The sequence below is a fragment of the Streptomyces sp. NPDC020875 genome (assembly GCF_040641415.1).
GTDB lineage: Bacteria > Actinomycetota > Actinomycetes > Streptomycetales > Streptomycetaceae > Streptomyces.
Genome location: NZ_JBFADP010000007.1, coordinates 1 through 114573 on the forward strand (window position 1 = coordinate 1; position 114573 = coordinate 114573).

General features: G+C 72.0%; 102 protein-coding genes, 1 tRNA gene and 1 pseudogene (1 of these 104 only partly in view). 61 read left to right on the forward strand and 43 right to left on the reverse strand.

Annotated elements, in window-relative coordinates; all coding sequences use genetic code 11:
• Positions 1–98: 98 nt before the first annotated feature.
• Positions 99–722, reverse strand: a complete 624-nt coding sequence (locus tag AB0G74_RS05695; RefSeq protein ID WP_361141096.1) for a TetR/AcrR family transcriptional regulator — start codon at positions 720–722, stop codon at positions 99–101.
• Between the two features lie 180 nt (positions 723–902).
• Between AB0G74_RS05695 and AB0G74_RS05700 the strand changes: the two genes are divergently transcribed.
• The gene (locus AB0G74_RS05700; protein WP_361141098.1) at positions 903–2321 is read left to right on the forward strand and encodes an FAD-binding oxidoreductase; all 1419 of its coding nucleotides are present in this window, start codon (positions 903–905) and stop codon (positions 2319–2321) included.
• 73 nt (positions 2322–2394) lie between these two features.
• Positions 2395–2763, forward strand: coding sequence for a peptidase inhibitor family I36 protein (locus AB0G74_RS05705; RefSeq protein WP_361141100.1), 369 nt, complete (start codon positions 2395–2397; stop codon positions 2761–2763).
• 139 nt (positions 2764–2902) lie between these two features.
• Here the strand turns inward: AB0G74_RS05705 and AB0G74_RS05710 are convergent, their stop codons facing one another.
• The 3 genes from AB0G74_RS05710 to AB0G74_RS05720 form a co-directional block, all read right to left on the reverse strand.
• Positions 2903–3661, reverse strand: a complete 759-nt coding sequence (locus tag AB0G74_RS05710) for a hypothetical protein (protein ID WP_361141102.1) — start codon at positions 3659–3661, stop codon at positions 2903–2905.
• Between the two features lie 32 nt (positions 3662–3693).
• On the reverse strand, positions 3694–4464 hold the full coding sequence (locus AB0G74_RS05715) for a hypothetical protein (protein WP_361141104.1): 771 nt from the start codon (positions 4462–4464) through the stop codon (positions 3694–3696).
• Between the two features lie 95 nt (positions 4465–4559).
• Positions 4560–6371 (reverse strand): serine/threonine-protein kinase, encoded by a 1812-nt coding sequence (locus tag AB0G74_RS05720; RefSeq protein ID WP_361141106.1) that lies wholly within the window; start codon positions 6369–6371, stop codon positions 4560–4562.
• Between the two features lie 381 nt (positions 6372–6752).
• Here AB0G74_RS05720 and AB0G74_RS05725 point away from each other — a divergent pair, with 381 nt between their 5' ends.
• Positions 6753–7256 (forward strand): RICIN domain-containing protein, encoded by a 504-nt coding sequence (locus AB0G74_RS05725; protein ID WP_361141107.1) that lies wholly within the window; start codon positions 6753–6755, stop codon positions 7254–7256.
• An 89-nt stretch (positions 7257–7345) separates the two neighbouring features.
• Here the strand turns inward: AB0G74_RS05725 and AB0G74_RS05730 are convergent, their stop codons facing one another.
• Both AB0G74_RS05730 and AB0G74_RS05735 read right to left on the reverse strand, forming a co-directional pair.
• Positions 7346–7840, reverse strand: a complete 495-nt coding sequence (locus AB0G74_RS05730) for a helix-turn-helix domain-containing protein (RefSeq protein ID WP_361141109.1) — start codon at positions 7838–7840, stop codon at positions 7346–7348.
• Complete coding sequence (locus AB0G74_RS05735) at positions 7837–8478, reverse strand: DJ-1/PfpI family protein (protein WP_361141111.1); 642 nt, start codon at positions 8476–8478, stop codon at positions 7837–7839. Before AB0G74_RS05735 ends, AB0G74_RS05730 begins: the two co-directional genes overlap by 4 nt.
• 147 nt (positions 8479–8625) lie before the next feature.
• On the opposite strand from AB0G74_RS05735, the gene AB0G74_RS05740 reads away from it, so the two are divergent.
• On the forward strand, positions 8626–10047 hold the full coding sequence (locus AB0G74_RS05740; RefSeq protein ID WP_361141113.1) for an aspartate aminotransferase family protein: 1422 nt from the start codon (positions 8626–8628) through the stop codon (positions 10045–10047).
• 449 nt (positions 10048–10496) lie between these two features.
• On the opposite strand, the gene AB0G74_RS05745 is transcribed toward AB0G74_RS05740, so the two are convergent.
• The 3 genes from AB0G74_RS05745 to AB0G74_RS05755 all read right to left on the reverse strand — a co-directional run bounded on the left by AB0G74_RS05745 (position 10497) and on the right by AB0G74_RS05755 (position 11559).
• Positions 10497–10925, reverse strand: coding sequence for a hypothetical protein (locus tag AB0G74_RS05745; protein WP_361141115.1), 429 nt, complete (start codon positions 10923–10925; stop codon positions 10497–10499).
• A 125-nt stretch (positions 10926–11050) separates the two neighbouring features.
• On the reverse strand, positions 11051–11278 hold the full coding sequence (locus AB0G74_RS05750; protein ID WP_361141117.1) for a hypothetical protein: 228 nt from the start codon (positions 11276–11278) through the stop codon (positions 11051–11053).
• Positions 11279–11328: 50 nt separating this feature from the next.
• Positions 11329–11559, reverse strand: coding sequence for a hypothetical protein (locus AB0G74_RS05755; protein ID WP_361141119.1), 231 nt, complete (start codon positions 11557–11559; stop codon positions 11329–11331).
• 103 nt (positions 11560–11662) lie between these two features.
• Between AB0G74_RS05755 and AB0G74_RS05760 the strand changes: the two genes are divergently transcribed.
• The 3 genes from AB0G74_RS05760 to AB0G74_RS05770 all read left to right on the forward strand — a co-directional run bounded on the left by AB0G74_RS05760 (position 11663) and on the right by AB0G74_RS05770 (position 13109).
• Positions 11663–12502, forward strand: coding sequence for a helix-turn-helix transcriptional regulator (locus AB0G74_RS05760; RefSeq protein WP_361141121.1), 840 nt, complete (start codon positions 11663–11665; stop codon positions 12500–12502).
• Positions 12502–12717 (forward strand): DUF397 domain-containing protein, encoded by a 216-nt coding sequence (locus AB0G74_RS05765; protein WP_361141123.1) that lies wholly within the window; start codon positions 12502–12504, stop codon positions 12715–12717. The genes AB0G74_RS05760 and AB0G74_RS05765 overlap by 1 nt, the downstream gene beginning before the upstream one ends.
• Before the next feature lie 170 nt (positions 12718–12887).
• Positions 12888–13109 (forward strand): DUF397 domain-containing protein, encoded by a 222-nt coding sequence (locus AB0G74_RS05770; protein ID WP_361141125.1) that lies wholly within the window; start codon positions 12888–12890, stop codon positions 13107–13109.
• 14 nt (positions 13110–13123) lie between these two features.
• Here the strand turns inward: AB0G74_RS05770 and AB0G74_RS05775 are convergent, their stop codons facing one another.
• Both AB0G74_RS05775 and AB0G74_RS05780 read right to left on the reverse strand, forming a co-directional pair.
• A complete protein-coding gene (locus AB0G74_RS05775; protein WP_361141343.1) occupies positions 13124–14263 on the reverse strand; it encodes a protein-L-isoaspartate(D-aspartate) O-methyltransferase in 1140 nt (379 codons plus the stop codon).
• 44 nt (positions 14264–14307) lie between these two features.
• Positions 14308–15180 (reverse strand): radical SAM protein, encoded by an 873-nt coding sequence (locus tag AB0G74_RS05780; protein ID WP_361141127.1) that lies wholly within the window; start codon positions 15178–15180, stop codon positions 14308–14310.
• Positions 15181–15454: 274 nt separating this feature from the next.
• Here AB0G74_RS05780 and AB0G74_RS05785 point away from each other — a divergent pair, with 274 nt between their 5' ends.
• Positions 15455–15754: a hypothetical protein gene (locus AB0G74_RS05785; RefSeq protein ID WP_361141345.1), complete on the forward strand. Its 300-nt coding sequence runs from the start codon at positions 15455–15457 to the stop codon at positions 15752–15754.
• Positions 15755–15916: 162 nt separating this feature from the next.
• Positions 15917–16363 carry an ATP-binding protein gene (locus tag AB0G74_RS05790; RefSeq protein WP_361141129.1) on the forward strand — a complete coding sequence of 149 codons (447 nt, stop codon included), beginning with the start codon at positions 15917–15919 and terminating at the stop codon, positions 16361–16363.
• Between the two features lie 139 nt (positions 16364–16502).
• On the opposite strand, the gene AB0G74_RS05795 is transcribed toward AB0G74_RS05790, so the two are convergent.
• Positions 16503–18044, reverse strand: coding sequence for a TerD family protein (locus tag AB0G74_RS05795; RefSeq protein ID WP_361141131.1), 1542 nt, complete (start codon positions 18042–18044; stop codon positions 16503–16505).
• A gap of 85 nt (positions 18045–18129) precedes the next feature.
• The gene (locus AB0G74_RS05800) at positions 18130–22092 is read right to left on the reverse strand and encodes a hypothetical protein (RefSeq protein ID WP_361141133.1); all 3963 of its coding nucleotides are present in this window, start codon (positions 22090–22092) and stop codon (positions 18130–18132) included.
• 110 nt (positions 22093–22202) lie between these two features.
• On the opposite strand from AB0G74_RS05800, the gene AB0G74_RS05805 reads away from it, so the two are divergent.
• The 4 genes from AB0G74_RS05805 (at position 22203) to AB0G74_RS05820 (ending at position 25362) form a co-directional block, all read left to right on the forward strand.
• Positions 22203–23699 (forward strand): glycosyltransferase family 39 protein, encoded by a 1497-nt coding sequence (locus AB0G74_RS05805; protein ID WP_361141134.1) that lies wholly within the window; start codon positions 22203–22205, stop codon positions 23697–23699.
• Positions 23700–23720: 21 nt separating this feature from the next.
• Positions 23721–24197: a hypothetical protein gene (locus tag AB0G74_RS05810; protein ID WP_361141136.1), complete on the forward strand. Its 477-nt coding sequence runs from the start codon at positions 23721–23723 to the stop codon at positions 24195–24197.
• A gap of 48 nt (positions 24198–24245) precedes the next feature.
• Positions 24246–24761, forward strand: a complete 516-nt coding sequence (locus tag AB0G74_RS05815) for a GNAT family N-acetyltransferase (protein ID WP_361141138.1) — start codon at positions 24246–24248, stop codon at positions 24759–24761.
• A gap of 289 nt (positions 24762–25050) precedes the next feature.
• Positions 25051–25362: a 4a-hydroxytetrahydrobiopterin dehydratase gene (locus AB0G74_RS05820; protein WP_361141140.1), complete on the forward strand. Its 312-nt coding sequence runs from the start codon at positions 25051–25053 to the stop codon at positions 25360–25362.
• A gap of 18 nt (positions 25363–25380) precedes the next feature.
• On the opposite strand, the gene AB0G74_RS05825 is transcribed toward AB0G74_RS05820, so the two are convergent.
• On the reverse strand, positions 25381–25794 hold the full coding sequence (locus tag AB0G74_RS05825) for an NUDIX hydrolase (RefSeq protein ID WP_361141142.1): 414 nt from the start codon (positions 25792–25794) through the stop codon (positions 25381–25383).
• Entirely contained in the window at positions 25791–26453 is a 663-nt protein-coding gene (locus AB0G74_RS05830; RefSeq protein WP_361141144.1) for an NUDIX domain-containing protein, read from the reverse strand. Before AB0G74_RS05830 ends, AB0G74_RS05825 begins: the two co-directional genes overlap by 4 nt.
• Before the next feature lie 463 nt (positions 26454–26916).
• Between AB0G74_RS05830 and AB0G74_RS05835 the strand changes: the two genes are divergently transcribed.
• The 6 genes and pseudogenes from AB0G74_RS05835 to AB0G74_RS05860 all read left to right on the forward strand — a co-directional run bounded on the left by AB0G74_RS05835 (position 26917) and on the right by AB0G74_RS05860 (position 32548).
• Entirely contained in the window at positions 26917–27426 is a 510-nt protein-coding gene (locus tag AB0G74_RS05835) for a nucleoside-diphosphate kinase (RefSeq protein WP_361141146.1), read from the forward strand.
• A gap of 105 nt (positions 27427–27531) precedes the next feature.
• On the forward strand, positions 27532–27846 hold the full coding sequence (locus AB0G74_RS05840; protein ID WP_361141148.1) for a hypothetical protein: 315 nt from the start codon (positions 27532–27534) through the stop codon (positions 27844–27846).
• Between the two features lie 247 nt (positions 27847–28093).
• Positions 28094–28759: a hypothetical protein gene (locus AB0G74_RS05845; protein WP_361141150.1), complete on the forward strand. Its 666-nt coding sequence runs from the start codon at positions 28094–28096 to the stop codon at positions 28757–28759.
• Positions 28760–29994: 1235 nt separating this feature from the next.
• Positions 29995–30210, forward strand: a pseudogene (locus AB0G74_RS05850) (hypothetical protein); the annotation flags it as partial.
• 2 nt (positions 30211–30212) lie between these two features.
• Positions 30213–31625 (forward strand): hypothetical protein, encoded by a 1413-nt coding sequence (locus AB0G74_RS05855; RefSeq protein ID WP_361141152.1) that lies wholly within the window; start codon positions 30213–30215, stop codon positions 31623–31625.
• Positions 31626–31753: 128 nt separating this feature from the next.
• Entirely contained in the window at positions 31754–32548 is a 795-nt protein-coding gene (locus tag AB0G74_RS05860) for a methyltransferase domain-containing protein (protein ID WP_361141153.1), read from the forward strand.
• A gap of 59 nt (positions 32549–32607) precedes the next feature.
• Here AB0G74_RS05860 and AB0G74_RS05865 read toward each other — a convergent pair whose 3' ends face one another.
• Positions 32608–33051, reverse strand: coding sequence for a hypothetical protein (locus tag AB0G74_RS05865; protein WP_361141155.1), 444 nt, complete (start codon positions 33049–33051; stop codon positions 32608–32610).
• Between the two features lie 82 nt (positions 33052–33133).
• On the opposite strand from AB0G74_RS05865, the gene AB0G74_RS05870 reads away from it, so the two are divergent.
• From AB0G74_RS05870 to AB0G74_RS05880, 3 genes are all read left to right on the forward strand, one after another.
• The gene (locus AB0G74_RS05870) at positions 33134–33823 is read left to right on the forward strand and encodes a GntR family transcriptional regulator (protein ID WP_361141157.1); all 690 of its coding nucleotides are present in this window, start codon (positions 33134–33136) and stop codon (positions 33821–33823) included.
• A gap of 308 nt (positions 33824–34131) precedes the next feature.
• Entirely contained in the window at positions 34132–36654 is a 2523-nt protein-coding gene (locus AB0G74_RS05875) for a dolichyl-phosphate beta-glucosyltransferase (protein ID WP_361141159.1), read from the forward strand.
• Positions 36655–36837: 183 nt separating this feature from the next.
• Positions 36838–37488 carry a hypothetical protein gene (locus tag AB0G74_RS05880; RefSeq protein WP_361141161.1) on the forward strand — a complete coding sequence of 217 codons (651 nt, stop codon included), beginning with the start codon at positions 36838–36840 and terminating at the stop codon, positions 37486–37488.
• Between the two features lie 141 nt (positions 37489–37629).
• Here AB0G74_RS05880 and AB0G74_RS05885 read toward each other — a convergent pair whose 3' ends face one another.
• Complete coding sequence (locus AB0G74_RS05885) at positions 37630–38382, reverse strand: SLATT domain-containing protein (RefSeq protein WP_361141163.1); 753 nt, start codon at positions 38380–38382, stop codon at positions 37630–37632.
• 349 nt (positions 38383–38731) lie between these two features.
• Between AB0G74_RS05885 and AB0G74_RS05890 the strand changes: the two genes are divergently transcribed.
• The 8 genes from AB0G74_RS05890 (at position 38732) to AB0G74_RS05925 (ending at position 46324) form a co-directional block, all read left to right on the forward strand.
• A complete protein-coding gene (locus AB0G74_RS05890; RefSeq protein ID WP_358827712.1) occupies positions 38732–39067 on the forward strand; it encodes a YbaB/EbfC family nucleoid-associated protein in 336 nt (111 codons plus the stop codon).
• 152 nt (positions 39068–39219) lie between these two features.
• Positions 39220–39819 (forward strand): recombination mediator RecR, encoded by a 600-nt coding sequence (recR, locus tag AB0G74_RS05895; protein WP_361141165.1) that lies wholly within the window; start codon positions 39220–39222, stop codon positions 39817–39819.
• Positions 39812–40468 (forward strand): DUF5063 domain-containing protein, encoded by a 657-nt coding sequence (locus AB0G74_RS05900; RefSeq protein ID WP_358827698.1) that lies wholly within the window; start codon positions 39812–39814, stop codon positions 40466–40468. The genes recR and AB0G74_RS05900 overlap by 8 nt, the downstream gene beginning before the upstream one ends.
• Positions 40469–40836: 368 nt before the next feature.
• Positions 40837–42108, forward strand: coding sequence for an aspartate kinase (locus AB0G74_RS05905; protein WP_358827697.1), 1272 nt, complete (start codon positions 40837–40839; stop codon positions 42106–42108).
• Complete coding sequence (locus tag AB0G74_RS05910) at positions 42105–43313, forward strand: Asd/ArgC dimerization domain-containing protein (protein WP_361141168.1); 1209 nt, start codon at positions 42105–42107, stop codon at positions 43311–43313. The genes AB0G74_RS05905 and AB0G74_RS05910 overlap by 4 nt, the downstream gene beginning before the upstream one ends.
• A 379-nt stretch (positions 43314–43692) precedes the next feature.
• A complete protein-coding gene (locus AB0G74_RS05915; RefSeq protein WP_361141169.1) occupies positions 43693–44481 on the forward strand; it encodes a SigE family RNA polymerase sigma factor in 789 nt (262 codons plus the stop codon).
• Positions 44478–45854, forward strand: coding sequence for a hypothetical protein (locus AB0G74_RS05920; RefSeq protein ID WP_361141170.1), 1377 nt, complete (start codon positions 44478–44480; stop codon positions 45852–45854). The genes AB0G74_RS05915 and AB0G74_RS05920 overlap by 4 nt, the downstream gene beginning before the upstream one ends.
• A 110-nt stretch (positions 45855–45964) precedes the next feature.
• Entirely contained in the window at positions 45965–46324 is a 360-nt protein-coding gene (locus AB0G74_RS05925) for a hypothetical protein (protein ID WP_361141172.1), read from the forward strand.
• Between the two features lie 81 nt (positions 46325–46405).
• Here the strand turns inward: AB0G74_RS05925 and AB0G74_RS05930 are convergent, their stop codons facing one another.
• On the reverse strand, positions 46406–47365 hold the full coding sequence (locus AB0G74_RS05930) for an SURF1 family protein (RefSeq protein ID WP_361141174.1): 960 nt from the start codon (positions 47363–47365) through the stop codon (positions 46406–46408).
• Positions 47366–47392: 27 nt separating this feature from the next.
• Entirely contained in the window at positions 47393–49312 is a 1920-nt protein-coding gene (locus tag AB0G74_RS05935) for a prolyl oligopeptidase family serine peptidase (protein WP_361141176.1), read from the reverse strand.
• 69 nt (positions 49313–49381) lie between these two features.
• On the opposite strand from AB0G74_RS05935, the gene AB0G74_RS05940 reads away from it, so the two are divergent.
• Entirely contained in the window at positions 49382–50215 is an 834-nt protein-coding gene (locus tag AB0G74_RS05940; protein ID WP_361141178.1) for a class I SAM-dependent methyltransferase, read from the forward strand.
• Between the two features lie 59 nt (positions 50216–50274).
• Here the strand turns inward: AB0G74_RS05940 and AB0G74_RS05945 are convergent, their stop codons facing one another.
• The 4 genes from AB0G74_RS05945 to AB0G74_RS05960 form a co-directional block, all read right to left on the reverse strand.
• Positions 50275–50592, reverse strand: coding sequence for a DUF6191 domain-containing protein (locus AB0G74_RS05945; RefSeq protein WP_361141180.1), 318 nt, complete (start codon positions 50590–50592; stop codon positions 50275–50277).
• Positions 50593–50595: 3 nt separating this feature from the next.
• Positions 50596–51378 carry a 4'-phosphopantetheinyl transferase superfamily protein gene (locus tag AB0G74_RS05950; protein ID WP_361141182.1) on the reverse strand — a complete coding sequence of 261 codons (783 nt, stop codon included), beginning with the start codon at positions 51376–51378 and terminating at the stop codon, positions 50596–50598.
• A gap of 151 nt (positions 51379–51529) precedes the next feature.
• Entirely contained in the window at positions 51530–52105 is a 576-nt protein-coding gene (locus AB0G74_RS05955; RefSeq protein ID WP_361141184.1) for a TerD family protein, read from the reverse strand.
• A 202-nt stretch (positions 52106–52307) separates the two neighbouring features.
• Entirely contained in the window at positions 52308–53861 is a 1554-nt protein-coding gene (locus tag AB0G74_RS05960) for a chloride channel protein (RefSeq protein ID WP_361141186.1), read from the reverse strand.
• A gap of 217 nt (positions 53862–54078) precedes the next feature.
• Here AB0G74_RS05960 and AB0G74_RS05965 point away from each other — a divergent pair, with 217 nt between their 5' ends.
• The gene (locus AB0G74_RS05965; RefSeq protein ID WP_361141188.1) at positions 54079–55464 is read left to right on the forward strand and encodes a hypothetical protein; all 1386 of its coding nucleotides are present in this window, start codon (positions 54079–54081) and stop codon (positions 55462–55464) included.
• A gap of 147 nt (positions 55465–55611) precedes the next feature.
• Positions 55612–56085: a hypothetical protein gene (locus AB0G74_RS05970; RefSeq protein WP_361141190.1), complete on the forward strand. Its 474-nt coding sequence runs from the start codon at positions 55612–55614 to the stop codon at positions 56083–56085.
• Positions 56086–56199: 114 nt separating this feature from the next.
• On the opposite strand, the gene AB0G74_RS05975 is transcribed toward AB0G74_RS05970, so the two are convergent.
• The 3 genes from AB0G74_RS05975 to AB0G74_RS05985 all read right to left on the reverse strand — a co-directional run bounded on the left by AB0G74_RS05975 (position 56200) and on the right by AB0G74_RS05985 (position 59665).
• Positions 56200–57417: a hypothetical protein gene (locus tag AB0G74_RS05975; protein ID WP_361141191.1), complete on the reverse strand. Its 1218-nt coding sequence runs from the start codon at positions 57415–57417 to the stop codon at positions 56200–56202.
• A gap of 71 nt (positions 57418–57488) precedes the next feature.
• Positions 57489–58154: a response regulator transcription factor gene (locus AB0G74_RS05980; RefSeq protein WP_361141193.1), complete on the reverse strand. Its 666-nt coding sequence runs from the start codon at positions 58152–58154 to the stop codon at positions 57489–57491.
• Positions 58148–59665 carry a histidine kinase gene (locus AB0G74_RS05985; RefSeq protein WP_361141195.1) on the reverse strand — a complete coding sequence of 506 codons (1518 nt, stop codon included), beginning with the start codon at positions 59663–59665 and terminating at the stop codon, positions 58148–58150. Before AB0G74_RS05985 ends, AB0G74_RS05980 begins: the two co-directional genes overlap by 7 nt.
• 242 nt (positions 59666–59907) lie before the next feature.
• Here AB0G74_RS05985 and AB0G74_RS05990 point away from each other — a divergent pair, with 242 nt between their 5' ends.
• On the forward strand, positions 59908–61272 hold the full coding sequence (locus AB0G74_RS05990) for a glycosyltransferase 87 family protein (RefSeq protein WP_361141197.1): 1365 nt from the start codon (positions 59908–59910) through the stop codon (positions 61270–61272).
• Between the two features lie 53 nt (positions 61273–61325).
• Entirely contained in the window at positions 61326–62498 is a 1173-nt protein-coding gene (locus tag AB0G74_RS05995; RefSeq protein WP_361141199.1) for a glycosyltransferase family 4 protein, read from the forward strand.
• A 128-nt stretch (positions 62499–62626) separates the two neighbouring features.
• Here AB0G74_RS05995 and AB0G74_RS06000 read toward each other — a convergent pair whose 3' ends face one another.
• On the reverse strand, positions 62627–65959 hold the full coding sequence (locus tag AB0G74_RS06000; RefSeq protein WP_361141201.1) for a S8 family serine peptidase: 3333 nt from the start codon (positions 65957–65959) through the stop codon (positions 62627–62629).
• A gap of 246 nt (positions 65960–66205) precedes the next feature.
• On the opposite strand from AB0G74_RS06000, the gene AB0G74_RS06005 reads away from it, so the two are divergent.
• On the forward strand, positions 66206–66352 hold the full coding sequence (locus AB0G74_RS06005) for a hypothetical protein (RefSeq protein WP_361141202.1): 147 nt from the start codon (positions 66206–66208) through the stop codon (positions 66350–66352).
• Positions 66353–66417: 65 nt separating this feature from the next.
• On the opposite strand, the gene AB0G74_RS06010 is transcribed toward AB0G74_RS06005, so the two are convergent.
• The 4 genes from AB0G74_RS06010 to AB0G74_RS06025 form a co-directional block, all read right to left on the reverse strand.
• On the reverse strand, positions 66418–67818 hold the full coding sequence (locus AB0G74_RS06010) for a DNA-binding protein (protein WP_361141204.1): 1401 nt from the start codon (positions 67816–67818) through the stop codon (positions 66418–66420).
• 136 nt (positions 67819–67954) lie between these two features.
• Positions 67955–68701 carry a hypothetical protein gene (locus AB0G74_RS06015; RefSeq protein ID WP_361141205.1) on the reverse strand — a complete coding sequence of 249 codons (747 nt, stop codon included), beginning with the start codon at positions 68699–68701 and terminating at the stop codon, positions 67955–67957.
• A gap of 326 nt (positions 68702–69027) precedes the next feature.
• Positions 69028–69101: transfer RNA gene (locus tag AB0G74_RS06020), tRNA-Pro, on the reverse strand.
• Positions 69102–69177: 76 nt separating this feature from the next.
• The gene (locus AB0G74_RS06025; RefSeq protein ID WP_361141206.1) at positions 69178–70104 is read right to left on the reverse strand and encodes a metallophosphoesterase; all 927 of its coding nucleotides are present in this window, start codon (positions 70102–70104) and stop codon (positions 69178–69180) included.
• A 153-nt stretch (positions 70105–70257) separates the two neighbouring features.
• On the opposite strand from AB0G74_RS06025, the gene AB0G74_RS06030 reads away from it, so the two are divergent.
• Positions 70258–70722: a GatB/YqeY domain-containing protein gene (locus tag AB0G74_RS06030; protein WP_358827677.1), complete on the forward strand. Its 465-nt coding sequence runs from the start codon at positions 70258–70260 to the stop codon at positions 70720–70722.
• A gap of 308 nt (positions 70723–71030) precedes the next feature.
• Here the strand turns inward: AB0G74_RS06030 and AB0G74_RS06035 are convergent, their stop codons facing one another.
• Complete coding sequence (locus AB0G74_RS06035) at positions 71031–73394, reverse strand: transglycosylase domain-containing protein (protein WP_361141208.1); 2364 nt, start codon at positions 73392–73394, stop codon at positions 71031–71033.
• A gap of 493 nt (positions 73395–73887) precedes the next feature.
• On the opposite strand from AB0G74_RS06035, the gene AB0G74_RS06040 reads away from it, so the two are divergent.
• Complete coding sequence (locus AB0G74_RS06040) at positions 73888–74232, forward strand: WhiB family transcriptional regulator (protein WP_358827675.1); 345 nt, start codon at positions 73888–73890, stop codon at positions 74230–74232.
• Positions 74233–74474: 242 nt separating this feature from the next.
• Here the strand turns inward: AB0G74_RS06040 and AB0G74_RS06045 are convergent, their stop codons facing one another.
• Together AB0G74_RS06045 and AB0G74_RS06050 are read right to left on the reverse strand one after the other, a co-directional pair.
• Positions 74475–75929: an ArsA family ATPase gene (locus AB0G74_RS06045; protein ID WP_361141210.1), complete on the reverse strand. Its 1455-nt coding sequence runs from the start codon at positions 75927–75929 to the stop codon at positions 74475–74477.
• Entirely contained in the window at positions 75926–76942 is a 1017-nt protein-coding gene (locus tag AB0G74_RS06050) for an ArsA-related P-loop ATPase (protein WP_361141212.1), read from the reverse strand. Before AB0G74_RS06050 ends, AB0G74_RS06045 begins: the two co-directional genes overlap by 4 nt.
• A gap of 176 nt (positions 76943–77118) precedes the next feature.
• Here AB0G74_RS06050 and AB0G74_RS06055 point away from each other — a divergent pair, with 176 nt between their 5' ends.
• The 4 genes from AB0G74_RS06055 to AB0G74_RS06070 all read left to right on the forward strand — a co-directional run bounded on the left by AB0G74_RS06055 (position 77119) and on the right by AB0G74_RS06070 (position 79742).
• Positions 77119–77280 (forward strand): hypothetical protein, encoded by a 162-nt coding sequence (locus tag AB0G74_RS06055; RefSeq protein ID WP_361141214.1) that lies wholly within the window; start codon positions 77119–77121, stop codon positions 77278–77280.
• Positions 77277–77759 (forward strand): RidA family protein, encoded by a 483-nt coding sequence (locus tag AB0G74_RS06060; RefSeq protein WP_361141216.1) that lies wholly within the window; start codon positions 77277–77279, stop codon positions 77757–77759. Before AB0G74_RS06055 ends, AB0G74_RS06060 begins: the two co-directional genes overlap by 4 nt.
• Before the next feature lie 232 nt (positions 77760–77991).
• Entirely contained in the window at positions 77992–78915 is a 924-nt protein-coding gene (locus tag AB0G74_RS06065) for an NUDIX hydrolase (protein WP_361141218.1), read from the forward strand.
• Positions 78912–79742, forward strand: a complete 831-nt coding sequence (locus AB0G74_RS06070; protein WP_361141219.1) for an MBL fold metallo-hydrolase — start codon at positions 78912–78914, stop codon at positions 79740–79742. Before AB0G74_RS06065 ends, AB0G74_RS06070 begins: the two co-directional genes overlap by 4 nt.
• A gap of 239 nt (positions 79743–79981) precedes the next feature.
• On the opposite strand, the gene AB0G74_RS06075 is transcribed toward AB0G74_RS06070, so the two are convergent.
• The gene (locus AB0G74_RS06075; protein WP_006347667.1) at positions 79982–80656 is read right to left on the reverse strand and encodes a Crp/Fnr family transcriptional regulator; all 675 of its coding nucleotides are present in this window, start codon (positions 80654–80656) and stop codon (positions 79982–79984) included.
• Positions 80657–80979: 323 nt separating this feature from the next.
• On the opposite strand from AB0G74_RS06075, the gene nth reads away from it, so the two are divergent.
• The 3 genes from nth (at position 80980) to AB0G74_RS06090 (ending at position 84399) form a co-directional block, all read left to right on the forward strand.
• Positions 80980–81882: an endonuclease III gene (gene nth, locus AB0G74_RS06080; protein WP_361141220.1), complete on the forward strand. Its 903-nt coding sequence runs from the start codon at positions 80980–80982 to the stop codon at positions 81880–81882.
• 321 nt (positions 81883–82203) lie between these two features.
• Complete coding sequence (locus tag AB0G74_RS06085; protein WP_361141348.1) at positions 82204–82923, forward strand: CoA pyrophosphatase; 720 nt, start codon at positions 82204–82206, stop codon at positions 82921–82923.
• Between the two features lie 276 nt (positions 82924–83199).
• A complete protein-coding gene (locus AB0G74_RS06090) occupies positions 83200–84399 on the forward strand; it encodes a MarP family serine protease (protein ID WP_361141350.1) in 1200 nt (399 codons plus the stop codon).
• Positions 84400–84740: 341 nt separating this feature from the next.
• Here the strand turns inward: AB0G74_RS06090 and AB0G74_RS06095 are convergent, their stop codons facing one another.
• From AB0G74_RS06095 to acs, 5 genes are all read right to left on the reverse strand, one after another.
• A complete protein-coding gene (locus AB0G74_RS06095; RefSeq protein ID WP_361141222.1) occupies positions 84741–84929 on the reverse strand; it encodes a hypothetical protein in 189 nt (62 codons plus the stop codon).
• Positions 84930–85117: 188 nt separating this feature from the next.
• Positions 85118–86047 (reverse strand): alpha/beta hydrolase, encoded by a 930-nt coding sequence (locus AB0G74_RS06100; RefSeq protein WP_361141223.1) that lies wholly within the window; start codon positions 86045–86047, stop codon positions 85118–85120.
• Between the two features lie 86 nt (positions 86048–86133).
• On the reverse strand, positions 86134–86601 hold the full coding sequence (locus AB0G74_RS06105) for a phage holin family protein (protein WP_361141225.1): 468 nt from the start codon (positions 86599–86601) through the stop codon (positions 86134–86136).
• A gap of 83 nt (positions 86602–86684) precedes the next feature.
• Positions 86685–88229 (reverse strand): Na+/H+ antiporter NhaA, encoded by a 1545-nt coding sequence (nhaA, locus tag AB0G74_RS06110; protein ID WP_361141227.1) that lies wholly within the window; start codon positions 88227–88229, stop codon positions 86685–86687.
• A gap of 425 nt (positions 88230–88654) precedes the next feature.
• Complete coding sequence (acs, locus tag AB0G74_RS06115; protein ID WP_361141229.1) at positions 88655–90610, reverse strand: acetate--CoA ligase; 1956 nt, start codon at positions 90608–90610, stop codon at positions 88655–88657.
• Between the two features lie 567 nt (positions 90611–91177).
• On the opposite strand from acs, the gene AB0G74_RS06120 reads away from it, so the two are divergent.
• Complete coding sequence (locus AB0G74_RS06120; protein ID WP_361141231.1) at positions 91178–92671, forward strand: hypothetical protein; 1494 nt, start codon at positions 91178–91180, stop codon at positions 92669–92671.
• On the opposite strand, the gene AB0G74_RS06125 is transcribed toward AB0G74_RS06120, so the two are convergent.
• A complete protein-coding gene (locus tag AB0G74_RS06125; protein WP_361141232.1) occupies positions 92649–93644 on the reverse strand; it encodes an ATP-binding protein in 996 nt (331 codons plus the stop codon). The two genes, AB0G74_RS06120 and AB0G74_RS06125, sit on opposite strands and share 23 nt — an antisense overlap.
• A 101-nt stretch (positions 93645–93745) precedes the next feature.
• Between AB0G74_RS06125 and AB0G74_RS06130 the strand changes: the two genes are divergently transcribed.
• Positions 93746–94585, forward strand: coding sequence for an oxidoreductase (locus AB0G74_RS06130; protein WP_361141234.1), 840 nt, complete (start codon positions 93746–93748; stop codon positions 94583–94585).
• A gap of 424 nt (positions 94586–95009) precedes the next feature.
• Here AB0G74_RS06130 and AB0G74_RS06135 read toward each other — a convergent pair whose 3' ends face one another.
• Positions 95010–95939 (reverse strand): HAD-IB family hydrolase, encoded by a 930-nt coding sequence (locus tag AB0G74_RS06135; RefSeq protein WP_361141235.1) that lies wholly within the window; start codon positions 95937–95939, stop codon positions 95010–95012.
• A gap of 464 nt (positions 95940–96403) precedes the next feature.
• On the opposite strand from AB0G74_RS06135, the gene ssd reads away from it, so the two are divergent.
• From ssd to AB0G74_RS06170, 7 genes are all read left to right on the forward strand, one after another.
• Complete coding sequence (gene ssd / locus AB0G74_RS06140) at positions 96404–97531, forward strand: septum site-determining protein Ssd (RefSeq protein ID WP_361141237.1); 1128 nt, start codon at positions 96404–96406, stop codon at positions 97529–97531.
• Complete coding sequence (locus tag AB0G74_RS06145) at positions 97528–98676, forward strand: TadA family conjugal transfer-associated ATPase (protein ID WP_361141239.1); 1149 nt, start codon at positions 97528–97530, stop codon at positions 98674–98676. Before ssd ends, AB0G74_RS06145 begins: the two co-directional genes overlap by 4 nt.
• On the forward strand, positions 98673–99524 hold the full coding sequence (locus AB0G74_RS06150) for a type II secretion system F family protein (RefSeq protein ID WP_361141240.1): 852 nt from the start codon (positions 98673–98675) through the stop codon (positions 99522–99524). The genes AB0G74_RS06145 and AB0G74_RS06150 overlap by 4 nt, the downstream gene beginning before the upstream one ends.
• Positions 99521–100291, forward strand: coding sequence for a type II secretion system F family protein (locus AB0G74_RS06155; protein ID WP_361141242.1), 771 nt, complete (start codon positions 99521–99523; stop codon positions 100289–100291). Before AB0G74_RS06150 ends, AB0G74_RS06155 begins: the two co-directional genes overlap by 4 nt.
• Before the next feature lie 80 nt (positions 100292–100371).
• The gene (locus tag AB0G74_RS06160) at positions 100372–100608 is read left to right on the forward strand and encodes a DUF4244 domain-containing protein (RefSeq protein WP_361141244.1); all 237 of its coding nucleotides are present in this window, start codon (positions 100372–100374) and stop codon (positions 100606–100608) included.
• 97 nt (positions 100609–100705) lie between these two features.
• On the forward strand, positions 100706–101053 hold the full coding sequence (locus tag AB0G74_RS06165) for a TadE family type IV pilus minor pilin (RefSeq protein ID WP_361141245.1): 348 nt from the start codon (positions 100706–100708) through the stop codon (positions 101051–101053).
• Positions 101050–101454 (forward strand): Rv3654c family TadE-like protein, encoded by a 405-nt coding sequence (locus AB0G74_RS06170; RefSeq protein ID WP_361141247.1) that lies wholly within the window; start codon positions 101050–101052, stop codon positions 101452–101454. Before AB0G74_RS06165 ends, AB0G74_RS06170 begins: the two co-directional genes overlap by 4 nt.
• A 179-nt stretch (positions 101455–101633) precedes the next feature.
• Here AB0G74_RS06170 and AB0G74_RS06175 read toward each other — a convergent pair whose 3' ends face one another.
• A complete protein-coding gene (locus AB0G74_RS06175) occupies positions 101634–104084 on the reverse strand; it encodes a DEAD/DEAH box helicase (protein WP_361141248.1) in 2451 nt (816 codons plus the stop codon).
• A gap of 81 nt (positions 104085–104165) precedes the next feature.
• Between AB0G74_RS06175 and AB0G74_RS06180 the strand changes: the two genes are divergently transcribed.
• From AB0G74_RS06180 to topA, 7 genes are all read left to right on the forward strand, one after another.
• Positions 104166–104519 carry an STAS domain-containing protein gene (locus AB0G74_RS06180; protein WP_006347640.1) on the forward strand — a complete coding sequence of 118 codons (354 nt, stop codon included), beginning with the start codon at positions 104166–104168 and terminating at the stop codon, positions 104517–104519.
• Between the two features lie 429 nt (positions 104520–104948).
• On the forward strand, positions 104949–105395 hold the full coding sequence (locus tag AB0G74_RS06185; RefSeq protein WP_361141249.1) for an ATP-binding protein: 447 nt from the start codon (positions 104949–104951) through the stop codon (positions 105393–105395).
• A 670-nt stretch (positions 105396–106065) separates the two neighbouring features.
• The gene (locus tag AB0G74_RS06190; RefSeq protein ID WP_361141251.1) at positions 106066–108489 is read left to right on the forward strand and encodes a sodium-translocating pyrophosphatase; all 2424 of its coding nucleotides are present in this window, start codon (positions 106066–106068) and stop codon (positions 108487–108489) included.
• A gap of 297 nt (positions 108490–108786) precedes the next feature.
• Positions 108787–109380, forward strand: a complete 594-nt coding sequence (locus AB0G74_RS06195; protein ID WP_358829338.1) for a small secreted protein — start codon at positions 108787–108789, stop codon at positions 109378–109380.
• A gap of 217 nt (positions 109381–109597) precedes the next feature.
• Positions 109598–111160 carry a methyltransferase gene (locus AB0G74_RS06200; protein WP_361141253.1) on the forward strand — a complete coding sequence of 521 codons (1563 nt, stop codon included), beginning with the start codon at positions 109598–109600 and terminating at the stop codon, positions 111158–111160.
• 778 nt (positions 111161–111938) lie between these two features.
• On the forward strand, positions 111939–112136 hold the full coding sequence (locus tag AB0G74_RS06205; RefSeq protein WP_361141255.1) for a hypothetical protein: 198 nt from the start codon (positions 111939–111941) through the stop codon (positions 112134–112136).
• Positions 112137–112689: 553 nt separating this feature from the next.
• Positions 112690–114573: the 5' portion of a type I DNA topoisomerase gene (topA, locus tag AB0G74_RS06210; RefSeq protein WP_361141256.1), read on the forward strand. Its footprint extends 963 nt past the window's final position; the window shows 1884 of its 2847 coding nt (coding positions 1–1884); it begins with the start codon at positions 112690–112692; its stop codon lies beyond the right edge, outside the window.

Consider the following 114573-nt stretch of genomic DNA (forward strand, 5'->3'; position numbering starts at 1 on the left):
CCGAGCGCGCGGTTCCGCCCCCTGTGTCTTCGGCGATGAGGACCCCGGCGCCCCTGACCGGCGGGCGGCGGCCCGGGTACGGATCCCCCGGCGGCCGGTCACCCGGCGGGCGGGGCGTCGCCCAGCGCCGCGAGCGCCTGCCGGGCGAGCCAGGGCTCGGCCCGCTCGTAGGACCATCCGTTGTCGTCGACCAGGGTGAAGTAGCCGCTGTAGCCGAAGTAGAACCACAGGATGTCGGCCGCCTGATCGGCCGTCATCTCCGGGTGCGTACCGCCGATTCGGTGCAGATGCGCGGCGACGATGGCGAGCGCCTCCCGGTAGCGCCCGGTCCCGGTCGCCAGCCCCTCGGCCGCGGCCTCGTTGTGGGGCGCCGTCGCGATCAGGATGCGCATGATGTCGCCGAAGCTCTCCCGCATGGACCGGGTCACGGCGGAGAGTTGCCGTAGCAACCCCTCCGGGTCGGTGAGCGAATCCAGTTCGCCCATCTTCTCGGCGACGATGGGGGCCTGACTCCAGATGTCCACCAGGGTGTGCAGCAGCCCCTGTTTGCCGCCGCCGACGGCGTAGACGGTCGTCGGCGCGACCCTGGCCTCGGCGGCGATCTCCTCGACCGTGGTCGTGAAGTAGCCCTTGCGCGAGTAGAGCAGCCGGGCGGCGTCGACGATGGCCAGCCGGGTGGCCTCCGCGTAATCGCTCCGCCGGCTTCTGTGCGGTGTGGACATGATCGTTCCTTGCCGTTCTCCGGACTCCGTTGCCCGGCTACGTTAATCGGAGTTAGACTCCGATGAGCGGATTGCTTCTTTGATCGATCCGGTCGATCCGGTTGATTCGGATCGATCCGGCCGACGAGTGCGGTGACGGCCCGACGGGCCGTAACGGCGAGCGTAGGGAGGGGCACGGCGGTGACGTATCCAGGGGGAGCGGCCGGGCGTTCGGAGCTGGTCAGCCGCTTACGCCGAGTGGTCCCGCCGGAGCGGGTGACGACCTCCGGACCCGGCTACGACACCGGCCGCACGCTCTGGAACGGGGCGGTCGACCGCCGCCCGGCCGTCGTACTGCGCTGCGGGGACCCGGCCGATGTCCGGGCGGGCGTACGGATCGCCGGGGAGACCGGGGTCCCGTTGTCCGTCCGGGCGGGCGGCCACGGCTGGACCGGTTCCGCCGTCGCCGACGACGGACTGACCATCGACATCGGCGGACTGCGCCGGGTGACGGTCGACGCCGGAGCGAAGACGGCCGACGTCGGGGGCGGCGCCACCGCGGGGGATCTGCTGGCCGCCGCCGAGCCCCGCGGCCTGGTCGCGGTGACCGGGACCGTCGGCGCGGTGGGGGTGGCCGGGCTCAGCCTCGGCGGTGGATACGGCCCGCTGACCGGCCGGTTCGGTCTCGCGGTCGACAATGTGCTCGCCGTCGATGTCGTACTCGCCGACGGTACGGAGATCACGGCGGACGCCGACCACGAGCCGGACCTCTTCTGGGCGCTGCGCGGCGGCGGGGGCAACTTGGGTGTGGTGACCTCCGTCCGGGTCGCCCTGCACACCGTGCCCGCCGTCCTCGGCGGAGTGATCCTCTACCCGTGGGCGCAGGCCGGGCCCGTACTGGCGGCCCTGGCGGAGACGGCCCTGACCGGACCGGACGAACTGACCGTCCAGAGCGGCATCGTGACCGGCCCCACCGGTGAGACCGTGGTCTTCGCGGCCCCCACCTGGTGCGGCGAACCGGCCCGGGGCGAACGGGTCCTGGCGGCGCTGACCCGGCTCGGGGACCCCCTCGTCCACCGGATCGCCCCCATGACCCTCACCGAACTCCTCCGGCGGAACGGCGACACCTTCCCCGACGGGCGGCATGCCGAGGTCCGCCCGAGGAACCTGCCCGGCCTGACGCCCCGGGCGGTCGACGCGCTCGTCGCCGGAGGCGAGTCGATGACCTCGGCGCTGTCGGCGGTCTCCCTGCATGCCCTGCACGGCGCGGCGGCTCGGGTCCCCGTCGAGGACACGGCCTTCGGAATCCGCGTCCCCCATCTGATGGCGGAGAACATCGCCCTCTGGGAGCCGTCCGACCACCGCGCGGCGGAGCACCGCGACTGGGCCCGCGACCTCTCGGACGCCCTGTCCGGCGAGGCGCTGCCGGGCGGCTACGTCAATCTGCTGGCCCCGGACGAGACGGACCAGATCGCCCACGCGTACGGCCCCAACCGGGACCGTCTGCTGGCGGTGAAGCGGCAGTTCGACCCGGCGGGGGTCTTCGCCGCCACCCCGCTTCCCCCGGACCCCGGCCCTGCCGCGGGACCCCCGCTTCCCCCGGACCCCCGCCACCTCTGACCACCTGCCGCACCACCGGCCCGCGGAGGCCTCCGCAGGCCGTACCCCACCGTGCGAGAGAAAGGTGAACCATATGAAGAGGAAGAAGACCTTCCTGGCCGGCGCCGTCGCCGGAGCGCTCATGACGGCGGCCTCGGTCGTGACGGGAGGCACCCAGGCGGTCGCGAACCCCAACGACTGCCCCAACGGCTATGTCTGTGTCTGGGGCGACAGCAACTACGAGGGACGTTTCCTGTTCGTCCCGGGGACCAGCCGCTCCAACGTCGGCAACCACATGAACGATCTGACCACGTCCCTGTGGAACCGCACCGGCTCCCGGGTCTGCTTCTACGACCACGCCGACTACCAGGGCTCCATCCTGGCGATCGTCAACCCGGGCGACTGGCGCGGCAACGTCGGCCCCACCGCCAATGACCGGATCAGCTCCTGGCGGGCCTGCTAGTACGTCTCCCGGCGGCCGGAGTGGCTGACGGCCGCCGGTGAGAAGGGGGAAGGGCGCGGGCCCGCGCAGGGAGTGCGCCGGGCCGCGCCCGGATGCTACGGGGCGGGGCCCTGGTCGGGTCCTACCCGGTTCGGTGCGGTCAGCCGAGCTTCTTCAGCTGGGCGTCGATGGTCGTCTTCGGCAGATCGGGTTCGCCGTCGACGTTGAGGTCCACGACGCTGACGATCTCATTGCCCTTGCGGACGACCACGAGCGGCATCCGCATGGCTTCGTCGCCGGTACCCATCGTCAGGATGTAGGCCAGGGCCTCGTCACCTCCGGTGAAGGTGGCCGGGGCGACCTTGGTGACCTTGTTGCTGTCCGAGTTGATCGTCACACCGAAGCCGGCGGTACACGCCTCGGCGGACTTCTTGAGTTCGGCCATGGCCTTGGTGGCGCCGTCGCCCTCGTAACTGGCCAGGGCGAGCTGCGACAGGGACACGTCCTTGAGGGCGTCTATCGCGGCCTGGGCCTGCTCCTCGGGCGTGCCGGTCTTCGGGGGCTCAAGGCCCTGGCTGATGCCGCGCGAGATACGGGCCGCCGGATCGCCGGGAGTGAGGCCCGCCACGGTCCTGGTCAGCGGCGTGCACTCCGCCTTGTCGGCGGTGGCGCTCTCCGCTCCCTTGAGGTCGGCCGCGGGCGGGGTGGTCACCTTGGTCGCCTTGAGGTCGGCCGAGACGATGGCGAGCTTGTCCAGCTCGGCCTGCGTCTTCGCCGGGGCCGACTTCTTGGTGTCGTCCTTGGCGCCGTTCGAGCTCTTCGAGTCGTCCTTCTTGTCGCCGCCGCAGGCGGAGAGCAGCAGGGCGAGGGAGACGGCGGACGCCGCGACGGCGCCACGGCGTAAAGCGGTGCTCTGCATCAGCGGATTCCTTGTGACGAGGGGAGTCGGGCTCAGCCGAGCTTCTTCAGCTGGGCGTCGATGACGGCCTTCGGCTGCTCCGACTTGCCGGAGAGGTTGAAGCTGAAGACGGAGAAGACCTCGTTGCCCTTGCGGATCACGACGACCGGCGCCTGAACCGCCGTGCCCTCGGCGTCCACCGACACGGTGTAGGCGAGGGCCTCGTCGCCACCGGCGTAGGTGGCCGGGGCGAGCTTGGTGACCTTGGTCTTGTCGGACTTGATGGTGCTGGTGAAGCCCGCGCCGCATGCCTCGCCGGACTTCTTGAGGTCGGCCATCGCCTTCGTCGCGCCGTCGCCCTCGTAGCTGGCCAGGGTCAGCATGGACACCGACATGTCCTTGAGGGCTTCCAGGGATTCGAGGGCCTGCTCCTCGGGCTTGTCGCTCTTCTTGGGCTCCTGGCCCGAGGCGATCTTGCGCGACACGGAGGCGGCGGGCTCGCCCGGGGCGCCGCCGGCCATGACCTTGGTCACGGTGGCGCATTCGGTCTTGTCGCTCTTCGCGGACGCCGCGTCCTTGATCTCGGAGGCGAGGGCGGGCTTCACCTCGTGCTTGATCTTGGGGTCCTTGAGATCGGCGGTGGCGATGGCGAGCTTGTCCAGCTCGGCCTGCGTCTTCGCCGGGGCCGACTTCTTGGTGTCGTCCTTGGCGCCGTTCGAGCTCTTCGAGTCGTCCTTCTTGTCGCCGCCGCAGGCGGAGAGCAGCAGGGCGAGGGAGACGGCGGACGCGGCCACGGCACCACGGCGGAAAGCGGTGTTCTGCATGAAGGGATTCCTTGCAACGGGGAGTCGAGATTGGTGAACGGTGATTGCACGCGGAAACCCGGAGGGGAGGGCAGCGGAAACCAAAGGGGGAGTTCCTACTGCTTGATGTAGCGGAGCGGTTCTCCTCCCGAACCGATCAGCTCACGAACGATCGTCGAGCCGTCCGGCATGGTGAGGGTGCTCCACTGCCCGGGTGAGCAGGACGCACGGTCCCCCGTCTCGACCTCGGTGGGACCGAGTTCGAGCGGTGTACCGGCGGACTTCAGCGTCGCCGACCAGGTGCAGGAATATCCGGGGCCAGTGCCGGTGAGCCTCATGACCTTCTCGCCGGTGGTGCCGTTCCCGATCGTCATCGTTCGGATGTTCTCGCCCTTGGAGGACGCGAAAGTCGCACGCCAGGTGCCCAGATAGGCCCCCGGTATGTCGCCCCCGCTGTCGCGAACCGTATCACTGGTCCCACTATTACCGGGATCTGGTTTTTCGGTCGTCTTCCCGGCGGGCTTTCTGGCGGAATCGGTACCGTCTCCGGTCGATTTGACCGCGTAAACGACCCCGGCGACGACGAGCGCGGCGATACCGAGCGCCGCGCCCAGAACGAGCCGGGCCCTTCTCCGGCGCCGGTCGCCCGCGCGGAGCACCCGGCCCGGCGGGCTCATCACACCGGGACCGGACGAAGGGGGCGGCCCGGGTGTCCCGGCGACCGTCCCGGACATCCCCCCGCCCGCGTGGAGTCGTGGCGGCGGCGCGGGAACGGCCCCCGGGCTCCCCGGATTCCCCAGCCCCCCGGGACCGGGACCGATCGCACCCGGCCCGCCGAGCTCGCCGAGCCCGCCGGAACCGCCGGAACCGCCGGAACCGCCGAGTCCGCCGGGTGCCCCGCCCGTTGCCGCCGTCCCGGGCCCGGGTCCGGCCCCGTACGCGTACCCGTAGCCGTACGACGGTTCCTCCGGCGCCCCGCCCGGCGGCGGGGTCTCGGGCAGGTCGGCCCGGCGGTGCGCGCCCGTGTTGTGCTCGAACTCCAGCAGACGTACCGCGTGCCGCCCCAGTTCGGCGACGAGCGCGCCCGGGAGCCACGGTTCGTGGTCGGCCCCGATCGCCGTCGTACGGGCGACGATCTCCGCCGGGACCGGACGCCCCTCCGGGTCCTTGCGCAGACAGTCCCGTACCAGCTCCAGCAGTCCGTCCGGCAGACCGGCCAGATCCGGTTCCTCCTCGGCGATCCGGAACATCACCGCGTGACCGGCGCTGTCGGCGGGGCCGAACGGCAGTCGTCCGGTGGCCGCGAACATCAGGATCGTGCCGAGGCAGAACACATCGGCGGCGGGCGTCAGCCGCAGCCCCCTGACCTGTTCCGGCGCCATGTAGCCGGGTGAGCCGACGACCGCCCCGGTCCGGGTGATCCCGGCGTCCGCCGACGCCTCCAGGGCGCGGGCGATCCCGAAGTCGATGACCCGGGGGCCGTCGATGGTGATCAGGATGTTGGAGGGCTTCAGATCGCGGTGGACGAGACCGGCGCCGTGGACGGAGTGCAGGGCGTGGGCGAGGCCCCGGCCGAGGATCCGTACGGAACGTTCCGGCAGCGGCCCGTGGACCCGGTTGACCACATCGCTGAGCGCCGGCCCCGCGACATAGCCGGTGGCGACCCACGGCACGGCCGCTTCCGTGTCGGCGTCCAGGACGGGCGCGGTCCATTCGCCGCCGACCCGGCGGGCGGCGTTCACCTCGTGCCGGAACCTGGTCCGGAAGGATTCCTGCGCGGCGAGTTCGGGCCGGACGAGTTTGACGGCGACCGTACGGCCCCGGTCGCTGCGGGCCAGATAGACCTGGCCCATGCCGCCCGCGCCGAGCCGGGCGATCAGCCGGTACGCGCCTATGCGTCGCGGATCCCCAGGCGCCAGCTGTTCCATCGCTTCCCCCCGGACCCGCATCCCCGTCGCTGGACGCTTTGAGGATAGGCGGCGGCCGGACGGTCCGTCGCACGGGCCCGGAGTCCGCCCCGGTCGCCGCCCCGGCGACCTGCTGGTCGCCGTCCCGGGGACCGGCGTTGAGCCGACCGGCGTCACCGGGCCGCGACGCCGTTCACCCGATGGCGGGAAGATCCCCGGCGGCCCTTTTCCACCGGTCGCGCCGGGCCCAACACTGGCCCGGCGGGACGAGCCCAACCCCCCGTCGCGGCCCGTCCCGCCCCCCTGCTCATCCCTCTTGTTCCTGTTTCTTTTTCCGGTCCTGTTTCCTCCGGGCTCCGCCCTGCCTCCCGGGCGGCGCCCGGACCTGCGAAAGGTGTTCCCATGCGTACGGGGAAGAAGTCCCTGGCCACCCTGGCGGTCCTGGGCGCCGCGGCGTTCGGCCTGTTCACCGGTCCCGGCGCGCAGGCCGCGACGGCGACGCTCTACTCGGCCGAGTCGTTCGCGGGTCTCTGTCTCCAACTGCGCCCGGCCGACCAGGTGCTGGTCCAGCAGGACTGTCTGGGCACGGCGGACCAGCAGTTCGAGTTCATCTCGGCGGGCGGCGGCGCGTACGAGATCCGCGATCTGGGCACCGGCCGCTGCCTTGAGGTGAAGGACGCCAGTACGGCGGTGGACGCGGGCCTTGTCGGCGCGCTCTGCGGCGGGCTGCCGCACCAGCGGTTCCAGCCGGTCGCCGATGCCGAGGGCTATGTGATCCACACCGTCGCGGGCCAGTGCCTCGATGTGAAGGGCGGCAGCGAGGCGGCGGGCGCGCCGATCGTCCAGTCGGAGTGCACCCTCGCGAAGGAGAGCCAGCAGTTCGCGATCGAGGCGATCCAGCCGTAGCGGACGGACGGTACGGACGGTACGGAAGCGGCGGTACGGTTCCGGAGGCACCCGCCTCCGTACCCGTACCGCCGTCTCCGTATCGCGGGCTACCCCTGCTCCGCCTCCGTCAGATCCGTCAGTTCCGTCATCACCGCGCCCAGCCGCTCCAGCACCCGGGCGGTCTCCGCGAACTCCGCCGGGCCGAGGGCGTCGGCCAGCCGGGCGGCGAGGGCCGCGTGACCCGGGTCGAGCAGCCGCAGCGCCGCCCGGCCGCCGTCGGCGGCCACGAGGAGTTTGGCCCGGCGGTGCGCCGGATTGGGTTCGTACGCCGCGAATCCCCGCTCCACCAGCAGATCCGCGGTCCGCTGCACGCTCTGCCTGGCCAGGCCCATCGACCGGGCCAGGTCGGAGACGGTCCGCGCCTCACGGGCGACGGCGCCGAGGACCTGCCAGGAGGCGGCGGTCAGCCCGCCGTCGGCGGCGATCCGCTCGGAGGCCGTGATGAAGTGGCCGTTGAGCCGGAAGACGCCGAGGGCGGTCCGGGTCAGCAACTCCCGGGCGTCCGGCGGGGGGCCGGACTCCCCGCGAGCGGCCGGGCTCACTCCGTACCGCCTTCGCCGCCCTCGCCCGCGAGGACCGCGAAGGCCGAGGCGTCGGAGTCGTGGAAGAGGCGGTACCAGGCGTCGAGCCGTTCGCCCTCGTAGACCCCGAGCCGGGCGAAGACCTCACGGGCGAAGGCGACGGGCTCGGTCGGCCCGGCGGTGATCAGATCCCGGTCGGTGACGGCGTCGGCCTCCCGGTAGCGGTCGCCCCCTGCGTAGCCGGTGGCCGCCAGATAGAAGGAGACGGCGCCGGTGTGGTCCCGGTCGTCCAGCAGCCCCTCCCGGGCGAGTCCGGCCGTGGCGCCGCAGATCGCGGCGACCGGGACGCCCGCGTCGAGGAAGGTCCGGGCCTTGGCCGCGAACGGGGCCAGCTCGTCGCCGCTGTCCCAGGCGCTCGCCCCGGTGAGGATCAGCAGATCGCTCCCGGCGGGGTCGAGTTCGGCCAGCGCCAGATCGGGCTGGATCCGGAGCCCGCCCATGGTGGTGACGGGGTCGGTGGTGAGACCGACCGTCCGTACCGTCCAGCCGTGCTGGGTGAGATGGGCGGTGGTGTGGCCCGTCTCCCAGTCGGCCCAGGTGTCGTACACGGCCAGATGAACGGTGCCGGGGCGGGTTCCGCGCGGGGTCGCTGTCGTCATGACAGAAGACTGTCATCATGACAGCATGCTGTCAATGTCTTTCGGTCCCGGCGTGCCACCGGGGCCGACAGAACGCCGCAGCTCACCGGCGCATTACAGACAACGTGCCGCTGCCGGGCCGGGCGCGGGCTGCCTACCCTGACGCGTATGACGCCTCCTCCGAACCCCGGCGACCCCGCCGCCACCGCCACCGCTTCCGCCCCCGCCTCCGGGTCCGCGCCCGCGCCCGACGCCGCCGCCGGTGCCGCCGTGAAGGCGGCCGACCGGGACCACGTCTTCCACTCCTGGTCCGCCCAGGGGCTGATCGACCCCCTCGCCGTCGCCGGGGCCGAGGGCTCGTACTTCTGGGACTACGACGGCCGCCGCTATCTCGACTTCACCAGCGGCCTCGTCTTCACCAACATCGGCTACGGGCATCCCAAAGTCGTCGCCGCGATCCAGGAGCAGGCCGCGAAGCTCTGCACCTTCGCCCCCGCCTTCGCCGTCGAGCCGAGGTCCGAGGCGGCCCGGCTGATCGCCGAACGCACCCCCGGCGAACTGAACAAGATCTTCTTCACCAACGGCGGCGCCGAGGCCGTCGAGAACGCCGTCCGGATGGCCCGGCTGCACACCGGCCGCCCCAAGATCCTCGCCGCCTACCGCTCGTACCACGGCGGCACCCAGACCGCGATCAACATCACCGGCGACCCGCGTCGCTGGCCCTCCGACACCGGCACCGCCGGAGTCGTCCGCTTCTGGGCGCCCTACCTCTACCGCACGCAGTTCCACGCCACCGACGAGACGGAGGAGTGCGCGCGGGCCCTGCGGCACCTGGAGGAGACCATCCGCTTCGAGGGGCCGTCCACGGTCGCCGCGATCGTCCTGGAGACCATCCCCGGCACCGCCGGAATCATGGTCCCGCCGCCCGGCTATCTCACGGGCGTCCGGGAGATCTGCGACCGGTACGGCATCGTCTTCGTCCTCGACGAGGTCATGACCGGCTTCGGCCGGACCGGCACATGGTTCGCCGCCGAACACTTCGACGTCGTCCCCGACCTGCTCACCTTCGCCAAGGGCGTCAACTCCGGCTACGTACCACTGGGCGGCGTGGCGATCTCCCCCGAGATCGCCGCCACCTTCGACCAGCGGCCCTACCCCGGCGGACTCACCTACTCCGGCCACCCACTGGCCTGCGCCGCCGCCGTCGCCACGATCAAGGTGATGGCGGAGGAGGACGTGGTGAACCGGGCCGCCGCGACCGGCGACCGGATCATCGGCCCCGGCCTGCGCGAACTCGCCGAACGCCACCCGAGCGTGGGCGAGGTCCGGGGCATGGGCGTCTTCTGGGCGCTCGACCTGGTGAAGAACCGCGAGACCCGCGAGCCCCTGGTGCCGTACAACCCGTCCCCGGCGGACAACGCGCCGATGGGCGCCTTCGCGGCGGCCTGCAAGTCGGGCGGGCTCTGGCCGTTCGTCAATATGAACCGCACCCATATCGTCCCGCCGTGCACGATCACGGAGGCGGAGGCGAAGGAGGGCCTGGAGATCCTGGACGCGGCACTCTCGGTGGCGGACGGGTTCACGGCCTGACCCCCGGAGGCCGGTCGATCACATCGTCGGGCGAGGGCCCGGCGCCGTGCTCGGCGGCGCAGCAGGGGCACGCGTACTGGACCATCGGCGGTCCGCTCGCGCGCTCCGTCACCCCGACGATGACCGGGGCGCCGGTGGGCCGTCCGCAGTAGGCGCACGGCGGGGTGAAAGGGTCCGGGGCGTCACGGAGAAGCGCCTCGCGGGTCACCGGGTCGCCCCGGGGACGGGCCGGTGTCCGGGGATCGCGGACGTTCGGACGGCCCGGTGCCGCCCCCGGGCCGACCCCTGGACGCGGTGCCGTCCCCGGGCCGGAAGTAACCGGTGCAGAGCCCAGGTGAACGCGTGGGGGATAAGGTCGCGCATGTCGGTTCAGCTCCTCTGAAAGCTGATCGGCGGAGCCCCGGCGGACCGGGTCCAAGCGGACCGCCGGGGCGTTTGCGTAGGTGAGTTCAGGGGCTTCGTTCGCCCGGCGGACGACGGGTCCGGATCGCCGTGGCCTCGACGGGCCCCCGGCGGGCGATGCCCAGATCGTCGAGGAACGCGGCAAGCCACCCCTGGCTCACCCGGTACTCATGGGCGAGCCGGGTGACCGACGCGCCCATCAGATACCGGTCGACCACCCGCTCCCGGTCGATGACGGCCCGCTCCTGCGCGGCACTCATCGGATCCGCCTCCCGTCCGACCCGGGCCCGGGCGGGGTCGCGGCCGTCGGTGTGGGCGCTGCTCTCGTGCATGGCCCGCAGATCACGGACCCGTAGAAACGGCTCGGCCAGCCCCGCCGACGCCATGTGATGCATCCGCGCCCGAAGGTTCCGGCACACCTCGCAACGCTCCGGATCGGGCGGGAAGCCACGCGGCCAGGTGAGATCGTCTTCCATGGTTCGCCACCAGGCTTTCTGTACGGCCAGGAAGGGGGGCGGTGTTGGGGGCACCGCCCCCCGACTGCCGCTCCGCGCGATTCTCCGCCGCACCGGGAGCCGGTGCCGCCGCGCGGGAGCGGGGTCTAGGAGATGTGCGCCAGCCCTTTGCACCGGACCCGTTGGAACCGGGCGAGGGCGTCGAGCTGGTCCTGCTCGGCCGGGGTCGCGGGACGCAGCCGCCGGTACGGGCGCGTCCAGGTGTTCCCGGCGGGCCGGATCACGGTGACGGTGTGTCCCTGTATTCGGTGCACCATCGCGGGCCGGTCCGAGTCCCGGTCGAACACCACGGTGCCCACCTTGACCTCGGACACATCCGCGAACGAGGCCGGCGGCCGGGCCAGAGGCGTACGGACGCGCCGCATCACAGCCCGCCCCGGCTGCTGCGGAGGTTGCGCTCCGCGAGCCCGGGCGCGATCTGATCGGCGACGGTCGCGGCCCGGCACGTGTCCCGTACGGCGTCCCACTCGCACCCGCCCTGCACCGGCCGCAGGATGTAGCGCGACCCGTACACCTCCATGACGACGCCGACGCGCTGCCTGCCGGTGTCGTAGGCGAGGGTTCCGACCGCGAGGCTGCCGTCTGGGTCAGTCATGGCAGCTCCTCTCTGTAGCGAAACGGCTACCAAGGGCTGTCAGCGTGACCTAGAGTCTGAACCCAATCAACGTGGCTGTGCCGACAGATAAGTTGGGGGCAGGATGGTGAATCGCAAGGAGCTGAACCCGGATTCGTCGCCGCAAGCGGCGTTCGGTGCGCGTCTGCGCAGCTCACGCGAGTCACGGGGTTGGACGCAAGAGGATCTGTCCGAGCGTATGGGCATTTCCAGCGGGCATATTTCGGGTGTTGAAACTACTCGCAAAGCACCTTCTTTGCTGTTCGCGAAAGCTGCAGATCGCGCCTTTGGTCTCCTGGGCGCAGGAGACACGTTCGAGCGCCGGTGGAACGAGATGCACAACGGCAGTTTGCTGGAGGGGTATCCGGAGTACGTCGGTTACCAGAGCCGTGCGGCGGAGATCCGTCTGTTTGAGACGGGGGTGATACCCGGCTTGCTTCAGACGCGGGAGTACGCATCCGTACTGGCCGACGCGGCAGTTCAGCGGGGCGAGATCACGCCGGAGCAGGCGGCGGAACGAGTCGAAGTGCAGATGCAGCAGCAAGCCGTGCTCGTACGGCTGCTTCCGCCCCTTGTCTTCGCAGTCCTGGACGAGAGCTGTATCCGCAACCCCATCGGGGGGCCTGTCGTCATGGAGCAGCAATTCCGCCGACTCTTGGAGTTCGCCGAGCAGGCCAGCACCTCACTCCAGATCGCTCCGTACTCCATGGCGGAACGGAAGCCGTTCAGGCGATTGGTCTACCTCCTGACCATGCCTGATCGCTCTGTCATGTCCTATGTCGAGTCGCAGACCCATGGGCAGTTGGACCGTGAACTGAATTCCGTGCTGCCCCTGGTGAGGGCCTACCATCAGCTTCAGATCGGGGCTGCCTCACAGGCGGAATCTGTAGCCGTGATCCAACAGTTGAGAAAGGGCATCCTGTGATGAATACGACCAACTCGCCCCCGTCCCTGCAGTGGGTCAAGTCCTCGTACAGCACCGATAACGGTGGGGCCTGCGTCGAGTGGGCCCCCGCTCACGCGTCTGCCATCGGCATCGTCCCGGTCCGGGACAGCAAGAACCCCACCGGTCCGACTTTGATGGTCTCCACTCACGCGTTCGCCGGGCTGGTGACCCTCGCCAAGTCCGCCGAACTGTAGGACCCGCGCGACCTTCCCGAGCCCTGCCGACTCCCATTCTCCGGGTCGGTGGGGCTTGGCCGTTTCCGGCCACAGGCCGCCGGTGGAGGTCTGCCGCCAGCCGGATCCGGGCACCTTCTTGGGCGGAGTTCGTCGCCGCGATCGAGCGCGTACCGAAGGGCAGGTCCGTGATGGCCGAGACCAACCGTCCCCCGCTCCAGTGGGTCAAGTCCAGTTACAGCCAAGGCAATGGTGGCGAGTGTGTCGAGTGGGCCCCCGCTCAGGCATCCACCACCGGCACCGTCCCCGTCCGGGACAGCAAGAACCCCACCGGCCCCGTGCTGATGGTCTCCATCGACGCCTTCGCCGGACTGGTCGCCCTCGCCAAGTCCGCCCCGGGCGCAAGCGCCTGAGCCAGCCCACCGGGTCAGAGCGTGGCGGACCACTTTCCCCTGCTGAGGGTCGTCACGCCGTCCGGGGTGATCGTCACCCGGGCGCCGTGGACGGGTAGTTCGCCCCACATGTTGAGGCGGTCGCGAATTCCCTCCAGCGCGTCCCACAGTCGGCGCGGCCCGCCCTGGTGAACGGTCGGCGAGGCGCGGCGGTCGGGGGCGGTGGCGCGGGCCCAGGAGCCGTCGGGGTGGGCCATCCGCAGGGTGATCGTGCCGTCGTCGGCCCGGTAGATCCGGTAGTCGATGCCGGGGACCTTGAGTTCCAGCATGCTCCGGACGTCCCAGGAGTCGGGAACGTACAGCAGGGGATAGCGGCTGCTGGTCACCGTCTCGCCGTCGCCGTCCGCCCTCTCCCACACCTCCGCCGAGGGCAGGACGGGTTCGTAGTCGGCGCCGTGGCGGGTGGCCATGAACGACGCCGGATCCTGGGCGACGAAACCGCTCGCGCCGCCGTCGGGCGTCTTGTCGGCGACGACGACCAGGCCGGTGTTGGTGATGGTCGTGACCAGGCGCCCGCCGGGGCGCAGTGCCGTGAGCCAGGAGACGGGGACGGGGCGTACGGCCACGGTGGACACGATGCGGTCGAACTCGCCCGGCAGCTCGCCGGTGATGTCGCGGACCGCTGTGCGCGGCCGGAGCCCGAGGTCGTTCAGTCGGCCGGTGGCGGCTTCCACGAGATACGGGTCGATGTCGATGCTGGTCACCCGGTCATCGCCGAGGACGCGGCAGGCGAGGGCGGTGCCGTATCCGGTGCCGGTGGTGACCAGCGCGCTGGAGGTGGGGGTGAGCGCGGCGTGCCGGTACATCGTGACGACCAGGTTGGGCAGGGTCGATGACGATGTCGCCCACCGCCCGTAGGGGACGACGGTTCCGGGTTCGGCGAGGTCGGCGTGGACGGTCCCGATCCGGGTCACCAATGTGGTGTCGGAGTAGGCGGTGCCGAGCCACGCCCCAGGGTCCCCGGCGCCGTCGCGTACGACCCGGCCACCGTCCGCCCGCTCGAACCAGCGGGGCACGAAGTGATGCCGTGGTGTGGTGGCCACCGGGTACCACCAACGCGAATCCGCCCGTAGGAAGGAGTCGGCCAGACGACTCGCGTGATGCTCCCAGTCCACGGTCCGTGCCCTCACTTCTGTCGCCGTCGTATGGATCGGGGTCGTCACTCGTCCTCCGCGGGGCCGCAGGTGTCTCCCTTCGCGGGGCCGCAGGTGTCGTTGGTGGGCGCGCAATCCGGGGCGCAGGGATCCGCGCCGGGCCGACGGGGGATACGAGCTGTCACCTCGGCCCACCGGGCGCTCGCGAGAACGTCCGCGAGGCTCGCGCCCGCCGCGACGCTACCCCCGGTGAGGGATCTCCCGATCTCGCACACCGCGACCGACCCGTCCGGCAGGATCGCGGCCTTTCCGATGCCGCATCGCCCGCACAACGCGGAGAACGGTGTTACGTTGCCGCGCGCGGCGTTGCCGACGGCCCGAACCCGGTCGAGGTGAACGCCGCCGACACCGAGAGCCAGCATCGCCGTACGGGCCTGCTCGGCGCGTTGCCCGCCGCCGAGGTCCACGACGGTGACCGATACGTCCACGCCACGGCGCAGTGCCTCGGCGACATTCCCGACGGTCGCCGCGTGGGACCCCGGACGGCCGGTGATCGCGTCGTGCTCGGTCGGGTCATCGCTGTACACGGTGGTGGCGAGACTGACCCGGGGGCGAGCCAGGACGGCCCAGTGACGCTCGCGGACGCGGTACGAGTTCGAGTAGACCCGGATGTTCAAACCGAGCCCGAGGGCGTGCGCGACCAGATCCCCGAAATCGGGGTGCAACGTGGGCTCGCCACCGATGAGCTGGACCGTCCTGGCGCCGAGAAGAACGGCCTCTTCCAGAACGCGACACCAGTCGGCCTTGTTCATGGACCCGTGTGTTCGCCCCGGACCGGCCTGGGCGTAGCAGTGCGACGGGCAGGTGAACTGACATCTGCCGGTGATCTCCAACGACAGGAACCGTAACGGGGCGGGCGCCTCCGGAGCGATCGTCATAGGAAGCAGCGTAGGTACTCGACTGTCGACGGCAGGCGTCTTTCTCCGAGGACGTGACAGGGGTGGTCGGTGAGTCGGCGGCCCACGGGGCGACCGGGCCGGATGAAGGCGGGACCACTGTCGACACGTACGGGTGAATCCGCGACCGCACGGCTTCTCGTCCTTTGGACCCGGAGTAGTCGTATCGGGCATGGGACTGGGAGACAGGCATCAGAAGAAGGACGTGGAGGCGGCGTTGCTCAAGACGACGGCTTCATCGGGGAGCACCGGAACGGTGACCGGTCGTCCGTGGCACTTCAACTTGGTCCTCGCCGCTCCGCTCACACCCGAGCAGTCGGACCTCTTGGACGGGCTCGACCGCTTCCACGAGGGCGGGATGGGGCTGGCCGAACGCCCCGGGTACAGCCGGTTCGTCTGCGTCGTCCGGGCCGCGACTCTGACCGATGCCATCGCCGACGCGCTGGAACGGTTCGAGGACCTTCCCGGAGTCCTGGTCAGCAGCGTCGAGTTGAACGCGATCGCGCTGGACGAGAACGGCATGTCGACCCCGGCCGTCGTCCCGGTTCCTCGGTAGGGCGGAGTGCCCGGGGCGGTGCTGTCCGGGCCGCTCGCGTGGCGGGACGGGTCGGCCGGGACGCGTCCGGGACCCGTACGGAAAATGTGCGAATCCGTACGTCACCAGCCATCGTTGTCCACATGCTGTGCGGGGACGCGCACGGGCTGTCACGCTCTATGCATGGAAGCCGAGACCTCCGCCCCCACGGTCGAATTCGTCCACCGTTTTCCGGCCGACCGCCAGTCCGTACGACCGGCCCGGCTTCTCGCCTTGGGCGTCCTCGGCAGTTGGGGCGTCCGCCAGGGTTCCCGTGCCGCCTGGCAGGCCGCCCAGATCGTCGGCGAACTCGCGGCCAACGCGGTCCAGCACGCCCGGATCCCGGGCTGTGACTTCGAACTCCGCCTGATCTTCTCCGGCGCGATCCTGCGGATCGAGCTCAGCGACCCCCGCTCCGTCCGGCACCCCCGCCTTCGCCTCCCCGATCCGGACGCCGAGTCCGGCCGGGGGCTCGTCGTCGTGGAGTTCTTCTCCTCGGCCTGGGGCGTCGCCCCGCGCGCCATCGGCAAGACCGTCTGGGCCGAGCTGCCCGTACGGCCTCTCAAGGACGGTGATCAGGAGGGCTTCTAAGTTGACGTAATCCTCGATGACAGCGCGCTGCTCGCTCTGCGCTGGTGCCACACGCGCCATGTGGCCAAGCCCGGCTCCGAGAGCCCGCATGGGGCACGCGTCGCGGGTGGCACGGCCCGGGAGGAGGAGGCGGACGGTACTAGAGGGGATGCGCCGTCAGCGTCCAGGAGCCCTTCGCGTCGACGTGGACCAGCCGCGTGCCACCCGACAGCAGGACCCGCTGCCGGAACGGGCCGACCGCCGAGACCAGCAGGCAGTCCGTCTGGACGAAGTCCGCGTCGTCCATGTCGAGGTCGCCGGGGCCCAGCACCGTAAGGCTCATCGAGGCGTCGCCCCGGTCCGGGTCTCCCCGGTATTCGACCTCCAGTTCCGCGTCGGGGCCGTGGTAGGCGAGGACGTCGTGGGTGTGGCCGTTGAGTGGGACCGACGGCAGCAGGCGGCGGGCCGATGACAGGGGGAGTGCGGTGATCGTCCACTCGGCGCTGGTGATGATCTCCAGGCTCAGCGGGTAGCTGTCGGGCACGACGGCGGGCGTCCGGGCCACGAAGTCGTCGCCTTCGCCGGAGAGCAGCAGATTGCCGGTCTCCCGGCGGCGGTTGAGCTGGTAGACCACCGGCCAGTCGGTGTCCTGGTCCCGGAAGACCATCTCCAGCAGTACGGGCCCGGGGGGCAGCGGCTGGTGGAAGGACGGCACCCCGCTGCCCTTGCCCCGGATGAGCTGGGGGGTGAACTCGGGGAACTCGGAGAACGGGTCCACGGCCGGGGCCGCGGGGGGTACGGGTGCCGCGGGGGTCGGGGAGGCGTACGGGTGGGGCTGCTGGGTCTGCTGTGTCGGTGCCGGTGCCGGTGCCGGGATGCCGAACTGCGGGATCGGGTCCGCCGCCGGGGCCCCGTACTGCGGCGCCGGGGGCTGGAACGGCACCGGATTCACCGGATGCACCGGATGCACCTGATTCAAGGGGGTCAGCGGGTCCAAGGGGTCCGGCTGCGGCTGCGGGTCCACGATCCGGTGGCCCGGCGCGTACGAATGCCCGGCCACCGGCGCCCGCATCGTGCCCGTTGTCCCGTTCGGCTGCTCCGGGACGAACGGCGGTATGTCGGCGCCCGGCGCGTACGGGTCGGGCGCCTGGAACCCCGGCGCCTGGAACCCCGGCCCGCCCTGGAGCTCCGCGAGGACGCCCGCGAGTCCGTGGACGTACCCCCGCCCCATCGCGTGGAACCGCCACCCCCCGGGCCCCCGGTAGAACTCGGCCAGCAGGAAGACGCGCTCGTTCGACGCGCCCTGGACCTCGTACCGGGCGGCGAGTACCTCGTCGTACCCCTGCGCCTGGATGTAGAGCCCCGGGACCATGCCGAAGAAGAGCCCGTCGACCCCGTCCACGGACGCGAGGAACACCACCCGCTGGATCTCCGGCTCGACGGCGGGCAGATTCACGTCCAGCCAGACCGCCGCCTGGCCGTGCCCGTCCGTCCGGCCCGCGTACCCGACCGTGCCCGACGGGTGCGGGGTCGACCCGTGGCAGACCATGTCCTGGTGTCCGGGCCTGGTCCGGCCCCCGGCGTCCAGCAGCAGCGCCGCCGCCTCGACGCCCGGTACGGCCGGGGAGTGCGCGTGCCCCACCAGGACCCGCATCGGCACGGCGGGTACGGGAACGTCGCCGCCTCGGGGGATGTACGTCATACGGCACATGCTGACATCGGGGACACCGCCCCGTCGACGCCCTTCGTCCCGATCACCGGCCACCGGCATCATCCGCGCACCGGGTTCAACAGACGTCGCGGTACGGCACCCCGGGCAGCCGGGCCGCCCACTCCCCGGGCTCCGGGCCGCCGCCCGCCCGGGCGCAGACCGCCCGTGCCGCGTCCTCGGTGGAGAGGGAGTAGACGCGGAACGGGGTGTCCGGGGTCGTCACCCGCAGCTCCCGCCCGCCCGGCGCGAACGCCAGCGCCAGCACATGCCCGTCGGCCGGGGGCAGCGGCGACCCGGCCGTGTCGGGCGCTGCGGTGTCCCAGATCCGCAGCGCGCCGTCCCGGTCCCCATGTGCCAGCCAGCGGCTGTCCGCCGAGAACGCCAGCCGGGGGGCCGTGCGGGTCGGGAGGCCGAGTTCGGAGTCCTGGAGGACCGCGACGCGTTCCCGGCCCGTACCGTCCCAGAGGGTCGTCCGGCCCAGGTCGTCGGTGACCGCGAGGAACCGGCCGTCCGGGCTGAACGCCGCCGCGTCGAAGTGGTCCTCACCCGGGGTGACGGTCTCGGTCCGGCCGGTCCCGGTGTCGACCAGTTTCCGGTTCTCGGTCAGGACCCGGCCGTTCGGCGCGGTCGCCAGCGGTATCCCGTAGTGCTCCTTCCGCAGGGTCGACCACCGGCGGGCCGCCACGTCGAGGACGTCCAGCGACTTGTGGTCGCGGGTGGAGCGGAAGACCAGGACGGTTCTGCCGCCGGACGACAGGCTCAGGCCGGGGAGGACATCCGGCGACAGGGGTACGGAGACGGTGGCCCCGGAGCCGAGGGCGCGGACCGCCACCGAGCCCGGGGCGTCCGGGTAGGCGAAGTGCCCGCCGTCCGGGCTGTACGCCGTGTCCCGGCAGGCGCCCCGGCACGGCTCGGCCCGCCGGGGCGCGGGGAGTTCGGTGACGGTCCGGGCGTCCGGGGAGTCCGCCGCGAGGCCGTAGAGCCGCCGGACGCCGTCGTACTCGACGGCGAGGGTCCGGCCGTCCGGCGCGTACTCGGCCGCGACGGCGGGCGCCGCCGACGGCCCGGCCCCGGAGACCGGCGGCCGGAACGAGAGAGTCCAGACGGACGCGCCGGGCAGCCGGGCGTCCCGGAACCGGATCGTGCCCTCCGCCAGATCGAGCGCGCCCTCCGAGACCATGGGGATCCGGGTGGCGACCCGCAGCACTCTGACGGGCTCGGCCCCCGCCGGCAGCCGCCACAGGGCGATCTCGTCGGAGGTGCTCGTGACGGCGTACTGATCGTCGCCTTCACCGTCGTACGCCGCGTACGCCCGGCCGTCGGTCGGGATCGGGCGCCGTTCGCGGCCCGTCCGGACGTCCCACAGCCGGATCGCGTCGTCCGTGGGGACCGCGATCGTCCGCCCGTCCGGAAGGAAGTCGTGCTCCTCCCCGGCACAGATCCCGGCCCGTGCCGCCCACGCGTCGCCGGGCGCACGGCGGCCGGTGGCGGTGTCCCACACCTGGAGCGGCCCTTCGTCCTTCGGGCAGAACGTGAGCAGCCGGGCGTCCGGCGAGACCCTGACCCGGCGCAGATCGTGCCGCTCGGGCCCGGTGGTCAGCCGCAGGCGCCCGGTGGCGGTGTCGTACAGCCGGGCCGGTTCGCCGTCCCGGTGCGTGACGAGGGTCCGGCCTCCGGGCCCGAACCAGGCTTCGTCGCCGATCGGTTCGAGTCGGGGGCGGGACGGCCCGTAGACCCTGTCCGTGGGGCGGCCGGCGAGCAGATCCCAGATCCGGATGCCGTCGTCGGCGTAGTACGCGACCTTCGTCGTGTCCGGGGAGATGGAGAGGATGTGATCGGCGTACCGCCCCATCCCGGGCAGGGCGGGCAGCTCGAACCGGCCCGGAATGTCCCAGCGTTCCGTCACGTCCGGGCTGATGGACGTCATGGTCCGCCCGTCGTCACTGAGCCGGGTCCACACATTGTTGACCTCGTTGGGGACATCGGGGATCGGCGCGGTGAAGACATCGGTGAACGGCTGGGCCGCCGCCGCGAACAGGGCGTCCCGGGTCTCCGGCGTCTCCGCGAGCCGCCACGCCGCGACACTGAGCCGCATCGCGGACCTCGGGTCGGTCGTCCGGCGGGCGTCGGCGACGGCCGCCAGCAAACGGGCCGCCGACTCGTCGGCGCGCCGCTCGCTGACCCGGCTCTGCTGCCAGGCCACGACCCCGGCGACGGCCGCGAGACAGAGGAGTACGGAGAGCGCGGCGATCAGTCCGCGCAGTCGCCGCGCGGCCCGTACGGCGGCCCGCGCCTCCCGGTCCCGGGCGCCGAGGGACGCGTCGAGAAAGCTCCGTTCGGCGGGGGTGAGCGGGACGCGGGTGAGCGGGAGGCGGTCGGCCGGTCGGCCGGGGGTGGTCCCGAGCGGGGTGGGCCGGGGCTGGGTGCCGTACGCAAGCTTGTACGTGAGCCCGGACGCGGGTCCGGACGCGGGTCCGGACGCGCCCGGGACCGCCCCGCGTGCCGATGCCGAAGCCGAAGCCGCGCCCGCGCCCGTACGGCGAGACCGCCTGCCCCGGAGCCGTAACACCGAAGGACCATCGCCCGCACTCCCGGAGAGGTCGCCGAACGCCTCCCGCGCCGCCTCCAGCTGGCTGCCCCGCAGCAGCGCGCCCGGGTCGCGGCCCAGCTCGGTCCAGACCCGCGCGCCCTCCGCGAGCCGGCGGCGCAGCCGCAGCAGCTCCCGGTCGGTGTCGATCCACGCCCGCAGCCGGGGCCATGCGGTCAGCAGCGCCTCGTGCGCGAGATCGACGGTGGTCCCGTCGACGGTGAGGAGCCGGGCCCGTACCAGCCGCTCCAGTACGGATTCGTAGCCGAACGACGCCAACTCGGCCCGGTCGGCCGGGCGCCGGGTGTCCTCGGTGCCCTCGCCGGGGGAGACCAGCCGCAGCAGCAGCGCCCGCGCGGCCTCCGCCTCGGCGGCCGTGAAGCCGCCGAGCACGCCTTCGGCGGTATGCGCGATGGCGCCCTGGACCCCGCCGACGGCCTCGTACGCGGCGAGGGTGAGGGTACGGCCCCGGCGGCGGCGCCACACCTCGCGCAGGGCGTGCGCCATCAGCGGCAGCCCGCCCGGTTCGTCGGCGACATCGGCCGTGATCCGGGCGGTGAGGGCCCGTTCCACGACCAGCCGGGCGGCGGTCGCGGGCCCGACGACGGCCTCCCGAATCTGTTCAGGACCCATCGGCCCGACCAGCAGGACGGAGTCCTTGAGGGCGGCCGCCAGGGCGGGGAGTTCGGCGCAGCGGCCGTAGAAGTCGGCGCGTACGGCGATCACGACCCGGGCGCCGCCGGTCAGCAGGAGTTCGGTGAAGGCGGCGCGTTCGGCGGGGTCGTCGCAGAGGGTGAAGACCTCCTCGAACTGGTCGACGACGACGAGCGCGCCCTCGGTGAAGAGGTTTTTGTGGGCGCGCGCCGGGGTGGCGCCGGGGGTCAGGATCCGGACCACGGACGGCGACGGGGGCGGCGGGGGCGTCACGGACGGCGTCGGCGCGTCCGCTCCCGGTCCCGTAGCGGCCCCGCCCCGTACGGCGGGCACCAGACCCGCCCGTAACAGCGACGACTTCCCGCTCCCCGAAGCGCCGACGAGCGCGGCGAACGGCCGCCGCCGTGTGAGATCGAGGAGTTCGGCGACCAGGGCGTCCCGGCCGAAGAAGCGGTCGCTGTCGTCGGGGCCGTAGCGGGCCAGCCCCGGATACGGCCCCGGGCCGTCGTCCGGCGCCCCGGGCCCGCCGTCCTCCGCGACGGACCGCCACCGCTTCTCCCAGTCGGCGGCGGCCTCGTCGTCGCCACCGCAGGCGGCTATGTACGCGAGGGCGACGGCGAGCGACGGCAGCCGTTCGCCGGAGGCGGCGGCGGAGAGGGTGGGCGCGGAGTACCCGGAGGCGCGGGCCATCGCGCGATACGTGGGCCCGCCCGCGAGCCGCCGGAACTCCCGCAGCCCGGACGCGAACCGCTGAACCGGACCGGCGTCCGGGTCCAGCGGTTTCTCCCGGCGTCCCATGGCACAGCCCCCCGTCCCCGGTGCCCCCGCACCGCATGGCGAGATTAGCCAATTGATGGGCCCGGGGCGGGGGCCTGCCTATCAACAGGGGTGCCGGTTGGACTCGGCACATGCTCGACACTCCGGTACGCCATCACGCTCCTTCCACCACCGTTGACAGGCAGGCCCCCGCCCCGGCCCCCGCCCCCGCTCCCGCCCGTGGCTCCGGCGCGTGGTGGGTCGCCCTGCCGCCCGCCGTGCTGATGCTCGCCCTCGGGCTGTGGGGCCTGGAACGCGACGGCGCGCTCTGGCACGACGAGGCCGTCAGCTACGACATGGCGACGCGTACGGTCCCGGAGATCTGGCGCACCCTCGGCACGGTCGACGCCGTCCACGGCCTCTACTACCTCCTGATCCACGCGGTGTTCGAGATCTGGGAACCCGGCGTCGTCCCGCTGCGGCTGCCGTCCGTCCTGGCGATGACCGCGACGGCCGCCGGGGTCGCGGTCATCGGCCGCCGCCTCGCGGGCCCGCGCGCCGGACTGCTCGCCGGTCTGCTGCTGCCGATGCTGCCGATCGTGCAGCGGTACGCCCAGGAGGGCAGGTCGTACGCGCTGGTGACGGCCTTCGCGACCTGGGGGACCTGGCTGCTGCTGCGGCGCCGGTGGACGGCGTACGCGATCGTGATGCTGATCGCCTGCCTGCTGCACGAGTTCGCGATCCTGGTGGTCGCGGCGCACGGGGTCACCCTGTGGCGGACCCGCCGTACGAAGGCGCTCCGGGACGGCCCCGGCGAGCGGCTGCTGGCCGTGGTCCGGGCACTGCCGTCCGGCTGGCGGATCGCGGCCTGCGCCGTCGCGGCGGGCCTGACGCCGCTGGCGGCCCTCAGCGTCACCCAGTCCCAGCAGGTCGACTGGATCGGCTTCCCCAGCACCCCGGCGCTCCTCATGGTCGCCATGATCGGCGTCCTGGCGTGGCTGGCACCCAGGGACCCGGCCCTCGCCGACGTACGGGAACTCGCCGTACCGATCATGGCGCTGCCGACGGCCGTCCTCGCGGCCGTCTCCGTCTTCGACCCGCTGTTCGTGGACCGCTACGTCCTCACCTACGCCATCGGCGCCGCCCTGCTCCTGGGCGCCGCGCTCGACCGCCACTGGACCCGGGCGCTGGCCGCCGGGGTGGCGGCGGCGACCCTGCTGACCCTGGCGGTCAACGGCCCGCCGCTACGCACCCCGGAGAGCCGCAAATCCGATATCCGGGCGGTCGCGGCGGCCATCTCGGCGGTCGCGGAACCCGGCGACGGCCTGCTCTTCACCCCCAACCGCCGCCGGGTCTACACCCTGGTCCACCCCTCGGAGCTGCACACCCTGAAGGACGTCTCCCTCGCCGCCCGCCCCCGCCCCTCGAACACCCTCTTCGGTACGGAACTCCCCCCGGCGGAGATCCGGGCGGCCATGCTCCACACGGACCGGATCGTCGCCGTCCAGGACCCGCGCGGGAAGCCGGTCGACCCGTTCCCGGAGGAGCGGGTGAAACGGGAAGTGCTGACGGAGTCCTTCACACTGCTGGAGGAACGGGTGGTGGACGACCTCCGGATCGGCGTCTACATCCGCAACGACCTGAGGTGACGGGCGTGACAACATGGGCCCGTGCCACCGCTGAACCACCCCGACGGGGCATACGCGATCACCGCCGTCTACGCGGGCGCCGACGCCTGGTACCTGGAACTGGACCTCGTCGCGGAACGACGCACCCTGGTGACGGCGATCGTGCCCGACGAGGACCCCGCGCGGGAGCCGACGGTCTGCTTCGACTCACCGGGACCGCACCACGACATCCCGTACCAGGTCATGCGGTGGTTCATGGCGGAGGTCGAGCGGGAGATCCGGTACGCGCGGGCCTGGACGCGGCTCCGCCCCGAACTGGTCGCGATCGTCCACCGGCTGCGACAGGAACATATGGGTGCCGTCGGCGACGACGAGTTCCCCGGGGTCTTGGCGGAGATCCGCGCGGAGGTCCCGGCGGCGGACCTGCCCGCCGTCCTGGTGGCCGCGTTCGGGCGGCTGCCCGACGGGTCGACCACGGACTCCCTCGACGCGCTGCTGGCGGCCGTCGACGGACCGTAGCCGAAAACCGCTGGTCCGGGCGGACGGCCGCGCGGCATCGTGAACCGTATGCACATCACCGAGTGCCGCGCCGAAGACATCCCCCTGCTCGACCAGTGCCTGCCCTCAGGCGAGGCGACCTCGTTCCACGCCCGGCGCTTCGCCCGCCAGACGGCGGGCACCAGCACCTATCTCGTCGCCTGGTCGGACACCCACCGCCCGATCGGCCACACCGAACTCCGCTGGACCGGCTGCGCGGCCGAAGAAGTCCGCGCCGCCGTCCTGGCATGCCCCGAGATCAACGCCCTCCTCGTCGCCGAACCCCTGCGCGGCACGGGCATCGGCACGACCCTGATCCACCACGCGGAACACCTCGCGTCACAGCGTTCGTTCCGCCGGATCGGCCTGGGCGTGGACCCCGACGGCAACCCCGGCGCGGCCCGCCTCTACACCCGGCTCGGCTACCGCCCCACGGTCCCCTACCTGGACCGCTGGTCCTACACCGACCACGACGGTACGGAACACCACCAGGAGGACCCGTGCGTGTTCCTGGTCAAGAGCCTCGGGGCGCTTCGCGGGGTGTGAGGGCGTCGCGACCGCGCGGCTGGCGACCGTGGTCGTTCGGCGGGGCACCGGAAGAGGGAGTGCGCCGGGACCTCGGCACCGGCCGGCTCGTGCCCCAGCGGGTACCGGTGAAGCCGTCCTCCGGCGCGCGGGCGACACCCCCGGCCGTTCGGGGACGGGACCCCGGCGGGCTGGGTAGCCTGCGACGCGGCGGGTGGTGGCGCGTCCGGCAGGGCAGGTGCTCCGGGCGGTCGTCGTGCGAGCCGTCCGCCGCCGTCGCTCGTCGTCAGAACCCGAAGAGGAGTAACCCATGGCCGCCACCCCGCTGACCGACGCCGAACTCGACCGGGCCCTGGGCGAGCTGCCCGGGTGGCGGGTCGAGGACGGCAAGCTGACCGCCGCCTTCAAGGTCGACCGGGGTGCCGTACCCGGGCTGTACGCGACCGTCGCCGCCGCCGAGGACGAGGCGAACCATCACGCCGTGGTGACCATCCTCTACGGGACCGTCACCTTCGGCCTCAACACCCATGACGCCGGGGACGCCATCACGGCCCTCGACACCGCCATGGCCGCCCGCCTCACCGCCATCGCCACCGAGCACGGAGCCACCCCGGCCGCCTGAGCCCCCACGGCCCGGTCGTCAGTCCGGCAGGGTCTCGTCCAGATAGCGCTGGACCGGCTCGAAGAAGCCGTACGGGACGTACGAGGCCAGCTCCGACCGCCCGACCCACGCCAGTTCCGCCAGGTCCTCCGGGTCGCCGACGCGGAGGGTGCCGCCGGTGACCTCGCACGCCGTGTAGGTCATCCGGCGGCCGGTCGCCGGATGGACGCGTTCGCCCAGGGGGCGGACGGCCGTGACGTCAAGGCCCGTCTCCTCCTTCGCCTCGCGGACGGTCGCCGCGCCGGGCGACTCGCCCGGCTCGATCTCCCCGGCCGGGAACTGCCAGGACAGCTCCCCTTCGCTCTTCCGGCGGCGGACCATCAGCAGTCTTCCCTCGTGGACCACGACCGCCGCCGCGATCCCCGGCCGGTTATCGGCTTCCTGCCGTGTCACTTCTGCTCCTCCAGGACGGCCAGTACGGGTGGAAAGATCGTATCGACGGGAATAAAGCGCGTCACCGAATTTATCGCTACCCACATGACGTCGATATTTTCAACGGTGTCCGAGTTCGTCGCGTCGCCCGTCAGGTATTCGCAGAGGAAGTATTCGCACAACACGCTGGTGACCGGGTGGAGCCGTTCCCCGAGCCGCCGCCGGACCCGGCAGTGCACCCCGGTCTCCTCCAGTGTCTCGCGGACCGTCGCCGCCTCCGGCCGCGCGCCGGGTTTGACGACGCCCGCCGGGAATTGCCAGGTGATACCGCTCTCCTGGCTGTCCCGTCGGCATACCAGCAGCACCGCGCGGTCGTGGATCACGACCGCGATCGCCACCCGCAGAGCCCGCGCCCCGAGCGGCCCCTGGACCCGGTCGCCGCCGAGTTCCCGCCCGGCCAGCAGGGCGAACCGCTGGCGGACCGCCGGGGTGGCCCGCTCGTGGACGGTGTCGAGGAGTTGCTGCATCTCCCGTCGCGGTACGACCCCGGGGTCCGCGTGCCAGCTCGCCACGGTCCGCACCCCGATGCCCAGTTGCGCGGCGAACTGCTCGTTCGTGAGGCGTAGCGCGGCCTGGAGCAGACAGGCGTACCGTCCGCTCCAGACGTCGACGACATCCACCCGCCCACGCCCCCTTCCGTGCCCTCGGCGTCCCCCGTCGTGGTGCAACGTCCGCACTGAAGGTGCACTCCGGCTGCACTGTCGCCGCATGGCGGGTCCGAGGGGCTCCGGAAAGAATGGTGCACACCGGAGGGGGCGGTCCCGTGAACGGTCCGATGGACGGGCCACGGAAGTGCCGGCTCCGGATGTCTTCCCGAATGCGAACATCGTCGCGCGATGGTGCCGCCGGTAACGGATATGATTTTAAAGGGGTTGCTGTGATCGATACCTCGATTGCCGCACTCTGGCCGGATAGCGCCTTTCACATTCACATACGCATTCACAGTGCAAAGGTTCGATCATGGGATTTCCCGCGGACCGGGAATCGGCCGACTACCCGTTCGGGTGAGTTTCCGCCGGTAGCCTCGGCACCGGCGGCCGTCGGGTCGTCACTCTGTCCGTGCACAGGATCGAAGGGACACCCATGGTTGAGGACCAGGCACATTCCGTCGAGCGCACACTCGTTCTGCTCAAGCCCGACGCCCTGGCGCGCGGTCTGGCGGGACGGATCATCTCCCGATTCGAGGACGCCGCACTGAAGATCGTCGGTACCAAGATGACGTGGATGGACGAGGAGTTCACCCGGCGCCACTACTTCGATCTGGAGGAGCGGCTCGGGGCCGAGGTCTACCGGTTCACGGCGACCTTCATGCAGCAGGGGCCGGTGATCGCCCTGGTGCTGGAGGGGTTCGACGCCATCGCCACCGTACGGAAGATCGTCGGCAGCACCTATCCGAACGAGGCCCCCTCGGGCACCGTCCGGGGCGACTTCTCGCACTACAGCTCCGCCGCCAGCGTCGCCTCGGGCAAGGCCGTGGCCAACCTCGTACACGCCTCCGGGAACAAGGCGGAGGCGGAGCAGGAGGTCGCGCTCTGGTTCGAGAAGGACGAGCTGCACGACTACAAGACGCTCGCGGAGATCTACACCTACTGAGTCCGGCACCCTCGGGCCGCCGGACGGTCGACTCCGGCGCCGCCTCGGGGGGCGCCGGAGCGTCGAACCGCATCGGACGCACCACCGAGACCGCCGAGAGGGATCATGAAGGACCAGACGCGTCCGGCACCCACCGAGGAGCTGGAGTCCGTCTACCGGGACGAGCTGTCGTCCGACCGGTGGGCCGCCGCCGAGACGTCGTACGCCCTGGCCGTACGCCACCGGGAGCTGGGCGACTGGCCCGAGTCCCGGGTCTGGGTACGGGCCTGCCTGCGGCTGCTGGACGGCTTCCCGGACCGGACGGAGGCGCAGGTCGCCACCCGCCGGACGGACGTCGGGGGCGTACCGCTGCCGACCTATCTGCACGAGGGGGTCGTCCGGGGGCGCTTCGGCGACCCGGGCCGACCCGGGCCCGGCTGACCCCGGCCCTGACGACGCGTGCCCCGGCGATCCGGACCCCGGCGATCCGGACCCCGGCGATCCGGGCCCTGACGACCCGGGCCCGGCTGATCCGGTTCCGCCGAGCCGGAGCCCGCGTACCGCGTACCGCGTACCAACGTCCCGCGCACCCCGACCCACCCAGGTAATCCACCGACCGGACCGGTTCCGACACCCCACGAAGCAGGTCCGGCGGTGCCGTCGTGCCCGAACGAGGAGGCGAGAGACCGTGCCCGTCGAGATCGAGATGCGTGCCCGTTTCACCCAGGACGTCCATGACCGGCTCGTCGCACTGCTGCGGCGCGACGGCGACGACCTGGGCCCCGACGACAAGCTGATCCACTTCTACGTACTCCCCGACCAGCTGCTCAAGGTCACCGAGAACATCTCCGCCGGAACCGCCAAGATCAGCCTCAAGGGGAGCCGGATCGGGCGGGGCGCGGCCTTCCCCGAGACCGAGTTCGGGCTCGCGCCCGACGACATTCCCACCGCCGTACGCCTCTTCGACGCCCTCGGCTACGCGGAGCACCGGCACGAGGCGTACACCCGGCGCCACAACTTCCGCTACGACGGCGTGGAGATCGCGGTCAAGTGGAGCGGGGCGTGGGGGCATCACGCCGAGTTCGAGGTACTGCTCCCCGACGGCGCGTCGGACGCCGCCCGCGCCGAGGCCGTCGTACGGATCACGGACGTGGCCGGCGCGCTCGGCGTGACCCTGATGACCGAGGACGAACTGACCGCCTTCACCGCCGCCTTCGAGGCCGGGGAACGGCAACGGAAGGAGCGCGAGGAGCGGGAGCAGCAGGAGGAGCGCGAGGAGCGGGAGGGACGGGAGCAGCGAGAGGTGAGCGACGGTCGCGAGGAGAGCGAGCGGTGGGCAACGGGCATCCGATAGCCGTACGGCGACGCCAACGGGAGGGCACGGCACTGATGAGGACGTCTTCCACCCCCGGCAGCCTGGTGGAGCTGGCCGCGCTCCGGCGGCTACCGGGCCACCAGTACATGGACCGGGCGACGGCGGAATGGATCGCCGCGCACCGGCCCGCGGCCCGGTCCCACTCGCCCCGGGCCGTGCTGCGGCCCGTCACCCGGGCGCTGGTACGCCGGGCCGGGCTGCCGCACGACTGGCTGGCCGAGCCCCGGCTGGCCGACTCGATCCACGGCGTACGGCACGGTCTGCGGACGGCGGCCCTGGCCGCCGTACTGGCCGAGGCGAGCGGGCTCGGCGCCGAAGACACGGCCGTGGCCGTGGTCGCGGCGGCCGTCCACGACTGTCGCCGCCACCACGACCGCGACGACCCCGGCCACGGGGCCCGCGCCGCCGACTGGCTGACGGCCCAGGCGGACACCGTCTGGGACCGGTTCGGCCTGGGCCCGCCCCGGCCCGCCGACCTGTTCCGGGCGGCGACGGCGGTACGTCTGCACGACGTGCCGTACGGCGAGTTCGCCCCGGCGCCCGGGGGTGCCCCGGACGCGCTCACCGGCCGGTGCCCGGCGGACGGAGCCGGGGGGCCGCGCGCCTTCGGCCCGGGGACGGTGTGCGGGGCGCAGGGGGCGTGCAGGTCGTGCGGGTCGTACGGGTCGTGCGGGTCGTGCGGGTCGTGCGGGTCGTACGGGTCGTACGGCGAGGCTTCGGGTACGACGGCCGGGCCGGGCGCGTCCGGCAGCCCCGCCGCGTCCGGTGTCCCGGACAGCTCCGCCGGGTGGGCCGGACCCGACCACCCGGGCGGCTTATGGGACCCCGGCGGCCGTGACGGCCCCGGCGGGCCCGAGCCCGCCGGGGCCGGTCGCCGTCCGGCGGCGGAATCGGGTGGATCGGTCGTCGGTCCGGGCCAGCGGGGGCCGGACGGGGCGACGGTCGGCCCGATGAGCCGTACGGGACATACGGGACGTACGGGCGGTACCGCCGTCGCGCGGGCGGCGACCGGCACTCCGGGCGCCCCGCGCCCCGCCGGAACCGCCGGAACCGCCGGAACCGCCGGAACCGCCGGGCCCGCCAGGCCCGCCAGGTCCACCGGGTCCACCGGGCCCAGCGGAACCGCCGGGTCCACCGGGCCCGCCGGACTCACCGCGCCCACCCCGATCGCCGACGCGATCCACGCCTATCACCGCGACCGCGTCACCGCCGCCGTCTGCGACATCGTCAAGGCCGCCGACGCGCTCGACCGCTACCGGCTGCCGAAGACCCGCTGGTGGCCCGACGGGCGGCAGGTCCGGGTGCCCGCCTTCGACGCCTTCCGGCCGCTCGCCTTCGAACTCGTCGTCGTCTCCGAGCGGGCCCAGCTCGCCGGAGCCGACGGCACGGCCGCCGTCCTGTACGCGCTGGCGGAGAAGGACATCGCCTGACCATGGAACTCTTCGACGCGTACCGGCCCTGGGCCGACGCCCATGTGTTCTTCGACGCCGCCGGGGTCCCGTTCACCGGGCCCGCCGCCGACGACCATCTGTCCCGGCAGACCGCCGCCTGGGAGCGGCGGCTCGCCGAGTCGCCCAACGGGCATCTGCTCCGGCACAACGCCCTCTTCGACGCGCTCAGCGGCGGCGGCCGGATCCATCTGCTCCATGTCACCCACGCCCTGGAGCGGATCAGCCGCCAAGGGGTGCTCTACCCCTCCGGCGGCTGTCTCGTCGGCAGCGTCTACTGCGCGCCGCTGACCGCCACCGACCGCGGCCTCCGGATGCACAACCTGGCCGAGTACATCCTTACCAAGGAGGCGCCCGCCTTCCTCGCCCGGCTCGGGGTCACCGACCGCGTACCGACGCCGCTGGTCTTCGAGATCGACGTACCTCCGCACGCCTACCGGGGCCTGGCGGGCGTCGACTACCTCCGGCTCGGCCTGATCCATCTCGGGATCTACCGGCATCTGGAGTATCTGCTCGGTACCGACGAACGGCACCGGCTGCGGGACGCCGTCGTCGCCCGGGTCCGCGACTCGGCCGTCTTCCTGGCCACCTCCGCCGCCGTCACCCACCGGGGGTCGCGCCACCGGGGGACCCGGATCGCCGCCGGGCCGTATCTGCGGCTCCTCGCGGACGCCGTACCCCGGCTGCCCATCCTCGGCTATCTCTACTTCGAGGCGATCTCGGAGTATCTGATGCTCCACTCGACCTCACCGCGGACCCGGCGCCTCGCCGACGTCGGCGAACTGAACAACTGGCTCTACAAAGAGGTCCTGTTCGCCTCCTACCCCGATATGGCGGGCAAGTTCGATCTCGCCGCGTTCCATCCGAGGCCCGAACGGCTGCCCGGACTCCTCCGCCGGATCGACCCCGGCATCGACCCGGCGCACGCCGCCGACTACCTCGTGGAACGGATCAGCCATCTCGTCGCGGCCCGGCTGATCGCCCCCGGCGGCGTACCCAGCGCCTGGCACCACACCCGCTGGGAGTTCGACGCCCTCGCGCCCCGGTTCGGGCCGCTGCTGGGGCATCTGATCCACCGCGAACTGCGCACCTTCGGCCGCTATCCCGACTTCTACTTCTACTTCGACCAGTACAAGGCGCTCCAGGCGTGGAACTACTGGAACCACATGGGCATCGTCGCGCCCTTCAACGGCACCATGCCCAAGGGCGAGGTCGGCATCAACCCGGCCTACCCCCACCTCGGCTACCGCGTCTGGCGCGCCGAACGCGACGACACCGGCCATGTGCACCCCGTCGAGGAACTGCCGCTGACGATCGCGCCCCGGCTCGTGGACATCAAGTACACGCTGATGCGCAACAACCAGTGGGCCGCGCCCACGCCCAGCGCCGCCGCCTGACCCGCGATCGCCGATCCGTGACCCGTGACCCGCGATCCGTGGTCGGCGGTCCGGGATCCGATCGCGTACGGCCCCGTTCGTACGGCCCGACAACCCCGACCCCCCTTCGACAGGAGAGGAGATCCGTCATGTGCGCATCCGACCAGCCGCCCGAAACCACTGCCCATACCCGTACCGGGACCGAAACCGAGAGGGATCCCGCCGCCGCGGCCGACCGGCTCGGCGAGCGGATCGCCGAGGTTCTGTCCGACCCGGTCACCACCCACGGCCTGGCCCGCGCCCTGCGTACCGCCGCCAGGGAGCTGGAAGTCCACCGCCACCATCTCGCCGGACGCGGGTCCCGGCCCGGCGGCCGGATCGAGCAGCGGCCCGCCCGGGTCCAGATCGGCGGCGGCGCCCATCGCGTCGACGGCTTCTTCCACATCGACGCCCGGCCGCCCGCCGATCTGCTCTGGGACGTCCGTGAGGGCCTTCCGCTCCAGGACGGTTCCGTGGAGCTGCTCTTCTCGGAACACTTCCTGGAGCACATCGACTATCCCCGGTCCGCCAAGCGGTACGCGGCCGAGGCCCACCGCGTCCTGCGGCCCGGCGGCCGGATCGTCACCGGCGTCCCGGACGCGGCCTTCGCCCTCGGCCGCTACTACGGGCCGCTGGACCCCGTCGACGAGACGATCGAGCGGTGGTACGCCCGGCGCGACTGCCGGCCGCACATCAACACCCGGCTCGACCTGGTGAACCTGGTCTTCCGGGACCAGGACGACGACCCCCACTACACCCCGCACCTGTGGGCGTACGACCACGAGAAGCTCGTCCAGCTCTTCACCGAGGCCGGGTTCGCCACCGTCGAGCCCTGGGCCTTCGACCCGGCGATCGCCAATCCGAAACGGAGGTGGGGGAGCGTGTACGTGATCGCGACGCGGTAGCCCCTCCGGCCGCGTCCCCGGGGCCGGGTCCACGGGCCCGGCCCCGGGCCCCGTACCGCTTACTCCAGGGGTTCTACCTCGACGAACCGGAGCCCGCGTTCCCCCCGGTACAGCAGCGCGTCCCAGCCGCCCGCCGCCTCCAGGGCCGAGACACAGGCCCGGAGCCGGGTGACCGCCTCGTTCCGGGCCCCGCTCCCCGGCGGGCCCAGCCATTCGACCCGGGCCGTACCGGGGCGCGGCCCGGGGGATACCCGGTAGCCCGTGGCGGCGCGTTCGCCCGACGGGCCGACGGCCGACGGGGGCAGGCCCGCCGCCTCCAGGGTCAGGGCCACCGCCCGGACCGGTTGATTCCGCTCCCAGGCCGCCGGTACGGCACCACTGAGGCGACGGATCTGGAGCAGGCCCGCATAGGCCGTCCGTACCTCCGCCGCACGTGTCACCTCGGTATTCGTACCGGAGCCGACCGGTCCGTCACCGGTCTCCGGCTCGAAGACGTCCGCCATCGTTCCCCCTCATCCGCTCACCTCGTACTCACGCGGGGCTGGCCTATCGTGTCCGGAACCCCCGGCGAAGGAGAAGCCACTGATGCCCGGTCCCGGCAGCACCCCGGTCACCCGCAGCACCCTGCGGCAGCAGATCGCGGACGCGTTGCGCGACGAGGTGCTCGCCGGACGCCTCCAGCCCGGCCAGGAGTTCACGGTCAAGCAGATCGCCGACCAGTACGGGGTGTCGGCGACGCCCGTCCGGGAGGCGCTGGTCGACCTGTCCGCGCAGGGGCTGCTGGAATCCGACCACCACCGGGGCTTCCGGGTCCACCAGTTCACCGTCGCCGACTTCCGGGACATGGTGGAGACCCGGTCGCTGGTGATCGACGGAATCATCCAGCACGCCACCCGGGAGGGCCGTACGACGGTCAACGCGGTCTCCGTCGCCCCGGTCCGCCGCCGGGCCGAGGAGGCCGACCGGGCCGCCCGCGGCGGCGACCTCGACATTCTGATCGGCTACGACCTGCGGTTCTGGCGAGAGCTGGGGACGATAGTCTCCAATCGCTATATCTCGGACTTCCTCCATCAGCTTCGGGTACAGATCTGGGTCTTCGCCATGCCCCACCTACGCATCGAGCCGGACGTCCGGCGCTGGCTCTTCAGCGGTTACGAAGACCTGGTCAACGCCCTGGTCGTCGGAGAGCTGGAGGTCGCGCGCGGGGTTCTGAACAGCTACCACCAGCTGTCCCTGTCCTGGGCCGACCGGCTCGACGAACGGTTCACGTCATGACCAATCCCCCCGTCCCGGACACCGAACCGGGCTCATCCCTGCCGCCACGGGCCGCCGCCGCGTCGGCCACTCCGGTGACCGCCACTCCGGTGACGACGGCCCCGAGCGCGCCAGACACGGCTACGGCCCCGGGCTCTGCTACGGCCCCGGGCTCTGCTGCGGCCCCGGGCGCACCCGGCACGGCTACGGCCCCGGACACGGCCGAGGTCCCGGCGCCGGTCCCGACCCCGGCCCCCGCCGGAGACGCCGCCGCGGGAGACGATCCGGCCACCACCGGCGGCCCCGTTCGCCGGGGCACCGGCGGGGACGTGGACCTCAGCATCGTCGTACCCGCCTACAACGAGTCCGGCCGGCTGCTGCCCACCCTGCGCGCCATCCGCGACCACCTCGACACCGACCCCGGCCGCTGGGGCTCCTGGGAACTGATCGTCGTCGACGACGGCTCCACCGACGACACCGCCGGCATCGCCCGCGAGGCCGCCGCCGACGACCCCCGGATCCATCTCGTCGCCGCCCCCGTCAACCGCGGCAAGGGCCACGCCCTGCGGCTCGGCGTCCTCGCCTCGTACGGCCGCCGGGTCCTCGTCACCGATGCCGACCTGGCCACCCCCATCGAGGAGCTGGACCAACTCGACCGGCTGCTCGACGAGGGCGACGCCGACGCCGTCATCGGCTCCCGCGCCCTGCCCGACTCCCGGATCGACGTCCACCAGTGGCGCGGCCGGGAGTGGCTGGGCCGGGCGGGCAATCTGCTGATACGGCTCATCGCCGTACCCGGTCTCCGCGACACCCAGTGCGGCTTCAAGCTCTTCGACGGCGACCGGGCCAGGGCCGCCTTCGCCGCGTCCCGGCTCGACGGCTGGGCCATCGACGTGGAGATCCTGCGCCACTTCCGCCGCTCCGGCTGGCCCGTACTGGAGGCCCCGGTCCGCTGGTCCCACCGGACCGGCTCCAAGGTCCGGCCCCTCGACTACGGACGCGTACTCGGCGAACTGGTCCGGCTGCGGACCGCCGCCGTAACCCGGGCCGACCTCGCCGTCGTGGCGCTGTTCTGCCTGGCGTCCCTCTTCCTCTACCAGAACCTCTGGTTCGACCTCGACCGCGGCTATCTCACCGATGCCGGGCAGGACCAGAACCAGTGGGAATGGTTCTTCGCGGTCACCGCCGACAATGTGACCCACCTCCGGAACCCCCTCTTCACCCACGCCCAGAACGCCCCCGACGGCGTCAATCTGATGGCGAATACGGTGATGCTGGGGCTCTCCGTCCCCCTGACCCCCGTCACCCTGCTCCTGGGCCCCACCGTCACCTGGGCCCTCGTCCTCACCTTCGGCCTCGCCGCCACCGCCGTCGCCTGGTACTGGCTGATCATCCGCTGGGTCACCCCCGGCCGCCGGGCCCCCGCCGCCCTCGGCGCCGCCGTCGCCGCCTTCGCGCCGCCGATGATCTCCCACGGCAACGCCCACCCCAACTTCCTCGTCCTCTTCGTCCTGCCGCTGATCGTCGACCGCACGCTCCGGCTCTGCGCGGGCCGCGACGTGGTCCGCGACGGAGTGGTGCTCGGGCTGCTGGCCACGTACCAGATCTTCATCGGCGAGGAGCCGCTGCTGCTCGCCGCGATGGGCCTGCTGCTCTTCGCCCTCTTCTACGCGCTGCTCGACCGCGAGGCCGCCCGCCGCTCCTGGCGGCCCCTGCTGCGCGGTACCGGGATCGGGCTCGCGGTCTGTCTGCCGCTCGTCGCCGGACCACTGGCCTGGCAGTTCTTCGGACCCCAGAGCTATTCGGGGGTCATGCACAGCCCGGAGACGTACAACAGTCCGCGCGCCTTCCTCGAATTCGCCGGCCGGTCCCTGTTCGGGACGGACGAGCGGGCCGATCCGCTGGCGATGAACCGCACCGAGCAGAACGCCTTCTACGGCTGGCCGTTGCTGCTGCTCGCCGGGGCGATCGTGGTCCGGCTCTGGCAGCGCACCCTGATCGCGGCGCTGGCACTGACCGCCGGGGCCGCCGCGCTGCTCTCCCTCGGGACGGACATCCCGGTCCCGTTCACCTCGATCACCCTGCCGGGGCCGTGGACGCCGCTGGGGGAGGCGCCGCTGCTGGAAGCCGTGATCGAGTCCCGGATCGCGATGATCTGCGCACCCGTACTCGGCATGATCCTCGCGGTGGCGACGGTGGCCGCGACGGCTTCGCTCACGGGGACGGCACCCGGGGCCGCTGCCGGGGCTCCGTCCGTTTCCGGGGCCGGGGTCGCGCCCGGGGCGGGAACGGACGCCCGGAGGTCCCGGTTCCGCGATCCGGCCGTCTCCGCGCTCGGCGCCGCCGCCCTCGCCGCCGCCCTCGTCCCGATCCTCCCCACCCCCTACCAGGTACGGGAACGGGAAGAGGTGCCCGCCTTCATCGCCGACGGCACGTACCGCCGCTACCTCGGTCCCGGCGAATCCCTGGTCACCGTGCCGCTGCCGAACACCGGCGACGCGGACGCCCTCTACTGGCAGTCCTCCCACGGCTTCGACTTCCCCCTCGCCGGGGGCTACTTCGTGGGCCCCTGGGGACCCGACGACCTCGGGATCTACGGCGCCGTGCCCCGGCACACCTCCCAGCTCCTCGACCGGGTCGCCGACAGCGGCGAGATCCCCGGCATCGGCCCGCTCCAGCGCGAGCAGGCCAGGGCGGACCTCGCGGAGTGGTCGGCGGGTGTGGTGATCCTGCCGCCGCAGTACAACGAGGACGCGCTGCAACAGACCCTGGAGGCGTTGCTGGGGCGGCCCGGGACCTGGATCGGCGGGGTGCTCGTCTGGGACGTGGGGGCGCCGGGCCCGTCCCGGTGATCCCAGCGACCCTCTCGCTCCCGGCGACGGTCCGTCCCGGCGACCCTCTTCGCGGCGGGCCCGGCGGAGCTTAGGCTGGTGCGGCGCGGCCGCCGGACGGCGACCGCGCGAACCGCGCACCAGCTCCGCCGTCCCGCCGTTTCCGCCGCCCGAGCGATTCCTCCGTGGAGAGCGAGCCCTTCCTTGGCCTGTGACCTGTGGCTGGTCCCCCTCGTCGACGTCCTCTGTCACAGCCCCGACAACCCCTTCGCCGAAGAGCTGGCCGTCTACGACCAGGCGCTGACGGCCGCCGGGCTCCCCACCGTCCCCGTCTTCGCCTATATGCCGGGACTATCCGGCGATGTCGCCCCGGTCGCCGCGTTCGACTACGACGCCCTGCACTTCCTGCGCCGCGCCTACCTCCTCCAGCTCTGCGGCCTCGCGGTCACCCCGGTCGACGAACTCGGCGGCGACTACGAGCAGCTGCTGGAGATGTTCGAGCCGACGGCCCAGCGGTCGCACCTGGTCTGGCACTACGACCACGCGGGCGCGTACGTCCCCGTCGACTTCGCCGCCCCCCTCTCCAACGACGAACTCCTGGAGGGCGGCGGACCGCTGGGCTCCACCCAGGGGCTGCTGCGGGAGCTGGAGTACGTCGCCCCGGCGATCGGCATCCACCCGGCGAACCCGCCCGCCCCGCCGAGGGCGCCGGAACGCGGCACCGCCCCGGAGGAACCCGCGGCCCCGGTGGCGTACGACGACGGCCCCTTCGCCCGTGAGCGCCATGTCTGGCTGGGACTCCACGCGGCGGCCACCCGGAGCCTCGCCCAGGGGTCGATGATCGTCTTCAGCTGAGCCGTACGGACGGGTCCGATCCGGTCGGCGCACGGCTACCACGGCCCTGAGCTGCGGCTTAACGCCGTCCCCGCGCCCGGTGCCGGGACCGGGGCGTGAGGCCCCGGTGGCGTACCGCCCCCGTCCCCGCCCTCGGCCCTGTCAGCGGGGCGGCTCCGGCGGGCGCTGGCGCGGCATATTGGGGCGGGTGCCCGGGGGGAGCGTCGTCCGGCCGCCCAGGGCGCCCGGCTCCGGGCCGCGCGCCGGGGCGCCGCCGGGCAGCGGCAGGGCGCCCGCCTGGAGCACCAGCGCGTCCAGCCCGCCGTGGAAGGACCGCATCCAGTCCGCCGTCTCGGCCCTGACCAGCTCCTGTACGTCCTCCGAGAACCGGCGCAGTACGGCGAGACAGCGCTCCGCCGCCTCACCCGCCGTACCCTCGGCCGGGCCCAGCACCTCCCGGACGCTCTCCGACGCCCAATCGAATTGCAGCGTCTGCAATCGCCGTTGCACGGCCTGGGCCGTCGCCATATTGCGCATCCAGCCCGCGGTCACCCCGAAATAGCGGTCGCAGGCATAGCAGGCCGCGCCCAGCAGCAGGGCGAGATAGCCCCAGCCCGCCGCGCCGCCCAGCAGTCCGGTGAGGTCGAGCAGCGGCAGCGCGGCCCCGGCGATCGTGCCCAGGGCCGTACCGAGCCGGAGCAGTCGTCCCGTACGGCGCTTCCAGACCCGGTCCGCGAGATACCAGTCCACGGTGCGCAGCGCGGCCGTCTCCACCCAGCGGTACAGCTCGTCGAGGCGGTCGGCGGGCTCGCCCCAGTCGCCCAGCGGGAACGGCCTGCCGGTCAGATCACCGCGCGGCACTTCGCCCCGCTCGTCCCGGGCCGGGCCCCCGGGCTGCATCTCCGGCTGGCTCACCGGGACACTCCTCTACGACGATATCTCTGGCGTTTCTGGGGTCTCTGGTCGCGCGGTGTCGCCGATACGAACGGAACAAGCCGCCGCCAGGACGGGAACAACAGCCCCTTCTTACCGCCGAATGGGGGGCCGTGTGGTGGAAATACCAGTATTTCCGTTCACGGGACGTCCTTGATCGGGTAGTGGCCCCGCAGCTTAGCCCCTCGGAAGCGGGGGCCGCCCGGCCGGTGCGGGGGTCCGTTCCGCCGGTCCGGACGTCCGTTCCGCCGGTGCGGCGGTCCGTTCCCCGACCACGTAGGCTCGATCGCGTACCGCGAGATCGTGGTGTCCCGAGATGCCTGGAGTGACCGTGTTCCCCGGTGGTGGCCAGCCCAATATGCAGCAGCTCCTTCAGCAGGCCCAGAAGATGCAGCAGGACCTCGCCCGGGCGCAGGAGGAGCTGGCGGAGACCGAGGTCGACGGCCAGGCGGGCGGCGGACTGGTGAAGGCGACCGTGAACGGCTCCGGCGAGCTGCGGGCCCTGGTGATCGCCCCCGAGGCGGTGGACCCGGAGGACACCGAGACCCTCGCCGATCTGGTCGTCGCCGCCGTCCAGGCCGCGAACGAGAACGCGCAGGCGCTGGCGCAGCAGAAGCTCGGCCCGCTCACCCAGGGCCTCGGCGGAATGCCGGGTCTGCCCTTCTGACGGGCCGGAGGGCGGCGCCCGCCCGGCGTCGCGCGCCGCGAAGGGCGCGGTGACGACCCTTCTGAACAGGGCGGCCCAGCCACTACGGTGGGACGGCGGCAACGCGAGAGGCCGCCGGGAGGTCCGCGGTCCACGGCAGGAAAGGCAGTCCGTTGTACGAAGGCGTGGTTCAGGATCTGATCGACGAGCTGGGCAGGCTGCCCGGCGTCGGTCCCAAGAGCGCGCAGCGGATCGCCTTCCACATCCTCCAGGCCGAGCCGACGGACGTCCGCAGGCTGGCCCACGCCCTGCTGGAAGTGAAGGACAAGGTCCGCTTCTGCGCGGTCTGCGGCAATGTCGCCCAGCAGGAGCGGTGCAACATCTGCCGCGATCCGCGCCGCGACCCCGCCGTGATCTGTGTGGTGGAGGAGTCGAAGGACGTCGTGGCGGTCGAGCGGACCCGGGAGTTCCGGGGCCGCTACCACGTACTCGGCGGGGCGATCAGCCCCATCGAAGGGGTCGGCCCGGACGATCTGCGGATCCGTGAGCTGCTGGCCCGGCTCGCGGACGGCGCGGTCACCGAGCTGATCCTGGCCACGGACCCCAATCTGGAGGGCGAGGCCACGGCCACCTATCTGGCCAGAATGATCAAACCGATGGGTTTGAAGGTCACCCGGCTGGCCAGTGGTCTCCCTGTGGGGGGAGACTTGGAATACGCCGACGAGGTCACGCTGGGACGTGCCTTCGAGGGGAGACGACTTCTCGATGTCTGACGCCATGCTGCACGCCGTGAACCAGGATCCGGCCGATTTTGCGGTTCAGATCGCGGACTCGGTCGAGTCCTTCATCGTCGCCGTGACCGAGGTCGCCAAGGGCGACGAACCGGACAGCGCCGTACCGTTTCTGCTGCTGGAGGTCTCCCAGCTGCTGCTCACCGGCGGACGGCTGGGAGCACATGAGGACATCCTCCCGGACGAGCGGTACGAGCCGGATACCGGCCCCGAGCCCGACGCGGACGACCTGCGGGAACGGCTGGCCCTGATGCTGGACCCGGTGGACGTCTTCTCCGAGGTCTTCGACCCGTACGAGCCGCGTAAGGCGCCGGTCGCGTTCCGTATCTCGGACAACGTCGCGGACATCGTCACCGATCTGCGGCACGGGCTCGCCCACTACCGGGCCGGCCGGACCACCGAGGCGCTCTGGTGGTGGCAGTTCTCCTACTTCTCCAACTGGGGGCCGACCGCCTCGGCGACCCTGCGGGCGCTCCAGTCCCTGGTGGCGCACGTCCGGCTGGACCAGCCGCTGGCCGAGCTGGACGGGCTGGACACCGACGAGGACCTGGCCGAGGACGCGCTCGCCGAGGAGGCGGGACGGGTGATGGCGGCGGAGATCGCGGCCCCGCTGGGGCTGCGCAGCCCCTGAGGTCCTGGGGCCCTGGGGGCCTGAGTGCGGCCCGCCCCCGGGTCCGGGTGTGTTCCGGGCCCCCGGGTGGTCTCGGGGTGTCTGGGGGTGTCTCCGGCCCCGCCACGGGCCCGGGCGGACCGGCTCCGGCCGTACGGCGTCCGGCGTCACCCCGGGCGTACGGTGCCCGACCCGCTGTGACCCGCCCCACATGGGCGCGTACCGCCGTGGACTCCGGGGCAGTAGGTCAGCCGGGCGGCGCTGTTCACCAGTCGAGCCGGGCGTATCAACATGTGATCTGTCCGGAATCGGCCGGAAGTCGCTCGTTAGACTGAGCCGACCGCAGCACCACCGGCCTGCGGCGGAAAAGACCGAGCAAGGAGCGCCACGTGGGCCTTGTCGTGCAGAAGTACGGAGGTTCCTCCGTTGCCGATGCCGAAGGCATCAAGCGCGTCGCCAAGCGGATCGTGGATGCCAAGAAGAACGGCCATCAGGTGGTCGTCGTGGTGTCCGCGATGGGCGACACAACGGATGAGCTGATCGACCTCGCGGAGCAGGTCTCCCCGATTCCGGCGGGCCGCGAGTTCGACATGCTCCTGACCGCGGGAGAGCGGATCTCCATGGCGCTGCTGGCCATGGCGATCAAAAACCTGGGCCACGAGGCCCAGTCCTTCACCGGCAGCCAGGCGGGCGTCATCACCGACTCGGTCCACAACAAGGCGCGCATCATCGATGTGACGCCGGGCCGGATCCGTACCGCCCTCGACGAGGGCAATATCGCCATCGTCGCCGGGTTCCAGGGCGTGTCCCAGGACAAGAAGGACATCACGACCCTCGGCCGGGGCGGCTCCGACACCACCGCCGTCGCCCTCGCCGCGGCGCTGGACGCCGAGGTCTGCGAGATCTACACGGATGTGGACGGCGTCTTCACCGCCGACCCCCGAGTGGTGCCCAAGGCCCGGAAGATCGACTGGATCTCCTTCGAGGACATGCTGGAGCTGGCCTCGTCCGGCTCCAAGGTGCTGCTCCACCGCTGTGTCGAGTACGCCCGCCGCTACAACATTCCGATCCATGTCCGCTCGTCCTTCTCCGGGCTGCGCGGTACCTGGGTGAGCAACGAACCGCAGGGAGACCAGCAGATGGAGCACGCCATCATCTCCGGAGTCGCCCATGACGTCTCCGAAGCCAAGGTCACGGTCGTCGGGGTGCCCGACAAGCCGGGTGAGGCGGCGGCCATCTTCCGGGCGATCGCGGATGCCGACATCAATCTGGACATGATCGTCCAGAATGTGTCCGCCGCCACCACCGCCCTCACCGACATCTCCTTCACGCTGCCCAAGACGGACGGCGCCCGGGCGATCGAGGAACTGGAGAAGGCCAAGGGCCGGATCGGCTTCGAATCCCTCCGCTACGACGACCAGATCGGCAAGATCTCCCTGGTCGGCGCCGGAATGAAGACCAACCCCGGCGTCACCGCCTCCTTCTTCGAGGCGCTGACGGACGCGGGCGTCAACATCGAGCTGATCTCGACCTCCGAGATCCGTATCTCGGTGGTCACCCGGGCCGATGACGTCAACGAGGCGGTACGCGCCGTCCACACCCGGTTCGGGCTGGACAGCGACTCCGACGAGGCCGTGGTCTACGGAGGCACCGGCCGATGACCCGTAAGCCGACGCTCGCGGTCGTCGGGGCGACCGGGGCCGTCGGCGCGGTGACGCTGGAGATACTCTCCCGCAACGCAGACGTATGGGGCGATATCCGACTCCTCGCCTCCCCGCGTACGGCCGGCCGCAAGCTGGCCGTACGCGGCGAGGAGTGCGAGGTCGTCCCGCTCACCGAAGAGGCCCTGACCGGCGTCGACGTGGCCCTCTTCCTGGTGCCGTCGGCGGTCTCCGCACAGTGGGCGCCGGTCGCCGCCGCCAAGGGCGCGGTCGTCGTGGACGCCTCGGCCGCCTTCCGGCTCGATCCGGACGTCCCCCTGGTCGTACCCGAGATCAACCCCCATGCCGTACGGCTCCGGCCGCGCGGCATCGTCGCCGGACCGCACGACACCACCCTCACGGCGCTGCCGGCGATCGGCGCGCTGCACGCCGAGTTCGGGCTGCGGGAGCTGGTGATCGCCTCCTACCAGGCCGTCAGCGGCGCGGGCCGGGACGCGGTCGACACCCTCCGGGCCCAACTCGCCCTCGTCGCCGGGACCGAGCTCGGACAGACCCCCGGCGACGTCCGGCGAGCCGTCGAGGACACCACCGGAAACGGAACCGGCACTCCCGGCTCCGGTCTCTCCGGTCTCCCTGGACATTCCGGTCTCCCCGGTCTCGGATCCCGGGCCGCCGGGGCCGCCGGGTCGGGGGCCGCCGGGTCCGCCGCGGCCTCAGGGTTCGGGCCCTTCCCCGCGCCCGTCGCCCTCAATGTCGTGCCCTGGACCGGCGAACCCGCCGACGACGGCTGGTCCTCCGAGGAACTCGGGCTCCGGGCCGAACTGCGCAAGGTGCTCGATCTGCCGGGGCTGCGGGTCTCCGCGACCTGCGTCCGGGTCCCCGTACTGACCGCGCACTCCCTCGCCGTCCACGCCCGCTTCGAGTCCGAGGTGACCGTCGCCAGGGCCCACGAGATCCTCGCGACCTCGCCGGGGGTGGTCCTCTTCGACGACCCGGCGGCCGGGGACTTCCCCACCCCCGCCGATGTGGTGGGTACCGACCCGACCTGGGTGGGCCGGGTCCGGCGGTCGCCCGACGACCCGTGCGCGCTGGAGCTGTTCATCTGCGGCGACAACCTCCGCAAGGGCGCCGCCCTGAACACCACCCAGATCGCCGAGTCCGTCGCCCAGTCGCTCATCGAGTCATGGGCTCCGACCGATTCATGATCGGTTCCTGTTCCTTCTTCGACCCTTCCTGCCCTTTTCGGGCCGTTCGGCCTGTCTAAATGACACCTCGCCTTTGTAGGATCTGTGAACGCCCCGTGAGCACGTCAAACGGTCCGTACGGCCGCTGACGCCGTCATCCGCCGGACACGGCTCGGACCGGGCGCCAGGACGAACGGCCGTCGTACCGCTCCCGGGATCCCGAGGGGTGCAACCGGCGGCCGTGCCGGGAGCGTCTCTGCGGTCATCGCCGGTCGGGGCCGCGACAGCCGCGACAAAGGGGCATGGGGGAAGAGCGAGTACGCATGGCTGCAGAGAAACCACGGTCGAAAGCGGTGGCGTGCGCGTACAACCCTGACGGGGGGAAGCGTGTCCAACAGACGTGGCAGAGGTACTCGACATCGCAGGGGTGGCGACACCCGGCGTTCCCGTACGCCCCTTCCGCAGGCCGCTGCGCCTGCCGGGGGGCATGCCGGTGATCGCGCCCGTACCGTCCTCACCCTCGACACCCCCCCGCTCCCGGGCCGCCGCTCCGCCGCTGGCCCCGGCCATCCCCCCGCAGCGTGACGGCGCCGAACCGGCGACCCCGGCCGCGACGGGGAAGCGCAGGGGCCCGGGGTCCGGCCCGGGCACGACCGGGTCGGCGGCCATGACGGCGACGGTGCCGGCGGTGGCGCTCGGGACGACCGTCGACCACCTCACCGAGACCTACCGCGCCCACTACCGCTCCCTGCTGGGACTGGCCGCGCTGCTCCTCGACGACACCGCCTCCTGCGAGGACGTCGTCCAGGAGGCGTTCATCCGGGTGCACTCCGCGCGCAAGCGCGTCAGGGACCCCGAGAAGACCCTCGCCTACCTGCGGCAGACCGTGGTCAACCTCTCCCGCTCGGCGCTGCGCCGCCGGATCCTCGGGCTCAAGCTGCTCTCCAAGCCGATGCCGGACATGGCGAGCGCGGAGGAGGGGGCGTACGAGCAGCTCGAACGGGACGATCTGATCAAGGCCATGCGGGGACTTCAGCGCCGTCAGCGCGAGGTGCTCGTACTCCGCTACTTCGCGGATATGACCGAGGCCCAGGTCGCCCAGACGCTGGGGATATCCCTCGGCTCGGTGAAGGCGTACGGCTCCCGGGGCATAGCGGCGCTCCGGATCGCCATGGAGGCGACGAAGTGAGCGGCGCGCACGACGACGGCATACGAACTGAGCGGTACGGGCCGGACGGACCCCTCGACGACCGGACTGGAAACGGAATTGTGAACAACGGGCCGGAACACGAACACGACCAGGGCGACCCGGTCCCCCCGACCGCCCAGGACGCCCCCGACGCCCCTGACGCGGAAACCCCGGCACCGGACCCGGACCCGGACTCGGACTCGGACCCGGACCCGGCGGCCGTGACGGACCCCGCCGACCCCGCCGACTCGGCGGATCCTGTCGGCCCGACCCCGACCGACGAGACCGTTCCGGTCGCCGTCGTCGGTACGCCGGACACCGCGCCCGGCAGTCCGCCGGACACCGCGCCGGTTCCCGCCTTCGCGGCCGGACCCGAACCCGAACTGGACCTCGGCCGACTGCTCCAGGGCGCGGTCGGCGACCTCCGGCCCGCCGACGGAGCCCTGGACCGGCTGCGGACGGCCGTCCCGGCGCGACGCGCCCGGAAGCGGCAGCTGCTGATCGGCGCGGTCGCCGCCGTGGTCCTCACGGGGACCGCGGTACCGGCGCTGCTGCATGTGGCCGACGCCAAGAGCGACAACCGGACCAACACCGCGAACGCCGGCCACGAACGGCCCACCGGCGGCAACGAGGGCGGCAGCCCGGGCACCACGGGCGACCGCGAGGGCCCCGCCCGGCCGCAGCCGACCCCGACCAAGGGCAAGGAGACCACGCCCGGTCAGCGGCCCGGCGGCCCGGTGGGCGAACCGGGTGGCCAACCCGGCGTCGAGGGACCCGGGAAGCCCGGCGGAAGCGGTGGCGGAGAGATCCTCTCCAACCCTCCGACCTGCGGAAACAATCAGCTCATGGTCGTCGCGGAAGGCGCGGAGGCGCCCGACGCGAACGGCACGGTCTACGGCTCCTTCCGGATCGCCAACCGCTCCGACAGCCCGTGTGTGGTCAACGACGACGGCGATGTGAGTATCGGGGCGAGCGGTGCCGCTGACATGGCCAAGCTCCAGGTGGTCGAGCACGTCGCAGGTGACGCTGCCCCCGGGCTGCCCGACCCGTCGGCCGAACTGGCCTCGGCGCTGCTGAAGCCCGGTGAGGCGTACGAGGTGAAGTTCGCCTTCGTCCCCGGCGAGTCCTGTCCCACCGGCAACCCGTCCCCCGACCCCACCGCCACCGAGGGCACCACCGGCGGCGGTGCCGAGAACCCGGCCGGACCGCCCCTCGCCGAAGGCGAGAACCAACAAGGCGGCAACAACCCCGCACCCGAAGGCGGCACGGTCTACGTCCAGCACGTCTCCCAGGCGGGCGCCGCCGTGGCCGAGACCGTCATCGACAACGTCTGCGCCGGTACGGTCTACCGCACGGGCGTCCTGAGCGGCTGACCCGCCCCCGACGCCCCGCCGAAGACCCGACGACCTTGACGACCCGACGGCCTTGACGTCCCGGCTCCCCGGGGCGGCCGGCCGACCGAGAGGCACGACGAGTACGAGCCGTGGACGACACGCTCCGGGCCTTCTGCGGCCATCTCCGCATTCGTACGGACCGTCGGGAGACCGTCGGTTTCACCCTCCGCGACGGCCGGGAATTCCTCGGCCGGATCCTGGAACTCGATACGGACGGCACCGAGTACCGGCCCGAGGACCACGAAGAGGACGAGCCGCCACCCGGTGACACGGCCCCGCCCCGCGCCCTGCTCTGCTGGCGGTACTCACCCATCGCCGCCCAGGCCGTGGGCGACCCCGACTGGTCCCCCGACGACGAGTGGATCACCCTGACGGATATCGTCCCGGGCACCTTCGCCCACTACGACCGCGCCGCCTCGCCCCGCTGGACGCCCTACCCGCCGCCCTGACCGGCCCCGCGGACCACTGCGGCGGCCCCAGGACACCCGGCCTCAGCCCGGTACCGGACTCCCGGCTCGGGGCACCCGGCCTCAGCCCGACGCCCGCCCGGCCCCCGCACCGGCCTCGGCACCGGACTCCCGGCCCGACTCCGACTTCGTGTCCGACTTCGGCTCGGTGTCGGTGTTGGTGTCCGTGTCGGTGTCCGTGTCGGTGTCCAAGCCCGCGTCGGGGCCCGTCTCCGCGTTCGGTGCCGTGCCCGGTCCCGCGTCCGGTGCCGTTCCCGGCCCGGGGCCGGAACCGGTCTCGGGCACCAGCCCCAGGGCCGCGTCCTTCTGCAGTTCCACCTCCCGCCGGAAGAACCGGAACCACATGAAGAGGATGAACGCCACCCCGGCGTACCACTCGCCCGAGTACCCCAGGTTCTGGAACGCCTTCAGATCCAGCCCGGTGCCCTCCGGCAGCGTCGCCGGGACCGCCTTCAGCCCGGCGTCCGCCCGGTTGAGGGTGATGTACGCGTCGTACACCTCGTCCGGGACGAGATTGACCAGCGCCGCCGCACTGATCATCGCCAGTTGCCCCTCGGGCAGCCCGCCCGCCGTGTGCACCCCGTCCTTGCCGACGGTCTCCGACGCCTGGAGGGCGCCCGCGACCGAGACCCGGCCGGTCGGCGCGGCGGGCGCCGCGGCACCCGCCGGAAGCCAGCCCCGGATCACCGGAAGCACCCGGCCCCCGTCGGTCTTCAACAGAGTGAGGACATACGACCCGGTCAGGTCGTCCAGCTTCCGCCCCGGGACCAGGAACTGCTCGCCGTAACGCCCCTCGGCGGTCGCGGTCCGGCCGGACGTCTCCTTGTCCACCGGCAGCAACTGACCCAGCGGCCTCGGCTTCAGCTCCTCCGCCGTGGGCGCCCGCTCCGCCTCCTTCTGGGCCTCGGCGCGGTCCTCGAACCGGCCGAGCTGCCAGGTCCCCATGAAGATGCACAGCGGGATCGCCAGCACGGCGAAGAGATTGATGCCCCACCACCGGGGCGTCAGCAGGAACCTGTACACCCCTCCACGGTACGGAACGCCTCCGGGCTACTCCGCCGCACCCCCCTCTCCGGCCGCGTCGTCCGCGCCGCCCGGGCCGTGACCCGGCTTCGGCAGATGCGCCTCGGCGAAGGCGATCTCCATCGCCACCTGCTTGATCCGCTCCTCCACCACCAGGGACCCATGGCCCGCGTCATAGCGGTAGACCTCGTGGACCGCGCCCCGGGCCGCCAGCCGGTCCACATAGTTCTCCACCTGGCGGATGGGGCAGCGGGGGTCGTTCACCCCGGCCGAGATGTAGACCGGCGCCCGGACCGCGTCCACATACGTCAGCGGCGACGACGCCTCGAACCGCTCCGGCACCTCCTCCGGCGTCCCGCCCAGCAGCGTCCGGTCCATCGCCTTCAGCGCCTCTATCTCGTCGTGGTACGCCGTCACATAGTCGGCGACGGGCACCGCGGCCAGCCCCAGCGCCCATGCCTCCGGCTGCGTGCCGAGACCGAGGAGGGTGAGATAGCCGCCCCACGAGCCGCCCGCCAGGATCAGCCGCTCCGGGTCGGCCAGCCCTGACTCCACCGCCCACTCGCGGACCGCCGCGATGTCCTCCAGCTCGATCAGCCCCACCCGGTGCTTCAGCGCGTCCGTCCACGCCCGGCCGTACCCCGTCGAGCCCCGGTAGTTGACCCGGACCACCGCATAGCCCTGGTCGACCCAGGCCGCCGGACCCGCCGCGAACGCGTCGCTGTCGTGCCACGTCGGGCCGCCGTGGATCTCGAAGACCGTCGGCAGCGGACCGCTCGCCCCGGCGGGGCGCTGCACCAGGGCGTGGACCGTACCGCCCGGCCCCTCCACCCAGGCGTCCTCCACCGGCACCGACTCCGGCGCCTTCGGACCGGGCGGATCCAGCACCACCCCGCCCGACGTCGACCGCACCTGCGGCGGCAGCGCCGCCGACGACCACAGATACTCCACCTCGCCACCGGGCCGCGCCGTCGCCCCCGAGACCGACCCCGCGGGGGAGTCGATCCGGGTCAGCTCCCCGGCCGCCAGGTCGTACCGCCACAGCTCGCCCCGGGCCTTGAAGCTGTGCGCGATCAGCAGCCCCGAACCGTCCGGGAACCACTCGGCGGCCACATCGCCCGGCAGATCGATCGCCAGCGGGATCTCCGCACCGGAGGCCACGTCCCAGATCATCGGCTCCCAGCGGCCCCGGCGCTGATGCCCCACGAGCAGCCGGGTGTCCCCGTCCACCGGGGCGAACCCGAGCACCTCCAGACCCAGCTCCTCCGTGCCGCCCCGGGTGTCGTCCAGCTCGGCGACCGTACTCCCGTCGAGCCGGACCACCCGCAGCGCCGAGTGCATCGCGTCGCCGTGCTCGGTGTGCTCGACGGCGATCAGCGTGCCGTCGTGCGAGAGATCGCCGACCCCCGCCGACTCCCGGTGCCGGTAGATCTCCACCGCACCCGCGACCCGCTCCCCGGCCGCGCCGTCACCGACGGCACCCGCGACATCAGCGGCGTCCGGCCCCGGCGGCCGTACGACATGGATCGTCGAACCGTCCTCGTCGGTGGACCGCCCGACTACCGCGACCCCGTTCGCCCCGATCGCCAGACCCGCCGAGTAGGAAGGGGCCAGCCCCGGCACCGCGGGCTCGTCCGGCCCGCCGCCGAAGGGCTGCCGCAGCCATATCCCGAACTCGTCCCCGTCCGTGTCCGAGAACCACCAGATCCACTCGCCGTCCGGGGAGAGCGTCCCGCTCGTCGTGCCGTTCGGCCGGTCGGTGACCTGCCGCTGCTCACCGGTGGCCCGGTCCCAGGCGTACAGCTCGTAGGTCCCCGTCGCGTTGGACACGAACAACGAGCGGTCGGGGGCGTCCCTGGCCCAGTCGGGCAGGGAGACCCTGGGCGCCCGGAAGCGCTGCTCCCAGGCCGGGGCCTGCGGCTGATTCGGCTGCGTGGTCTCAGTCATGACCCCATTCTGCGCCGGGCGGCCGACAATTCGTTCGCGCCGTCCTCAGCCTGTGGATAACGTCGGGGCATGTCCGTACCCACGATCCCCGACGACTGGCGCGACGCCAACCGATCCAACTGGGACGAGCGGGTCCCCATCCATGTGACCAGCGACTTCTACGAGGTCGACGCCTTTCGCGCGGGTGAGGACCGGCTGCGCGACTTCGAGCTGACGGAGGTCGGGGACGTCACCGGCCGCAGTCTGCTCCATCTCCAGTGCCACTTCGGTCTCGACACGTTGAGCTGGGCCCGGCGCGGCGCCGCGCGCGTCGTCGGCCTCGACTTCTCCGCGCCCGCCGTCGACGCCGCGAGGGCCATCGCCCGGGAGATCGGCCTCGGCCCCGAGCGGGCCGAGTTCGTGACCTCCGATGTGTACGACGCGCGCGACGCCGTGCCCCCGGGCCCGTACGACATCGTCTACACCGGCCTCGGTGCCCTCAGCTGGCTGCCGGACATCGACCGCTGGGCCGAGGTCGCGGCGTCCTTGGTGGCGCCCGGCGGCTTCCTCTATCTCGCCGAGTTCCACCCGATCACCGACGTCCTCGACGACGAGACGGGGACCCGGGTGGTCCATGACTACTTCACCCGCGAGGCGTGGGAGGAGGACGAGGCGGGGACGTACGCCGACCCGGCCGCCACCACCGTCCACAACCGCACGGTGGAATGGCAGCACCCGATCGGGCGGGTCGTCTCGGCGATCTGCGCGACCGGGCTGCGGCTGGAGTTCCTGCACGAGCACGACATGACGCTCTGGGACCGGTTCGCGTCCCTGGAAGTAGGGGACGACGGCTACCGCCGCTTCCCCGCCGGGCAGCCCCGGATCCCCTTGATGTACTCCCTCAAGGCGACCCGCCCGGCCTGACCGCCCGGTCCGACGAGCCGCCCGGGACCGGCGTACAACCGCCTGGTCCCGGGCCCGCGTCAGCCTTCCCGGGCCGTACGGCTCCCCGGCTCCGAGGGCAGCCGTACCACCGCGACCCCGCCGTCCAGATCCACGGTGGAACGATTCGGCGGCGCCCCGTCCTCGTCGTCGTCCTTCATCAGCAGGGAGCTGTGCCGCTCCCTCAGCTCCGTCGCCTTCCCCGGCGAGAAGGACGCGTGCAACTGCTCGAAGCCGGTCGCGGAGACCCGCCCGGTCCGCCGGCCGCGCCCGGTGGCCCGTAGGGCGTGGTCCACGAAAGCGATCACGGTCAGCAGGATCACCAGACCCGGCAGCGTCATGAAGACGACGAACTGCACGGCTCAGCCCCCGTCGCGTATCGCGGCCCGGCCGAGGTCCCGCGACCCCGCCCCGAGCAGGGCCACCGCCGCCGCGTACCCCGGCCCGGCGGGCAGATCCGACAGGGCGCAGGGGAGTTCCGGCCCCATCGCGTCCGGCCGGGGGAGGGGCCCGGCGCCGACATGGATATTGGCCACGCCCTCGCCCAGTCCGGCACCCGTCGCCTTGAGTACGGACTCCTTACGGGTCCAGCAGCGGGCGAAGGCCAGCGGCCGGTCCCCCGGCGCCAGCGCGTTCAGCTCCGTCCGCTCGTGGGGGTGCAGCTGGCCGCTGACCTCGGCGACCGTGCTCGCGTTCGGTACGGCCTCGACGTCCACCCCCACCGGCGCCTCGGCCAGTGCGATCAGCACCCGGCCGTCCGCCGTCCGGCTGCTGTGCGAGAGGGAGAAGTGGATCCGGTCGCCCGGTACGGCCGGACGGCCGTGCGGCCCGCCGCACTGCCCGCAGGGGCGGCGCTCCATCGTCACCGCCGCCGGGTCGACCCCCAGCCGCGCCCCCAGCAGCCGACGGAGCGTCACATGCGCCACCGCGTAGGCGTGCCGGTCCACGGGCCGGAGAAAGGCGTCCAGCCGGGACGACTCCTCGGCGTCGAGCAGATGGCGGTGGGCGAGCGCCTCCTCGGCCAGTTCGGCCACCCGGCCGTACCAGACCAGGTCGACACCCGGGGGTGGTGCGAGATGCTCGGCGGTCGTGGCCACAGCTGCCTCGTCCTCTCCGGCTTCCGGCTTTCCGGTGAACCGGTTCATCGGGGTGATAGTGCGTACGACAGGGCAACCAGTGGATCACCGCCCCCGGAGCCGGGCAAGGGCCCGCCACCCCAGAGTGGCGGACCCTCGTCCTCTGTTTCTCGCGGATCCCCTATGTCAGGGATCCCGGTTCTCGCCGAACCGGACCGGGTCAGATGTTGACGCCGAAGTCCTGGGCGATACCGCGCAGACCGGAGGCGTACCCCTGGCCCACGGCCCGGAACTTCCACTCCGCGCCGTGGCGGTACAACTCGCCGAAGACCATCGCGGTCTCCGTCGAGGCGTCCTCACTCAGGTCGTAACGCGCCAGCTCGGCGCCGCCGGCCTGGTTGATCACGCGGATGAACGCGTTGCGCACCTGGCCGAAGGACTGGCCGCGGCTCTCGCCCTCGTGAATGGAGACCGGGAAGACGATCTTCTCGACCTGGGCCGGGACGGTCGCCAGGTTGACCTTGATCTGCTCGTCGTCGCCCTCGCCCTCACCCGTGAGGTTGTCGCCGGTGTGCTCCACGGCGCCCTCGGGGCTCTTGAGGTTGTTGAAGAAGACGAAGTGCTGGTCGGAGACGACCTTGCCGTTGCCGTCGACCAGCAGCGCGCTCGCGTCGAGGTCGAAGTCCGTCCCGGTGGTCGTCCGGACGTCCCAGCCGAGGCCCACGACGACCGCGGACAGGCCAGGGGCCTCCTTGGTCAGCGAGACATTGCCGCCCTTGGAAAGGCTGACACCCATGGAAATCCCTGCGCAATCCGGCGCGGGCCGCGCCTTTCTTGACGTTTCCTTTGCCCAATGTGTCCAACGAGCCGACCCCGGCCCCGGTTCCCGGCTCCGGCAAAGTCCGTGAACTTTTGTCCCGTACGCCGTACTCCCCGGCCTATATCCCACCCGAACGGCCCCACCGGACCACCGTCCCGTCGGACCGCCGCTCTCCCGGTCAGCCTGCCGCCGGTTCCGCCCCGGTCCCCTTCCCCGCCTTTCCGGTCTGCCGCTCGGTTTTCCCGGCCGAGGTGCCGATGCCCTCCAACACCTGGACCGTGACGAAGCCGACCACCGAGCAGACCGCCACCAGCGGCATCTGATTCGCCGCGTCGGGGCCGAGTAGCAGGGCGGCCAGCACGGCACTGGTCACCGGCAGCCGGGTGACCACGGCCGTCGCGGTCACCACCCCGAGCGCGAGACCGGCGGTCACCCCCAGCCCCGGCAACCCCGAAGAGGCCACCCCCATGGCCGCGCCCAGCAGCACCGCCGGGAAGATCGGCCCGCCGCGCAGCGCACCGAGCGCGATCCCCCAGGCCAGCCCCTTGCAGACGACGAGCGCCAGCAGCGCCGCGACCGGCCAGGCCCCCGGATCGGCCGCCAGCACCCCCAGGGTGGCCTGCCCCGAGAGTGCCGCCTCCGCCGGGGAACGGCCGGTGACCAGGGCGTACGCGGAAATCAGCACCCCCACCGCGACGGCGCAGACCACCGTGCGCGGTCCGGTCCTCGTCCGGGTCCACACCGCCGTGACCGAACCCAGCCGGTGGGCGTGGAACACGATCACGGCGATCACCACGGCGGCCGGTACGCCCCAGAGGAAGTCACCCGCGTCCGGAGTGGCGTCCGGCGGTACGGAGGGCAGGGACAGGGCGCCCGTGGACAGCCCGGTCCACTGCCCGAAACCGGTGAAGACCAGCGCGCCGACCCCGCTCGCCAGCAGACAGGGCAGCAGCAGGACGAAGAGCTGGCTCCCCGCGAGCCCCGCCGCCTCGACGATCATCACGACCGCGACCAGCGGCCCGCCGAAAATGGTGGAGATCGCGGTCGTCGAACCGCTCATCGCCAGGACGAGCCCCGCCTTCGGATGGGCGGCGCTCCGGACCGCCCGCAGGGCGAGCAGCGCCAGCCCGCTGCCCAGCGCCATCAGGGGCGCCTCAGGGCCGAGTACCACCCCCAGCGGCAGGGTCGCCAGTGCCGCGAGCACCACCCCGGGCAGCGCCTCGGGCCCGAGCGGCGGCCCGCCGAGACCGTCCACCGGCCGGTGGCCGCCGCCCCCCGGGAAACGGGTGACGATCGGCGCCAGGATCAGCCCGGCCAGCAGCAGTGCGGGCAGCGGCCACCACCACGGGGGCTCCGAATAGCCGACGGCCTGCGGGAGTTCGGTCCAGACGGCGTGCTGGATCTCGTGCTGGAGGGTGACGAAGAGAAAGGAGAGAAAAGCGATCGGCGCGCCGAGCACCGCCGAGAACAGCAGCAGGGCGAGATAGCCGCGGCTGCGCAGGATGTTCCCCAGCGGGACATCGCTCGCCGTGCCGGGTCCACTGGGCGCCGCCCCCGCTGTCCGCGCCGATTCGGCCCCGCCCGCCGCGGCACCCGTACCGGACTCGTCGCGGCCCGGCCCGGGATCCGCACCCTCCCGGCCCGGCCCGGAGCCAGGCCCGGAGCCCGGCCCCCGTCCGGAACCGGGGCCGCCGATTCCGCCGGGCGGCGCCGTTCCGTCGTCCGTACGCATGCCCCCACTCAAAGCCCCCGCCGGACCCCCGGCGCGGGGACGGGCCCGTACGGGTGACCCCGAACCCGTACGGGTCATCAACGCTCGCCCGCCCGGCGCACAGCCGATTCGCTGGCGGTGACGGCCCCGCCCCGCGGACTCGGGACGGGACGTACGGACGCCCGATCCGGACGCCCGGCGCGAACGGCCCCGAGGCCCGGTGGTGGAGGAGGCGCTCATGGCTGACGGGACTCCGGGCCCGGCCGACCCCCGCGACGACGAACTCCACCGCCTCCGCGAGCGCGTCGCGGCGCTGGAGCGGACCCGCCCGCCCGCCGGGCACCACCGCGTCCGCGCCTTCTTCTCCGCCCTGCTGATCGTGATCGGCTGTGTGCTCGCCCCGCTGAGCGTCGTCGCCGCCTGGGCGGCCCAGGAGGTCGGCGACACGGACCGCTATGTCTCCACGGTCGCCCCCATCGCCGCGAACTCCGACGTCCAGGACGCGGTGGCGAACCGGGTGACCGACGCCGTGATGGCCCATATCGATATCAACACCCTGCTGGAGGGCGTCGCCCCGGCGGAACGGCCACGGGTGGCGGCCGCCCTCGGCAAGCTGGGCGGCGCGCTGGAGGGAGCGGTCCGCAGCTTCGTCCACGACAAGACGCGGCAGATCGTCGCCTCCGATCGCTTCCAGACCTTCTGGGTGAACGCCAACCGGAAGATCCACAGCGCTGTGGACAAAGCCCTGACCGGCAGCGGCGGCGGCGCGATCCAGCTCACCGACAATGCCGTCCAGATCGATCTCGCACCCGTGATCGAGCAGGTCAAGGCCGATCTGGTGGCCGACGGGCTGACCGTCGCCGGAAAGATCCCCGAGATCCACACCCAGTTCACGGTCGTCAAATCCGATGACATCGGAAAGCTGAAGACCGGCTTCCGGCTGCTCCAGCTGGCCGGGTTCTGGCTGCCGGTCCTGGCCCTGGTCCTGGTCGCGGCGGGTGTGCTGCTCGCCGTCCACCGCCGACGGACCCTGGTCGCCGCGGCGCTCGGCGTCGCCTTCGCGACCCTGGTCCTCGGCCTCGGACTGACCGTCTTCCGTACGGTCTACCTGGACGCGCTCCCGGCCTCGGCCTCCCGTCCAGCCGCGGGCGCGGTCTACGACGCCATGGTCCGGCTGATGCGGACCACCATCCGGATGGTCGTCGCCCTGGGAATCGTGATCGCCATCGGCGCCTGGCTGACCGGCCGGGGGCGCCGGGCCGTCCTGGTCCGCGGGTTCTGGCACTCCGGCATCCGCGCGGTCCGGTCCACCGCCGACCACGCCGGGCTGCGCACCGGACCGGTCGGCCCCTGGCTGCGCCGCCACCGCCGCTGGATCCTCTGGGTCCTGGTCGCCCTGGCACTGCTGAGCTATCTGCTGTGGAGTTATCCCACGGCATGGGTCGTGGTCGGCATCGTGCTCTGTCTGCTGCTCGCTCTGGCGATCGTGGACTTCCTCGCCGATGCGCCCGATGCCCCTGCGGTCTCCGAGGACCCCGAGGACCCCGAGGACCCCGGAGGTCCCGGGGAGCCCCGGTGGCCCGGGAAGCCCGGGAACGGCCGGTCCGCCGACGGGACCGGCTGACCCGCCGGGCCGTCCCGCCGCCCCGGGCCGCCATCCCGAACATCACCCGAACGGGTGCATCCGAATAGCGGTACGCGAGGTCCGGTCCGACGCTCGAATCCGGAGCCCCGTGCGCGTCGGGCGTACGGGATGACGAAGGAGAGTCCCATGACCCAGGCATCACAGCCGACCGGGACCCCGCCACCGCACAGGTCCGGGACCGGCCGCGGAGCGGGCTCCGGTTCACCGGGCAACAGCGCATGGGCGGTCGGCGGGGTCGTCTTCGCCGGGGTCCTGATGCTGTGCAACGGCGTTCTGGCGATCCTCCAGGGCATCGCGGCCATCAACAAGGACGTCGTCTACGGCGCGGTCGGGGACTACGTCTACCGGATCAACCTCAGCGGCTGGGGCTGGATCCATCTGATTCTCGGCATCCTGCTGGTGATCACCGGCTACGGGGTGCTCAAGAACATGGAGTGGGCGCGCTGGCTGGGTATCTTCCTGGCCTCGATCAGCCTGATCGCGCAGTTCCTCTTCCTGCCCTATCTGCCGGTCTGGGCACTGATCATGATCGCGATCGATGTGTTCATCATCTGGGCCCTGGCGGTGTACCGCTCGACGGACGACGAGCCGCTGCTCTGAGCCGTACGGCGCTCCCGCCGACGGACCGGTATTCCGTCCGGTGTCACAGGGGCGGCCGACCGCACCCCGGTCGGCCGCCCCTCACGGCTGCCCGCCGGGCGCCGCGCGCCCGGCTCACCGGGGTACGGGCATCACCAGGACACGGGGCTCGGCCAGCGTGTAGTGCGCCGAGTTGGCGATCCATACCCGGGCGCCGTGCCGGGCCAGCGCCGACGGGTTCCGCAGCCCGTCGTCCTCGTCCAGTACGGCTACGGCCGCCCGCCCCGCCGACCCGCCCCCACCGCCCCCGTTACGGTCCCCGCCCCCTTCCCCCGTTCCGTCGCGGATCAGAAGTACCCGACTGTCGGTGACGCCGGTGACGAGCAGGGTGTCACCGTCCCCCGTGAACTCCAGATCGTCGATCTCGCCCAGCCCCTCGGCCACCGTCCCGGGCCGCCCGGCTGTCGGTGATGCCGGTGACCCGGTCACCGGGAACCGGAGCACCGTCCCCCGGTCGTGGTTGGTCACCCAGACCGCGCCCCGGTGCACCCTGATCCCATTGGCCCCGGCGAACCCGCCCGGATCCGGGGCCAGCAGCGGATCCGAACTCCAGACCACCGCCCGCCCCCCGTCCCGCGGCAGCCTCAGGACCACCCCGGCGACGGAATCGGTCACATACAGCTGCCCGGCCCGGGAGTCCAGGGCGATCCCGTTCGGCAGCCCGTCGGCGGGCAGGGCGGCGATCCGGCGGATACCGCCGCCGTCGGGCGACAGCCGCCACACCCCGGTGAGTTCGGCGGTACCGGTGCCATAGGTGACATAGAGCGTCCCGTCGCCGGCCCGGACGATCCCGCCGAGGAACGGTTCCCCCACGGTCGGAGTCTCGGCCGACGGCGGGGGAGCGGGCAGGGTCGCCAGCACTCGTACCTTCCCGCCCGGGGAGATCCGGGCGATCTGACGGGTATGGGCGAAGGTGACCACCGTCGATCCGACCGGTTCGGCGGCGATACCCTCCGGCTGCTGCCCCGCGTCGATATCCAGCCCCGCCAGCACCCGCACCCGGTCCGCCGCCTCCGCGAGCCCCTCCCGTCCCATCACCCCCTGATCGGACGCGCCCTGATCCTCCGTCGCCTTTCCATCGCCCCCGGCATCGCCCCCCGGCCCGGCCGCCCCTGCTCCCGGCCCCGCTCCGGCGGCGGCCGGGGGATCGAGCCGGGCAGGCGGCTCCGCGGTGGTGACCGTCCCGCCCGCCCCGCCGCCCGGCCCTCCGTCCACGCCTCCGGCCCGGGAGACGTACAAGGCGATCAGTACGGTGCACGAGACGGCGACGAACCTGCGCGAGAACTGGGGCACGGGGTTCTCCTGCTAACGGGAGCGCCCACCCGGTACCCCTCCGGGAGAGGGATACACCGGCGGTCAGAGCGTCACCCTACGGTCTCCGGTGTCACCAACCCCGTCTCATACGCCAGGATCACCGCCTGAGCCCGGTCCCGGAGCCCCGTCTTCGCGAAGATCCGGTTGATATGGGTCTTCACCGTATGGTCGGAGATCGACAGGGCGGTGGATATCTCGGCATTGGAGAGCCCCCGGGCGATCAGTGCCAGTACATCGATCTCCCGTGGCGTCAGATCCACCGCGGGCTTCCCCGCGACCACCGGCCGGTGCAGCCGGGCGAACTCGGCGATCAGCCGCTTGGTCACGGCGGGCGCGAGCAGCGCCTCACCCGCCGCGATCACCCGGACCGCGTGCAGCAGTTCGGGAAAGGTGGCGTCCTTGAGGAGAAACCCGCTCGCCCCCGCCGCCAGCGACTCATAGATGTACTCGTCGAGCCCGAAGGTCGTGAACATCAGAACCCGGGTGTCGCCATCGGCCTCCGAGACGATCCGCCGGGCCGCGTCCACCCCGTTCATCACCGGCATTCTGATATCGAGCAGCGCGATATCGGGCCGCCGCTCCAGCACGATCCGGACCGCCTCCGCCCCGTCCGCCGCCTCACCGACCACCTCGATGTCGTCCTGGGTCGAGAGGAGGTTGACGAACCCGGCCCGGACCATGGCCTGGTCGTCCGCCACCACGGCCCGGATCACCATCCCCGCCCCTTTCCACCACGCCGCCCGGCGCTCCCGCCGACTGTCGTATCCCCGCTCATGACACCCACCGCCACCGCCGGTGAAACGTTCTCCGCCGGTACTGGTGCGCCCGGCCGCTTCTTCCCGCCGCCCCACTCGCCACGGCCTTCGACGGCGACGGGCAACTCGGCGGCGACCAGGAACCCTCCGTTCGGCCCGCGCCCCGTGGCCAGCCGTCCCCCCGCCAGCGTCACCCGCTCGGTCATCCCGATGAGCCCATGCCCCCGCACGGGGGCCGCCGCCCCCACCGAGGGCCCCGGCCCGTCGTCCAAGACCCGGACCGCCAGCCGGTTCACCCCGTACTCCAGCGCGATCTCCGCGGTGGCGCGCGGTGCGTGGCGGCGGACATTCGTCAGCGCCTCCTGCACGATCCGATAGGCGGTCAGTTCGATTGACCCCGGCAGCCGCCGCCGGTTCCCCGAGACGGTCAGCCCGGCGCTGCCCCCGCCGTCACGGTGGCGTGCCAGCAGTTCGTCCAGCCGGTCGAGGGTCGGCTGCGGAGCCTCGGCGGCCGTCCGCCGCCCCGTGACCTCGTCGGAGCGCAGCACATTGAGCAGCTGCCTCAGCTCGTTCAGCGCCTCCCGGGACGAACCGGCTATCTGCTGGAAGCCGTCCCGGCCCTCGGGGGAGAGCCCGGGTGTCGTATAGGTGGCGCTTTCGGCCTGGACCGCGATCACCGACACCGAGTGCGAGACGATGTCGTGCAGTTCGCGCGCGATGGCCCGGCGCTCCGCCTCCGCCGCCTTGTGCCGCTCCAGGCGTATCAGCTCCTCCTGCGCCGCCGCCCGCTCCCGCCGGGCCCCCTCACGGCTGCGGACCGCGTCACCGGCGCTCACCGCCGCCAGGATCGCCAGTCCGATCAGAAACGACTCGGCGAAGTATCCGAGCGACCCCCGGGAGCCGAGCGGCAAGGGGTCGGAGTACGGCCCGTCGAAGACGTCGGTCGTCACATGGAGCAGATCGACCACGGCCATCAGCCCGACACCGAAGGCGGCCAGCACCACCGGATGGTGCACCCGATGGCGGGCGAGGGTGTAGAAGCCGATCAGCCCGCCTATGCAGACGGAGAGGAACAGGGCGGGCCGGAACAGGAAGTTCAACGGCGAGGCCAGGACGACGAGATACCCCGCCAGCGCCGGGCAGGTCCGACGCCACATCAGCGGCAGGGTCGCCGCGAGCGCCGTCGCCACGGCGGCCACGGCGATCACCACGGCCACCGTCGTCCCGGCGTCCAGCCGCAGCACCTCCGCGATCGCCCCGGCCCCCAGCAGCCCTCCGCTGATCCAGGGATACGCGGGTGTCCGCACCCATTCCGCTATCCGCCGCGCGAGCCCGGCCCGGCCGATCGCGTCGGCGCCGGGCAGCCGGGACGGCGAAGCCGTACGCACCCCGTGGTCCTCGGGAGAGAGCAGCAGGAACCGCAGCAGCCGCCGAGCGGGCCGGTCACGGAGTCGGTCTTCCTGTCCTTTCATACCCGCAAGTCTGCGGGTCACGAGGGTGGAGACGCGTCGGAGCACGGGTTGATTTCCGACCTCCACTCACCCTCCGGTTCGAGCCCGAACACCGCCCCCCGGTGTGACGAATCGACCGGCCCCGCCTTCCTAACCTGCTGGTCGAGCGGCCGGCACGCCTCGTACCCGGCCCACATCACCCACGCCACGACACCCACGTCCCATCACCCACGCCACGACACCCACCAGCAAGGAGGCGGGCCGTGCCGCTCCCGCCGCACATATCGACGACCGGTACCGACGCCCGTACCGATACCCGTACCGGAATCCGCGCCAGGTCCGGCGGCCCGCGTACGGTGCGCGCTGCCGCCGTCGTCTCCGCCGCGCCCCGGGCCGAGGCTCGCCGTACCGGCGCCGCCGTCCGCGTCCTTCCGTACACCCTTCTCACGGCCGTGCTGTCGAGCCGGGCCGTCTGGCTGCTGTTCGCCGGGCTCGCGTGCGGGTTCGCCCTGGTCACGGAGGTCGCGACGCACCGTTTCTGGGGCGGGACCGCCGCCGTCGGCTATCTGAGCGCCGCGGTCGCCCCCGGGCGCCGGGCGCCCGTCCTGGCCGCCGCGCTGGCCGCGGCCCTGCCGCTCGCCGTCCTCGTCGGCACGGGCGCGGCCCAACTGGAGGTCGAGGTCGTCGAGGCGGCGGCGACCCGATTGCTGGACTCCGGCAGCCCCTACCACCCGGACCCCGCCAGGACCGCCGACTACAACCCGTACCTCCCGGCGATGGCCCTGTTCGGCCTGCCGAGCGCGCTGACCGGTGGCGGACCGCTCACGGACCCACGGCTCTGGTTCGGTCTGACCTTCGCCATCATCCTGACCCTGGCCTTCCGCCGCCCGGGCCCCGGAAACGCCGGCACCCGAACCCCCGGAGGAGCCCTCCGCCCGGCCTTTCTCCTCGCCTGCCCACCGGTCGCGATGTCCCTGGCGGTCAGCGGTATCGACCTCCCCCTCATCGGCCTGATGTGCCTGGGCACGGTTCTCGCCGTACGCAGGCGCCCCGGCACGGCGGGCCTCGTACTCGGCCTCGCGTCCGCCATGAAGTGGACGGCCTGGCCCGGCCTCGCGGTCGCCTGCGCCGCGCTCGCGGCGATCCACGGCCGCCGGACGGCGCTCCGCTGCGGTCTGGTCGCCGCCACGACGGTCACCGCCCTCGTCGTACCCGTACTGATCGGCGACCCGGCGTCCTTCTTCCGGCATGCCGTCGCCTTCCCCCTCGGCCTCGCCGACACCCCGTCACCGGCCGCGAGCCCGCTTCCCGGCAGGCTGATCGCCGACTGTCTGCCCGGCGGTTCCGGCCGGTCGGTGGCACTGGCGCTGCTGTGCGCGGCGGCGCTGCTGATGGCGGTCTCCCTGGTGGCCCGTCCACCCACGACCGTACGAGCCGCCGCGAACCGTACGGCCCTGGGTCTACTCCTCGCCCTCGGACTGGCCCCCGCCAGCCGCTACGGCTATCTCCTCTACCCCCTCGTCCTCGCCTTCCTCGCCCTCTCGGCACATCGCCCGGCCCCACCCGCGCCACCCGCCACCGGTCGGCACCTCACACCCTGCCGAAGCCGAAGCCGCCCCCACCACTGAAGCCCCCACCACCCCCCGACACCGCCTCCGACCGAACGGTGAGCCGACACCCCATGCCCAGGACCCTGATCATCACCAATGACTTCCCGCCCCGCCAGGGCGGCATCGAGACCTTCGTCCACGCCATGGCCGTCCGCTTTCCACCCACCGACGTAGCCGTCTACACCTCCGCGGAGCCCGGCGCCCGTGCCCATGACGCCCGACTCCCCTTCCCCGTCGTACGGGACACCGCCCGCACTCTCCTCCCCACCCGCCGTACCACCGCCCGCGCCGCCGCCCTCATCCGCGAACTGGACTGCGACACCGTCTGGTTCGGTGCCGCCGCGCCCCTCGGGCTGATGGCCGCCGGACTCCGCCGCCGTACCCCCGTCCGCCGGATCGTGGCGACCACCCACGGCCATGAGGTCTGGTGGGCGCGCGCCCCCGGCGCACGCCGCGCCCTGCGCCGGATCGGCGCGACCGTCGACACCCTGACCTGTCTCGGCGACTACACCCGGCGGACGATCACCCCGGCGCTGGACCCCGCGGCCGCGGCCCGGATACGGCGGCTGACACCCGGCGTCGAGCCGTCGGAGTTCACCCCGCGCGGCCCCGTCCCGACCCCGGAGGCGATCGCGCTCCGCGCCGCGCACGGCATCCCTCCCGGCGCGCCCGTGGTGCTGTGCGCGGCCCGGCTGGTGCCCCGCAAAGGCCAGGACACCCTGGTCCGCGCCCTGCCGTTGATCCACCGTACGGTTCCCGACGCCACCCTTCTGCTGGTCGGCTCGGGCCCGGACGAACCCCGGCTCCGCCGTCTGGTCGCGTCCTCCGGCCTCGACGACCGGGTAGTTCTCGCGGGCGGTCGACGGCACTCGGAGATGCCCGCCTTCTACGCCGCGTCCGATGTGTTCGCCATGCCCTGCCGCACCCGTCGGGCCGGCCTGGAGGTGGAGGGCCTCGGCATCGTCTTCCTCGAAGCCGCGGCCTGCGCCCTGCCCACCGTGGTCGGCCGGTCGGGAGGCGCCCCGGACACCGTCGCGGACGGGAGGACCGGCTATGTGGTCGATCCCCGATCCGTCGCCGCGGTCGCCGACCGGCTGACCCGGCTGCTGACCGACCGGGAACTGGCCGGTGCGATGGGCCGCGAGGGCCGTACGCGGATCGAATCCGCCTGGACCTGGCAGCACACCCACACCCGCCTCACCGCCCTCCTCGGCACCGCTGCCACACCCCCGGCACCCCGCTGACCACACCCTCGCCCTCGACCACGGCTCAGGGGCCCGGAGCACCGCCCCGGACCCCTGAGCCACCTCATTCACCGGTCCACCACCCGAGGCGGCTTCCCGGCCCTACGGCATCCTCTTAAAGAGGTGCCCTACTTCCCCAGGAAGGCGTTGTGGATCACGACCGTCGACTTGTTGCCCTGCTTGTCGACGACGATCGCCTTGAGCGAGACCGCCTTGCCCGCGTCCGGCGCGCGTACCGTGATCTTCCCGGCCTCGACCGGAACCTCCTGCCACTTCTTGGCGTCGTACGACACCCTGACCTTCAGCGACTTGAGCCCGGCTCCCGCCGCCGCGCCCTGCACCTCGACGGGGAACGTCTGCCTGCTCCCCGCCGGAACGGTGGAGTCCAGCGCCGTTCGCGGCTGGAACCGGACCATGGAGACCGGAAGCGCCGTCGGAACGGTGGTCCGGGCTGACGTAAACGTCCACGAGGCGTCGATCCGGGTCCCGGCCCGGTTGACGACCGGATCTCGGTGGACCGTGGTCGCCACCGTGTACCGGGCGGACTCCGGCGCCAGGGTGAACGCCTTCGCGTCGAACGCCACGTCCTCCTGCGCGTACGGCACCCCGTCGCGGTGAATGGTGGTCCTCGCCCCGGTGTACCGGGCCCAACCGCCGTGTCCGGCGCCGTCGGTCACCAGGGCCAGCGTGCCCCGGACGGTGTCGCCGTCGCGGACGATCCCGGTGTCCCCGGCCAGGGAGGGCCCGGACACACCGGTGTTGATCTCCTCGGTGTACGTCGTCCCCGCGGTGTAGGCCCGCTCCGGCACGTAGTACATCGCGTCGAAGTACCGGTCGCCCTGCGCGTCCGGGGCGCTCAGCGCACCCGCTTCCAGGAACCAGACCGCCCCGCTGTCCGTGGACAGATGGACGTTCCGGGTTTCCGGGGCGGGCCGCTTGCGGAAGGGCCCCACCACACCGGAGCCGTGCGGCAGCGCGCCGGACGCCGAGAGGACACCGTCGACACCGGGCGCGGAGGCGCCGATACCCGCCTTCACCAGGGCCAGGTCACCGACCCCGTACGACTTGGTGAAACCGGTGGCCAGCTCGGTCACCGGCCCGCCGGTGAGGACGTGGTACTCGTCGCCGCCGCGCTCCCAGCTCGCCGACCAGGTCTGATGGAGGGAGCCCTGGGGGAGCCTTGGCCCCTGGTACGCCGTACGGACGTTCTCCAGACTGCCGAACTCGATCACCCGGCCCACTCCGGCCGGATCGAACGAGTACGACATCCCGGCCCTGGTCTGGCGGGCGGCCGGATCCGGCACCGTGATCGTCACCGGACGGGTGGTCCGGGCATCCAGCCGGACAGTTGCGGGACCCGTGACGGAGAACTGCGGATTGTCGATCAGATCCATCCCGCCCCTCGGATTCGCGGGGTCGACCAGCCGGTCGGCGCTGAGAGCATAGGTGCCGCGCGGAACCCGTACCGTCACCGAACCCGACGAAAGATCCGGTATCACCCGCCGCCCCTCGGCCACACCCGCGTAGCCCGCGAGATGTGCCTGCCAGCCGTGGGCGGGCGCGCCGTCCCGGCCCAGCGTCTCGAAGGTGACGTCGTACGACTCGACCTCACGGTCCACCGTGGCCGCGGTCCGCACGGTCTGGCCGCCGCCGGTCGCCACGACCGTGGTCGAGTACGAGTCATGGACCGTACCGCCGAGACGGGTGTCGGCCGTCAGCTCCACGGCGGCGGTACCACCCGCCGGGACCGTGACCCGCTGCGCCCCCAGGGTGAAGAACCCGGCCGGGGCGGGCTGTCCGTCGGAGCCGATGGGCGAGGCCAGCGACAGGTCCAGGGTCAGATCGGTGGTACCGGTATTGCGGTACGTGATCCGCTTGGTGACGGGTGTGTCGTCGTGATGGGGCCACTGCTGGACGCCCAACTGGACCGACGCCGGCTCGGCGATCACCGTCTGGTCGATCGCCCGGTCGACCTGGATCCGGCCCGTACCCTGCTGGAACACCGTATGGGCGCCGCCCTTGGCCGACGCCATCAGCGCCGCCTTCAGCCGCTCCCCCGTCCAGCCCGGATTTTTCTGCTTGAGGATCGCGGCGGCACCGGCGGCATGCGGGGCCGCCATCGACGTACCGTCCTGAGGCAGATAACCGGACGGGTTCTGACCGCCGACACCCGTCGCCGCCGCGGCCGTGATGCCCACCCCGGGCGCGGAGACATCCGGCTTGACGGCATTGTCCCAATTACGGGGACCGGGCGACGAGAAATCCGCGAGTACGTCGTTGTCGTCGACGGCGCCGACGGTCAGGGCGGCATCGGCGCTGCCCGGCGAGCCGACCCGGCCCCCGCGCAGCCCCTCATTGCCCGCGGCGATCGCGAACAGCACCCCCTTCTCCGCCGAGACCTTGTTGACCTGGGCCTCCAGCGGATCGATCCCGGGGAAGTCAAAGCCCCCGAGGCTCATATTGACGATGTCGGCGCCCTGGGCCACGGCCCAGTCGATCCCGGCCAGTACGGCGGAATCATGACCCTCGCCCCGATCGTCCAGCACCTTGGCGTTGATCAGCCGCGCCCCGGGAGCCACCCCCTTGAACCGGCTGTCCTTCACCCCGGCCCCGGCCGCGATGGACGCCACATGCGTACCGTGCCCGACCCGGTCCCTGGCGTCCGGAGAGCCGCTGAAGTTCCGCTCCGCCACGACCCGGCCCGCCAGATCCGGATGGGCGGAGTCGATACCGGTATCCAGAACGGCGATCTTCACCCCGGTGCCGTCGTACGACCGGTTCCAGGCCGCGGGCGCGCCGATCTGCCCCGTACTGCGGTCGAGCGTCGCCTTCCGCAAGCCGTCCAGCCAGATCCGCGAGATCCCGGACGTCATGGCGGCGGCCCCGCCCCGCCCCGGCCGGGTCAGGGCGTCCCACAGCTCACCCGTACCGCCGTCGGCACTGGTCAGGGCATCGGCGTTCAACACCGGCAGACTCCGGCGCACGGTCGTCCCCTCGGCCCCCCGCACCCCGGCCCGAGCCGTCGCCGCGGCGGCTCCCCGGTACTCGACGATCACCTTCAGCCCGCCCCGGTACGCCGCCCGGTTCTCCGGCTTGCCCAACTCGGTGACATCGAAGAGCCGACGGTCCAGCGTCCCGTCGGCGATCAGCCGCCGGGCGTCCCGCGGCACCACATACGTCCGCCCGTCCTCCACCTCGGTGAAGAACGGAACATCAGCCCGCCCCTCGGCCCGCTCGATCCCTCCGACCCGCCCCCGGGCATCCACCCGAACCCGGTCACCGGTGATCAGGGTGACGGTATGCCCGCCTCCGCCTTTCCCCACGGCTTTCCCACCGACAGCCGGAGGCACCACCCCCCGCCCTCCACTCTCCGCCGCCACCGCGCCCGGCCCGGCCGAGCCCACCGCCAGCGCCACGGCACATGCCACCACCGCATACGAATTCCTTGCTGATTCGCGCAAATCTCCCCCTGCACAGGAGTAATTCGACCGGACCTGCCCCGGCCTGCCCCCGGGCCGCCGGGAAACTTGCACGACCACGGAAGCCCGCAGTATGCGCACGCGACTTCGCACCACTCAATGAAGTCCGGAAAACCGCAGCGCGAAGCAAGCCGTGGTAAATTAGCAGGTCATCGCGGTGTCAGTCGGGCGAGAGGGGAACGCGAGCACACAGCACACATTTCGCCGCGAACGACAACACGTTCCCCAATGAGCCCGCCCGAGTGCTCTGTTCGGAAATCAGCCCCCGAACAGCCGACGCCCGATCTCGTCGACAGCGGACCGGTGGGCCATTACGACTTCGTCGAGCCGCTCGGCTGCCAGTCGGCGCAGGGTGCCGAGGTGCCTGAATACTGAGTCCGCCAGGCCCGCCATTACTGGTGGAATTTTTCATCGGACCGCGACGGTCGTTCAGCCGGATGTCAGCTGTCGAGAAGTTGCCGGAGCTCGTCCGGCGTCAGGCGGGCCCCGGAGTCAGCGATGTCCCCGATGAAGGAGACGCCTTCGCCGGTCAGGATCTCCATCGGCGTACCCGAGTAGCCGGTTCCCGCCCCTCGGAAGCCTGCGGCGACTCGCCCCGCCGCAGTGAGAACGCGCCAAGGGCCGGGGCATTGGCCACAGGTGGCGAGATGGGTACCAACGGGGACGGCGTGGCTGCCGATGACGGTGGCTATGTCGCCGTATGTGGTCCAGCGCCCGGGTGGGACCGCCTCCAGCAGAGAGTGCATCCGCGTCCAGTCCCTCCCGGTGCCGCGAAGCCGCTTGGCGAGGGAGGCGAGGTCGGAGCCCTTGAGTGCCGCCCATTCCTCGGGGTCGACATCGTCCGGAACATGGGCGGTGTCGACATCCCACCATGTCGTGCCCTGAATCCCGTCGGCCTTGCGGCCGGTGACGCTGCGGAAGATCTCGTTGGCGAGCCCGGTCGGAGTGAAGCGATTGCCGTCGGCTGCCCAGCTCAGGGGTTTCGCGGTGTCATTGCTCCAGGTGACCGAGGCACGGCTGCCGTCCTCGGCCACCCACGCGACGATGTCCTCACGGATGGCTTCCGTCACTCCGTGCCTGGGGGTCAGGCGCAGCCTGGTGCCGTCGGGCAGGAGCCCGGCGCCGACGAGGACATGTACGGCGTTCTGGGCACGCGAGCGCTCTTCCAGCTTCTCCGCCGCGGCCTTCGCCTCCGCCCGGACCGGGGTCAGCGTGAACTCCTCCACCTCCGGAGTCGGATAGACCTTGGTGAAGCCGGCCACCAGATGGCCTTCGACCCTCCACAGGCCGACCTGAATGAGGTCGATATCGAGGTTCATTTCCGACAACCAGACCACAGTATGGGTGACCTGTTTGGGAAATCCGGCGGCGATGATCACCTGTCGGGGCCGTTGAAGCAGGTCCGGGCTCCATTCACCGTCGACGTGATCGAGGAGACGCCGCCTGCACGCGTCGAGGTCGATCGTCTTCCCCCTACAGGTCAAGAAGTCCCGGTGAGCCTGAGCCAGAGTCTCGATGTCGAAACGGGAGACCAGCGCGGCATATGTGATCGCCTGAAGGTGTACGTCCCTGTCGGCGGTGCCCCGCTTCAACTCGACCACAACCAGTCGACCCGTGGCATCCAGTCCCAGCACATCCAGCCGGTCCCGGGCCGGAACACCGTCGGTGTCGGCCCATCGATCGAACTCGGCGGTGATCACAAGTACCGCTTCGCCGAGGACTTGCGGATTGTCGATGACCCACTCCTGAAGGTGCCGCCGTTCGAGCAGCCCTTCCGTGGCGAGTTCCGTAGCGGGTACCGGTATCGCCGACGGACCCGAAACCGTGAAGAGATGATCCACTGTGCCCCCTCGAACGCCCGACGGCACCAGCCAGGCGACCAGAGCCTATGACTCGGAAGAGTTCCGGCGCAGTCCAATGGCCGACTCGAACGGCTCCGGGGCCGGTGCCGGAACTCCCTCGGGAACGTTCGAGTCGTCAGCCAGTCCGTAGCCCCGCGACGACCTGCTCTGCCATCTGCCGGGCGGCTCCGATCCGGGGGTCCTCCGGGTGGGCGCCGGGCCCGAGGATCTTCGCGCACACGAAGAGCGTCATCAGCTTGCCGTCCCGGCTCCCGAAGTCGTCCCGCCGCTCACTCCGTACGCGGTCGGCGAGCACCGGGACGGCGAGGGAGGCGGCCCAGAGGGTGGCGGCGTCGAGGCCCCGGGGTCCATTGCCCCAGTCCTCCCAGTCGAAGAGGGAGAAGCCGGGCGCGCTCATATTGGCCCAGTTCAGGTCGGCGTGGGCCGGAACCCATCGTTCAACGGTCGTGTCGATCACCTCGGGGAACACGCCCCGGATCGACTCGCTGACCAGGTCCTGCGTGATCGTGACGGTGTCCGGAGTGGCCACGCGCCTGGTCGTGTTCCGTGCGAGCGCGTCCAGGGAATCCCCGAAGGCCCGCCACCACTCCTCGGACAGGGCAGGCTCCTCGCCCAGTACAGCGGTCCCGATCGGCTCGCCGGGAAGGAGCCCGGTCTCGTCGGCCCGCCACATCACCGGCTCGTCCGCGTCCCGCCAGACCACACACCCCTGCCAGACCGGCTGCGCGACGCCCTTCAGCAGGGCTGCGCTCTCCGTACCGTTCCACCCCTGGTCGGTGATCCTGTCGAGCGGGCGCCGCTCCACCCGTACCCAGGTATCGCGGTCGGTCCGGGCGCCGACGGACCGACGCTTGCGCACCACCGTCCCCGGATCCAAGCGCGTCAGAAGGGAGCGTCCGACGCGATCAAGCAGCTCATCGACCGGCTCGACTCGGAGGTCGACAGCGCGAAGAGGGGAGACCGAGTACGTCATGCGCGGACGGTAACAGCGGGCACGAGCTACGTGGCGTCCACACCGTAGGCTCATTCCAGAGCTTCCAGCGCTGACACCGGCCGTCGCGAGGCTGCACCGCAGCGACACGGGAACGCCCACCGAGATCACACCCGCTGCCCAGAATGTCGCCGCAAAACACTTCAGGACCGGTCTCCCGATGAGGAGAACCGGCCCTGAAGTGACTTTTTCGGCTGTCGGGGTGGCGGGATTTGAACCCACGACCTCTTCGTCCCGAACGAAGCGCGCTGCCAAGCTGCGCCACACCCCGATGTCGCCACTGTCGTGGCGACATCGATTACTTTAGCCCACCCGCGGCCCTGGACGAAATCCGGTTTCGGGGGTGGCTAGGGCCGCTCGACCAGGGTGAGGAGGGTGGCCTCGGGGGGGCAGGCGAAGCGGACCGGGGTGTAGCGGCTGGTGCCGCAGCCCGCCGAGACGTGGAGGTAGGACGTGTGGGAGCCCGAGGTGTGGGTGGAGAGGCCCTTGACGCGGTCCGTGTCGAGGTCGCAGTTGGTGACCAGCGCGCCGTAGAAGGGGATGCAGAGCTGGCCGCCGTGGGTGTGGCCGGCGAGGATCAGGGGGTAGCCGTCGGCGGTGAAGGCGTCGAGGGCGCGCAGGTAGGGGGCGTGGACCACGGCCAGGGAGAGGTCGGCGTCCTGTTCGGGGCCGCCGGTGACCTTCTCGTAGCGGTCGCGCTTGATGTGGGGGTCGTCGAGGCCAGTGAAGGCGATCTCGCCGGTGTCCAGCTTCAGCCGGCCGCGGGTGTTGCTGAGGTCCACCCAGCCCGCCGTGTCGAAGGCGTCACGCAGTTCCTCCCACGGGTTGTGGACCACGCCGACCGCGGGCGCGTTCCCGTTCAGACCGTGGCGGCCCTGGGCCTTCTCCAGCAGGTAGCGGGCCGGGTTGCGGAGTGTGGGGCCGTAGTAGTCGTTCGAGCCGAAGACGTAGACGCCGGGGAACTCCATCAGCGGGCCGAGCGCGTCCAAGACCTCCGGTACGCCCTCCGGGTCCGAGAGGTTGTCACCGGTGTTGACCACGAAGTCGGGGCGCAGCCCGGCCAGGGACTGGAGCCAGGCCCGCTTCTTGCGCTGGCCGCTGACCATGTGGATGTCCGAGACCTGGAGGACCCGCAGGGGGCGCATGCCCTTGGGGAGTACGGGGACGGTCAGTCTCCGGAGGCGGAAGGAGCGGGCCTCGAAGGCCGCGGCGTAGAGGATTCCGGCGGCGCCTGCCGCCGTGACGGCCAGGGGGACTCCGTAGCGTGCGCGCATGGCTCCATCGTCGCAGACCCGGTCCGGTCGGCCGACGGCGGAGTGATCAAGAAGACTTTCGGGGGTTCGCGCGGTGCCGGGGCCGGTGCGGAGCGTGACCGGGGGGGCGAAATGGGTGGGCGGGTGCCGACCGGTACCTGTCACACTCTCCGTATGACCACGCTCAAGGCCAAGCTCCATGACGACCTCACCGCCGCCATCCGGGCGCGTGACGAGCTGCGCTCGGCGACGCTCCGGCTCACTCTCTCCGCCGTCGCCAAGGAGGAGGTCGCGGGCAAGACCGCCCGTGAGCTCTCCGATGACGAGGTGCAGAAGGTGATCGCCCGCGAGGCTAAGAAGCGCCGCGAGGCCGCCGACGCCTTCAGCAAGGGCGGCCGGGCCGAGCAGGCCGAGCGGGAGCTGGCCGAGGGCGAGCTCCTGGACGCCTATCTGCCCCAGCAGCTCGGGGACGACGAGCTGCGCGCCATCGTCGCCGAGGCCGTCGCCGAGGCGAAGGCCGCCGGGGCCGAGGGGCCGCGGGCGATGGGGGCCGTGATGAAGATCGTGAACCCGAAGGTCGCCGGACGGGCCGAGGGCGGCCGGGTGGCCGCCGCGGTGAAGCAGCTGCTGGCAGGGTGAGACCCGGCGCCCTCGGCGACCCCGACGCGTGACGCGGTGACGGCGCCGGGGGGCTGCGGGCGGTAGTGCTGTGACCGGAAAGGTTTGCCGTGGGCCCGCGGCGTTCGGTGCGGTGCGTCGCAAGGCGGAGGTCCACGGCTCGTACTGGACGTACTCGCGTGGTCCGACAACGCGGCGAAGTGCCGTGCCGGGCGTCGCGGGCCGGTGAACCTTTCCGGTCACAGCACTAGCCGAACGCGATCAGCCATATGTACGGGGTGGGGCCCGGGCGATTCAGTCGCCCGGGCCCCACCCCGTATCCGTTGCCGCTACCGGCCGCCGCCCGTCGCGCCGCGGCTCTGGCCTCCGCCGACTACGCCCGGGGCGATCGAGACGCCGGGGATCGGGCCGCCGCCCGCGTCACCCTCCCCGTCGCCTTCGCCGCCGTTGGGGCCGCCGTTCGAGCCGCCGTTGGTGTCACCGTCGGCGCCGCCGAAGTCACCCCAGTTGCCGCCGTTGCCCCAGTTGCCACCGTGGTCGCCGTTGTTGCCGTCGGAGGGGCCGTCGCCGTCCCCTTCGCGGTCACCCTCGCCGTCCCCGGGGCGCTGACCTGGCTCCTCCTTCTTGCCGTCCGGGATGGGGACCCGGTTGAAGGTCGGGGCTTCCTCGCCCGCCAGCGCGCCCGTCATCGCCATCCGCCAGATGGAGCCGGGTACCTCACCGCCGAAGACCTTGGGCTTGTAGCGGCCGCCGATGCTGATGTTGAACATCTTGACCTGCTGGGTGGGGCTGCCGACCCAGACGGCTCCGGCGAGGTTGGGGGTGTAGCCGACGAACCAGGCGTTGCGGCGGCCGTCGGTGGTACCGGTCTTGCCCGCGTTGTCCCGGCCCGAGAGCCCCGCCTTCGAACCCGTACCCGAGTCGGAGACGACCCCGCTGAGCAGGGAGCTGATCGTGTCGGCGGTCTTCACGCTCATCGCCCGGCGGCAGGTGCTCTCCGGGACGTCCAGCTTCCGGCCGTCGGCCGTCCGGATCGACTCGATGGCGACCGGGGTGCAGTACGTACCGCGATTGGCGAAGCCCGCGTACGCGGACGCCATGGTCAGCGGGGACATCCCCTCGGAGCCGAGCGTCATGCCGGACGGGGTGAAGGCGAGGTTCTTGCCGTTGCCGACGATCAGGCCCAGCTTGTCCGTCATCTCCTTCACCGGGCAGAGCCCGATGTCCCCGACCATCTGGACGAAGTAGGTGTTGACCGACTTCTCCATCGCCTCCTTGAGGCTGTACGGGCCGACCTCCGACTCCATCTCGTTCTCGACGGTCGCGTTCTCGTTGTTGACCCACGGCTTGCCGTCGCAGGTCTGGATCGGGCTCGGATAAGGCATCTCGTACGGCGAGGGGTACGACTGCGCCAGCGACGTCCCCTGCTCTATGGCCGCCGCCGCCACGAACGGCTTGAACGTCGACCCGACCGGGAAGCCGTAGTTCGACCCCTCCATCCGCTTGTCGACGGAGTAGTTGATCTGGGTCTCGTTCTTGCCGAAGCCGTACGGCCTGGACTGGCCCATCGCCAGGATCTTGCCGGTCCCCGGCTCGACCATGGTCACCGCCGTGGCGACCTTGTCCCCCTGGTAGACGTACTCCTTGATCGAGTCCTGGGCGGACTCCTGCGCCTTGGGGTCGAGCGTCGTCTTGACGGTGAGCCCGCCGCGGTTCCACAGCTTGGCCCGGTCCTCGCGGGACTTGCCGAAGACCGGGTCGCCGAGGAAGACGTTCCGTACGTAGTCGCAGAAGAAGCCCGCGCCCTGTACGGCGGTGATGCAGCCGTTCTTCGGGGTGCTCACCTCGAGCGATACCGGGGCCGACTTGGCCCGGTCGGCGTCGGCCTGGGTGATGTCCCGGACGTCCGCCATCCGCTGGAGGACGATGTTCCGGCGCTTCTTCGCCTCTTCCGTGTCATTGACCGGGTCGTATCGGCTGGGGGACTGGACGAGCCCGGCGAGCAGCGCCGACTCCTTCAGGTCGAGGTCCTTCGCCGACTTGGAGAAGTAGCGTTTGGCCGCGGCCTCGACGCCGTACGCCTGCTGCCCGAAGAACGTGATGTTGAGGTAGTTCTCCAGGATCTTCTTCTTGCCCAGCTCCTCCTCGACCTGGATCGCGTACTTCAGCTCCTGGATCTTGCGGCCGAGGGTCTGCTGGGTGGCCTGGGCGACCTTGTCGGGGTCGTCGCCCGCCTCCTCCACGAAGACGTTCTTGACGTACTGCTGGGTCAGGGTCGACGCGCCTTCGGCGACCCCGCCGGACTGCGCGTTGCGGTTGAGGGCGCGCAGGACGCCCTTGAGGTCGACCGCCCCGTGCTCGTAGAACCGCGAGTCCTCGATGGCGATGATCGCCTTCTGCATATAGGGGGAGATTTCCGTCAGCGGAACCACGGTCCGGTCGCGTGAGTAGACCGTCGCGATCGTGCCGCCCTCGGCGTCGAGGATCGTGGTCCGCTGGCTCAGCGGCGGCGTCTTCAGATTCGCCGGGATCTCGTCGAATCCCTGGACCGTGCCTTTCGCGGCCAGTCCCAGTGCTCCCGCGGCCGGCAGGGCGATCCCCGCCAGCACGGCTCCGGCGAGCACGCTGACCCCGAGGAACTTGGCGGCTTGCTGGGTCCCTGACAGACCGCCGCCGGAGCGCGTCTTTGGCATGAAGTCAGCCTACGTTCTCATTCGCCGGACACGGGTGCGGACATTGGCCTAAGCTGCTCCCAACTGTCACAGCAGTGCGGTTTTGCATCAAGGCAATCACGCATCATTCCCGGAATTCACCGGAAGTCCGCATCTCCCCTCCTGGCGTGTCCCGTAGTCATCGGGGCCCGACGAAGGGGAAAGTGGAGTCCACCGTTCCATGCTCGGCGGCTCGGCGTGATGCCGGAATTCGCCGTCTATCTGCCTTCTGCGCCATGGATCGACGTAGATGATCTGATGATTGTGTCCCGGTTTGACGGGTTGGGTGGCTATGTTCCTGAGTCACTCCCCTGGGTGACCTGTCGGATACGCATAGTCCGTTCGGGCCATTCGAGATTGGGCCCGCAGGGGGTGTTGCGTCGCGCCCGCCTTCCGTAACGTCCTCAACTGGTAGCGGTGAATATGCCGCTACCGCCGTGGGGGAGCCTCGATTCGGGAGAGGACGGCAGCCGGGATGGGCTGGGTAACCGACTGGAGTGCGCAGGCAGCCTGCCGCACTACCGATCCGGATGAACTGTTCGTACAAGGGGCAGCGCAGAACAGGGCCAAGGCGGTGTGTACCGGATGTCCGGTGCGGACCGAATGTCTGGCCGATGCCCTCGATAATCGCGTGGAGTTCGGCGTGTGGGGAGGAATGACCGAAAGGGAACGGCGTGCGCTATTGCGCAGGCGTCCCACGGTCACCTCCTGGCGCAGACTCCTGGAGACGGCGCGTACGGAGTACGAGCGCGGTACCGGCATGCTGCCGGTCGGGCTCGACGACGACGAGACCTATGCCGCGTTCGCGGCGGTGGGCTAGGCCGTAGCCACGTCGGCAAGGCACCGGAGCCGGTTCCGATCGGACCGACTCCTATGGTGCGTGGGCCGGGCGTGACGTTCTGGTACGGCGGCGCGCCACAGTACGGCGTATGAGCCGTCGCATCCGCGTATACGCGCGGGCGCCGACGGGTCACTACGCCGATGGGCGAGGTGGCGTTTCGGCATGCGCCGAAATCGGCCTCAGATAATGCCTTTAGTGCCCTACCTGCCTTTTTCGATCATTTAACGATCGTTCCGTACCGGCGGCGACGGTGCTGATGGTGGTTCGTCGCCGCCCGCACCGCCGGTCGCCAACTGCTCGCCGATGGCCCGCAGGCCCGACAGATCGTGTACGTCACCGGGGAGTGCCGCCACCTGCGCCACCGCCACCTCGGGATGGAGGGCGGTGAATCGGTCCCGCATGCGCTGCTCACGCGCAAGCACCTGCATCCGTTCGGCATGCAGGCGCAGCAGACCAGCCGTCAGTGCTTCCGTGGTGTGTTCGTGGTGGGCCTCAAGAGGGGTGGAGTGCTCGGGGGAGTGGTCCACGGGCGGGGGTTCGGGAGAGGCGTCCGTGGCCTCACGAACACCAGTCTTCCCTGCCGCATGATCCACAATGCGGGCCGCGGCAAGATTTTCTGAGGATTCCACCAGAGTCTCTTCAGACTCATCCGTCTCATCCGTGTCGGCTGCGTCGGCCATTTCGTCTGTGTCGGCGGTGTCGTCTGTGGCGTAGAGATCCTCCGGCTCCAGCGCCTCGGCCGCCGCGAGGGCGCGCTGGGCCGACAGCCGGTCGGCGCCGCTGACGTGTACCCGGTTGAGGACCAGCCCGGCCAGCGGCATCCGCTCCGCCGCCAGCCGCTCCACGAAGTACGCGGCCTCCCGCAGCGCGTCCCGCTCCGGCGCCGCCACCACCAGGAACGCCGTCCCCGGGGCCTGCAACAGCCGATATGTGGCGTCGGCCCGGGTCCGGAAGCCCCCGAACATGGTGTCCATCGCGGTGACGAAGGTCTGTACGTCCCGCAGCAGCTGACCCCCCAGCAGCTTGCCGAGGGTGCCCGTCATCATCGACATCCCGACATTGAGGAACTTCATCCCCGCCCGGCCGCCGACCTTCGCCGGGGTCACCAGCAGCTTGATCAGCTTCCCGTCCAGAAACGACCCCAGCCGCTTCGGCGCGTCCAGGAAGTCCAGGGCGCTGCGCGACGGCGGGGTGTCGACGACGATCAGATCCCACTCGTCCCTGGCCCGGAGCTGCCCCAGCTTCTCCATCGCCATGTACTCCTGGGTGCCCGCGAAGCCGGCCGACAGGGACTGGTAGAAGGGGTTCTCCAGGATGGCGCGGGCCCGTTCGGGGTCCGCGTGGGCCTCGACGATCTCGTCGAAGGTCCGCTTCATGTCGAGCATCATGGCGTGCAGTTCGCCCGCCGTGCCCGGGCCGCCGTCCGGCGCTATCCCCTTCACCCGGCGCGGGGTGTTGTCGAGGGAGTCGATCCCGAGGGACTGGGCGAGCCGCTTGGCCGGGTCGATCGTGAGGACCACCACCCGGCGGCCCCGTTCGGCGGCCCGGACCCCGAGGGCCGCCGCGGTCGTCGTCTTGCCGACGCCGCCCGAGCCGCAGCAGACGATGATCCGGGTCGCCGGGTCGTCGAGCAGCGGGTCGACATGGAGCGGGGTGGCCGCTGATTCCAGGGTCATGAGCCGGTCCCTTGCCCGGCGCTCGGCCGGTCGTCGTATCCGTCGCGTCCGTCGGGCCCGCCGTTCTGGGCGCGCAGCTCCTTCGACAGCCGGTAGAGCCCGGCGAGGTCGACGCCCTCGCTCAGCAGCGGCAGCTCGTACGAGGGCAGCCTCAGCCGCTCCAGCGCCGCCCGCTGTTCCCGTTCCAGGGCGACCCGGCGGGCATGGTCGGACGCCTGCTCCAGCAGTGGGCCGACCAGGGTGCGGGCCCCGCCGATTCCGGCGGCGGTGAGCGCGGCGGCGATCTCCTTGCGGCGGCCGTGGGCCGCGCTCCGTACCGCGGTCTCGTCCAGGACGTGCGGCCGGACCATATTGACGATCACCCGGCCCACAGGGAGGTCGGCGGCCCGCAGTTCGGCCACTCCGTCCGCGGTCTCCTGGACCGGCATCTCCTCCAGCAGCGTCACCAGGTGCACTGCGGTCTGCGGCGACTTCAGGACCCGCATCACGGCCTGGGCCTGGTTGTATATCGGGCCGAACTTGGCCAGCCCGGCCACCTCGTCGTTGACGTTGAGGAAGCGGGTGATCCGGCCGGTGGGCGGGGCGTCCATGACCACGTAGTCGTAGACGTACGCGCCCTGTTTGGTCCGCCGCCGTACGGCTTCGCACGCCTTGCCGGTGAGCAGGACGTCCCGGACGCCGGGGGCGATCGTGGTGGCGAAGTCGATCGCGCCGATCTTCTTCAGGGCCCGGCCGGCGCTGCCGAGCTTGTAGAACATCTGGAGATAGTCGAGCAGGGCGCGCTCGGCGTCGATCGCCAGGGCGTGGACCTCGCCGCCGCCGGAGGAGACGGCGATCTTCCGTTCCTCGTAGGGCAGCGCCTCGGTCTCGAAGAGCTGGGCGATGCCTTGCCTCCCCTCGACTTCCACGAGGAGTGTCCGCTTTCCCTCGGTCGCGAGGGCGAGCGCGAGGGCGGCGGCGACCGTGGTCTTACCGGTACCGCCTTTGCCGCTGACGACCTGGAGCCTGCTCACGCATTCGAGCCTAACCAGTCGGGGGGCGCCCTACGCACGAGGCGGTGTGCGGGCTGCGTCACGTGCCCCATGGACAGCTGTACGGGTCGGTGTTCGAAGGCGGGCGCCGCGGGGGCTGCCGGGTTCGAAGGCGGGCGGGATCCTGGGCGGTGGTCCGGGCGGATACAGTCGGGCCCATGACCAAGAAGTGGGAATACGCCACCGTGCCCCTCCTCGTGCACGCGACCAAGCAGATCCTCGACACCTGGGGCGAGGACGGGTGGGAGCTCGTCCAGGTCGTGCCCGGCCCGAACCCGGAGCAGCTGGTGGCCTACCTGAAGCGGGAGAAGGCGGCGTGACCACGGCCGGTGCCGGAGTGGTCGAGGCCCGGCTCGCCGAGCTGGGGCTGACCCTGCCGGAGGTCGTACCGCCGATCGCCGCGTACCAGCCCGCCGTCGTCTCGGGCGACTACGTCTACACCGCGGGCCAGCTCCCGATGGTGGCGGGCAAGCTGCCGATCACCGGCAAGGTGGGGGCCGAGGTCACCGCCGAGGAGGCCGAGGAGCTGGCGCGGACCTGCGCGCTCAACGGTCTGGCCGCCGTGAAGTCGGTCATCGGCGATCTGGACCGGATCGCCCGGGTGGTGAAGGTCGTCGGTTTCGTCGCGTCGGCGAGTGACTTCACTGGCCAGCCCGCCGTGATCAACGGCGCCAGCGAACTGCTGGGCGAGGTCCTCGGCGAGAAGGGCGTCCACGCCCGGAGCGCGGTGGGCGTCGCGGTGCTGCCGCTGGACGCGCCGGTCGAGGTCGAGTTCCAGATCGAGCTGGTACGGGAGTAACCGGCGAGCGGGACGGGAGCCGTACGGGACAGCGGACGTACGGCTCGGCTCCCCGGGCTCTCCCTCCCCGGGCCGTCCCTCCGCAGACACACTCTCGGGCCCTTGAGGTCCCAGGGCCCCGAATCCGGTCGATGAGCGGCCGGTGTAGCGGCCATCTTCGTTCCACGTGAAACGGGCCCGGCCCGTCCCGGCCCCTCTCGAACATCCCACCGGTTCCGCATAGCATCCGGCCATGCCCGATGGTCAGTGGTACCCCCCGGAGTGGCCCGACCGGATTCGCGCACTCGCGGCCGGTGAGATCGTCCCCGTCGAGCCGAAGCGGGCGGCGACGGTGATGCTGCTGCGCGACACCCCGGACGGCCCCGCCGTTCATATGCTGCGCCGCCGCGCCTCCATGGCCTTCGCCGGAGGCGCTTACGCCTATCCCGGTGGCGGAGTCGACGCCCGGGATTCCCGGCCGGTCCGCTGGGCCGGGCCCTCGGTCGCCGAATGGGCCGTACGGCTGGGTACGGACGAGGCCACCGCACAGGCCGTGGTGTGTGCCGCCGTCCGGGAGACCTTCGAGGAATCGGGGGTGCTGCTCGCGGGCCGTACCGCCGATACGGTCCTGGGCGCGGTGGGCGGCGACCGTACGGATCCCCCCGCGGCGGCCGGATCCGGCGGACCGGAGGGGGAGCCGGACGACGGCGGCTGGGAGGCCGACCGGCAGGCCCTGGTCGACCGCGAACTCGCCTTCGCCGACTTCCTCGACCGGCGCGGACTGGTGCTGCGCTCCGATCTGCTGGGGGCCTGGGCCCGCTGGATCACCCCGGAGTTCGAGGCCCGCCGCTACGACACCTGGTTCTTCGTCGCCGCGCTCCCGGCCGGGCAGCAGACCCGTAACGCCTCCACCGAGGCGGACCGTACGGTCTGGATCACCCCAGCCGACGCCGCCGCCGGATACGACCGGGGCGAGCTGCTGATGATGCCGCCGACCATCTCGACCCTGCGCGATCTCGTACCGTACGCCGCCTCCGCCGACGCGGTCGCCGCCGCGGCCGGACGGGACCTCGCCCCGGTCCTGGCGAAGGCCCGCTACGAGAACGGTGTGGTCGTACTGAGCTGGCCGGGCCATGAGGAGTTCACCCGGCGCGTTCCGGCGGGAGGACCGCGATGACCGACGCTTCGGCGCTGCCGGGCCGGCCCAGGGGTGAGGTGCTCTCCGGTGCGGCCACCGCCCGGGCCGTGAACGTCCTCGCGCCCAACCCGTCCGCGATGACCCTCGACGGCACCAATACCTGGCTCCTCTCCGAACCCGGCTCCGGGCTCGCCGTGGTCGTCGACCCGGGGCCGCTCGACGAAGGCCATCTCCGGCGGGTGATCGACACCGCCGAGCGGGCGGGGCAGCGGATCGCCCTCACCCTGCTCACCCACGGCCATGCCGACCACGCCGAAGGCGCCGCCCGGTTCGCCGAGCTGACCGGGACGAACGTCCGTGCGCTGGACCCGGCGCTCCGGCTCGGCGACGAGGGGCTCGGCGCGGGCGATGTGATCGATATCGGCGGGCTGGAGCTGCGGGTCGTACCCACGCCCGGACACACCTCCGACTCCCTGTGCTTCCATCTGCCCGCGGACGCCGCCGTGCTGACCGGCGATACCGTGCTGGGCCGGGGGACCACGATGGTGGCCCATCCCGACGGGCGGCTGGGCGACTATCTGGACTCCCTGCGACGGCTGCGGTCCCTCACCGTCGACGACGGCGTACGAACCGTTCTGCCCGGTCACGGGCCCGTCATGGACGATGCCCAGGGCGCGGTCGAGTTCTATCTGGCCCATCGCGCGCACCGGCTCGCCCAGGTCGAGACGGCCGTCGAGAGCGGCCACCGGACGGCCCCGGAGGTGGTGGCGGCGGTCTACGCCGATGTGGACCGGTCCCTGTGGCCCGCCGCGGAACTGTCCGTACGGGCACAGCTGGAGTATCTGCGGGACCACGGGCTGATCTGACCGCGGGGGCGCGTACGGGCGCGTACGGGCCTGCGGCGACGCGTGTCGCCCGTACGACAGGTGCGTGGCGAGTACAGGCGTACAGCCGGCCGTACGGGCGCCTACGGCCCATGGAGTGCCGTTACGGCGCCGGGCGGGCCGGTTTCCACACGTGAAAGGGGCGCCCCGGCCTCCGGGGCGCCCCTTTCACGGCGTTCCCGGGGCCGGGCGGCCCCGGGAACGGACGGGTTCGGGCGGGCTCAGCGGGAGCGCTTCGCCAGCCGCTCGACGTCGAGCAGGATGACCGCTCGGGCCTCCAGCCGCAGCCAGCCGCGCTGGGCGAAGTCCGCCAGTGCCTTGTTCACGGTCTCGCGGGAGGCGCCGACGAGCTGGGCCAGCTCCTCCTGGGTCAGATCGTGGACGACATGGATGCCCTCGTCCGACTGGACGCCGAAGCGGCGCGACAGATCGAGGAGCGCCCGGGCCACCCGGCCCGGCACATCGGAGAAGACCAGGTCGGACATCTGGTCATTGGTCTTGCGCAGTCGGCGGGCGACGGCGCGCAGCAGCGCCGACGCCACCTCGGGCCGGGCGTTCAGCCAGGGCTGGAGGTCGCCGTGGCCCAGGCCCAGCAGTTTCACCTCGGTCAGGGCGGTCGCCGTGGCGGTCCGCGGGCCCGGGTCGAACAGGGACAGCTCGCCGATCAGCTCACCGGGGCCGAGGACGGCGAGCATGTTCTCGCGTCCGTCGGGGGAGGTGCGGTGGAGTTTGACCTTGCCCTCGGTGACCACGTAGAGGCGGTCACCGGGGTCGCCCTCGTGAAAGAGCGCGTCACCCCTGGCGAGCGTCACCTCACTCATCGAGCCGCGCAGCTCCGCCGCCTGCTCGTCATCGAGCGCCGCGAAGAGCGGGGCGCGCCGCAGAACGTCGTCCACGAGTTCTCTCCTTGTCGACCTGCTCAGGGACCGTGGCCCCCATGATGCCGGACCGCACCGTGCCCGTCCGGGGGACACCGCGGGCGGGACGCGTAGGACAGCTTCCCCGCGGCGGACCTGGCAAGTAAATATTCGTGCGATCAATCACAACAAGTTTGACTCACTGGAGCACCTGTTCGTGCTCCAGGGGCCCGATTGGGTCCGGATCACCGTTGGCCGGGGCGTACGGGTGCGGTGGCCCGTAGGCTGGCCGGGTGTCCAATTCGCCGGTGAGAGCGCAGGCCAAGGGGGCCGGAAGAGTGTCCGGAAAGCAAAATTCCGCTATGGGCGAACAAGCTCCCATCGGTACCCGAAATGCCGCAAAGCGGGGCAAGGGGCTGGCGGTGCGGAAGGCCGGGAGCGGCGCGGCGAAGCCCGAATCCCGGCTGGCCATGGTCCGCCGGGCCCGCCGGATCAACCGCGAGCTGGCCGAGGTGTACCCGTACGCCCATCCCGAACTGGACTTCCGCAATCCGTTCGAGCTGCTGGTCGCGACCGTGCTCTCGGCCCAGACCACCGATCTGCGGGTCAACCAGACCACCCCGGCCCTCTTCGCGGCCTATCCGACTCCCGAGGAGCTGGCCGCGGCCGTGCCCGAGGAGTTGGAGGCGATCATCCGCCCCACCGGCTTCTTCCGGGCCAAGGCCCGCTCGCTCCTCGGGCTCTCCGCCGCGCTCCGCGACGACTTCGGCGGTGAGGTCCCCGGCCGCCTCGACGATCTGGTGAAGCTGCCGGGCGTCGGCAGGAAGACCGCCTTCGTTGTCTTGGGCAACGCTTTCGGCGTCCCGGGAATCACCGTCGACACCCACTTCGGGCGGCTCGTCCGGCGCTGGAAGTGGACCGAGCAGGAGGACCCGGAGAAGGTCGAGGCCGAGATCGCCGAGATCTTCCCGAAGTCCGAGTGGACCATGCTCTCCCACCGGGTGATCTTCCACGGCCGCCGGATCTGCCATGCCCGTAAACCGGCCTGCGGCGCCTGCCCGATCGCCCATCTCTGTCCCTCGTACGGCGAGGGCGAGACCGATCCCGAGAAGGCGCGGAAGCTGTTGAAGTACGAGCTGGGAGGCCAGCCGGGCCAGCGGCTCGATCCGCCCGCCGACTACCCCGGAACCCCGGCCCCGCCGCTGGCGACCGCCGGACGCCCCGGCGCGGACGGGCCCGCCGGGGAGACCCGGGCGGCGGGGTGAGCCCGGCGGGGTGTCGCCGGGGCCGGGAACGGGCGGAACGATCGGTCCGCCCGGGCGCGTTGTGAGGAGGGGGACTTCAAGGGGGTATTCATGCGCGCACAGGACACGACGACCAGCGGGGGCGGTGAGGCCGAGGTGCAGGAAGAGGCCGGGGGCGCGTACGGTCGCGGGCGCGCCGGGAGCGGATCCGCCGCCGGGCCCGGCGGACACGTCAAAAGCCGCGTGGGCGGGGGCGACCGTACGAACGGCATGGGCGGCGGCAACGGTGTCAGCGGCGGCAGCGGTGTGACCGGCGTGAGCGGCGTGCATGGGGCGGCCGGTGTGTCTGGTGGAGCCGGAGGAAGTACGGCGGGCGGGGAGGACGGCCGGGGCGGCCCGGTCGCGGTCTCCACGGCCGGGCTGCCCGGCTGGCTCGCCCCCGTCGCCGGGCTGCTCGACACGGTCCAGGGCCGCCAGCTCAGCAGCTTTCTGCCGCCGGCGGGCGGCCGTGGCAGACCCGCCGCCGTCCTCGTCCTCTTCGGCGACGGCGCCGAAGGACCCGAACTGCTGCTGATGGAGCGCGCGGGCGGACTGCGCAGCCATGCCGGACAGCCCTCGTTCCCCGGCGGCGCCCTCGACCCCGAGGACGGCGACCCCGAGACCACGGGACCGCTGCGGGCGGCGTTGCGGGAGGCCGAGGAGGAGACCGGTCTCGAACCCGCCGGAGTCCAGGTCCTCGGCGCCCTGCCCCGGCTCTACATCCCGGTGAGCGGTTTCGTCGTCACCCCCGTCCTCGGCTGGTGGCGGGAACCGAGCCCCGTCGGCGCGGTCGACCTCGCCGAGACGGCCCGGGTCTTCACCGTCCCCGTGGCGGATCTCACGGACCCCGCGAATCGGGCCATAGCGGTTCACCCGAGCGGCCATCAGGGCCCGGCGTTCCTGGTCGAATCCGCCCTGGTCTGGGGTTTCACCGCCGGGGTGATCGACCGGATCCTGCACTTCGCGGGCTGGGAACGGCCGTGGGACCGGACCCGGCGGGTCCCTCTCGACTGGCGGTCATGACAGGCTGAACCCCGCGTTCCCGTATGGCACCCCCCGTACCCCCGGATCCGCCCCTACCGCCGACGACGACCCCACCGCCCCCTATTGACCCCCGGCCCTCCGAGGGCCGCGAACCGCCGGACGGCTGTTCGCGGCGGCCGTACGGCGGGCCGAAGCCGGGATCGCCACCGGCGAACTGCCACCGGCGATCGAACCGCCATCGGCGACCGAAGCGCCGCCGGTGACCCGCGATCCGCGACCGGCGACCAGCGACTAGCGACTGCGAGGCAAATGACGGTGAACGTGCTGGACATCCTGTTGATGATCGCGGCCGTATGGTTCGCGGTCGTCGGCTATCGGCAAGGTTTCGTCGTCGGCGTCCTCTCCGTGATCGGCTTCCTGGGCGGCGGTCTGCTCGCCGTCTACGCCCTCCCCGTGCTCTGGGACGAGCTGACGAACGAATCCGAGGTGTCCACCACCGCGATCGTGGTCTTCGTGGTCGTCGTGATCGTCTGCGCCTCCGTGGGCCAGGCGTTCACCACCCACCTCGGCGGCAAACTGCGCCGCCACATCACCTGGACGCCCGCCCGCGCCCTGGACGCCACGGGCGGCGCGCTGGTCAATGTGGTCGCCATGCTGCTGGTCGCCTGGCTGATCGGCTCGGCGCTCGCGGGGACCACCCTGCCGACCCTCGGCAAGGAGGTCCGCAGCTCGAAGGTGCTGCTCGGGGTCTCCCAGGTGATGCCCGAACAGGCGTCCGTCCTCTTCGACGACTTCTCCGGCGTCCTCGCGCAGAACGGCTTCCCGCAGGTCTTCAGCCCGTTCTCGAACGAGCCCATCAAGGAGGTCAGCCCGCCGGACCCGGCGCTCGTCGGCAGCCCGGTCGTGGCCCGCGCGAAGAAGTCCATCGTCAAGGTCGTCGGCACCGCGAACAGCTGCGGCAAGGTCCTCGAAGGCACCGGCTTCGTCTTCGGCGAGCGGCGGGTGATGACCAACGCCCATGTCGTCGGCGGGGTCGACGAGCCGACCGTGCAGATCGGCGGCGAGGGCAAGCTCTACGACGCCAAGGTCGTCCTTTACGACTGGCGGCGTGACATCGCTGTCCTGGACGTGCCCCGGCTCGGCGCCGAGCCGCTGCGGTTCGCCGATACCGACGCCCGCAGCGGGGACAGCGCGATCGTCGCCGGCTTCCCGGAGAACGGCGGATACGACGTCCGCTCGGCCCGGGTCCGGGGCCGGATCGACGCCGACGGACCCGATATCTACCGCCGCGGCACGGTCCACCGCGATGTCTACTCGCTCTACGCGACGGTCCGCCAGGGCAACTCCGGCGGGCCGCTGCTCACCCCCGAAGGCGAGGTGTACGGCGTCATCTTCGCCCGCTCGCTCGACGACAAGAACACCGGTTACGCGCTGACCGTGGACGAGATCGCGGATGACATCAAGGCCGGTCTGGCGGCCGATCAGCAGGTCGACACGGACGGCTGCGCGCTCTGACGCACGCGGGCCGGGAGTGGGCCCGGAAACGGGCGTGGGCCCGGGCGGGGGTGCGGGAGCGGGCCCCTGGCGTGAGCACAGGTGCCGGTACGGGCAGGCGCGCGGGCAGGCCGAGGGCGTACCGCGCCGCCGCCCGCCCGGGGTGCCGGGTGCCGTAACAGGCCACAGCGGCAGGCCGCGGGGGTCGGCGGAAAGAACCGGTTGACACACCGAGGCGGGTCAGCCGGGGAATACCGCGGGCGTCAGCGGCGGTTCGTCGCTCGCGGGCGGGCCGCGGCTGTCGGCCGCGGAGCCGCCACGAGGATCGGCCGCGGACGTACCGCGGATGTCAGCCGGGGGGATCAGCTGCGGGTATGCCGCAGCCGGGCGGACATCCAGCGGGCCCGGCGCCGCAGGATCCGGGGAATGCCGATGTCGTGTGGGGAGCGGCCGTGTCCCCGGCCCCTTGGGCCATCACTGTCGGGAGAGCCCGGCCCACCGGCCGGGCGACGGTCGCGCGTCACGTCGCCATAGTCGTACGTCCAGCCCATACCGGGACGTCTGCCCGGGGCCCAAGGTCGGTAATCGTGCCCGGGGCGGCCAATTGGCCGCCGTTCGGGGCGCGTAGTCCGCCGTACGCCCCCGGGTCGGCACGGCGCCCCCTGGCGAAAGGTTTCCGCCAGTCCGGTCGGGGGGCCGATCCGGCGCCGGACCAGGGCTTGTTGGTGGGTTACAGAGCTTAGCGGTCCGGTTCCGGGTCCCGCAGCCAGCCGATCAGCTCGGTGGAGAAGGCCACGGGGTCCTCCTCGTGCGGAAAGTGCCCCAGCCCGTCGAAGAGCCGCCAGCGGTACGGCGCTTCCACGTACTGGCCGGAACCCGCCGCACTGCGGGTCCGCATCGCCGGGTCCAGCGACCCGTGCAGATGGAGGGTCGGCACCCGCACCGGCCGCTTCATCCGCCGGTTGAACTGGATGCCGTCCGGCCGGGCCAGCGACCGCACCATCCAGCGGTACGGCTCGATCGAGCAGTGCGCGGTCGACGGGATCAGCATCGCCCTGCGGTAGGTGTCCAGCACGATCTCGTCCGGCGGCTTCGGCCCCGACCAGTCGGTGAGCAACTCGCCCACCAGCGCCGCCTCGTCCGCGACCAGCCGGCGCTCCGGGATCCAGGGGCGCTGGAAGCCCCAGACGTACGAACCGGCGCGGGTCTGCGCGAAGTCGGAGAGCATCGCCGAACGCCACCGCCGGGGGTGCGGCATCGAGCAGACCGCGAGCCTGCGGACCAGCTTCGGCCGCATCACCGCCGCCGTCCACGCCAGATAGCCACCCAGGTCGTGGCCGACCAGCGCCGCGTCCGGCTCGCCGAGCGACCGCACCACACCGGTGATGTCGAGGGCGAGGTTGGCGGGGTCGTAGCCCCGGGGCGTACGGTCGCTGCCGCCCACGCCCCGCAGATCCATCGCCACCGCCCGGAAACCGGCGTCGGCGAGCGCCGGGAGCTGATGCCGCCAGGTCCACCAGAACTGTGGGAATCCGTGCAGCAGCAGTACCAGCGGACCATCGCCCATCTCGGCGATATGGAAGCGGGCACCGTTGGCCGCCACATCGCGGTGGGTCCAGGGACCGTCGACGCGTACGGGGCTGCCGGAACCGGATTCAGGGGCGGTCATGCTCATGAGCGTGCCACACCGGCGGACCCGATGCCGCCCGCACCCGCCACCCGAACGGCGGACAGCACGGGACGGGCCCGGCCGCTTCAGCGTTCGGTGAGCGCCCGCCGGGCCGCCGCCGACAGCTCCGGCACCGGCCCCTTCTCCAGCCGCGGATGCGGCTTGACGTTCTGGAGGACGGCGGCCGTCTGCTTCGCCGAGGCGATCGACTTCTCCGGCGGCTTGACCTTCTTGAACTTGGCGATCGCCAGCAGCGACAGCAGGGCGGCGAGGACGACGTACGCCCCGCCCACGATCAGGAACGACCAGGCCAGGCCGAGCCCCAGATTGTGGATGCCGTACGCCGCCGCGAAGCTGAAGACGGGGAGTGAGAACAGCAGGAACACACCGGCGATGACAAAGGCGATCGCACCGGTGGCGCCGCGCTTCACGTCCTGCCGCAGTTCCGCCTTGGCCAGCGCGATCTCGTCGTGCACCAGCGCCGACATCTCCGCGGTCGCCGATGCGACCAGCTGACCGATACTGCGTTCGGCGCCGCTGCCGGGGTCGCTCATCGCTGCTCCCTCTTGTGCTTCCCGTGTGTGCCGGAGTCCGGTCGGTCCGGAGTCCGTCATCAGATCATGCCGGACCACCGTCGTCAGCGCGCGACGCCCCCGGCTCCCGGTGCGGTGCCGTCGCCCGGCTCCGCCGCCGTACCGGTGTTGGTGTCGGTACGAATGTCGGTACGCGTACCCGGCGCGGGCGCGGCGACACCACCATCGGCGGTCGGGACCGGCCCGGAATCCGGTGCGGGGCCCGGCTCCGAACCGGCGGCCGCGACCCGGGCGAGCCGCCGGTGCTCGGCCGCCTTCCGCTCGTGGATCTCCGCCATCCGCAGGTGGTACTCCGGGTTCTCCAGCTCGTAGACGTCCGGGATGCCGTCCTCGTCCTCGTCGCGCTCCTCGGCCTCGTACAGCGCCCTGTACTTGCGGACCCGCAGCTTCAGCAGTACGGCCGCGAACACGGCGGCGATCAGCGACCCGACCAGTACGGCCGCCTTGACCGAGTCCGTGAGGGCCGGATCGCCCGCGAAGGCGAGTTCGCCGATGAGGAGGGAGACCGTGAAGCCGATGCCCGCGAGGGTGGCGACCGCGAAGACGTCCGGCCAGGCCAGGTCCTCGTTCAGCTCGGCCCTGGTGAAGCGGGCCGCCAGCCATGTGCCGCCGAAGACGCCGAGGGCCTTGCCGAGCACCAGACCGAGGACCACACCCAGGGCCTCCGGCTCGGTGAAGACCTTGCCGACCGCGCCGCCGGAGAGCATCACACCGGCCGAGAACAGGGCGAACAGGGGTACGGCGATACCGGCCGAGACCGGGCGCACCAGATGCTCGATGTGCTCGCCGGGGGAGTGCTCCTCGCCCTCCCGGCGGTGGCAGCGGAGCATCAGACCCATGGCGACACCCGCGATGGTGGCGTGGACGCCGCTGTTGTACATCAGCCCCCAGATCACCAGGGCCAGGGGTACGTAGACGTACCAGCCGCGTACTCCCTTGCGGAGCAGCAGCCAGAAGACGGCGAGGCCGATCGCGGATCCGGCCAGGGCGGCGAAGTCCAGCTCGCTGGTGAAGAAGATCGCGATGATGATGATCGCGAAGAGGTCGTCGACGACGGCGAGGGTGAGCAGGAAGGCGCGCAGGGCCGACGGCAACGAGGTGCCGATGACGGCGAGTACGGCGAGCGCGAAGGCGATGTCCGTGGCGGTCGGGACGGCCCAGCCCTTGGTGGAGCCATCGCCCGCGGTGACGGTGACGAAGTAGACGAGGGCCGGGACCGCCATACCGCAGATCGCGGCGATCACGGGGAGCGCGGCGGCCTTGGGGTCGCGCAGCTCACCGGCGACGAGTTCGCGTTTCAGCTCGATACCGGCGACGAAGAAGAAGATCGCGAGGAGTCCGTCGGCGGCCCAGTGCTGGATCGACAGGTCCAGGCCGAGGGACTCCGGGCCTATGTGGAAGCCGCGTACGGACTCATAGCTGTCGCTCAGGGGCGTATTGGCCCAGATCAGCGCGGCGACGGCGGCCACAAGCAGCAGTACTCCGCCGACGGTCTCGGTCCGCAGGGCGTCCACCACGAAAGTGCGCTCGGGCAGGGAGAGCCGTCCGAGGAACTTACGGGGGGTGGGCGTGGGTGTGGGCGCGGGCATCGGGGCAGACCTCCGGTGGTCGGTCGGGCAGGGCGAAGCACATGCCGACCAGACTTCCCGGCGCACCTGAGGTTTCTTGTCGCGTCCTTGACGCGTTCCTTACTTTACCCAAGGTACGCGAGCTGTGCCCCGGGGTGCGCGAGGGGGGATCCGGCGTCCTCCCACTCTAGGACTTAAGGGAGTTTTCGCACGTCGGACGGGTTGAGCGGATGATTCGGGCGGGGCGGCCGTACGGTCCCATGGCGGTACGCCTCCCAGTGGCTCCCAGGGCTCGCGGCCTCCCGGCGGCAGCCGCGCGGCCCCGCGCGACGTCCGGAACAGGCTGTGTCCCGAACCGAACGGGCGGTGGCCCGCACCCCGGCGAAGGGGTGCGGGCCACCGCCCGTGTCGCGTACGCGAGGCGTCGAAGTCCGGCGCGGCGCCGCTCAGTCCTCGGCGGACGCGCTCGGCAGCTTCGTCTGGATCAGGTCCATCACCGAGGAGTCGGTGAGGGTCGTGACATCGCCGAGCTGACGGTTCTCGGCGACATCCCGGAGCAGCCGGCGCATGATCTTGCCGGAACGGGTCTTCGGCAGCTCCGCGACCGGCAGCACCCGCTTGGGCTTGGCGATCGGGCCCAGGGTCGCGCCGACGTGGTTACGCAGCTCGGCGACCAGGTTCTCGTCCTCGGAGGCCGACCCCCGCAGGATCACGAAGGCCACGATGGCCTGGCCGGTCGTCTCGTCCGCGGCGCCCACGACCGCCGCCTCGGCGACCTTGGGGTGGGAGACCAGGGCCGATTCGACCTCGGTGGTGGAGATGTTGTGACCGGAGACCAGCATCACGTCATCGACCCGGCCGAGCAGCCAGATGTCCCCGTCGTCGTCCTTCTTCGCGCCGTCGCCCGCGAAGTACTTGCCCTCGAACCGGGACCAGTAGGTGTCGATGAAGCGCTGGTCGTCGCCCCAGATGGTGCGGAGCATCGACGGCCACGGCTCGGTGAGCACCAGATAGCCGCCCCCGCCGTTCGGCACCTCGTTCGCCTCGTCGTCGACGACGGTCGCGGAGATTCCGGGCAGCGGGCGCTGCGCTGAGCCGGGCTTGGTCTCGGTGACGCCCGGCAGCGGGGAGATCATCATGGCGCCGGTCTCGGTCTGCCACCAGGTGTCCACGATGGGCGTCTGACCACCGCCGATGTGCTCGCGGTACCAGATCCACGCCTCGGGGTTGATCGGCTCGCCGACCGAGCCGAGCACCCGCAGGCTCGACAGATCGAACTTGGCGGGGATGTCGTCGCCCCACTTCATGAACGTCCGGATCGCGGTCGGCGCGGTGTAGAGGATGGTGACGCCGTACTTCTGGACGATCTCCCAGAACCGGCCCTGGTGCGGGGTGTCGGGCGTGCCTTCGTACATCACCTGCGTCGCGCCGTTGGCCAGCGGGCCGTAGACGATGTACGAGTGGCCGGTGACCCAGCCGATGTCGGCCGTACACCAGTAGACGTCGGTCTCCGGCTTGAGGTCGAAGACGGCGTGGTGGGTGTAGGCCGCCTGGGTGAGGTAGCCGCCGGAGGTGTGCAGGATGCCCTTCGGCTTCCCGGTGGTGCCGGAGGTGTAGAGGATGAAGAGCGGCTGCTCGGCCTCGAACGCCTCGGGCGTGTGCTCGGTGGACTGGCGGTCCACGATGTCGTGCCACCACACGTCGCGGCCCTCGGTGACGGCGGTGTCCTCACCGGTCCGCCGGACCACCAGGACGTGCTCGACCTGCGGGCACTTCTTCACGGCCTCGTCGATGGCGGGCTTGAGCGCGCTCGGCTTGCCCCGGCGGTAGCCGCCGTCGGCGGTGATGACCAGCTTGGCGTCGGCGTCCTGGATCCGGGAGGCCACCGCGTCGGCCGAGAAGCCGCCGAAGACCACGGAGTGCGCCGCGCCGATCCGGGCGCAGGCCAGCATCGCGACTGCGGCCTCGGGGATCATCGGCAGATAGACGGCGACCCGGTCGCCCTTGCCGACGCCCAGCTCGGTCAGGGCGTTGGCGGCCTTGGAGACCTCGTCCTTGAGCTGGGCGTAGGTGATCGCACGGCTGTCGCCGGGCTCGCCCTCGAAGTGGATCGCGACCCGGTCGCCGTGGCCGGCCTCGACATGGCGGTCGACGCAGTTGTACGCCACGTTCAGCTCGCCGTCCGCGAACCACTTGGCGAAGGGCGGATTGCTCCAGTCCAGTGTCTGGGTCGGCTCGGTGGCCCAGGTGAGCCTGCGAGCCTGCTCGGCCCAGAAGCCGAGCCGGTCGGCCTCGGCCTGCGCATAGGCATCGGCCGTGACATTGGCGTCCGCGCTCAGTGCGGCGGGCGGCGCGAACCGCCGCTCCTCACGCAGCAGGTTGGCCAGGCTCTCGTTGCTCACGACATCTCCCTTTCCCAGGGCGTCCTCAGTAGCTGTGTGTCCCGGGCCATAGCTCATCAGCCACGGGCCCGGGTGACAAGAGCCTTCGGATAAATGGTTTAGACCTGTGGGGTCGAGGGGCCGGATTTTGCCCGGCCTTGCAGGGGTCCGCCACCCCCGGCCGGAAACGGCGGGTGCCGGTGGGCGTGTCGGGGCGGGGGTCGGGTCATGGGCCGGAGGGGTACGGGCGGGCTCCGGGGGAGGGGCGGGTGAAGCGGGACGGACCCTCCTCCCCGGGCGGCGGGAAGGAGGGACCGTCACCCTCCTGCACGGACGCGGGACGGCGCCGGTTCAACCCGGCAGCCGACCGGCGTGCCCTGGGTGCCCTGCGTGCCCTGTGCGCCCGTAGAGATCGAGACGGGGCGGTCCGGGCATACGGGGCGTACGGGTCATGCTTTCGCCCATTCCGGTGATTAATGGGGTTAATGCGGCCCGTCATCGACGGCTGCGCGCCGTCGCGGTGTGACTTTGTCGAACCGGTAGAAACCGGTCGTAAAAACACAAAGTCATACGAAAGTGGGTGGGCGGATGAAGGCCGCCACACAGAGGGCCGCCGTCGGCGCGGTGGCCACGGCGCTGATCGCGGGGCTGGCGGGCTGCTCCCTCTCCGGCGACCCGTCCGCGAAGGAGGGCGCGCCCGGCGCGAAGAAGGCGCCCGCGCCCAAGGCCGCGCCACAGCTGATCGGCGACGGCTCGACCGCGTACACCGGAGCCCAGCCGAAGCAGCTCAAGCCGAAGCGGCTGAAGCCCGGTCAGAAGCCGCCGCAGTTCGTGGTCTTCTCCTGGGACGGGGCGGGCGAGGACAGCCAGAAGCTCTTCTCCCACTTCCGGTCCGTGGGCCGGAAGTACGACATGACGATGACGTACTTCCTCAGCGGGGTCTATCTGCTGCCCGAGGAGAAAGCTTCCCTCTATCTGCCGCCTAAGCACGCCGCCGGTCGTTCGGACATCGGTTTCAACGACCTCACGGGAATCAAGGACACCGTGCGCGAACTGCGGGGCGCCTGGCAGGAGGGCAATGAGGTCGGCACCCACTTCAACGGCCACTTCTGCGGGCCCGAGGGCGGCGACAGCTGGTCCGTCGAGGACTGGAAGAGCGAGATCAACCAGGCCAAGTCCTTTGTGAAGAACTGGCGTACGAACTCCGGACTGAAGGACGAGGCGTCTCTCCCCTTCGACTACGAGAAGGAGCTGGTCGGCGGCCGTACGCCCTGTCTCGAAGGCCGGAAGAACTTTGTGAAGGCCGCCAGTGAGCTGGGCTTCCGCTATGACACCAGCGGGATCAACGACCAGATCTGGCCGGAGAAGGAGCTGGGGGTGTGGGATCTGGGGCTCCAGATGGTGCCGTTCCCGGGCCGGGGCTTCGAGACGCTCTCCATGGACTACAACTTCATGGTCAACCAGTCCGGCACGGTCAAGGGCGACCCGGCGCAGCACGACTACTGGGGCGGCCAGATGCGGGACGGGCTCATCCAGGCGTTCGACCGCGCCTACAACGGCAACCGGGCGCCGCTGATCATCGGCAACCACTTCGAGTCGTGGAACGGCGGCACGTATATGCGGGCCATCGAGGACACCATCGCGACCGTCTGTGTGAAGAAGGACGTCGAGTGCGTCTCCTTCAAGCAGCTCGCGGACTGGCTGGACGCCCAGGATCCGAAGGTCCTCGCCGAGCTGCGAACCCTCCCGGTCGGGCAGGCGCCCAAGGCCGGCTGGCCCGCCTTCATGGGCGGGATGAAGGCGGGTCCGGCGGGCAGGCCCGCCGGACCCGGGGCCGACGCGGAGCCCGGGACCGAGGCCCGGGCCGAGGACGCCGACTCCGGTTCGGACGAAGGGGCTGGCTCCGGTTCCGGTTCCGACGAGGGAGCCGGTTCCGGTTCCGGCTCCGGCTCCGACGAGGAAGCCGAAGCCGCGGATTCCGCTTCCGGGGCCGACGGCTCCGGAGCGCCGGAGTCCGGGGCCGGTGGTGTACTCGCGGCCCCGGCTGTCGCCCCGGTGGTCAGGCCAGCAGCGGCGCGCTGACGTCCGCGGGGTTCTCCCCCAGTACGAAGGCGGGGTCGACCTGGGCCGCCAGGTCGGCGCCCGTCTTCGCGTTGCCCCAGCTCTCCGCGTTCCGGAGATGGAAGTGGACCATCTGGCGGGTGTACCGGGCCCAGTCGCGCCGCTCGTAGCTCCCCGCCGCGGTCGTCAGCAGGGTCTCCAGCGCGGCCCGGTTCTCCGGCTCCAGCTGGTCGAACGGCCGGGGGCGGCCCTTCTCCATCGCCCGGACCCAGTCCGAATGGCCGACGGTGACCAGCAGGTCGTCACCGGCCTCGGACCGCAGGAAGTCCAGGTCGTCCTCCCCCTGAACCTTGTTGCCGACCACCTTGAGGGCGACGCCGAAGTCGCGCGCGTACTCCTTGTACTGCCGGTAGACCGATACGCCCTTCCGGGTCGGCTCGGCGACCAGGAACGTCATGTCGAACCGGGTGAACATGCCGGAGGCGAACGAGTCCGAGCCCGCGGTCATATCGACCACGACGTACTCGTCCCGGCCGTCCACGAGATGGTTGAGACAGAGCTCCACCGCGCCGACCTTGGAGTGGTAGCAGGCCACGCCGAGGTCGGATTCGGTGAAGGGGCCCGTCACCATCAGCCGGATCTCGGCGTCGTCCAGCCGGACCGGGCGGGCGCAGGCGTCGTAGACCGGGTTCTGCTCCTGGACGCGCAGCAGCCGTGAGCCCTCACCCGGAGGGGTGGTCTTGATCATGGTGGCGGCGGAGGCGATCCGGGGGTTCGTACCCCGGAGGTAGTCCTTGATCAGCGGCAGCCGGGCGCCCATGGCGGGCAGCGCCGCGGCCTCCGCCTCGTCGAGTCCGAGGGCCGTCCCCAGATGCTGGTTGATATCGGCGTCCACCGCGACGACGGGAGCCCCGCCCGCGGCCAGTTGCCGGATGAAGAGCGAGGACAGCGTCGTCTTTCCGCTGCCGCCCTTCCCTACGAAAGCGATCTTCATGTTCACCTAGGGTAGTGCTGAGGTCGCCCCCTGTTGTCAAGCCAGGTGAAGAAGACCACTCCAAGGGGGGACGTACGCCGGGGGCGCGTAGCCTCCCCTCTATGAGGACGAACGCCACGCCCGCCCCCTCGACCGATCCGCTCGCGGCCCTCGGCGCGCTGCCGGGCGTCCCGGAGGCCGTGGCCTCCGTGCGCAAGGCGGTCGACCGGGCCTACGGGCACCGGATCATGCGGCGGCGCGCCATCGAGGTGACGGCGGAGGCCGCGCTCCGCGGCGCCCGGGGTTCGGCGGCGCTCTCCGGCGCCGACTGGGCGCTGGAGGAGGTCCGGCGGCGGACCGACTTCGGGGCGGACCCCGAGGCCAGGACGGTCGGCGCGGCGCTGCGGCTCTCCGCGGAGGCGGGCCAACTGCTCTCCGTCTGGGGGCAGTCGCCGCTGCGGGTCCTGGCCCGGCTGCATCTGGTCGCCGCCGGGGGCACGGCGGACGGCGACACCGTGGGCAGGCCGCGGCTGGCGGGCGAGCGGGCCGATGAGCCGCTGGTACGGGCTCCGCTGCCGGACGCCGCCGAGGTGAACGGCCGGCTGGAGGGGCTGGCCGGGCTGATCGTGGCGGGCGGTTCGGCTCCGGCGCTGGTGAACGCGGCCGTGGTGCACGGGGAGCTGATGGCGCTGCGTCCCTTCGGTTCGTACAACGGGCTGGTGGCCCGGACGGCGGAGCGGATCGTGCTGATCGGCAGCGGACTGGATCCGAAGGCGATCTGTCCGGCGGAGGTCGGCCACGCGGAGCTGGGTCGGGACGCCTACGCGACGGCGCTGGAGGGCTATCTCTCCGGGACCCCGGACGGGCTGGGCGCCTGGATCGCCCACTGCGGACGGGCGGTCGAACTGGGTGTGCGCGAGTCGACCGCCGTCTGCGAGGCGCTCCAGCGCGGCGCGGCCTGACGGCGGGTCGAAGGGCGCCGAGGGCTCGCCGGGAGACGGTGGCGGACTGGCGGGGAGTCCGGTCGTCCGGACCGGTCCCGGGCTGACCGGGACGGGCGCGGGCGGCCGGGACGGGCGCGGCGCCGGAAAAGGGTTGCGGCGGTACCGGATCGGTACCGCCGCTGGCATGTCCGCCGGGTTACCAAGCGTCCTCGATGATGTGCCCATCAGGCGGGGAACTTCTGCCCTTCGCCTGGTGCGGCTGGCCCGTATTCGACGGGTCGACGTCGCGTGGGTGCCCGATTTTCATGCTCGGTCCGTGGGGCCTTTATGCGTTCTGTTAGGTGATCCTTTCGGATGTCCTTGGTCTCGCGGGCCGTTGAATCCTTTGTACTCCAGGGTGATGGGAAGCGGAACCCCTGGCCGCACTTCTTTACTTTTGACTTCAAATACGGAGGAAACGGTCAGGGGTGCCGGTGGCTCGGGCGGCGGCCCGGACGGCGGCGGCGCCGGGGCCCGAGAGCAGTGCCGTACGGGCCGCGCTCCGGCGGCGGCTGGCGTACCAGACGAGTCCGGCGGTCGCCGCCGCCGCGCCCACCGCCGCCGCGGCCACCAGTGCGGGGCGGGTCGGCATCGACAGGGCGGGCAGCCGCTGCTTCAGCCGTACCGGCCGGTTGAAGACCAGAATCGGCCACTCCCGGGCCATGGCCTCCCGGCGGAGGGACCGGCCGGGATTGACCGCGTACGGATGACCGACGGCCTCCAGCATCGGAAGGTCGGTAACGGAATCGCTGTAGGCATAGCAGCGCGAGAGGTCGTATCCCTCGGACTCCGCCAGTTCCCGGATGGCTTCCGCTTTTGTCGGCCCGTAGGCGTAGTACTCCACTTCGCCGGTGAAGCAGCCGTCGTCGCCGACGGCCATCCGGGTGGCGACGACCCGGTCGGCGCCGAGCAGCTCGCCGATGGGCTCGACGACCTCGGCGCCGGAGGTGGAGACGATGACGACATCGCGTCCGGCGGTGTGGTGCTCCTCGATGAGGGAGGCGGCTTCGTCATAGATGATCGGGTCGATCAGCTCATGAAGGGTCTCGGCGACGAGTTCCTTCACCTGCTGGACGTTCCAGCCCTTGCAGAGGGCGGAGAGATACTCGCGCATCCGCTCCATCTGGTCGTGGTCGGCGCCGCCCGCGAGAAAAACGAACTGGGCATACGCGGTCCGCAGTACGGCCCGGCGGTTGATCAGGCCGCCGTGGTAGAAGGACTTGCTGAAGGTCAGCGTCGAAGACTTCGCAATGACCGTCTTGTCCAGGTCGAAGAACGCGGCTGTGCGGGGCAAGGAGTGGTTTTCCACGCCCTGAGCATAGGTGGCCTCCATTCGGCGTACCGTCGGGCGTGTGGGTTTGCCTGAGAAGGCTCTCGGGTACACCATGGAAGTCACGGATCGTTCGCGACCGTGCTAACCCGGTCCGGCTCCTCCCCCCCCGAGTCGGCCGGAGAGGCGACCCCCGCTCTCCCCCCCGGCGGGGGTCGTCGCATGTCCGGACGGGTTTTCCCGCCACGGAAAGATCCACCGCCTCGATCCCCCTCTCTCGCCCCCTGCGGCGGCGGGCTCCCGGGACCACTCTGCATCGTCACTGTGCGTGATGGAAGAGGTGCGGAGGAGGAGTCACCGGTATGGGCGACCGAGTTATTCACAAGTGGTGAGTTGTCCACAGTTTTTCAGCAAGATCCACACGTTTTTCCGGTCTGCCGGACCGTGATTCCACCCGCGTAGTTCGCGGCTTCAGGAATCACCGATCCCGTATCGCTGCGGGATCTCGGCAATCAAGGGGGAAGATCGTGGCCGGATCTCATACATCGCATCGGCGGCCGGCCGCCGAAGGACGCGGGCCGGGTCCTCTGATCCTCACCGAGGACGGGGAACTGCTCGACGATCTGCTGCGGCTGTGCGCCGCCGCCGGGGCCGAGCCCGAGGTGCACCACCGTACGCCGGAGCGCGGCGGGGGCTGGGAGGACGCCCCGCTGGTGCTCGTCGGGGCGGACGCGGCGGCCCGCTGCCGGGGCGTGGCGCGCCGGAGCGGAGTGCTGCTCGTGGTCAGGGACCACGGCGACGGCGCCGGGGACGCCGGGTTCGACGACCCCTCCGTCTGGCGGCGGGCGGTGGAGATCGGAGCCGACTCCGTCCTGCGGCTGCCGGACGCGGAGAGCTGGCTGGTCGGGCGGATCGCCGATGTCGTGGAGGGCGCCGGGCGGCAGGCGCTCACGGTCGGGGTCGTCGGCGGCCGGGGCGGCGCCGGGGCCTCCACCCTGGCCTGTGCGCTCGCGGTCCGCGCGGCCAGGGCCGGGGAGCGTGCCGTGCTGGTCGACGGCGATCCGCTCGGCGGCGGGATCGACGTCCTCCTCGGCGGCGAGCGGGCCGAGGGCCTGCGCTGGCCCGACTTCGTCGACTCCAAGGGCCGGGTCGCCGGTGGCGCGCTGGAGGAGTCCCTGCCCGAACTGCACGGACTGCGGGTGCTCAGCTGGGACCGGGGCGAGTCCGTCGCCGTACCGCCGGAGGCCATGCGGAGCGTCCTCGCCGCGGCCAGGCGGCGCGGCGGCGCCGTCGTGGTCGATCTGCCGCGCCGGTTCGACGACGGCACGGCCGAGGCCCTCGCCCAGCTGGATATCGGACTGCTGGTCGTCCCCGGCGAACCGCGGGCCGTCGCCGCGGCCGGCCGGGTGGCGGCGGCCGTCGGACCGGCCCTGAGGGATCTGCGGATCGTCGCCCGCGGGCCGTACGCCGCCGGGCTCGACGAGGAGTGGATCGCCGCCGCCCTCGGGCTGCCGCTCGCCGGTGAGCTGCCGGGGGAGCCCGGCCCGCCGCCGGGCGGGGAGGCGTCCGTGCCGCCCGGCGGCACGGACGGGCCGCTGGCCCGGTTCTGTACGGCCTTCTGGGACCGCGCTCTCGCCGGGGAGGTGACCGGATGAGCTCCGGACTGCTGGACGCGGTGCGGCAGCGCCTCGCCGAGAGCGGCGCCGACCCCACCCCGGCCCGGGTGGCCGCCGCCCTGCGGGCCCAGGGCGCCCTCCTGGGCGACGCGGAGATCCTCGGCGGGACGGAATCCCTCCGGTGCGAGCTGGTGGGCACCGGACCGCTGGAGCCGCTGCTGGCGGACCCGGCCGTGACGGACGTACTGGTGTCGGCGCCCGACCGGGTCTGGATCGACCGGGGCCGGGGGCTCGAACGGACCGGGGTCACGTTCACGGACGCGGCGTCCGTACGGCGGCTGGCCCAGCGCCTCGCCGCCGTCGCGGGCCGCCGCCTGGACGACGCCCGCCCCTGGGTCGACGCCAGGCTGCCGGACGGGACCCGGCTGCACGCGGTGATCCCGCCGGTCGCCGTCGGCTCGACCTGTCTGTCGCTGCGGGTGGCGCGCCCCCGGGCCTTCTCCCTGACGGAGCTGACGGCCGCGGGCACGGTACCGCCCGGCGGCGACCGGATCCTCCGGGCCGTGCTCGACGCCCGGCTCTCGTTCCTGATCAGCGGGGGTACGGGAACGGGCAAGACCACCCTGCTGTCGACCCTGCTCGGGCTGGTCGGCGACCGGGAGCGGATCGTCCTCGCCGAGGACTCGTCGGAGCTGCGGCCCGACCACCCGCATGTGGTGCGCCTCGAATCCCGGCCCGCCAACCAGGAGGGCGCGGGCACGGTCACCCTGCGGGATCTGGTCCGGCAGGCGCTGCGGATGCGCCCCGACCGGCTCGTCGTGGGAGAGGTGCGGGGCGCCGAGGTGACGGACCTCCTCGCCGCCTTGAACACCGGTCACGAGGGCGGCTGCGGAACGGTCCACGCGAACGCCGCGGCCGATGTGCCCGCCCGTCTCGAAGCCCTCGCCGCCACCGCCGGACTCGACCGGGCCGCCCTCCACAGCCAGCTGGCCGCCGCCCTCGACGCGGTGATCCATCTGGACCGGGGGCCCGGCGGGCACCGGCGGATCGCCGAGATCCACGTCCTGACGCGGGACGAGGCCGGTCTGGTGACCACGGTCCCGGCGCTGCGCCGGGGCGAGGGCCGCTTCACCCACGGGCGGGGCTGGCCGAGGCTGCGGGCGCTGATCGGGGGCGCGTCATGAGCCTGTTCGGGCCGCTGCACGCGGCGGTGCTGTGCGCGGTGGCGGCGGCGCTGCTGCTGGCCGGCGGCCGGACGGAGGCGGCGCGGCGGGCCCGGCCGGTCCTCGCGGGCGGCGGCGCGCCGCCGGAACCGGCCCCGCCGCCGTGGCGGGCGGTCCGGGCCGGGCTGCGGGGCCGTCCCGAGTGGCTCTGCCTGCCGGTGGGGCTCGCGGTCGCCGTAGCGGGCGATTCGGTGCTGCCGCTGCTCGCCGGGGCGCTGGCGGTGCCCCTGGTCCGGCGGGGGCTGCGGGCCCGGGCGCGGCGCCGGGCCGAGGCCCGGCGGGCGGAGGCGGTGATCGCCCTCTGCGGTTCGGTCGCGGCCGAGTTGAGAGCCGGTCTCCAGCCCGGCCCGGCGCTGGTCGCCGCCGGGACCGGGCGGGCGCTGGGGGACGCGGAGCCCGCGGTCGTCGCGGCGGCCCGGTTCGGCGGGGACGTGCCCCGCGCCCTGCGGGACGCGGCCGGGGAGCCGGGCGCCGAGGGCCTGGCCGGGCTGGCCGCCTGCTGGAGCGTGGCCGTCGGCAGCGGAGCCGGTCTCGCGGCCGGTCTCGACCGGCTGGAAGCCGCTCTGCGGGCCGAACGCGACCAGCGTGAGGACCTGGACGCCCAACTGGCCGGAGCGCGCTCCACGATCGTTCTCCTGGCTCTGCTGCCCGTGCTGGCCCTGGGTCTGGGGACGGCTCTGGGCGCCGAGCCGCTGCGAGTGCTGCTGCACACCCCCGCGGGGCTGCTGTGCCTGCTGGTCGGGGCCGTTCTGGAGGCCGCCGGGCTCTGGTGGTCCGCGCGGATCGTCCGCCGGGGCGGTGCCCGGTGAGCGGCGCGGGGGTCCCGGCGTCTGTGGCGCTGCTGTCGCTCTCGGCCGTCGTCCCGGTCGTCCTCGCCGCCCGCCGGGAGCGCCGGGCCCGGGTACGGGCCGAGCGGCTGCTGGGCCGCGAGCGGCCCCGGTCCGGATGGCGGCGGTTCGCGCACCGGACCCCGTCCGGCGGCTGGGGACCGTCGCTGGGCGTGCTCGGCGCACTGACCGGTGGATACGCCCTGGTCGGCGGAGCGGCCGGGATCCTCGCCGGAGCGGTCGCGGCCGGTGCCTGGTATCTGTGGCGGCGTCACCGAGGGCCCGGCGGCCGGGCGGAGGACGACCCGGCGGTACGACAGCTCCCGCTGGCGGCCGATCTCCTCGCGGCCTGCGTGGCCGCCGGGGCCGGGCCCCGCGAGGCGGCCGGGGCCGTCGGGGAGTCCCTGGGCGGCCCGCTCGGGGCACGGCTGTCCCGTACCGCGGCCGAACTGCGCCTCGGCGGCGAACCGGCCGGGGCGTGGGGCGGACTCGCCCGGATACCGGGGGCCGGGGAGCTGGCCCGCTGCCTGGAACGGGCCGATGCCACCGGCGCGCCCGCCGCCGGGCCCGTCGCCCGGCAGGCCCACCGGCTGCGCGCCGAACGGGCCCGGTCGGCGGCGGCCCGGGCCCGCCGGGCCCAGGTCCTGGTGACCGCGCCCGTGGGGCTCTGCTTTCTGCCCGCGTTCCTCGCCGTCGGGGTGGGGCCCGTCGTCATCGGTCTGGCGGCCGGGCTGCTGAACCGCCCCTGAGCCGGGCGCGCCCGAAACGCCCGTGCACACCTGTGAACAGTTCGAAAAATCAGAACATTCGGAACAGTCAGGAGATTTCGATGAAGTACGTCGCCCGTCTCGGCCAGGTCCTGTCCCGGTTCCCGTTCCGCCCGCCGATCCGGGCCTCACGGCTCGCGGCGGCGGGCGGGGACCGGGGGATGACCACGGCGGAGTACGCCATGGGAACGGTCGCCGCCTGCGGGCTCGCGGCGGTCCTCTACCGGGTCCTCACCGGGGACGGTGTCGCCCGGCGGCTGGAGTCACTGATCGGCGAGGCACTCAATGCGCCGTTCTGAACCGGGCCCGCCCGGCGGAAGCGGTCCGCCGGGGCCGGTCCCCCGCAGGCCGGGACGGTGGCTCGGCCCCGGGGCCGCCGGGCGGGACCGGGGGGCGGTGACGGCGGAGGCGGCTGTCGTCGTCCCGGCTCTCGTCGCCCTGGTGGCGGCCCTGTTGTGGGCGCTGATGACCGCGGTGGCCCAGATCCGGTGCGTGGACGCCGCGTACGCGGGGGCACGGGCCGCCGCCAGGTCCGAGTCCCGGGCCGAGGTACTCGCCGCGGTCCGCGAGTCGGCGCCCGGAGGCGCGCGGATCGACGTGTACCGGGCGGGTGACTACTGGCGCGTCCGGGTGGAGTCGCCGTCACCGGGCCCCGGGCGGCTGACGTTCACGGTCCGCGCGGAGGCGGCGGCCCGTGCCGAGGACCCCGGGCCCGGTGGGGCGGGGGAGACGGAGGCGCCATGAGGTGGCGGAAACCATCGCTGACAAGGCCGCAGACAAGGCCGTGGGCACGGCTGCGGATACGGCGGGACGACGGCTCGGCGACGATCTGGGCGGCGCTCACGGCGACCGTGCTCTGTGCCCTGTTCGCCGTGGTGCTGGCCCTGGGACAGGTGGTGACGGCCCGGCACCGGGCCGCCGCGGCGGCCGACCTGGCGGCCCTCGCCGCCGCGGCCCACGCACTCCGGGGCGAATCGGCGGCCTGTGCCCGGGCCGCCGAGACCGCCCGGGCGCAGGGGGCGCGGTTGCTGCGGTGCGCGGTACGGGGCGAGATCGCCGATGTACGTACCTCGGCCCGTGCGGGTCCCTTCGCGCCCACGGCCCTCGCCCGCGCGGGTCCGGTGCCGCCGACACCCCGGCGGTGAGACGGGAAGGCGCGGCCCGGTGCCGGAGCGCCGGGGCCGTAACACCGTCGGCTCCCGGGCCGGGCGCGGGCCGGGGCACTGCCGTCGGCGGTCGGCGAACCCACCCCGGACCCCCACCGGGACGCCCGCCCGGCGGTGATCCGGGGCCGACGGCTCCGGCCCGTCGGCGGGCGGCGGGGTCAGGCGGGGGCGGTGGAGAGGAGTTCGGTCAGCAGCCGGATCGCGGCGCGCTTGTCGAGGGGGTCGTTGCCGTTGCCGCACTTGGGCGACTGGATACAGGACGGGCAGCCGGATTCGCATTCGCAGGACGCGATCGCCTCACGGGTCGCCGCCAGCCAGGCGTGGGCCGTGTGGAAGGCGCGCTCCGCGAAGCCCGCCCCGCCGGGGTGGCCGTCGTAGACGAAGACCGTGGGGAGGAGGGTGTCGGGGTGGAGCGGTACGGAGACCCCGCCGATGTCCCAGCGGTCGCAGGTGGCGTAGAGCGGCAGCATGCCGATCGCGGCGTGCTCGGCCGCGTGCAGGGCGCCCCCGAGCTGCTCCGGGGCGATCCGGGCGGCGTCCAGCTGGCCGTCGGTGACGGTCCACCAGACGGCCCGGGTGCGCAGGGTGCGCGGCGGCAGATCGAGTTTGGTCTCGCCGAGCACCTCACCGGTGATCAGTTTGCGGCGCAGGAAGGAGACGACCTGGTTGGTGACCTCGACGGAGCCGAAGCACAGCCGTCCCTCGCCCCAGGGGACCTCGGTATCGGTGGAGAGGACGGAGACGGAGGTGGTGTCGCGGGCGGTGGTGGAGTACGGCGGTACGGCCTCCTCGACGAGGGCGACCGAGTCCGTCAGATCGAGCCGCCGGACGAGATACGTACGGCCCTGGTGGAGATGGACGGCGCCCTCGTGGACGGAGGTGTGGGCGGCCGACTCGTCGACGGTGCCCAGGAGACGGCCCGTGCCCTCCTCGACGATCTGTACGGGGCGCCCGCCACCGCCCCGGATGTCGGTGAGGTCGGCGGCCCGCTCGCGCCGGGTCCAGTGCCACCCCGACGCCCGGCGGCGCAGCAGCTTCGCGGCCTCCAGCTGCGGCATCAGATCCGCCGCCGCCGGGCCGAAGAGGGGCAGATCGGCTTCCGTGAGCGGGAGTTCGGCCGCGGCGGCGCACAGATGGGGGGTGAGGACGTACGGATTGTCGGGGTCGAGGACCGTGGACTCCACGGGCCGCTCGAACAGCGCCTCCGGGTGGTGGACGAGAAAGGTGTCCAGCGGGTCGTCGCGGGCGATGAGGACCGCCAGCGCCCCCTGGCCGCCGCGCCCGGCCCGGCCCGCCTGCTGCCACAGGGACGCCCGGGTGCCGGGATATCCGGCGATCAGGACCGCGTCGAGGCCGGAGACGTCCACGCCCAGCTCCAGGGCCGTGGTGGCGGCGAGACCGAGGAGTTCACCGGAGTGCAGGGCGCGTTCCAGGGCCCGGCGTTCCTCGGGGAGATAGCCGCCCCGGTAGGCGGCGACCCGCCGGGGCAGCGAGCCGTCGACCTCGGCGAGCCGCTCCTTGCTGATCACCGAGATCAGTTCGGCGCCCCGCCGGGAGCGCACGAAGGCGACCGTACGGACGCCCTGCACGGTCAGATCGGTCAGCAGGTCGGCGGTCTCGGCGGTCGCGGTTCGCCGGACGGGCGCGCCCTTCTCGCCGTGCAGCTCGGTCAGCGGCGGCTCCCAGAGGGCGAAGACCAGTTCGCCCCGGGGGGAGCCGTCGTCGGCGACCTCGCGGACGGGCAGCCCGGTGAGCCGTCCGGCGGCGACCGCCGGCTCGGCGGCGGTCGCCGAGGCGAGCAGGAAGACCGGATCGGCGCCGTACCGGGCGCATATCCGCCGCAGCCGCCGCAGTACCTGGGCGACATGCGATCCGAAGACGCCCCGATAGGTGTGGCACTCGTCGATCACCACATAGCGCAGCGCGCGCAGAAAGGAGGACCAGCGGGGATGGGACGGCAGTACGCCCCGGTGCAGCATGTCGGGGTTGGTGAGGACGTATGTGGCGTACTGGCGTACCCACTCGCGTTCCTCGACCGGGGTGTCGCCGTCGTACACGGCGGGCCGGACCCGGTGGCCCAGTGGGGCCGCGATCTCCTTCACGGCCCGGCACTGGTCGGCGGCGAGCGCCTTCGTGGGCGCCAGGTAGAGCGCCGTGGCGCCCCGCCCGTTGGGGGCCTCGGAGCCGTCCAGGAGCGTACTGAGCACGGGCGCGAGATAGGCCAGCGACTTGCCGGACGCGGTTCCGGTGGCGATCACCACGGACTCGCCGTCGAGCGCGTACTCGGCCGCCTCCGCCTGATGGGTCCACGGATGTTCGATTCCGGCCCGCTGGATCGCGTCGATCACTTCCGGCCGGATGCGGTCGGGCCAGACGGCATGACGGCCGGGTCGCGGGGGCAGGTGCTCCGTATGAGTGATGCGCGCGGCCCGGTTCGCCCCCGACGCGAGCCGGTCGAGGACGGCTCGGGGGGAGGGGCGGGCATCCCCGCTCTCGGGTGGTCGTCTGGGACGGAGATTCTTGGCCATCGGCACCGAGTGTGTCACTGGCGTGACGGACAATGGTCCCAAGGCGTCGTGCATGGTTGCAGGTAAGTGATTGAATGCCATCGCGGCTGGCGACCGTCCCCCGGCTCCGCCGGGGAGACCTGAATGGGGGCGGACGCTCGATAGCAAGGTGCTGGAGGATCCGTGGACCTGTCCCTGTCGACTCGCGTTGTGCCCGGTCCGAACGGCGACCGTACGGTCGTCGAGGTCGGTGGCGAGATTGATGTGTATACCGCGCCCAAGCTGCGCGAGCAGTTGGTCGAGTTGGTGAACGACGGCAGTTATCACCTGGTCGTCGACATGGAGGGCGTGGACTTCCTCGACTCCACCGGGCTGGGGGTGCTGGTGGGTGGCCTGAAGCGCGTGCGCGCGCATGAGGGGTCGCTGCGTCTGGTCTGCAACCAGGAGCGCATTCTCAAGATCTTCCGGATCACCGGTCTCACCAAGGTGTTCCCGATTCACACCACGGTCGACGAGGCCGTCGCCGCGCCTGACTAGGTCGCGGATCGGGCCGTTCCGTTCGTTCCCCGTTGGCTGTACGGCCGGGGTGCGGGCTGTTCGGGTGCCCCGTGTCGCCGAATGGCGCCGCGGGGTGGTCCGTGGTGCCCGCTTTCGGACCGTGATGGTCCGGGGCGGGGTCCTCGGAGGCAGGGTCCGCACAGCCGCGGCCCCGGTCTTGGTCTCGGCTCCGGCCTGCGGCTCGGGTTCGGTTCGCTCGGCCGGGGAGGTCCGCCGGGGTCCGTCCGGGCTCCGTTCGGCCGGTTCGGTCCGTTCCGACGGGCCGGAGTGGTTCCGGGGGCGGCGTCCGGCCGCCGGGGGCCCGGAAGGGAACCTGAAGAGAATCAGCAGAACCGGCAGTATTCAGGAGGAATCGGGCCGCCGGCCCGGTGCCCCCGAACGCACGCCCGTACGTCCGAGGGGGATCGCATGACCACCGTCGAACTTCGATTCAGCGCCCAGCCCGAGCACGTCAGGACCGCCCGGTTGGTGGCCGCTGCCGTGGCGCGCCGCGCCGGGGTCGACGAGGCGGTGCTCGACGAGGTCAGACTCGCCGTCGGCGAGGCGTGCAGCCGGGCCGTCGGGCGGCATCGCACCCATGGCATCGACTCGCCCGTGAAGGTCGTTCTGACCGAGGAGGACAAGACGTTCTCCATCGAGGTCGGGGACGAGGTGCCCGCGCCGGGTGGCGACGGCGCCGCCGGTTCGGCGGCCGACCGCTCCGCCGGTCCGGGTGACGAACCCGTGGACGGCGAGGACGATATGGGCCTCGCCGTGATCAGCGGACTGGTGGACGACATGGAGGTCTCCACCACCGAGACCGGTGGTGTGATCCGGATGAGCTGGCCGACGGCTCCGGTTTCCCTGAACCCGTAAGCCTCGCCCGCCTCACCCGCCCCGTCCGCGATTTCCGTCGCTCTCGTACCGTCGGGCTCACCCGTCCCGGCTGTATCGCGTTCATACCGCCGAGCCGGGTCCGTCCCGGTCCGTGGAGCCACCGGGGTGCGATGAGTTCCGAGCAATAATCCCGCCGGAACCGGAAGGTTCTCCGGCCGGATCGCACCGGCCCGCCGACAGCCGGGTCGGCGGCCCCGGAAGGCGATAGTCCACGGCCGCCCCGCCCGGGTGCCGCCGGGAGACCGGCGGCTGTCCGGGCCGGGCCCAGAGGGGCCCCGTAACGCCGCCCGCCGGGCCCGATCGAGCCCGGCCGGGCCGGCGGACCCCCTGTGAGCAGCGCTTTCCGCGCGTATTTCGGAAATCCACCGACGAGCCACCGGCGAACCGCCGATCATCCGCCGTCCGTCGGCGGATCATCCACGCCGCGCCCGGCGATCATTTCCGGGGCCATTTTTCTCGCCGTCACCCGCTTCGGCGATCAAGACCCAATGGCTTCACCCCATTACTTCTTTCGGGTGTATTTACAGAGTTCGATCATTTGCCGAGGGGCGCAAAGGTCACTTTGCATTTGTCGCACTCTGTTTTGATCAGGTTCCGCTCCCTACAATCCGTCCACATCTTGAGCTCTGAATGACGTCAAGGAGGACGAATGGCGGGCCTCTTCCACCAGAACCACCGGGAAATGATCGATCACTCCACCTCCCTCTCGGCCGCGGTGCTCACCGACGACAACCGGGTGATCGTCGTCGTCATCGCCTTGGTCGCCCTGGCTGCGCTGGTCGTGGCCCAGGTGCTGGTCCGCCAGGTGCTGGCGGCCGGCGAGGGCACCGACTCCATGAAAAAGATCGCGGGCGCGGTACAGGAAGGCGCGAATGCCTATCTCGCCCGACAGCTCCGAACCCTCGGCGTCTTCGCCGTCGTGGTGTTCTTCCTGCTGATGCTGCTGCCCGCGGACGACTGGTCGCAAAGGGCCGGCCGTTCGGTGTTCTTCCTGGTGGGTGCCGTTTTCTCGGCGGCCACCGGTTACATCGGCATGCGACTGGCGGTACGGGCGAATGTCCGGGTCGCCGCCGCCGCGCGGGAGGCGACTCCCGCCCCCGGGGAACCGGAGAAAGATCTCACCGCCGTCGCCCACCAGGCAATGAGGATTGCCTTCCGAACCGGTGGCGTGGTCGGAATGTTCACCGTCGGTCTCGGTCTGTTCGGCGCAGCTTCCGTCGTTCTCGTCTACGCCGCCGACGCCCCCAAGGTCCTGGAGGGCTTCGGCCTCGGTGCCGCGCTGATCGCGATGTTCATGCGAGTCGGCGGCGGCATCTTCACCAAGGCCGCGGATGTCGGCGCGGACCTCGTCGGCAAGGTCGAGCAGGGCATCCCCGAGGACGACCCCCGTAACGCCGCCACCATCGCCGACAACGTGGGCGACAACGTCGGCGACTGCGCGGGTATGGCCGCCGACCTCTTCGAGTCGTATGCCGTGACCCTGGTCGCGGCCCTCATCCTCGGCCAGGCGGCGTTCGGGGACGCCGGTCTCGCCTTTCCACTGATCGTTCCGGCGATCGGCGTGGTCACCGCGGTGATCGGCATCTTCGCGGTCGCCCCGCGGCGCGCCGACCGCAGCGGTATGACGGCGATCAACCGCGGCTTCTTCATCTCCGCCGTGATTTCTCTCGTCCTGGTCGCCGTGGCCGTTCTGCTCTATCTGCCCTCCTCCTACGCGGATCTGGACGGGGTCACGGAGGCGGCCATCAAGGCGCACGACGGGGACCCGCGGGTGCTCGCCCTGGTCGCCGTGACCATCGGCATCGTGCTGGCCGCCCTGATCCAGCAGCTCACCGGCTACTTCACCGAGACCAGCCGCCGTCCGGTCAAGGACATCGGCAAATCGTCGCTGACCGGCCCGGCGACCGTCGTCCTGGCCGGGATCGCGATCGGTCTGGAGTCCGCCGTCTACACGGCTCTGCTGATCGGCCTGGGGGTCTACGGAGCCTTCCTGCTGGGCGGCGCCTCGATCACCCTCGCACTCTTCGCGGTGGCGCTCGCCGGTACCGGGCTGCTCACCACCGTCGGGGTGATCGTCGCCATGGACACCTTCGGGCCGGTCTCCGACAACGCCCAGGGCATCGCCGAGATGTCCGGTGACGTCGAGGGCGCGGGCGCGCGGGTCCTGACCGACCTCGACGCGGTCGGCAACACCACCAAGGCCATCACCAAGGGGATCGCGATCGCCACCGCCGTACTCGCGGCGGCGGCGCTCTTCGGCTCGTACCGCGAGGCCATCACGAAGGCCGCGCTGGACGTCGGCGAGAAACTCGGCGACGGCGCCCCGATGAATCTGGTGATGGACATCTCCCAGCCCAACAACCTGGTCGGTCTGGTGCTCGGCGCCGCGGTGGTCTTCCTCTTCTCCGGGCTGGCCATCAACGCCGTGGCCCGGTCGGCGGGGGCGGTGGTCCACGAGGTGCGGCGGCAGTTCCGCGAGCACCCCGGGATCATGGACTACACCGAGAAGCCGGAGTACGGCCGGGTCGTCGACATCTGTACCAAGGACGCCCTGCGGGAACTGGCGACCCCCGGTCTGCTGGCGGTGCTCACCCCGATCGCGGTCGGCTTCTCCCTCGGGGTCGGGGCGCTCGGCGCGTTCCTGGCGGGCGCGATCGGCACTGGCACCCTGATGGCCGTCTTCCTCGCCAACTCCGGCGGGGCGTGGGACAACGCCAAGAAACTCGTCGAGGACGGCCACTACGGCGGAAAGGGGAGCGAGGCGCACGCGGCGACCGTCATCGGCGACACGGTCGGCGACCCGTTCAAGGACACGGCGGGGCCCGCGATCAACCCGCTGCTGAAGGTGATGAACCTGGTGGCGCTGCTGATCGCGCCGGCCGTGGTGCAGTTCAGCTACGGCGAGGACGCCAGTCCGGTGGTACGGGCACTGATCGCGGTACTGGCGATCCTGATCATCGTCGGCGCGGTCTACGTCTCCAAGCGGCGCGGGATCGCCGTGGGCGACGAGGATCCCGGCTCCTCGGAGGCGGAACGGAACACGTCGGCGCCGGATCCCGCGGCGGTGACATAGGCCCTTGAGGCGGCGGCCTCGGGCCGTGTGAGTAGCGACGGGCGGCCGGTGCGATGCCACGCACCGGCCGCCTTCGTGTCCGGTACGGGGACCGCCTCTCGCGCCCGGCCCTCGCCCGGTTCACGCCTCGGGTTCGGCGCCCGGCTCGCGTTCCCGGAGCCCGGGTGAGCCTTCTCTCGCCCTCAACCTTGGTGCAAATGGCTGCAATGGCCCTGGAATCGGGCATCGGCCGGACAATGGGTGACGGCCCGGCGTGTATGTTCCGGGGCGCAGGAAGCCTCGGAAGGGACCGATCCGGTGAACAAGAAGCTTGCGGCCGTACTGTCCGGCGGCGCGGTACTGGTACTGGCGCTGTCCGGGTGCAGCAGCGAAGAGAAGAAGGACAACGCGGTCGACGACTGGGCGAAGAAGTACTGCGACCAGATCAAGACCCAGTTCAAGACCAAGGCGGAGGCCGACCGGCTGATCGCCGTGACCGCCGTCGACGGGAAGCCTGCCGATCTCCAGCGGGCCGACTCCAAGGCGTTCCAGGACCTGGCCAATGTCAACAAGGCCCTGGCGACGGCGTTCCGTACGGTCGGGAACTCGCCGGTCGAGGAGGACGAGCAGCTGGTCAGGGCCGCCGCGGCCGAGCGGGACGCCAGCGCCGCCGTCTTCCTCGATCTGAAGAAGCAGGTCGACGCCCTCGACACCTCGGACCAGCAGGAGTTCGCCGACGGCCTCAAGGTCGTCTCGGAGGGGCTGCTGAAGGCCGAGGCCAACGAGAAGGCGTGGAACAAGCTGCGGGCGAGCGAGACCGGTAAGGCGATGGGCAAGTTCCAGGGCTGCCAGCCGGTGAAGGCGGACGTGCCCCCGGCCGCGGCGGGTTCGTCGCCGTCGCCCTCGTCCTGACGGGCCGTTGCCCGTAGCCCGGATCCCGTTCTGACGGGAGCCGTACGCATCCGTACGGCTCCCCGGACTCCCACAGTTCTCGCGGCTCCCGCCGGTCGAACATCTTCTGGCCCATGGCGCTCTTCGCGCGGGGCCGGGCGGGCCCGCGCGGACACAGGTGGCGCACCGCGCCCCGCCGGTGGCCGCGGTTGTCGGTGGTGGCGGGGACAATGGCGGGGTGAGTACGACCGGTGTCACCCCGACCATCCCCTCGCCCGACCGCGCCGTCCGGCTCCGTGAGGCGCTCCTCGCCGCGGACTTCACCGCCGACGGCCTGCTCGAACGGCTCGGGGCCACCGCCTATGCCGCCCTGGCCCGGAGCGAGACCGTGCCCGCCGTGCGCGCCACCCGCGGTGACACCCCGCTGGACGCCCTCATCCGGCTCTTCCTGCTCCAGGGCTCCGTTCCCGCCGACGCGGTCCGGACCGTCCTCCCCCTCGACGAGTGTCTGGCGGACGGCTGGCTCGTCCTCGACGGCCCGGCCGCCGCCGACGGAGCCGCGACCGTCCCCGGCGGGGCGATCGTCCGTGCCGCGGTGGACGTCCGGCCCTACGGCGGCCCCGAGGGCGAGGACTGGTTCATCGTCTCCGACCTGGGCTGCGCGGTCGGCGGCGCTGCGGGCGCGGGCGGCCAGGACGAGGGCGTCGTCCTCGGTGTCGGCGGCGCCTCCACGACCCTCGCCGGAATCACCGTACGGACCCCCGTCGCCACCGCCCTCGACCTGGGCACCGGCTCCGGCATCCAGGCGCTGCACGCCGCCCGGCACGCCACCCGGGTCACCGCCACCGACCTCAATCCGCGGGCCCTCGCCTTCACCCGGCTCACCCTCGCCCTGTCGGGCATGCCGGAGGCCGAGCTGCTGGAGGGCTCCCTCTTCGAGCCGGTCCCGGCCGGGGCGGCGTACGACCTGATCGTCTCCAACCCGCCGTTCGTGATCTCGCCCGGCGCCCGGCTGACGTACCGGGACGGCGGAATGGGCGGCGACGACCTCTGCCGCACGCTGGTCCGGCAGGCGGGGGAGCGGCTGAACGACGGGGGGTACGCCCAGTTCCTGGCCAACTGGCAGCACGTCGAGGGCGAGGAGTGGCAGGACCGGGTCCGCTCCTGGGTCCCCGCGGGCTGCGACGCGTGGATCGTCCAGCGCGAGGCGCAGGACGTGACGCAGTACGCCGAGCTGTGGCTGCGCGACAGCGGCGACCACCGGGGGGACCCCGAGCGGTACGCCGCGCGGTACGAGGAGTGGCTCGACGAGTTCGAGGCGCGGCGCACCAAAGCGGTCGGCTTCGGCTGGATCACCCTGCGCAAGTCCGGCGCCGACCAGCCGTCGGTGGTGGCGGAGGAGTGGCCGCACCCGGTCGAGCAGCCGCTCGGCGACACCGTCGTGGCGCACTTCGCCCGCCAGGACTATCTGCGGACGCACGACGACGCGGCGCTCCTCGCCGCTCACTTCGTGCTCGCGCCGGAGGTCGTCCAGGAGCAGGTCGGGCCGCCGGGGGCGGAGGACCCCGAGCACGTGGTGCTGCGGCAGAACCGCGGGATGCGCCGGGCGACCAGGGTCGACACGGTGGGCGCGGGGTTCGCGGGCGCCTGTGACGGGACGCTCGCGGCCGGGCGGATCCTCGACGCCATCGCCCAGCTGCTGGGCGAGGACCCGGTGCTGCTGCGGGACCGCACCCCGGCGGCGCTGCGGGCGCTGGTGGGGGAGGGGTTCCTGGAGCCGCTGGACGTGCGGGGTCACTAGCGCGCCGGTGCTCCGGTCCGCCGGGCTTCGGTCCGCCGGGCTCCGGCGGACCGGTGCTCCGGTCGGCCCGGCCTCGGCGGGTGTCGGCGCGGCGCCCGTCCCGAGTCCCGGCCCGGCTCTCCGGGCGGCCTCGGCGGGGCCGCTACTCGGCCAGTTGTCCGGCTCCGTCCCCGGGGCCCGTCGCGGCCCGTTCCGGGGCGGGGCCGGTGCTTTCGGGCGGGCGGGCACCGCGAACCGGGGACGGCGAATCGGCCAAAATTCGATGGCCGTCACATGTGAGTGATCCGTGGGGCAAGGGGTCGTACCCCGTGCCGGACCGGCGTGGCGGCCTTGCCCGCGCGCCGCGTTCTGTCGTAGGGAGCGGTGTTCGGCGGTCCGGCCGTCGGCGGACCGTAGGCCGACCGGTCGGCGCCGGGACCGTACTCCGTTCTGTGTAGACGGCACTGACACCGGCTCGACCCCCTGGTCCGGGACCCCGGACCCCTATTCCGTACGTATCGCCTCGCCCGGCTCCGAGTCGGAACCGCCCCCGACCGGACCCGGATCCGCCCGAATCCCGACCCGTATCCCGCCCCGGACCCGGCCCGTGGACGGCTGGCGGGGCCACGCGGGTGAACCCCCGAGCCGTTCACCCGGAATTCGGGACTCCGCCGCTCGGAGCTGCCAGCCTCGGAAGTCCGACAGGACCCCGGATCCAAGTGTCCGGGCATGGCCCCGGCGCCGGACGCCCCAGGGCGCAGTCGGCCCCGAAATGGCGATGAAAGGGCGGGAAGCGGGCATGGAAAGCGGTCCGGCGATCTTCGCGGCGTTGGCATTCGGGCTGTTCGGGGCGGCGCTGCTGGTCTGGACGGGGGTACGGACGGCCCACCGGTCGCCCGTCGCCGCGGGCGTGAGCCCCGCCAGGGCCGCCGCGGTCACCGCCCTCGCCGGGGCGGTCTGCCTCGGCCTCGGACTGTGGTGCCTCACCCGGATCTGACCCGGAGCCGCCGCCGCGCCCCGGGCGCCCTGGCACGCGGCCTCCTCCTTCCCGCCCGCCCGCTCCGGATCGCCCCCGTTCCGATCACCCCGCCCCCGATCACCCCGCCCGGATCGCCGCCGACCCGCCCGGGGCCGGATCCCGTCCCCGCCCCGCCCGTCGCCGCGCCCGCCGGAATCAGCCGTGTGAACATGTCCCCATCAGGGGCCGGGCCGGATCCGCCCCCGGGCCCGCCGGAAGGATCCAGCCCACCGGCGTACCGGTCCGGGCGGCAGGAACCGCCGGTCTCGGGTTACCGTTCGAGTGGCCGTTGCGGGCTTTCGCCGTTTGACACGGGGGCGGGTTGTACCGTCACACTCCGCAGCGACGGCACCAGCGCGCCGCGCCACACCGCGCCCGCGCCGCCGGCCCGGTCCCAACCCGGGGCCGCGAACTGCATACGTTCCACCGCTCCATCCCAAGACGAAGACCGAACACGCCGAAGACGCGGCGGGCCCAGCACGCGGTGGGCCCGGACCCGCCCACCGCGCGACGACCGGAGAGAAGAACCACGTTGTCCCCGACCAGCGAGACCGCACAGGGCGGTCGCCGACTCGTGATCGTCGAGTCGCCTGCCAAGGCGAAGACGATCAAGGGCTACCTCGGCCCCGGCTATGTCGTCGAGGCGAGCGTCGGGCACATCCGCGACCTCCCCAACGGCGCCGCGGAGGTGCCCGAGAAGTACACCGGCGAGGTCCGTCGCCTCGGTGTCGACGTCGAGCACGACTTCCAGCCGGTCTATGTCGTCAATGCCGATAAGAAGGCCCAGGTCAGGAAGCTCAAGGAGCAGCTCGCCCAGAGCGACGAACTCTTCCTCGCCACCGATGAGGACCGCGAGGGCGAGGCCATCGCCTGGCACCTCCTCGAAGTCCTCAAGCCCAAGGTCCCGGTCCACCGGATGGTCTTCCACGAGATCACCAAGGACGCGATCCGGGCCGCCGTGGCCAATCCGCGCGAGCTGAACCAGCGGATGGTCGACGCGCAGGAGACCCGCCGGATCCTGGACCGGCTCTACGGCTACGAGGTCTCCCCCGTGCTGTGGAAGAAGGTCATGCCGAAGCTGTCGGCGGGCCGGGTGCAGTCCGTGGCGACCCGGCTGGTCGTCGAGCGGGAGCGGGAGCGGATCGCCTTCCGCTCCGCCGAGTACTGGGATCTGACCGGCACCTTCGCCACCGGCCGGACCGGCGACGCCTCCGATCCCTCGTCGCTGACCGCCCGGCTGGCCTCGGTCGACGGCCGCCGGGTCGCCCAGGGCCGGGACTTCGGCTCCGACGGGCAGCTCAAGTCCGCCTCCGCCGGTCAGGTGCTCCACCTGGACGAGGCGAACGCGCGGGCGCTGGCCGCCGCGCTGGAGAACGCCGCGTTCGCGGTGCGCTCGGTGGAGTCGAAGCCGTACCGCCGCTCCCCGTACGCCCCCTTCCGGACCACGACCCTCCAGCAGGAGGCGTCCCGGAAGCTCGGCTTCGGCGCGAAGGCGACGATGCAGGTCGCCCAGAAGCTGTACGAGAACGGCTTCATCACCTATATGCGTACGGACTCCACGACGCTCTCCGACACCGCGGTCGCCGCGGCCCGGGCGCAGGTCACGCAGTTGTACGGGGCCGACTATCTGCCCGACCGGCCGCGGACGTACGCGGGCAAGGTGAAGAACGCCCAGGAGGCGCACGAGGCGATCCGTCCTTCGGGTGATCGTTTCCGCACCCCGGCCGAGACCGGTCTCAGCGGCGACCAGTTCCGGCTCTACGAACTGATCTGGAAGCGGACCGTCGCCTCCCAGATGAAGGACGCGGTCGGCAACTCGGTCACCGTCCGGATCGCGGGCACGGCCTCCGACGGCCGGGACGCCGAGTTCACCGCGTCCGGCAAGACGATCACCTTCCACGGCTTCATGAAGGCGTATGTCGAGGGCGCCGACGACCCGAACGCCGAGCTGGACGACCGCGAGCGGCGGCTGCCGCAGGTCGGCGAGGGCGACGCGCTGCGCGCCGACGAGATCACCGTCGACGGCCACGCCACCAAGCCGCCCGCCCGCTATACCGAGGCGTCGCTGGTCAAGGAGCTGGAGGAGCGGGAGATCGGGCGGCCGTCGACGTACGCCTCGATCATCGGCACCATCCTCGACCGAGGCTATGTCTTCAAGAAGGGCACGGCGCTCGTCCCGTCCTTCCTCTCCTTCGCCGTGGTCAATCTGCTGGAGAAGCACTTCGGCCGGCTCGTCGACTACGACTTCACCGCGAAGATGGAGGACGACCTCGACTGCATCGCCCGCGGCGAGGCGCAGGCGGTGCCGTGGCTGAAGCGTTTCTACTTCGGCGCGGGCGCGGCGGCCGGCGGCCCGGCGGCCGCCGAGGGCTCCGCCGCGGACGCGGGCAACGGCGACGGCGACCACCTGGGCGGG

Excerpts from the sequence above, each read along its gene's own strand:
- AB0G74_RS06100 (WP_361141223.1), bottom strand. The coding sequence starts at position 86,047 with ATGACCGCCCCTGAATCCGGTTCCGGCAGCCCCGTACGCGTCGACGGT.
- AB0G74_RS05715 (WP_361141104.1), bottom strand. The coding sequence starts at position 4,464 with ATGCAGAACACCGCTTTCCGCCGTGGTGCCGTGGCCGCGTCCGCCGTC.
- AB0G74_RS06135 (WP_361141235.1), bottom strand. The coding sequence starts at position 95,939 with ATGGAGGCCACCTATGCTCAGGGCGTGGAAAACCACTCCTTGCCCCGC.
- AB0G74_RS05995 (WP_361141199.1), top strand. The coding sequence starts at position 61,326 with ATGCCCAGGACCCTGATCATCACCAATGACTTCCCGCCCCGCCAGGGC.
- AB0G74_RS05910 (WP_361141168.1), top strand. The coding sequence starts at position 42,105 with ATGACCCGTAAGCCGACGCTCGCGGTCGTCGGGGCGACCGGGGCCGTC.
- AB0G74_RS05800 (WP_361141133.1), bottom strand. The coding sequence starts at position 22,092 with ATGGGACGCCGGGAGAAACCGCTGGACCCGGACGCCGGTCCGGTTCAG.
- AB0G74_RS05940 (WP_361141178.1), top strand. The coding sequence starts at position 49,382 with ATGTCCGTACCCACGATCCCCGACGACTGGCGCGACGCCAACCGATCC.
- AB0G74_RS06055 (WP_361141214.1), top strand. The coding sequence starts at position 77,119 with ATGACCAAGAAGTGGGAATACGCCACCGTGCCCCTCCTCGTGCACGCG.
- AB0G74_RS06145 (WP_361141239.1), top strand. The coding sequence starts at position 97,528 with ATGAGCTCCGGACTGCTGGACGCGGTGCGGCAGCGCCTCGCCGAGAGC.
- AB0G74_RS05935 (WP_361141176.1), bottom strand. The coding sequence starts at position 49,312 with ATGACTGAGACCACGCAGCCGAATCAGCCGCAGGCCCCGGCCTGGGAG.
- AB0G74_RS06045 (WP_361141210.1), bottom strand. The coding sequence starts at position 75,929 with ATGACCCTGGAATCAGCGGCCACCCCGCTCCATGTCGACCCGCTGCTC.
- AB0G74_RS05840 (WP_361141148.1), top strand. The coding sequence starts at position 27,532 with ATGAAGGACCAGACGCGTCCGGCACCCACCGAGGAGCTGGAGTCCGTC.
- AB0G74_RS06125 (WP_361141232.1), bottom strand. The coding sequence starts at position 93,644 with ATGAAGATCGCTTTCGTAGGGAAGGGCGGCAGCGGAAAGACGACGCTG.
- AB0G74_RS05735 (WP_361141111.1), bottom strand. The coding sequence starts at position 8,478 with ATGACGACAGCGACCCCGCGCGGAACCCGCCCCGGCACCGTTCATCTG.
- AB0G74_RS06030 (WP_358827677.1), top strand. The coding sequence starts at position 70,258 with ATGACCACGCTCAAGGCCAAGCTCCATGACGACCTCACCGCCGCCATC.
- AB0G74_RS06105 (WP_361141225.1), bottom strand. The coding sequence starts at position 86,601 with ATGAGCGACCCCGGCAGCGGCGCCGAACGCAGTATCGGTCAGCTGGTC.
- AB0G74_RS06130 (WP_361141234.1), top strand. The coding sequence starts at position 93,746 with ATGAGGACGAACGCCACGCCCGCCCCCTCGACCGATCCGCTCGCGGCC.
- AB0G74_RS06035 (WP_361141208.1), bottom strand. The coding sequence starts at position 73,394 with ATGCCAAAGACGCGCTCCGGCGGCGGTCTGTCAGGGACCCAGCAAGCC.
- AB0G74_RS05795 (WP_361141131.1), bottom strand. The coding sequence starts at position 18,044 with ATGACGTACATCCCCCGAGGCGGCGACGTTCCCGTACCCGCCGTGCCG.
- AB0G74_RS05855 (WP_361141152.1), top strand. The coding sequence starts at position 30,213 with ATGGAACTCTTCGACGCGTACCGGCCCTGGGCCGACGCCCATGTGTTC.
- AB0G74_RS06190 (WP_361141251.1), top strand. The coding sequence starts at position 106,066 with ATGGCGGGCCTCTTCCACCAGAACCACCGGGAAATGATCGATCACTCC.
- AB0G74_RS05805 (WP_361141134.1), top strand. The coding sequence starts at position 22,203 with ATGCTCGACACTCCGGTACGCCATCACGCTCCTTCCACCACCGTTGAC.
- AB0G74_RS05710 (WP_361141102.1), bottom strand. The coding sequence starts at position 3,661 with ATGCAGAGCACCGCTTTACGCCGTGGCGCCGTCGCGGCGTCCGCCGTC.
- AB0G74_RS06185 (WP_361141249.1), top strand. The coding sequence starts at position 104,949 with ATGACCACCGTCGAACTTCGATTCAGCGCCCAGCCCGAGCACGTCAGG.
- AB0G74_RS05760 (WP_361141121.1), top strand. The coding sequence starts at position 11,663 with ATGGTGAATCGCAAGGAGCTGAACCCGGATTCGTCGCCGCAAGCGGCG.
- AB0G74_RS06095 (WP_361141222.1), bottom strand. The coding sequence starts at position 84,929 with ATGGGCTGGACGTACGACTATGGCGACGTGACGCGCGACCGTCGCCCG.
- AB0G74_RS05865 (WP_361141155.1), bottom strand. The coding sequence starts at position 33,051 with ATGGCGGACGTCTTCGAGCCGGAGACCGGTGACGGACCGGTCGGCTCC.
- AB0G74_RS05765 (WP_361141123.1), top strand. The coding sequence starts at position 12,502 with ATGAATACGACCAACTCGCCCCCGTCCCTGCAGTGGGTCAAGTCCTCG.
- AB0G74_RS05820 (WP_361141140.1), top strand. The coding sequence starts at position 25,051 with ATGGCCGCCACCCCGCTGACCGACGCCGAACTCGACCGGGCCCTGGGC.
- AB0G74_RS05980 (WP_361141193.1), bottom strand. The coding sequence starts at position 58,154 with ATGGTGATCCGGGCCGTGGTGGCGGACGACCAGGCCATGGTCCGGGCC.
- AB0G74_RS05860 (WP_361141153.1), top strand. The coding sequence starts at position 31,754 with ATGTGCGCATCCGACCAGCCGCCCGAAACCACTGCCCATACCCGTACC.
- AB0G74_RS05870 (WP_361141157.1), top strand. The coding sequence starts at position 33,134 with ATGCCCGGTCCCGGCAGCACCCCGGTCACCCGCAGCACCCTGCGGCAG.
- AB0G74_RS05955 (WP_361141184.1), bottom strand. The coding sequence starts at position 52,105 with ATGGGTGTCAGCCTTTCCAAGGGCGGCAATGTCTCGCTGACCAAGGAG.
- nhaA (WP_361141227.1), bottom strand. The coding sequence starts at position 88,229 with ATGCCCGCGCCCACACCCACGCCCACCCCCCGTAAGTTCCTCGGACGG.
- AB0G74_RS05815 (WP_361141138.1), top strand. The coding sequence starts at position 24,246 with ATGCACATCACCGAGTGCCGCGCCGAAGACATCCCCCTGCTCGACCAG.
- AB0G74_RS05985 (WP_361141195.1), bottom strand. The coding sequence starts at position 59,665 with ATGAAAGGACAGGAAGACCGACTCCGTGACCGGCCCGCTCGGCGGCTG.
- AB0G74_RS06120 (WP_361141231.1), top strand. The coding sequence starts at position 91,178 with ATGAAGGCCGCCACACAGAGGGCCGCCGTCGGCGCGGTGGCCACGGCG.
- AB0G74_RS05705 (WP_361141100.1), top strand. The coding sequence starts at position 2,395 with ATGAAGAGGAAGAAGACCTTCCTGGCCGGCGCCGTCGCCGGAGCGCTC.
- AB0G74_RS05755 (WP_361141119.1), bottom strand. The coding sequence starts at position 11,559 with ATGACTGACCCAGACGGCAGCCTCGCGGTCGGAACCCTCGCCTACGAC.
- AB0G74_RS05960 (WP_361141186.1), bottom strand. The coding sequence starts at position 53,861 with ATGCGTACGGACGACGGAACGGCGCCGCCCGGCGGAATCGGCGGCCCC.
- AB0G74_RS06065 (WP_361141218.1), top strand. The coding sequence starts at position 77,992 with ATGCCCGATGGTCAGTGGTACCCCCCGGAGTGGCCCGACCGGATTCGC.
- AB0G74_RS05725 (WP_361141107.1), top strand. The coding sequence starts at position 6,753 with ATGCGTACGGGGAAGAAGTCCCTGGCCACCCTGGCGGTCCTGGGCGCC.
- AB0G74_RS06160 (WP_361141244.1), top strand. The coding sequence starts at position 100,372 with ATGAAGTACGTCGCCCGTCTCGGCCAGGTCCTGTCCCGGTTCCCGTTC.
- AB0G74_RS06170 (WP_361141247.1), top strand. The coding sequence starts at position 101,050 with ATGAGGTGGCGGAAACCATCGCTGACAAGGCCGCAGACAAGGCCGTGG.
- AB0G74_RS05780 (WP_361141127.1), bottom strand. The coding sequence starts at position 15,180 with ATGACGATCGCTCCGGAGGCGCCCGCCCCGTTACGGTTCCTGTCGTTG.
- AB0G74_RS05745 (WP_361141115.1), bottom strand. The coding sequence starts at position 10,925 with ATGGAAGACGATCTCACCTGGCCGCGTGGCTTCCCGCCCGATCCGGAG.
- AB0G74_RS05740 (WP_361141113.1), top strand. The coding sequence starts at position 8,626 with ATGACGCCTCCTCCGAACCCCGGCGACCCCGCCGCCACCGCCACCGCT.
- AB0G74_RS05790 (WP_361141129.1), top strand. The coding sequence starts at position 15,917 with ATGGAAGCCGAGACCTCCGCCCCCACGGTCGAATTCGTCCACCGTTTT.
- AB0G74_RS05950 (WP_361141182.1), bottom strand. The coding sequence starts at position 51,378 with ATGAACCGGTTCACCGGAAAGCCGGAAGCCGGAGAGGACGAGGCAGCT.
- AB0G74_RS06005 (WP_361141202.1), top strand. The coding sequence starts at position 66,206 with ATGAGCCCGCCCGAGTGCTCTGTTCGGAAATCAGCCCCCGAACAGCCG.
- AB0G74_RS06025 (WP_361141206.1), bottom strand. The coding sequence starts at position 70,104 with ATGCGCGCACGCTACGGAGTCCCCCTGGCCGTCACGGCGGCAGGCGCC.
- AB0G74_RS05835 (WP_361141146.1), top strand. The coding sequence starts at position 26,917 with ATGGTTGAGGACCAGGCACATTCCGTCGAGCGCACACTCGTTCTGCTC.
- AB0G74_RS06040 (WP_358827675.1), top strand. The coding sequence starts at position 73,888 with ATGGGCTGGGTAACCGACTGGAGTGCGCAGGCAGCCTGCCGCACTACC.
- AB0G74_RS06205 (WP_361141255.1), top strand. The coding sequence starts at position 111,939 with ATGGAAAGCGGTCCGGCGATCTTCGCGGCGTTGGCATTCGGGCTGTTC.
- AB0G74_RS05770 (WP_361141125.1), top strand. The coding sequence starts at position 12,888 with ATGGCCGAGACCAACCGTCCCCCGCTCCAGTGGGTCAAGTCCAGTTAC.
- AB0G74_RS05720 (WP_361141106.1), bottom strand. The coding sequence starts at position 6,371 with ATGGAACAGCTGGCGCCTGGGGATCCGCGACGCATAGGCGCGTACCGG.
- AB0G74_RS05695 (WP_361141096.1), bottom strand. The coding sequence starts at position 722 with ATGTCCACACCGCACAGAAGCCGGCGGAGCGATTACGCGGAGGCCACC.
- AB0G74_RS06150 (WP_361141240.1), top strand. The coding sequence starts at position 98,673 with ATGAGCCTGTTCGGGCCGCTGCACGCGGCGGTGCTGTGCGCGGTGGCG.
- AB0G74_RS05970 (WP_361141190.1), top strand. The coding sequence starts at position 55,612 with ATGACCCAGGCATCACAGCCGACCGGGACCCCGCCACCGCACAGGTCC.
- AB0G74_RS06070 (WP_361141219.1), top strand. The coding sequence starts at position 78,912 with ATGACCGACGCTTCGGCGCTGCCGGGCCGGCCCAGGGGTGAGGTGCTC.
- AB0G74_RS06175 (WP_361141248.1), bottom strand. The coding sequence starts at position 104,084 with ATGGCATTCAATCACTTACCTGCAACCATGCACGACGCCTTGGGACCA.
- AB0G74_RS05900 (WP_358827698.1), top strand. The coding sequence starts at position 39,812 with ATGTCTGACGCCATGCTGCACGCCGTGAACCAGGATCCGGCCGATTTT.
- AB0G74_RS05965 (WP_361141188.1), top strand. The coding sequence starts at position 54,079 with ATGGCTGACGGGACTCCGGGCCCGGCCGACCCCCGCGACGACGAACTC.
- nth (WP_361141220.1), top strand. The coding sequence starts at position 80,980 with ATGGGCGAACAAGCTCCCATCGGTACCCGAAATGCCGCAAAGCGGGGC.